We start from the raw sequence: 113531 nt of genomic DNA, 5'->3' as shown, positions 1-113531 counted from the left end.
ATACCGATCAGCACTAGAAGCTGGCGGATGTCACCGCCGCGGTGCCGTTGGATAACCACCATGGCACCAAAGAGACCAAAGATGGCGCCTGATGCTCCCACCACGCCAATAACGGGAACCATGGGGGTCAAGAGCAAGAACCCTGCGGACCCGCCGATGGCGCAGAGCAGATAAAGCGCTAAGAATCGGGCGCGGCCAATCAGGGGTTCAAGGGCTTGTCCAAAGATCCACAGCGAGTACATGTTGAGCGCAATGTGGAGAATGAACCCTTGCGAGTGGAGGAACGCCGAGCTCAGCATGCGCCAGGGTTCGAATACACCGGACTCGGGGCTCGCATAAATGTTCGCGAAGGCGAAATTTTGGAACACTGCGTCATTGGGGACGATCCATTGCAGGATGTACACCACAGCGCAGAGCGCAATAATGCCCAGTGTGACCATGGGCCGGCCAGCACGGACCGTGCCGCCATAAATAGTTTTGTTGCCCGCTACTGAACGCTGGGCTTCGTTGACACAGTCAACGCATTGGAATCCGACGGCGGCCGGCCGCTGGCACTCCGGACATGCCGGACGCCCACAGCGCTGACAGCGCACATACGAGGGGCGGTCCGGGTGTCGCGGACAGACAGGGGTATCAGCGGACGGCTGTGCCGCCGGAATTCCATAGCTCATAGAGGCTTAAAGCTGCTCTACATCAATGCTGTTAATGACTACGTCTTCTACCGGACGGTCACCCATGCCAGTGCGAACGCTTTCAATCGCGTCAACAACCTTGCGAGATTCCTCGTCAGCAACCTCGCCAAAGATGCTGTGCTTGCCCTGAAGCCAGTCAGTGTTCACGGTAGTGATGAAGAACTGTGAGCCGTTGGTGCCGCGGCCGCCCTGGATACCGGCGTTGGCCATGGCCAGCTTGTACGGGGCGTTGAAGTTCAATTCCGGGTGGATTTCATCGTCGAACTTGTAGCCCGGGCCACCAACGCCGCGGCCCAAGGGGTCGCCGGCCTGAACCATAAAGTCCTTGATGATGCGGTGGAAGATGGTGCCGTTGTACAACGGGGTACCAGTCTTGTCTTCACCGGTTTCGGGGTGGGTCCATGCCTGCTCGCCAGTGGCGAGACCGATGAAGTTCTTAACGGTTTTAGGAGCGTGGTTACCGAAGAGGTTTACGACGATGTCGCCCAGGCTCGTGTGGAGGGTTGCTTTGGCAGTTGCGATAGCAGTCATAACTTCATTCTTTCACGGGTCTTGGTGCGTTGGTTGGATGGTGAATGAGTTCAGCGTTCGGTGAAATCCCAATACATTCTGCGCGCGAGAATAGCCGGGATAGCCCAAGGCACGTAGGCTAACAGCGAACCCCTTTATAAGGATCGTTCTGACCGGGAGGTAGTTGTGAAAAAGACAGATCGTATTGCCCGCGACCTTGAACAGAGTGTGGTCTCCGGTGTTGAAACCGCCAAAGACTGGGCCACACCGCGAGTAGAGGCCGCAGTGAACTGGGCTGTTCCACGTATTCAGCAAGGGCTGGATACCGCTTCGCCCAAGATTCAAGAAGGCCTCAAGTCAGCCGCTCACAATTTGGCCGACGGCGTTGCAGTAGTTACGCCGAAGCTTCAGGATTCCTTGGCCCAGCTTGGCCCGCGGATTCACGACGCCGTGGAAGACGCCACGCCAAAGCTTCAGGGCGCTTTTGATAAAGCTGCCCCGGCGTTGGGTCAGGCCCGCGACAAAGTAGTTGGCGAGTACTTGCCTTTGCTCTCCGAACAGATTGGTCACGCCTCTGACGCCGTGCACCGCAGCCTGGAAAACGCTCCAGCTCAGGTGGACGCCGTTGCACAGCGTCTGGCAGATGCTGGCGTAGTAAACCAGTTGCAGGATCAGGGCAAGAAGGCAGCTAGGCAGGCCAAGAACGTTCAGAAGTTCGCACAGGATGCTGCGAAGAAGATCGGCTCTGAAGTTGCCCCGGCGCCCAAGCCCAAAAACCGTGGATTCTTGATCTTCAGCATCATCGCCGCAGCCGTGGCTGCAGGTGTTGCAGCTTGGAAGGCCACGCGCCCCGTCGAAGACCCGTGGAAGACTCCTGCCGCACCGGCACCGTCCACCACGGTTCGTGACGTAGCTGCAGACGCCAAGGCTGAAGCCGCTGCAGCAGCTCAGGCTGTTGGGGACGATGTCTCCGCCGCTGCCGAAGAAGCTAAGGACGCTGTTGCTGAAAAGGCAAAGCACGTTGCTGAAACTACTGAGGAGGCAGTCGAGGAGCCCGCAGCAGGAAATGCCGAGGCCACCCCTAAAGTAGCCACGGATGCTAAGACGGCTGTGAAGAACATCGCCTCAAGCATGCAGAACCAGGCTGACAAGGCTAGCGAGAACTAAGCGCAGCTAAAGCTAAGAACGGACCCCGCCACCGGCAGGGTCCGTTCTGTTTTCTGAGCTAATGCTAAGTTTGTGTTCGATGTCTCCTCATAGACCCAACCCAACCGCGCAGGCTGATGCCTCCGCGGCTTTGAGCGTCTCTATTGTGATCCCGGCATATAACGAGGAATCGGTCATCCGGCAGTGCCTGATCGCTGCCATCTACCAGTCCGTGCCGGCCGGGGAAATCATTGTGGTGGATAACAAGTCTACGGATCGCACCGTGCAGATTGTGCGTCAAATGCAGACTGAGTACCCGGACACACCTATCAAACTGCTTAGTCAGCACACCGAGCAAGGATTGATCCCCACCCGAAATTATGGCCTCAACCATGCCAACGGTCAGATCCTGGGGCGTATTGACGCGGACTCGGTGATTGAACCGGATTGGGTTGAACAGGTTCAAAAGGCTTTCGCGGATGACAATGTGCAGGCTGCTACCGGCCCAGTGGTTTATTACGACATGCCCATGCGGCGCTTTGGGCTCAAAGCTGATGACCGGATGCGCCAACTTATGCTCCGCCTCGCCAAACACCAGTACCACTTCCTGTTTGGCTCCAATATGGCGCTTCGCAAAAGTGCGTGGGAACAAATTTGCGACGAAGCCTGCCGCGATGAGAAAGACGAAATGCATGAGGACATTGACCTGTCCCTGCATTTGGCCGAGCATCAACTCAAAGTTCAATACTGGCCCCAGATGGTCTCGGGGATGTCGGCTCGCCGGCTCGAGGATTCACCCAAGGACTACCGTTATTACGTGCGCCGCTTTGACCGCACCTACAAGGCCCACAATGTGACCAAAATGGCTCTCAAAGCCCCTATGGTGGTGTTTTTCTCCGTCTACTTCCCAGCGAAGCTTTTGCGGGCCATTCATACGGCTAACACCGGCCAACCCACCCGCCGCGGGGGAATCTAACCCAGTGAATGTGAGCCGAGGTTTTTAGACAGCGGATCCTAGAACTCAGTATCTGTAGCTAGTCGGCGCCTAGCTCGGCAATCGGTGGGATCTTTTTGCCCCGACGTTGCCCAGCAACCACTACGGCCAATCCACCAAGGATGAGGATCAGAGCCAGATAAATGCCAGCCGGGAGTACTTCGCCCAGAAAAATAGCGGCAAGAATGGCTGCCCCTGGGATCTCCAACAAAATAATCATCGAGACCACCAATGGGCTCATGGTGGCGAGCAAATAATTGAAAGCCGTGTGCCCTAACAGTTGCGCCGCAAGGGTGATGGCAAAAATCCCAGCCCAGCCTGCGGCGTCGAACCCTACGAGCCGCTGACCGGTCAGCAGCGCTAGGACGGCCACCACTGCCGCGCAGAGGCCGTAACAGAGGGTGGTGTAGGTTCCGGTGGTCATCGTTTGGCGTGCGCGGCCCCCAGCTAAGGTGTACATCCCTGCCAGGGCGCCGCCAGCTACCGCTAGAAGGTCTCCAATCATTGCTTCGTGGGAAGAGCCCATATCGACTCCTGTGATGGCTAGAACGCCGCAGAAAGCGATTCCAAGGCCTACCAAGACCGGCCAGCGGTGTTTGGTGCCCCGGAGCAGCTGGAAGACAGCTATCCACGCCGATTGGAGGCAAACCAGTGCCGTGGCAGCGGCCACGGAGGTTAGCTGCAGAGCGGTGATAAAACACGCGAAGTGGAAAGCCAGTGCGACGGCGGCAATCGCGCACCAGCGCAGCTCACTTCGGGTGACACGACCAAAAGAACCAGGATTCTTGATCAGTACGGGTGCAGCCATCACGACTGAGGCGATGGCGTTGCGCCAAAACGCTATAGCAAGGGCTGTCACTGCTGTTCCACCCAAGGTGGCAGCAATGAGAGGTCCCGAGGAGGCCACACCCAATACGCCGATCGCGGCGATCAAAAAAGTCACCGTTCAAGCTTATGGGTGTGCAAGAGCGTTAGGTAACGAAACGAAAAAGTCCCGAGCAACGTTTCCGTTGTCCGGGACTTTCCTTATGGTGGAGGCACGGGGACTCGAACCCCGAACCCCCTGCTTGCAAAGCAGGTGCGCTACCAATTGCGCCATGCCCCCATAAGAAGCAACCCGTCAATCATACCCTAAGTTTTGGACGCAATGTCCAATTCCCTATGAGTTCTGAATCACTCTACCGAATCGGTGGAGTTGCTCCAGATTTCTTTCCGAGCTTCGGATTCCTGCACTTTCTTGTAAACAAGAACACCTGCGATCGCCGCTGCTATTACTAACAACTTCTTCACAAACACCTCGTTCCGAAGCTGCGATAAACAGCTTCCTTACTTGAACCTGTGCAGGTTCCGTGGGCGTACCTGGACTTGAACCAGGGACCTCTTCGTTATCAGCGAAGCGCTCTAACCGCCTGAGCTATACGCCCCGATGCCTCATCGGGCCGAGATATGACTTTACAGCACATCCCGGCCCGATCCAAAATCGAGCAGATTAGTCGTCTGTCAGAGTGACCCCAATGCCACCAACAAGGGTCGCAGAGAGGTTGTACAGAACGGCTGCAAGCATGGACAACGCGGTCAAAAGAACCACGTTGATTACGGCAATAATCGTGGCAAACGAGGCAACCTGGCCAAGGGACGCGATCTTCTTCAAATCGAATCCGCCACTTTCGGAACCGGCAACTTCTCCCAGGAGCTTGTTGACCTGATCAAAAATCCCCGTGAGATCCAAAACAGTCCACAACACAATCGCTGCCACCACCGTGACAATACCCAATGCCACAGAAAGCAAAAAGGACATCTTCAATACGGACCACGGATCAACCTTGCTGATCAGCAGACGAGCACGGCGAACTTTGGCACGAGGAGCCGGCTTTACCAGATTGGGCGTACCCGGGCGCTGCGCGGCAGTACCCGGACGAGCAGTACCGGCAGCAGCCGGACGCTGGCCTTGAACTGGACGCCCCGCACTAGGAGTACCCGGCCGCGTTGCACCAGAAGTGGCTGGAGCCGGACGGGAAGCACTGGGGCCAGTGGCGCCTGGGCGAGAGGACGGCGTTCCGGCGGAAGACGCCGTCGGACTTGCTGTCCGCGCCGCCTGAGGTGCCTCCGGGCGCTGAACCGGCTTTGCCGGCGGCGTTACACCCGAGGATGCGGGTGCGGTGCGTGGCTTTTCAGGATTGCTCTCAAACGGGCTCGGGTTGGAGTTGGGCGTGCTCACTCGTTACCTCCGGTGTTTTCGTCGCCCGGTTCCGTGGCGTCGTTCGCTTCATCAGCGCTTGTGCCCGGTGCCGTTGCCTCGAGCGAACCCTCAGCAGCGTTGTCAGTTACTTGGCTCAACGTTACGTCATCGCCTTGCTCGAGTACGGACGCGTCAGCATTTTCCTGCGCATCAGCGTCCTCATCGGCAGCTTCCAAACCGCGTTCAGTGTTCTTTGCAACACCAATAATTCGGTCGTTCTTGTCCGGCTTGGCAAAGATCACGCCCATGGTGTCGCGGCCCTTGGCAGGAACACCCTGGACTGCTGAGCGGACTACCTTCCCGCCTTCCATCACCACAAGAACTTCGTCTTCTTCGTGGACAATCAACGCACCCACCAAGTGACCACGCTCCTCTTGGTACTTGCCCACCTTGATACCCAACCCACCACGGCCCTGGAGTCGGTACTCCTCAACCTTGGTGCGCTTGGCGTAGCCGCCTTCGGTAACCACAAACACAAACGAATCATCTGTCACTACGTCAGCAGCAAGGAGTTCGTCGTCTTCACGGAACTTCATACCTGTCACACCTGAGGTTGCACGGCCCATGGGGCGTAGTGCTTCGTCGGTGGCCGTGAAGCGAATCGACTGGCCCTTACGGGAAACCAGCATCAAATCATCAGTATCGGACACCAATTGAGCCGAAACGAGCTCATCGCCTTCACGCAGGTTGATAGCAATCACACCGGCAGAGCGGTTGGTGTCGTAATCCTCGAGGCGGGTCTTTTTGACCAAACCACGCTTGGTAGCCAGTACCAAGTACGGAGCCTGCTGGTAATCGCGAAGATCCAGCACCTGGGCAATGTGCTCATCCGGTTGGAACGCCAATAGGTTTGCAACGTGCTGGCCCTTGGCATCGCGGCCAGCTTCAACCAGCTCGTAAGCCTTGGCGCGGTACACACGGCCCAAATTGGTGAAGAACAACAACCAGTGGTGGGTAGTGGTCACAAAGAAGTGTTCCACAACGTCATCCCCACGAAGCTGTGCTCCACGGATACCCTTGCCACCGCGCTGCTGCGAACGGTAGTTGTCGCTACGCGTGCGCTTGACGTAGCCACCACGAGTGATCGTGACAACCATTTCCTCTTCAGGAATGAGGTCTTCCATGGACATGTCGCCGTCGAAGCCCATCAGAATCTTGGTGCGGCGGTCATCACCGTGCTTGGCAACAATCTCACCAAGCTCGTCGCTGATGATGCCCCGCTGAAGTTCTTCAGACGCCAGGATCGAGTTGTACTCAGTGATCAAGGCTTCGAGCTCTGCGTGACGATCTTGGATCTTCTGGCGCTCCAGTGCAGCCAAACGGCGCAACTGCATTTCCAGAATGGCCCGAGCCTGAAGCTCATCAATGTCCAGCAACTGCATCAGCCCATCACGGGCCGCTTCAGTGGTGTTGGATGCACGAATGAGTGCAATAACCTCATCCAGCATGTCCAAAGCCTTGAGCAGTGCGCGCAGAATGTGCGCTTCTTCCTCGGCCTTACGCAGACGATACCGGGTACGCCGGGCAATAACATCCATCTGGTGGGTAACCCAGTGACGAATAAACGCATCCAAGCTCAAGGTACGCGGCACACCGTCAACAATCGCAAGCATGTTAGCGGAGAAGTTGCTCTGCAATTCCGTGTGCTTGTAGAGGTTGTTCAAAACAACCTTCGCCACAGCATCACGCTTAAGAACAATAACCAAGCGCTGACCGGTACGGCCAGAGGTCTCATCGCGGAGGTCAGCAATGCCGGCAATCTTGCCATCGCGAACCAGTTCTGCGATCTTGATGGCCAAATTGTCCGGGTTGGCCTGGTAGGGAAGTTCAGTGACCACCAAGCAGGTACGTCCCTGAAGCTCTTCGACGTTAACCACGGCACGCATGGTGACGGATCCACGGCCAGTCCGGTAGGCATCCTCAATACCCTTGTGGCCCAAAATCGTTGCGCCTGTGGGGAAATCAGGTCCCTTAACTCGCAAGAGAAGCTCTTCGAGAAGTTCCTCGCGGCTTGCCTGCGGATTGGACAAGTACCACTGCACACCATCAGCAACTTCCCGCAGGTTGTGCGGAGGAATGTTGGTGGCCATACCTACGGCAATACCTGAAGAACCGTTCACCAAAAGGTTGGGGAAACGTGCCGGCAGGATGGTGGGCTCTTGGTTCTTGCCGTCATAGTTGTCCTGGAAATCGACGGTTTCTTCGTCGATATCGCGGACCATTTCCATGGCCAAAGGAGCCATCTTGGTTTCCGTGTAACGCGGCGCAGCGGCGCCGTCGTTACCGGGGGAACCGAAGTTACCTTGGCCCAAAGCCAACGGGTAACGCATGGTCCAGTCTTGGATCAAACGAACCAAAGCATCGTAAATAGCTGTATCACCGTGCGGGTGATACTGACCCATCACTTCACCAACAACACGCGCGCACTTGTTGAAGGAGCGGTCCGGGCGGTAGCCGCCGTCGAACATCGCGTAGAGCACACGGCGGTGCACTGGCTTCAACCCGTCGCGTACATCCGGGAGCGCGCGGCCCACAATAACGGCCATAGCGTAGTCCAAGTAAGAGCGCTGCATTTCTGTTTGCAGGTCTACTTGCTCGATGCGGTCGGTCAAAGGATCGGTGATCACAGAGCCTTCGAGTACTACGTCCTGTGCTGCGGGAACCTCGGGGGTGCCGCTTTGAGGTGTGGCGTCGCCGTTGACCTCAGGAGTTTCGTCGCTCATAACTTAATAGTTTCCATTCCAGGTATATATCGGTTCGGGAATATTAGTGCGCGTGTGGCGCTGACTAGATATCCAGGAACCTGACGTCCTTGGCGTTCTGCTGAATAAAGTTGCGACGCGATTCCACGTCTTCACCCATCAAAACGGTGAAGATCTGATCCGCGGCGAGTGCGTCATCCATGGTGACTTGCAGAAGGGTGCGGTGGTCCGGATCCATGGTGGTATCCCACAACTCGGTGTAGTCCATCTCACCCAGGCCCTTGTAGCGCTGAATACCGTTGTCCTTGGGCAAACGCTTGTTGGAGGCAAGACCCTTGGCTACAGTGGCGTCTCGCTCGGCGTCACTAAACACGTAGTCGTGATCGGCATTGGACCACTTGATGCGGTACAGCGGTGGCTGGGCCAAGTACACATAGCCGTTTTCAATCAGCGGGCGCATGTAGCGGAACAACAAGGTCAGCAACAAGGTAGTGATGTGCTGACCATCAACATCAGCATCGGCCATCAAAACGATCTTGTGATACCGCAACTTGGTGATGTCGAAGTCTTCGCCAATACCCGTACCAAAAGCCGTGATCATGGACTGAACTTCGGCATTACCCAAAGCCTTGTCCAAGCGGGCTCGTTCAACGTTGAGGATTTTTCCGCGCAAAGGCAGGATGGCCTGGGTTTCCGGGTTCCGGCCTCGTTTGGCCGAACCACCTGCGGAGTCACCCTCCACCATGTAAACCTCACAACGCGAGGGATCCTTGGATGAGCAGTCGGAAAGCTTTCCGGGCATACCAAATGATTCCAGGGGACTCTTACGGCGGGCATTATCGCGGGCCTTGCGGGCAGCCATACGTGCTTGAGCTGCGGAAATGGCTTTGCGGATGACGTCGCGTGCCGGACCCGGATTCCGTTCCAGCCAGTCCCCGAGTTGATCGGTCACAACTCGCTGAACAAAACCCTTGACCTCGGAATTTCCAAGCTTGGTTTTGGTCTGACCTTCAAACTGGGGCTCGCCCAACTTCACGGAAATAACGGCAGTCAAACCTTCACGGATGTCATCACCCGTGAGATTTTCTTCCTTTTCTTTGATGATGGACTTTTCGCGGGCGTAGCGGTTAATGAGTGAAGTCATCGCTGCCCGGAAGCCTTCTTCGTGCGTTCCACCTTCATGAGTATTGATGGTGTTCGCGTATGTGTGAACGCTTTCTGAGTATGCGGTGGTCCACTGCATAGCCATTTCGAGGGAAATTTCGCGTTCTTTGTCTTCGGTTTCGAAGGAAATAACGTCCTCGTGAACCAGCTCAGCTTTTTTGGAGGAGTTGAGGTGCACCACATAGTCCAACAGGCCGTTGTCGTACTGGTAAACCACCGAGCGGTGACCTTCGCCAACTTCACCTTCGCGAACCACATTGTCCAGGTCCAAGTCGGTGTCGGATTCGGTCAGCGCAGCGTTTTCAGGAATGCGCTCGTCCGTCAAGGTGATGCGAAGGCCCTTGTTCAAGAAGGCCATTTGCTGGAATCGCGCGCGAAGCGTTTCGAAGTCGAATTCAGTGGATTCGAAGATTGAAGCGTCCGGGTAGAAGGTCTGAGTGGTACCGGTAGCTTCAGTCTCTTCACCCTTGACCAGTCCACCCTGAGGCTTACCGCCATCGACAAAACTCATCCTCCATGCGTGCCCCTGGCGGCGAACTTCAGTATCTACGCGACTCGAGAGGGCGTTAACTACTGAGATACCAACACCGTGCAGACCACCAGAGACCGCGTATCCGCCGCCGCCGAACTTTCCACCTGCGTGCAAAATGGTCATAACCACTTCGACGGTCGGCTTGCCTTCGGTGGGGTGGATGTCTACCGGGATACCGCGCCCATTGTCTACAACTTTGACGCCACCGTCGGCCTGGAGAGTGATCTCAATGTGATCGCAATAGCCAGCCAGGGCCTCATCAACGGAGTTATCCACTACTTCATATACCAAGTGGTGGAGGCCGCGAGGACCAGTAGAACCGATGTACATACCAGGGCGTTTGCGAACGGCTTCTAGCCCTTCAAGCACCGTAATATCGCTAGCGCCATACTCTCTCGGGGCGCTCTCTGGAGCGCTTTCTGCCGCTGGTACAACGGCCGGAACTTCAACAGCTGCGGCGCTTTCTTCCGGTTCCGAGGGCGTACTGGTGTCTGTATTGTCGTTAGCCACTGGCGCTTTCGACTCCTCTATTGCTAGGTGGCCGCCCGCCAGGCACACTCCGGGGTCCGGAAATTCCATGGTCAAGCTGGCACAAACCATCAGCGACGATGCCACGGACGCGGATTCGTCGCTTAGTTATCACGCCAATTCTACCGTGGAGTAGCCACTTTGCCCGCATTTTAGACCGCCAAATGGGACTAAACATAGCCATGAGAGGCCAATAAGTGCACCTGCAGCCGATTAAACAGACCTCGACTGGGGCCGGATACGCACTTCGGCGTTTTCAGGCGCTACACGCCCTTTGGTCAATTATCAAGAGTTGGCACCAAACGATGGAAGAATCCGGCTCTATCCGTAGGTATCTCGGGGACCTCTGCCATTAACCGTGCGGCGTCCCTTGCGCCAGGACGGTGCGGCGGGTCCCAGCACCTCGATTTTGGTCACCACACCTTCGCCCAGTTCCTTCCTGAACGATTCCAGGAGGCTTCCGCGCAGCAATCGTAATTGAGTAGCCCATGCCGTCGAGTCACAACGAACGTGAAGAGTGGTGGCTTCAAAACTTTCTGGAGTGCAATGTGCAGCAATTTCCGGGCCCACTAATGCGGGCCATTGCGCCATCACTGACCCAACGGCTACCGGGGAAGTCCAGCCGCGCTCTGCAACCAATCGCCCTACAACTTTACCCAAGCCCAAGGGGTCCCTCCCTTGACCGTGAAATTGCCCAAAACCTCGGGTGGACCCATACCTGCTGTTGCTGGTCTTTTTACTGGCTGAGGAAGTTCCAGGATAACGACGCCGGACCTCACCTCGTGCGGCGGCCGCATCTCTGACACGGTTTAGGGCAGCTTGGGCAGCGTCAACGTCCTCTGGTTCAGTGCTCATCTATGCCCCCGGGGATAACTTTTACCCGGCGGCCGGATAGCTCCGGCGGAATGTCTGCATCTACGGCCGCTGTGACAAGGACTTGTTCCGCGCCGGCCACAATAACGGCGAGTTTACGGCGCCTTTCAACATCCAACTCAGCAAAAACATCGTCCAAGATCAGGATGGGGGCAGCCCCAGCATCCATATCGTCATCCAACATCACGTAATAGGACGCTAGCCGCAGGGCCAAGGCCATGGACCAGGTTTCCCCGTGTGATGCGTACCCCTTGGCCGGTGCTGTACCCAACAAAACTTCGAGCTCGTCTCGGTGTGGTCCAACGAGAGACAACCCGCGTTCAAGTTCCCGACGACGTGACGCGGCTAGGGCGGCCAGGTACTGGGCAGCAAGCTCGTCCACGGATTTATTGGAAAGTTGCTCAGTTTCTGAGCCCGACGACGGTACTTCAGTGCCGTCGTCGTCCATGTGTTCAGGGAAGGAAAAACCCTGCGCGGCCGGCTCAATAGAGGAAATGTATCGCAGTCGAGCGATTTTGGACCCATCAGTGAGTGCCGCGTAAGCGGTATCCACGTGGGGCTGCAATAGCTCAACCAATTGCAAGCGAGCGTGCAATAGTGCTGCACCCGTCTGGGCCAAATGTTGATCCCAAACGTCCAACGTCTCATCGAAACCGCCGCGAGATCGGGATGCCCTCGCAGATTTCAGCAAGGCATTGCGTTGTTTGAGGACCCGCTCGTAGTCACTGCGAGTGGCCGCATGGCGAGGCAACAACGTCACCAGCAGTTCATCCAAAAAGCGGCGCCGATGTGAGGGATCACCCTTGACCAAGGACAAATCCTCGGGGGCAAAGAGAACGGTGCGGCACAATCCCAGTACATCCCGGGCCCGGACCGGATTAGCTCGATTAATCCGCGCCCGGTTGGCCCGTCCGGCATTGATCTCTACTTCAAGAACCAAGGATCGATTCCCGCGCACCAAAGTCCCACGAATCATGGCCCGTTCGGTGCCAAATCGTAGGAGCGGTGCGTCCGAGCTCACTCGATGTGAGCTCAGTGTGGAGAGGTATCCGATGGCCTCCATCAGGTTGGTTTTACCAATCCCGTTGGAGCCCACCAGAACCGTAACTCCTGGACCAAGCTGGACATCTACTTCCGCGTAACTGCGGAAATCGGTGAGCTGTAGGTTTTCTAGATACACGCCGTGTGCACGTTACTTAGCGCTTGTCTCGCCCGGCTTCTTAACCGCGTGGCCGCCGAACTGGTTACGCAAAGCAGAAACCATTTTCATAGCGGGTGAATCATCTTGGCGCGAGGCGAAGCGGGCAAAGAGCGAGGCAGTGATAGCCGGGGCGGGCACCGAGTTAGCGATGGCTTCCTCAACGGTCCAGCGGCCTTCTCCGGAATCCTCAACGTACCCAGCGATCTGGCTCAATTCGGGATCTTCATCGAGAGCCTTGACCATCAGGTCAAGGAGCCAGGAACGGACAACTGTGCCCTTTTGCCATGCGCGGAAAGTACCAGGAACATCCTTGATGATGTCCTTGGCTTCGAGCAGTTCGTAGCCTTCGGCATAGGCCTGCATCAGGCCGTATTCGATACCGTTGTGCACCATCTTTGCGTAGTGGCCGGCACCTACGTCACCAACGTGAACAAAACTTTCGGCACGCTCACCTTCGGGACGGAGTGCATCAAAAACGGGAAGTGCAAACTCGATGTCTTCGGCGGACCCGCCGGCCATTAGGCCGTAACCGTTCTCCAAACCCCACACACCACCGGAAACGCCACAGTCCACAAAACGGATGTTCTTCTCGGCAAGCGCTGTTGCGTGCTTTTGGTCTTCGGTGAAGCGTGAGTTTCCGCCGTCGATGATCATGTCACCAGCGGAGAGTTTGCCACCCAATTCGGTGATAACGGCGTCAGTAATTTCGCCAGCCGGAACCATAACCCACACCAAGCGAGGCGCGGGAAGAGCTGCAATCAGCTCATCGACGGTGGCCACGTCAGTCTTTTCCGGATTGCGGTCAAACCCGGTGACTTCAATACCAGCATTGCGCAGACGCCCACGCATGTTGAAGCCCATTTTTCCAAGTCCAATAAGACCGATGTGCACAGAAATCACTCTTTCCTGAATTGCTTGATGCCCTGTTGTTCGCTCGTGAGCTTGTTGTTGGTGCGGCGCCTAGGGCCTAGGGCGTCAACAAGCTAGTTGGGTAGACGTACCGGCATCACGAGATACCGGTAGTCATCCTGATCTTCGCCATCAATTTCTGCTTGGGCAGTGATCATGGCTGGCTTCGGGGCTGAGGTGAAGGAGAAACGAACAAACTTCGCTTCAATAACACCTAGTCCTTCAATCAGGTAGTGAGGGTTAAACGCTACGGTGATGTCATCACCGACGAGTTGTGCCTCGAGCTCTTCAGAGGCCTGGGCATCTTCGCCCGTTCCGGCATCCAAGTTGAGTTGGCCTTGAGTGAAGACCAGTCGGACTGGGGTGTTTCGTTCAGCAACCAGGGATACACGGCGCACCGCTTCAACGAGTTCTTGGGTGGAAACCGTTGCGTGGATGGGCGTGGAATCGGGGAACAGCGAACGAATCTTGGGGTAATCACCGTCAACTAGAAGTGAAGTGGTGGTACGTCCGCCACTTTCAAAACCGATCAAACGGCTGTCATCTTCAGCAATGGCTAGGTTGATGTCCCCAGCACCGCCAAGAGTTTTAGCTACTTCGTTGAGTGTTTTGGCTTTGACCAAAGCACTCGTAGAAATTCCCGGGGTGACCGGCTTCCAAGGCAATTCGCGCATGGCCAGACGGTAGCGGTCAGTGGCCAAAAGGGTGATGAGATCATCTTCAATTTCCATCCGAACACCGGTCAGGATGGGCAAAGTGTCATCTTTGCTCGCAGCAATGATCACTTGGGAAACAGCTTGTGCGAAAGCGTCGCCTGAGACGGTGCCACTCAATGTTGGCAGCGTGGGAAGTGTGGGGTACTCAGCTTCTGGCATGGTGGCCAAGTGAAAGCTGCTTCGACGGCAGCTCAAGGTCACTCGAGATCCGTCGGTTTCAACGTCAACAGGTGCTGAGGGAAGGCTTCGGCAAATATCTGCCAAGAGCCGTCCGGAAACCAACATGGTTCCTTCTTGGCTTACATCTGCGGCAATTTCCAAACGAGCTGAGGTCTCGTAGTCAAAGCTGGAAAGGCTAACGGTGCCTGCTTCGGCTTTGAGAAGGAGACCTGAAAGTACAGGAACTGGCGGCCGCGGAGACAACGAGCGGGCGGTCCAGCTGACTGCTTCTGCCAGGACATCCCGGTCCACTCTGAACTTCACGGAAGGGTGCCGCCTTTCATTACGAGGAGCTTGCTGCTGACAGCTTAGCCGGAGTTACAAGAATAAACCCATTGGCAAAGCTCGGTTGGTGGGGTTCCAGAACAGGTCCGGGGTGATCAAGTGAGGTTGTTATTTGAGGGATTTCATTTTCTTGGGATTAGTAGTGTTAATAACTGCTGTGGATACTGTGGATAACTCGATCTCACGGTTCGTTTTCGGGGTTAAGCCCTGTGTGTCTGGTGTGGGAAGACTGGGGTTTAAACAGGCTGTGGATGTGGGTAAAAATTTCCGTGTTTTAGGGGATCCACAGCAACCTTAAGGGTTTTAAGGGGGTCAAGGCCGGTTCTCCACTTAACTATCCACAGCCTTATCCACATGCTGCTGTTAATAAGGTAGAGAGAGCGCCTCAGGAATCTCGCTGCTGTTGTTTAATTCGGTTGGTTAGCTCGGTCACTTGGTTGTAAATCACACGACGCTCAGCCATCAGTTCACGAATCTTCCGGTCAGCGTGGATCACCGTGGTGTGATCACGTCCACCAAGTTCTTGGCCGATCTTGGGTAGGGACATGTCTGTCAGTTCGCGGCACAAGTACATGGCGATCTGGCGAGCGGTTACCAAGGTGCGCGTGCGGGATTTGCTGCACAGCTCTTCCATCGTGAGCTTGAAGTAGTCAGCCGTCTGATCCAAGATCTGCTGCGAAGTGATTTCTTGGGCTCCGTCATCAGTGATGAGGTCCTTCAAAACCATTTCCGCCAACCCAACATCTACTGGCTGACGATTCAAGCTAGCGAAGGCAGTGACGCGAATCAGCGCGCCTTCGAGCTCGCGGATGTTGCTGGAAATCTTCGAGGCGATGTATTCGAGAGCATCATCGGGTGCAGAAAGACCTTCGCTGAGAGCCTTTTTGCGCAGAATCGCAATACGCGTTTCTAATTCCGGTGGCTGAATGTCCGTTAGGAGGCCCCATTCAAAGCGGGACTTGAGGCGGTCTTCAAAACCTGCCAGCTGCTTGGGGGGCAGGTCAGAGGTGATAACCACTTGCTTGTTGTTGTTGTGCAGGGCATTGAACGTGTGGAAGAACTCTTCGAGCGTCCGGTCTTTGCCTGCCAGGAACTGAATGTCGTCAATGAGCAGGACGTCAACGTTGCGGTACGTGGTTTTGAAGCTTGCGCCTTCGTCGTCACGAATCGAGTTGATGAAATCGTTAGTGAATTCTTCGGAATTGACGTAGCGAACCCGGATTCCGCTGTACAAGCGCCCGGCGTAATGGCCAATGGCATGTAGCAAGTGAGTTTTACCCAGACCAGAATCGCCGTAGATGAACAACGGGTTGTACGCCTTTGCCGGCGCTTCGGCTACAGCCACAGCGGCTGCATGGGCAAAACGGTTCGAAGAACCGATCACAAAGGTGTCAAAAATATATTTGGGGTTCAGCCGGCCAAATTCGTGTGAGGTGCTGGGGAGCATGGGCTGCGGCTTGGGTTCGGAGCTTTCAGCAGCGTTTTTAGGTACGACGACGGGTTCCGGCTCCACATGGACGGGAACCAAGTCGGTGTCTACGTCGATGGCACAACGGATGTCTTCGGAGAAAACTTCTCGGAGGGCGTCGTCGAGAGCGTCCTTGACCTGGGTCTGCAGGACTTCTCGAGTGAGTTCGTTGGGTACAGCCACAAGAAGTGTTGAACCGATCAGACCCTGTGCTTGAGCCAAAATCACGAAGCCACGTTGTCGGGGCGAAACACGGTGGTCTTCTTCGAGAAGACGAATTACTCGCCGCCAGGAACTTCCCAGAGTGTTCGCGTGGTCGGCCTCGTCAACTGTCATCAAAAGTCCCTACACCTCGGTCATACGCATTTATTCGATCAGCCGGGTTCCTCGAGAGGATACCGGGTAGCCATTCCGGTCCTCACAGGCCCGGTATTCCACAGGGTTATGCACAGACCGTGGATAATCGGCTACTGAGCAACTGTAAAGGATGGACTCCCTAGAAGATAGCTGGGATTTAGCCTGTGGAAAATTACACGGTTGTGGTTCTCTTTGGGCGCATCTGGATGTAGTAATCCACAGGTCTTAACGTGTTGATAACCACATGTGTGGATAGGCCAGTAGGGATGGTTCAGTTTGACTTGGCGCCTTGAATTGGCCTAACGTTGTGAAGTCCTTTGTGTCTACTTTCTGCCCTGGTCCCCGTTCGCCGAACGCTTGCGATTGGCCTGGTCCGGGCGGTGGGCACCAAAAAACTTAGCGCCGGCCTCTTCTTCCCCAAGTTGATATCGGTAGGCGCGCCATTGACCTACTGGAGCAACTACTGTGAGCAAGCGGACTTTTCAGCCGAATAACCGCCGTCGTGCCAAGAAGCACGGCTTCCGTCTTCGTATGCGTACTCGTGCTGGCCGTGCCATCTTGGCAGCCCGTCGTGGCAAGGGCCGCACCGAACTCTCGGCGTAAATATTGACCAATCGGTCTAGACAACTCTTTTGTATCTAAGGTGCTAGCCACCCAGAACCGATTGAGAACATCGGCCGATTTCTCAGCAACTGTACGTTCCGGCGTCCGCAATGGACGCCGGAACTTAGTGTTATATACGGCCAATATTGATTCCGGCCTGCCCAGCAAGATTGGGTTCATCGTTTCAAAGGGTGTTGGGAACTCTGTTGTCAGGAACCTCGTTAAGAGGAGACTGAGAGAAACAGCTGCCATTACCGTCAAGGAACATGGCACTGGTCTGAATATTGTGGTTCGTGCCTTACCGGCTGCCGCAGCGGCCTCTTGGCAGGAATTGAGTGCTGACTACAATGCAGCGTTGACCCATACCCTGCGACGCTTAGCGAATCCATCGGCCTCAAATTCCGGTGGATTTTCAAAGTCTCCGCGAAACGAAGGGAAACAGCATGACTGAGGCGCGTTCCGACGTCGTCCGTTTTGCTGTTCCCGAAAGCGGCGTGGGTAGCTTCATTTGGAACCTGCCGCGGAACATTCTTATTGGTTTGCTTAAGGGCTACCGTAAGGTGATTTCGCCCCTCTACGGACAGGTATGCCGTTTTTTTCCTTCCTGCTCGGCCTATGCGCTCGAAGCAGTCACGGTGCATGGCGCCGTTAAGGGTAGTTGGCTCGCCGTCAAAAGACTGCTGAAGTGCCACCCCTGGAATGATGGCGGAGTGGACCACGTCCCTGCTGGGCACCGTCACTGGTCTGAGGGAAAGACCCCCCAAATTGTTGTACTGAACAATCCGGACGTGTACCTAGGTGTTCAGTCTGATGAAGACGGCCGCAGCGCGGCTTGAGGAAATAGGGAAAATATATGGACTTCTTTGGAACAATTTTGTTCCCGTTCAAGTGGCTTGTGTCCATCATTATGTTGGGCTTCCACGACGGGCTGACCTTCATTGGTATGCCTGCCGCATCTGGCTGGACCTGGACACTGTCCATCATTGGCCTGGTGCTGGTGATCCGTGCTGCGCTGATCCCCGTGTTTGTTAAGCAGATTAAGGCTCAGCGCGGTATGCAGCTGCTTCAGCCTGATCTGAAGAAGCTGCAGGACAAGTACAAGGGTAAAACTGATCAGCTTTCCCGCCAGGCCATGGCCCAAGAGCAGATGGCGCTGTACAAAAAGCACGGCACCAACCCGTTCTCGGCTTGTTTGCCCATGCTGATCCAGATGCCGTTCTTCTTCGCTTTGTTCCAGGTCCTATCCGGAATTTCTCAGGCCAAAGAACAGGGCAACGGCATTGGTGCGCTGAGCCATGAGCAAGTGGTTCAGTTTGACCAGTCCTCAATCTTCGGTGCCCCACTTTCCTCGGCTCTGCTGCACGGCGGCGCCGGCAATGTTGCCGTTGTGGTGTTGTCCATCATCATGATTGTGGCCATGACGGCTTCGCAGTTCATTACTCAGCGTCAGATCATGGCGAAGAACATGTCTGAAGAAGCCTTGGCTAGCCCCTTTATGCGTCAGCAGAAAATGATGCTGTACGTACTTCCTTTGGTCTTTGGTATTGGTGGTATCAACTTCCCCATTGGTGTCCTCATCTACTGGACCACCACCAACTTGTGGACCATGGGTCAGCAGTTCTTTGTTATTCGTCGTATGCCCACTCCCGGCTCCCCCGCAGCGAAGGCACTGGCCGAGCGCCGTGCCGCTAAGGGCCTCCCTGCGTTGAACGCACTGGGTAAAAAGGCAGTGGAAGAAGAGACAGCAGTCGAGCAGCCTAAGGGCCAGCGGGTACAGCCCCAGCGCAAGAACAGGAAGAAGAAGTAATGACTGTTGAGAGCACCTCTGCCGTGGAAGAAGAAGCCACCGTTGATGCACCTGTTGATGCGTCAACGCCGTTGAGCCGCTTGGAAGAAGAGGGGGACGTCGCCGCCGATTACCTTGAGGAACTCCTAGACATCGCCGATATCGATGGTGATATTGACATTGAGGTCCGTAACGGACGTACCTACATCTCCATTGAGACAGAAGATGAAAACTCCAGCCTTGAGGCCCTTGTAGGTGAGGACGGCGAGGTACTGGATGCTCTTCAGGAATTGACCCGTTTGTCTGTACTTTCTGCAACGGCCAACCGGTCTCGTTTGGTGTTGGATATCAACGGCTACCGCAAGGAACGTGCCAGCTACCTGCAGAAACTTGCAGAAGAGGCTGTGGCTGAGGTGAAGAGCAGCGGTGCACCTAAGCCGCTTGAACCTATGAGCGCTTACGAGCGCAAGATTGTTCACGATGTTGTTGCTGATCTTGGTTTTGTGAGCGAATCCGAGGGCGAAGGCGCTGGCCGCCACATTGTGGTTTCGGCAGAGTAGATTCCGCTTTCTTCCGCGCACCTTGGTGTAAGGGAGTGCGCTACCGCTACAGCGAAGGAATGGATTAGTGGTTGAACTGACTGGTGTAGAGCTGGCTGGAGTGGAACTTACTGCGGCTCAGCAGATATTTGGCGAGCGTTTGCCTTTGGCTGTTCGCTATGTACAGCACCTCGCAACGTCCGGTATTGAGCGTGGCCTGATTGGTCCGCGTGAGGTTCCGCGTTTGTGGAGCCGCCACGTCTTGAACTGTGCTGTGATCGAATCTGAAATCGCTCCCAAGGCACGAGTTGCCGATGTTGGTAGTGGGGCCGGTTTGCCAGGTCTTTGCTTGGCGATCGCCCGCCCTGATCTTGAACTGACCTTGATTGAGCCCCTTGAGCGCCGTTGTATTTGGCTTCAAGAAGTGGTGGACGATTTAGGACTTGAGAATGTAACTGTCCTGCGTGGCCGGGCTGAGGCTTTTGTTGGAAAGCTCGACGTCGACGTTGTCACCGCCCGCGCGGTGTCGGCACTGATTGGTTTGGTGGCACTGACCATTCCACTCTTGGGTGGCAAGGGCGAGGTCGTGGCTATTAAGGGCAAAAGCGCCGCGGAAGAAATTGAAAAAGCCGCCAAGGTGATCAAGCGTATGGGCGGCGTTAAAACTTCCGTAGAAGTAGTGGGCGAAGGCCTGTTGGCTGAGACCACCACAGTGGTGAAGATTGTGGTCAATAAGTAGCTTTGCTTAGTGCGGGGCCGGAGAGCAGGGGTCCAAGCAGTTAGGCTAGATAGCGGCAAGCATGGCCAATTGAGAGTGAGAGTGGCACTTTGAGCAGCAGTGAGGCATCTGCCCAGCGCATCCCTCCGTTTGTATCGTTGGGATCCGCACGGGCAATGACCAACCCTGTTCCCGTGCCCAAATCCACCCAAACCCAACCTAAAACGGTTGTGCGAGGTGGAACATCTGCGAATGTTTCACGTGAAACAACTGCAGGGAAGCGAGGCACGGTGATCGACAATATGGACGATTCGAGTCCCATTGCACGTGAGTTGGCCAGTGAAACACGGCGACGAGAGAAGCTACTAGGGCGCCCGCTCCCCAGACCTGCCCAGACCCGAACCTTTACGGTCTCCAATCAAAAGGGTGGTGTTGGTAAAACCACCACCACTGTCAATATTGCTGCAGCTTTGGCCTCGGCTGGCTTGAACGTGCTGGTCATTGACATTGACCCTCAGGGTAACGCTTCCACCGCGTTGGGAATTGAACACCACGCCGAAGTTGATTCAATCTACGATGTTCTGATCAACGATGTCCCCCTGGGTGAAGTTGTAGCCCAGTGCCCGGACATTCCTAAGCTCATTTGTGCTCCTGCCACCATCCACCTTGCCGGCGCCGAGATCGAGCTGGTCTCTCTTGTGGCCCGCGAACAACGTCTGCGCCGTGCCATTGATGTTTATGCCAAGGAACGCGAAGCTAACGGCGAAGAGCGTTTGGATTTTGTGTTTATTGACTGCCCACCGAGCCTTGGTCTGCTCACGGTTAATGCATTCTGCGCAGCCAACGAGGTATTGATCCCCATCCAGTGTGAGTATTACGCACTAGAAGGTTTGAGTCAGCTGCTCAAGAACATTGAGATGATTCAGAAACACCTCAATGCTGACCTTCGTGTTTCAACGATATTGCTGACCATGTATGACGGCAGGACCAATTTGGCGGCCCAAGTGGCTGCAGAGGTTCGTGAACATTTCCCGAAGGAAGTTCTCAAGGCCGTTGTACCGCGTTCGGTACGTATCTCTGAAGCGCCGAGCTATCAGCAGACGGTTATGACCTACGACCCGTCTTCAAGTGGCGCGTTGTCCTATCTTGAGGCCGCAGCGGAAATCGCTGAACGGTAGAATCCAACACGTACTTTCATTCCATTCAGCTGGGCACCGCTTGGCACTTTCTTTGGAGGAATAGCCCATGAGCGAAAAGCGACGCGGTCTTGGCCGCGGTCTTGGCGCACTCATCCCCAGCGCACCAGCGTCGGAGAACGAATCCGCGCCGGCCAATGCTGCTCGTCCTGTGGACTTGTTTTTCCCGGATGCTCGAAAGCCCAAGGGACGTTCTGCTGCCGAAGGTACGGAGGAGTCTGCTGCCAGCACTGCCCGGCAGGCTGGTGCTAGGAGTACTGCTGCTTTGTTAGCTGAGCGACCGGCTAAGCGTGCTTCCAATGGGCGCGCTCCTGCTCGTTCAGGTTCGGCTGCTCCTAGCAAGAGCGGAACCAAAGCTGGGGGTGCCGCTACCAAGAACGCTGGGACCGCAGGAGCCGCTAAAGCAGTCGCGTCGAAGAGCGCATCCAAAGTCGATGCCGCTGAGGCATTGGAAGCCGCGGCCGGCAAGGCAGCGACTTCCGCTAACGCGGCCACAGATGACGCTGAGATCGCTGCTTCACAGACTGCCGATCTTCAGGGCTCCAAGGATGACGGACCCGATCTGGTAGAAGTTCCCGGTGCACGTTTTGCCGAAATCCCGGTCCATGACATTCATCCGAACCGAAAACAGCCTCGCCAGGTTTTCGATGAAGACGAGATGGCGGAGCTGGTCCACTCCGTTCGTGAAATCGGCGTCCTCCAGCCAATTGTTGTACGTTCTTCAACCGAAGAAGGTGGAGAACCGTACGAGTTGGTGATGGGTGAGCGTCGGTGGAGGGCAACTCAGGCCGCCGGGCTCACTCATGTGCCAGCAATCATCCGTGACACCACAGATGATGATCTCCTGCGTGATGCTTTGCTTGAGAACCTTCACCGCAGTCAGCTGAACCCGCTTGAAGAGGCAGCAGCTTACCAGCAGTTGCTCGAGGACTTCGGAACTACTCATGTGGAGTTGGCTGACCGTATTGGCCGATCACGCCCTCAGGTCTCCAACACTCTTCGTCTACTCAAGTTGCCGCCACTAGTACAGCGTCGTGTGGCCGCGGCAGTATTGTCGGCTGGTCATGCCCGCGCACTCTTGGCTCTGCCCGACGCTGCGGCCATGGAACGGCTCGCCCAACGCATCGTTGCGGAAGGTATGTCCGTACGTGCCACTGAAGAGGCAGTGTCCATGTATCAGGATCCAGCAGCGCCTCAGAAGAGCGCTATTCCCAAGCCGGGTGCTCGCCATGAACGGCTGGACTTCCTTGCCTCATCGCTGTCCGACCGTTTGGACACCAATGTGAAGATCACTTTGGGTGCCCGAAAGGGTAAGGTCAGTATTGAATTCGCCAGCGTTGAGGACCTGAACCGTATTATGGACGTTATTAATCCTGGTTCTGGTAACTGACGCTGTCCCCCAGTTTTAGGCGGTGCATGTTTCACGTGAAACATGCACCGCCTTTTTGGTACCGTCATGTATGTTTCAGTGCTGCACTGTATGGACGCTCCCCGAAAGGTGTTGCTGGTGCGGTCTGAGCGCAATGTGGGGTTCCTTCTACGGTGAAAGTTAGTCCGATCCTTAGATCATTCGTCCCTCACCCGCTCAATCTCCTTCAAATTTGAGGCCTAGATTGCACCGATTGAGAGATCTGCGGCTGAAGGGATTATATTTCTAGGGATCCGTGGATTCGTGACTACACTTCGTCGCGGGATGTTAATTAGGAATAAGTTGCTGTTGTACAGGCTTACTCTTTACCCTGGGAAGCCATCCAGGGCCGGCGGGAGATCGCTTCCGTTCGTTTGTAAGGTGCCGTTCCTCGCGTGGACCCGCATGCAGACCATAGTAGTTGGCTATGGGCGCGAAGGTGATTTTATAGATGGTCTCTGCTTCGTGCGGCCGACCTCGCCACATTTATATGAAGGCTGCGGTGCTCCGTGGAGGCCTACAGACCGAAGTGATCGGGGCACGTGGGATTAGGCGTGTGTTTCACGTGAAACGCGATAGGGCAGCCGGGATCTACGTGGTGGATGGACGCCCGCTAATGCGCAGTTTGGTTGGCCCCAGGCTAGGCAGGACGGGTCTTAGCCAATTTCCCTGCGCTGGTCCCTACTAAGGGCCGAATTCTTGAGTCACACGTGCCGTCTATCTGGCTTAAGACTTTTCTCTGGACTGCACGTGCTGGTCCGACACAACTCAGCAAGCCACGCGCAGAGCACATGACTAAGCATTCTGGAGGTTCTTCTTAGGAGCGGCGGCCAAGAACCATTGACGTTTCACGTGAAACCTAGCCGCCTAATCGACAGAAACTACCGCTACGAGGTGGCCATTGCGCCTTTTAGACCAGCAGACGCCGGTAACGCCCATTGTGGCTGGTGCGGTTTCACGTGAAACAAAGGATGGCACCCGGAGGTCTTCTGTAGTTCATACAGCCTGTCCCCTACCCGAGGCAAGGCGTGCGGAGTCTCGTCGAATTGAAGTGGACGTTTCACGCGAAACAATAACTCTCGACGACCGTGCTTGCTAGTGCATTTTCTCCGTGCCCTTATTCGCACAGAGCACCCATCCTTCGCACAGTGCACCCATCCTTCGGCGCGTGGGGCCCTTGTACTGCGGCGACCATTCGACTGTGATGTTGAATCTCTTGAGTAAGGTGGGTGGCAGTGATTGCTGGCAGACGCCATAAATGGAGTTATGAGGGTGCGAGCCCTGGGGCAATACGAGCTCCTCAGGGCTGCTGGCTGGCTGTGTCATAGGGCAACCGTGGGATCCGGCACTGTGAACGACACAGCCGCCTACATCCTAGGGTGTCAGGCCGCCTTGAAGCCTTGACCTTGCGTTGCCAACAACGTAAGTACCGTTGTGCGCTATGCCGGTTCCAGGACTGTAACAGGAGGAAGGGCAGTTGAGAATCTGATCTGGCTACCGTGCAGGCGGGCCGTCGTCAGTGGCTACGGTTTTGTGTGGTATTGATCATCAAGGCAACAAGCGGGGGCTCGATCTGGCAGCTGCTGTGGCAGGTGTCTTGCCCAAAATGAATTTCTCTAGAACACCAGTGTCTCAGCTACTCGAATCTCTGGCCTAACCGTTTTCTTGATCGGGCAGGTAGGCGGCACATGGGTGCAGGGAGCCTGCCGGGAAGCACGTATGTGGGGAGGGTTCCCCATTCCATGCCGCGTGTGGCAGCTGTGGATAACTTTGTGCATATCGTCGCTGGATTTAGTGACAGACCTGTGCACAACTTCGGATGTCGATGACTATTGCGGCCCGTCAAGGGATGTATCGCCAGCTGATGGATTAAAGGTGGCACTACGGTTATCTGCGTGGCGACGATGAGTCCCTGAAAGCATCGTTTCACGTGAAACAGCGGAGGTGGACGGAAAATTGGCTCATAGAATAGAAAATGCTGCGCAAAATCACTCAAATGTCGCTTATCCATACGCATTTACGGCAGTTACTGGCTAGTACGTCCAAAGAGAGCGTTATGAGCATTGCCTGTTCGTTTGGCGGTACCTCAGGCTGCGGCGGATGGTGGCGTTGAGTCTTGACTCGGAGTACACATGAATTAACCTTCAACAAATGACCGAATTCGGCACGGTGAAAGTTCTCCACAGCAGCAGACTATTCTGTGGATAACTGCTCCACGAGTCTGTGCACAACTTGACGGCGCCTTTATGGAAACTTGTAGCTTGCCGCAGACGTCTCATTTCTCCCGAACTGGGACACGCGCTTCTTGCCTCGTGTGGGTCATTCTCGCTAGCCGGCGACATTTCATTGCTCAGTAACTCTCTATCTGCGTTTGTCCTTGTACCTGAATCTGTGACTGATCGTGTGGGACAGCTCCGGATAGAGCAATGACCTGGGTGAAGGATTCATGGTGAAGACGTCCATGTGAAGACATCAATTGGGCGGTAGCTCGTTAGCGCAAGCACTCGTTATAGTTCCGGGACATGAGACCTCATCGTTCAATGAGGAGTGAATCAAATAGGTCGTTTCCGATTCTTGAATTGGCGAGCGTCCGCCGCTGTGCACATCGAGCTCAGCCAGGGACAGCCGGTCACCTGAGGCCACAACGTTTCACGTGAAACAAGAAGTGAAGAATTGATAGATCTACTTGTCTGCACGGGCTATGGGGTGGGTTGTGTTGGACCTAGGTGCTCATCATTGGCGATACCTAGGGCCGGAACGATGCCCACTTATTGGATCGGTGGACGCTGGCTAATTTTAGGCTCGATACTTTGGACTTCTCGTCATGGCTTTTCGTGTTCCCAACAAAGCGTAGAGACGTGAATGAGCAATCAAAATGCGCAACCATTCTGAGCCATGGCCGTGGAAGGAATGCACCGGTGTAGGGCGTTTCACGTGAAACAGTATGGGCTGCAGCAGAAATACCTAGCCGCGGGTTCCTATGGGTCTTTGTTCCCCGATTAGCTAAAAGTGTTACGAGTCGACGACACGGCCGGACCCATTACAACCGGAAGCTTTGACGAACAGATCGTTCCGCATCAGCCTAAGCGTCAGGAATGCGCGGGTCGTCCGCCCAAATGCGGCTGAATGTTTGCTTCATTAGCGGTTGAAGTCTTCGTGGGCCACACAGACCGCGGAGGCCCACCTGGGAGCCTGCGCGGGGCTCTTAGACGGTCATGTGGAGTGGAGTTGGACTGTGTGCGCTTGAACCGTGTGAGCTTGAACCGAGAGCCGTTCAGGAGGAGAGACGCTGACATGCTCAGGGCGCGGACCGTGGGATTCCAGCGGGACCATCAATGCACTCCGGCTGCGGTTGGCCGCTACAGGGCCGCTAGAAGCGCTTCTACGGCTGTTATGCCGGTGGGCTTACGCCGTGGACCGTAACGCTGATCGGAGCCTGCAGGCAGCCATAGGGGCCACCAACAAAAACGGCCGGTTGCTCCACGGGCAGGAATGCCCGGTTGAGGTCAAAATGTCCGACTGAAATCAGCCATGCTTTTGCTGTGCGGTATAGGTCGGGTGAGGCAGGTGGTGGCAAATTGTGGATGAAACGGGCTCATCGTAGGGACCGGCATCGGTGGGTTCCGACCTAGGAAGTTATCGCCCGAATGGACTTCGGAGGGTTGGATTCGTGCTTGCCCACTGTGCATTCTGATGCATTCAGCGACATTGACATGACGAAATTTGGCAAGATCGCTGTTTTTTGTCAGAACACATAGGGCCAAAGCGAGTGTTCGCTTATAGTTGCGCCTCGTTCAAAAGCCGGATTTTGGACGATTCTAGGTCGCCGCCATCGTTTGCCAGACTTCTCGGCTGATGTTTCACGTGAAACAAGCCGCACCATTACCGGCGTGGAGTTCGCGAATAAGGATCTATACCAGTCGGTACTGATCAAGGAGAATCTCTGACCATGAGTACGCCCACGCGTGAGACCTGACCGATACCACAACCGAGACTAGAGCACGAGCGAGAGTACGTCCACGTTCGGGCGCACTCCCACAGTCGAGATTATTCACACCTTCCATAGTATGTACACCTTCGAGACGAGGAGGAGAGGGGGCTTTGGTCGGTCCGTGGTGGCTGCCTGGTGACAGTGGAACCCGCGCCCGTGGCCGTGTGCGTGGTCGTAGGGTGTCGAAGGAAGGCCGAAGAGGTCTATCGGCAGAGTTAAACGAGCCCCTCTATGGGGAAGTCCGGGTTCATTTCGCCCTTACCCCAGCCAGGGAAAAGCGTCACACTGATTTGGAGGACGATGAGCTACTCAAATGAAATGATGAGATCAACAACAGTTGCATTCAAGATTTATCACTCCAGCTTCATGGACTTTGGCAGTTCACAGGCGCTGACGAGTGTTTCACGTGAAACCAAGACTCAGGCAAAAGAAAAGTCCGGACCCACACGCAGTGGATCCGGACTTTCGAAACCGTACCTAGACCCGTGAAGGCCGATCGGTCTTAGGACAGAACGTCAGAGAATTCCTTCTCGAAGAACTGCTTGGGGCGTGCACCAATAACGGTGTGCTTCACTTCGCCACCCTGGAAGAGGTATACGGCCGGGATTGACGTGATACCAAACTGGGCTGCGATGGCGGGGTTGTCATCAACGTTGACCTTTACAACTTCAACCTTGTCCCCGTACTCCACTGAAATCTCGTCCAAAATGGGGCTAAGCTTGCGGCAGGGGCCGCACCATTCTGCCCAGAAATCAACAATTACAGGTTTCTCAGATGCCAAAACATCGGTGCTGAAACTAGCGTCGGTCACATCTTTTGCGTTGCTCATAGTGTTCTCCTTAGCGGTATTCGAAACAGGTCTTAGGCGCCGTGGTTGGCGAGGTAGTGCTCAACATCCAAGGCAGCCACACAGCCCGATCCCGCAGCCGTAATGGCTTGACGGTAGCTCGGGTCAATAACGTCGCCGGCAGCAAAAACGCCCGGCAAGCTGGTCTTGGAAGAACGTCCATCTACAGCGATGGTCCCCTGCTCGGTGAGTTCAAGTACGTCCTTGACGAGGTCTACGCGAGGATCGTTACCGATCGCCACGAACACACCAGTTACGTCCAACTGAGACTCGGTGCCATCAACAGTGCTCCGAAGTTTCAGCCCAGTAACTTTGTCCTCGCCCAAAACATCAGCAACTGCACTGTTCCACACAAACTTGATCTTTTCGTGTGCCAAAGCGCGGTCGGCCATGATCTTGGAGGCTTTGAGTTCTTCGCGGCGGTGAACCACCGTGACGGACTTTGCGAACTTTGTCAGGAACAAAGCCTCTTCCATGGCGGAGTCACCACCACCGATCACGGCGATGTCCTGGTCCTTGAAGAAGAAACCGTCACAGGTTGCGCACCAACTAACGCCGTGGCCGGAGAGACGCTTTTCGTTCTCCAAACCTAGCTCGCGGTAAGCAGAACCGGTGGACAAAATAATCGCCTTGGCGCGGTAGGTATCGCCGCTTCCGGTGGTCACCGACTTGATTTCGCCGTTGAGCTCTAGAGAAACAACGTCCTCGAACTCGATTTCGGTACCGAAGCGTGCTGCCTGCTTCTCGAAGTTCTCCATCAAGTCAGGGCCCATAACTCCTTCAGGGAAGCCAGGGTAATTCTCAACGTCGGTGGTGTTCATCAACTCACCGCCGGCTGTGACAGAACCAGCGATCAACAACGGCTTCAGGTTAGCCCGTGCGGTATAAATCGCGGCCGTGTAACCCGACGGACCCGAACCGACGATAATAACGTCGCGGACATCGGCTGTGGTGCTTGCTTCAGTGCTCACAGAACGGTGAACCTCTTCCTTTGTTGACTCGCCCGCATAAATGCGCTGGCATCATGGCACAACTATCTAGAGCGCGGGTCTATTCCACAAAGTGACGGAACACAACCTCGCCCGTATCAGCGTACCGAAAGGAACGGAACTACTGGACTTTGATTTCGGCCAAACGAAGACCATAACCAAAGCGAGTCTTCGGTGCTGCCAGCTTGGGCAATGCCGTGATGTCAACAATCACGTACTGAGCCTTAGTAGGCTGGCTCAGCGTCATGTTCAAGGACGGGCCTGTGAAGCTGTTGGTGGCTTGCTGCTTAGCCCCATCCATGGTTGGTTTGTCATTCGTGTAGATCGAAACGGCACCACCAGAGCCACCCAATTGCTCCAGGGTCACAGACTTGATGTCAGAGTTCGCTTTGAGTTTAACCACCAAGGGAACATCACTCGCGTAACCGCCCCAGGCGTCGTTGGCGAACTCCATGTCAGACCAGTAGCTGGCGGCATTTCCGTCGTACGTGGCAACCAAATCACCGTCGTAGGTGGCGGCGAACTGAAAATCGCCTTCACGGGTTACGGTTTCAATGGCCGGAGGCACAGTAGCGGGAGCTGTTGGCGTAGCGCTCTGAGTAGCCGTAGAAGGCGCAGTTGAGGTGGTCTGAGACGTGGTTGTATCCGTAGCTGAAGGCGTACCACCAAAGATGTTGCCCAAATTAGTGACAGCGAAAATCAACGCTGCAATCAATACGGCAGCCAAAACTCCGCCAACCAGCCACCGCATGGAGCGGTTCTCTTTCTCTGGCTCGTCGTCGTATTCCTCCGAGTAGTCATCCTCTGCCAAAGAGTTCTGACGGGCGGCAGCGGGGAAAAGGCCAGCAAGACGCCCAGCGGAATGTTCACGCTGAGGCTGATCTTCAGCCTCTTCCGCCTGCTCAGGCTCACCCTGCTGAAACTCCGTGTGGTGCGCCTCATTAACAAAGTCGTAGTCCTCATCTGACCACAACGAAACTTTGGGATCGCTGGCCGGCTGGGCCTGCGTTTTAGGCTGGGCGGCCGCAGCAGAAGCAGCCCCGGCAGCCGCCCTAGGCACCGCGGCGATATTCGTCGTCGCGCTTTCCGACGATGCACCCTCAGACGGTGAGGAAGCAGCGGGAAGTGTGCTCTCAGGGGCGCTCTTAGTGGCGCTCACTGTGGGGTTATCCGCTCGGGTCCCGGTGGGTGGCTGGGCAGGGGTTTCGCTGTCCTTGTGGACGGTTGGAGGCGTTGGGGGAGTTTTCGGCGCGGTGGCACCATAAGCGGCCGCGCCCGCAACGGCAGCTGCAGAACCTACGACGCCGGCACTAGAGTTCCGCGAGTTACTAGCCTGGGTGCCGCTCGGTTCAGCTGAAGGCTGTGCGGTTGCCGGTGACTGCTCCGCAGTTGAGGGTTCAGCGGCTGGCGTTTGGGGGTACTGAATGTACGCGCCCTGATCCTTCAGATCATCATATAAACCGTCATAGGTTTCCGGTTCGCTTGAACGCGGTTGGCCAAAAATTTCACTGCCCAAAGTGTCAGTAAAAAACGGCTCAACATAGGGCGGGTTGGTAGCCACCACAAGATCCAAAAGATCCGGGGCCGAACTGTGATTTGTGATCAGATACGTGGTTCCATCGCTCACACCCAGATCTAGGATCTGCATGGAGCCAGGACGCTCGCCAGTGGCAACTTCGCGCGCACTCTGGGCTACCTGATCGCCGTTACCGGGACCGGCCACAAGAATGCTGACCGGGCGGTTCAGGACCTGATCAATACCGTCCAGCACCAAGTCCTGCTCGTGTGAGACCAAGACATTGGCGGTGACTTTGTAACGTCCGCCAAGCACGGACCCAACATCGATCTGCGTGGTCACGGTTCCTCCTGGTCCACCCGATGAGCGGGGGCTTTATTGCAACTCAACCGGAAGCCCAATTGCTCCGGCGATGCAGAAATGGTCAGTACTAGCTTCTGATCCTAGCGGATTTACTATCCCAGACTGGGAAATTCACTACTTTGCGAACAGGCTTATTCTTCCCCGGAATCCTGCGGAAAATGAGGGTTACTTCCGGGCTTGCCCTGATAACCATGGCGGCCCACCCGAGGAGCAGGCTCCTGCTCTACCTGAACGGCCGGACCGGCGCGGAAGGACGAAGCATCAAACTCTCCCGAGATCCGCGGAATCAGGCCGGTTTCGTCCGAGACAGTTGCGCGTTTGACCTCAGGTGCGGATGCCGCCGAAGTGCCGGTGGAACTAGGCCCAGCAGTAACCGCTGCGCCGCGGCCAAAGCGCGAAAGTAAGGGCGCCAACAAATCGCGTAATTCGTGCACGTGCAGGGCTTTGAGCAGCAGTAGATAAACCACCAACATCACAGGCCCGACGACGACAATTGTCACGAGCGCCGCAGGCCGGGAACTCCACACAAAACCATCGGCCCGGTAGCTGCCCAAAAGCCACAAAGCCAAGCTGCCAGCAATGGCCGATCCCAGAGCCGCGTAACCCATCCGAATGTAAGAATTGGCCACCTTCGGCCCATCTAAGTGACCCAAAAGCCGGCGCAAGAAGTAGGCGCTAATAATCACGCTCAGAATGTTGCCCACCGCGTACAGCACGGCAATGGCAAAAATGATGCGCTCCGCGGGCAAGAACTGAATAATCGCTGCCCCCACCACGTTCAGAACACCCAAAGCCAATTGAATGAAGAACGGAGTTTTGGCGTCCTCATTGGCGTAAAAAACCCGGGCCATCATAAAGTTGGCGCTCATAAACGGCGTGCTCAGAGCCAAGATGGAGAGCGTCTGAGCCAGCATGGCACCATCCGGGCCCACCCCGCCGGAAAAGAACATCCCCAAAGGGCCAGCCAAAGCGAAGAGGGCCAAAGCGCTGAAAACTGTGGCCACGGCCATGGTTCGCAATCCATGCGAAAGCGCATTGCGAAGGCCAGGCTTGTCACCGTCAAGTGATGCACGAGTCATCCGGTTGAACAAGACTGTGGCCAGTGAGAGCGCAATGATTGAATGCGGCAACAAGTACAGCTGACTTGCGATCTCCAGTACCGCGTTGCCCGGAATATTCTTGTACCCCGGGTCCCCGGCCTCCATCAATTGCTGCCGCGCACCACCGGGGATCGAGGCAATTTTCATGATGTACAAAAAGGTCAGTTGGCCCACGGCCGCGGTCAGCAAGGTCCATAAACCAAGCTTTGCTGCCTGACCAAGACCCACACCGCGCCAGCCGAACTTAGGCCGAAGGCCTAGCTTGAGCCGTGCTACGGGGATCATCAAAACAGCCGTCTGGATGATCACACCCAGGGTGCTCATCCCCGCCACGAGCAAAGTCTCCGTGGTGCCCCAATTGCCAACTGTGTGAGGGTTGCTGGCGTTGTCCCCCATCAGCCAAATAAACATTCCTAAGCCAGCAATGGCCACGATGTTGTTAACAATCGGCGCCCACATTGCAGGGCCAAAAGCGCCGTGAGCGTTGAGGACTTGAGTCAACATGGCGTACAAGCCGTAAAAGAAGATCTGCGGCAAACAGAAATACGCGAAGGTTACGGCCAACGTCATCTGTGGACCGGTGTAATTCTCTGTGGTGAGTTGCATCAACAACGGCGCCGCAACTGTCAACAAAACGGTGAGCCCAAGAACCACAATCACAGCGAGAGTCAACAGTCGGCTGATGTAGTCAGCACCGCCGTCGGACGCTTTGCTCGCCTTAATGATTTGCGGGACCAAAACCGCGTTGAAAACCCCGCCAGCGACCAACAAGAAGATCAGGTTAGGCAGGTTATTAGCGTTGACGAAGGTATCCGTCACGGTGGAGCCCAAGCCCAGGGCGGCGATCAACATCCATGACTTCACAAAGCCTAGAACACGCGAAATGAGCGTCCCTGCTGCCATGATGGCGCTGGAACGACTCTCGCCGGCAACTACGGCCGGTTTGGATATGGCGGGGCTGGGTTTAGAAGCTGACATCAGTCCTATGCTCTCACTGCCGACTGGCAGGAGCGTTAAGGCGCCTGCTCAGTTCTTAAGATGCTCCGGAAGAACCTCACGGGCAAGGTCTGCGATTCGGCGCTCGTTGGGAAAGGATAACTTCTTGGCAAGATCGGCTAAGGGAACCCACGCCACATCAACGGCTTCGTGATCAGGATCATTTTCAATGGTCAATTCGCCGCCCGTGGCCCGCAACAAATAATGGTGCACGGTCTTGTGCACACGATGGCCACTGACCGTAAACCAATAATCGATGCTTCCCAAGGGCGCCAAAATTTTGCCCTCAATACCGGTTTCCTCGGCGATTTCCCTGACCGCGGCTTCCTCGTTGGATTCCACACCCTCCGGGTGGCCTTTAGGCAAACACCACTCAAGTCTGCCGCCACGATTGTGCCGAGCAATGATCGCAACCTCGAGGGCCGGAGAAGCGATATTGATCACCACGCCACCAGCGGAAACCTCTTCAACAGTAGGCAATTGATGGGCCAAAGAATGTCCAGCGGGCGCCACATGGGCACCGATTGCCGAAGGCAACGGTGCGCCACTCCCCCTATTGGGAGCGCTCGGAACTGGATGGGCCATGATGAACACTCTAACGACCTTTGGCCGATGATGATGACCGGAACATGACCTCAGGGTGGACAGGAGGGGTGCCTGTGGCGCATTGGTGCGGGAAATCTGACAAGCTTAAGAAACTATGGCGCACGAAGAGAACACGATTGACTCCCAGACGGTATCCGATGCCGCCTCCCACACTGTCGATTTCACCCTCGACCCGGTGGTTTTGGAGTTGGGCAAACGATTCGTTGCCGCCGGCTTCGAGCTATCTCTAGTTGGTGGACCGGTCCGCGATCTGTTTATGGGCCGTAGCTCCTTGGACATGGACTTCACCACAAATGCCACGCCCGAACAGATCTTGCCACTGATCAAAACTTGGGCTGATACCTACTGGGAAATTGGCCGCGAATTCGGCACCATCGGCATGCGCAAATCTGGTCTCCAGATTGAAATCACCACCTACCGCGCCGAAGCGTACGATCCCGAATCACGCAAACCCATGGTGGCCTTTGGCGATTCGTTGATCGAAGACCTCCAACGCCGCGACTTCACCATCAACTCAATGGCCCTGCGCCTGCCCTCGTTAGAACTGGTTGACCCCTTTGGTGGTGTGCGGGACCTCGCCGCCGCCCAACTGGCCACCCCGGCCTCACCAGAAGCGTCCTTCTCAGATGACCCGCTACGAATGATGCGCGCCGCACGCTTTGCCTCACAACTAGGTGTGGACGTTCACCTGAACGTCAAAAAAGCCATGACAGATATGGCGCAACGGATCCAAATCATCTCCGCTGAACGCGTCCGCGACGAACTCGTCAAACTCATCAACGGCAAACGTCCCCGAGTGGGGATTGACCTCCTGGTGGACACTGGCCTGGCCGAGTACGTGCTTCCCGAAGTGGCTGCGCTGCGGTTGGAACTCGATGAACACCACCGCCACAAGGACGTCTACCAACATTCGCTGCAGGTTCTGGAGCAGGCTGCCGACTTAGAAACCGGCGCCGATGGCGCAGTGCCGGGGCCGGACTTTATTTTGCGCTTCGCCGCTCTAATGCACGACGTCGGCAAGCCAACCACGCGCCGATTCGAGGCCGGCGGGGCGGTCAGCTTCCGCCACCACGACATGGTGGGGGCCAAACTCACTGCCAAGCGGATGAAAGCCCTACGCTTCGATAACGAGACCACCAAAGCCGTGGCCCGCCTGGTTGAACTGCACATGCGCTTCTACGGCTACGGAGAGGCAGGCTGGACCGATTCTGCAGTACGCCGCTACATCACTGATGCGGGCCCTCTCCTAGAGCGTCTGCACCGACTCACCCGCTCAGACGTCACAACCCGTAACCAGCGCAAAGCCGAGCGTCTCGCCTTCGCCTACGATGACCTAGAAGCACGGATTGTCTCGCTCAAGGAACGTGAATCCCTCGAAGCCGTCCGGCCGGATCTAGACGGCGCAAAAATCATGGAGCTCTTGGGACTCGCCCCCGGCCCCATCGTGGGACGGGCCTACAAATTTCTACTCGATCAACGTATGGAACATGGTCCACTTGAGCCCGCCATTGCCGAAGCCAAGCTGCACGAATGGTGGGCCCAACAGCCCGAGGCAAGTGCCGGCGTCGACCCTGTTTCTCCAACCAACCCAACCACTCAGGAGTACTAAGTGAACGCCCCCGCCAACACGGCACGCCCCCAGCTCTGGATCCTTCGCCATGGCGAGACCGAATGGTCCAAAAGTGGCCAGTACACCGGCCTCACGGACCTTCCGCTCACCGCCGAGGGCGAGCGACAGGCCGTAAGCGCACGCAAGGTCTTGGATGAAGTGGACTTTGACCTAGTCCTGACCTCTCCGCTGCGCCGCGCACGCCGCACCGCTGAGTTGGCAGGCTTCCCTGACGCCGAGGTGGAACCACTCGCCGTCGAATGGAACTACGGCGACTATGAAGGCGTAAGTTCTGATCTGATCCGTAAGGACAATGCGGACTACTTGATCTGGACCAGCGGTGTTCCCAACGGCGAAACGCTTGAAGAAGTTGCAGCTCGTGCGGACGCAATTGTGCAGCGAGTTCTCAATTCAGGCCTGGAAAATGTCCTGGTCGTGGCACACGGACACTTATCCCGAATTCTTACGGCCCGCTGGTTGCAACTGGCCCCGGTAGAAGGACGGCACTTTGTCCTGGGCACCGCCAAAGTCTGCACCCTTGGTTGGGACAAAAAGACTCCGGCAGTTGTTCGTTGGGGACTGTAGAAAGTCGCTCTCGAAAATATTTTTAAGAAAGTTTGGCTAATTAGTAGTCAACAACCTTATTTATGAGGTAATTTATTTATGAGCCCCAGAGCGATTCGCCGGGGCCGAGGCGTTCGTACAGTCGACTAATCACCGATTGGCGGCAGAATAGAAAAGGAGGTTGGGAAAATGATTACTTTGACTAGCGGATGGAAGTTTGACTCCACGCGAAACCCGGCCTTCTTTGCTGCCCAGCGCCCGAATCACACAATTCTCGGCGTTCGATAGTAGAAGGCCGGGCCAGCGCCCGGATTCTCGCCATTCTTGTGAACTAGCCTCCACCGGACATCCCTCTTTGCTGCCAACCTAGTGGCGCTTCTCTTGGCGTTCCTGCGTCCTGTATAGCCGCAGCTGCTCTTGGAGGACTTCGAGGGCTGACAGTTGCCTCAATGTCGCCAGCAGAGTCACATCACAAGTCTCCGCAATTCTCTACCCGCTATTTACCTGACTAAATTGCCCTGCATTTGCATATCCGAATGGGGCTCTATTTGTTGCGCCTAAATTCAATTAGAGAATGCGCTAACTGCGCCAAAAACAAATCAAAAGGAGGTGAAAGCCTTGGAAAAGAAACTCCGCAACTCGCTCGTGTACTTAAAGCGTTCCATGCCCCGTGAAAGCACCAAGTACGGCACGGTCAGCATCGAACAACAGCGTGAAGACGTCTTCGTCGCCATGTACAAGCTCAACGTCCTCCGGTGATTAACCACCATTCCAACTCTTCAACCAGGGAGGTACGGATGGCTACGCATCACGCCACTGCGCCAATTGATGTCTGCGAAGCCCACGCTGCACAGCGTGGGCTTCGTCCTTTAAACGCTGGGATCTGACTTTTGAGCGCTTAGTGCCGGAGTGAGTACTTGCTACCGCTACTTTCAGTCGCTCCACAGGATCACTGCCATGGGCAGGCAGGTTCGCCGGTAAGCTCGACCTCATGCAGGAGACGCCCAATCCTCACGCCCGGCGTGCCCGGTACGATGTGCCCAGCCGAAGCGATTCGCTCATGAGCAAACTCACCGAAGTAATCGGCGGGGACCTTGGCCGCCGCACGGCGCCGGGGATCCTAGCGCCAGGGTTCTTCACACCCGAACGAGTCCTCATTCTCCTGACCGTCTTTGCCGCACTCCTGGCACTCCTAGTGAAGGGCTATTGCCGCGTCAACGGCTGGCAGACCCCCGGGCAGTTCTACGCCACGTGCTACTCCGACTTCCCAGAACTGTTCCGCAACCGCGGTATAGGTGACGGAGCGTTCCCGTTCATCACCACTGGATCCCTCTTTGAATACCCCGTGATCATGGGCCTTATTGCCGGCGCCACGGCACTAGCTATCCCCGGGAGTGGGGCAACACCTGAGCGCACACTGGCCTACTTTGACGTCAACGCAACACTCATCTTCGCCGTATGGATTGTTACCGTCCTAGCAACGGCGCGGATGGCCCGGCGTCGGCCGTGGGATGCCGCCATGGTGGCCGTAGCCCCTGGAATCATTCTGGCCGGAACCATCAACTGGGACATGTGGGCCGTTGCGCTGCTTGCCGTTGGAATGTTCTTCTTTTCACGCAACAAGCTGATCTGGGCAGGTGTTTTCTTTGGCCTAGGAGCAGCCACCAAGGTTTACCCCGTGCTTATTTTGGGTGCTGTTTTAGTCCTCGCCCTGCGAAGTGGCAGATTCAAAGCCCTCGCCATCACCTTTGCCGCAACTGCCGGAACCTGGCTACTGGTGAACATCCCCTTTGCTGTGGCGAATCCAAGCGGGTGGCGGTACTTCTTCGAGTTCACCCAAGAGCGTCCCGCCGGGTACTCCTCCCCATGGTTTGCCTACAACCTTGTTGCAGAGCGGCTGCAATGGACTCAGATTCAGGCAACGGCGATCAACAACGGCGCCACCATATTGTTCGTGGCAGCGTGTGCCCTCGTGGCCTTTATAGCGCTCACCGCGCCGCGCAGGCCACGAATGGCTCAGCTCGCATTCCTGATTGTGGCCGCCTTTATCCTGACCAACAAGGTCTACTCCCCTCAGTTTGTCGTCTGGCTGATCCCGCTCCTGGCGCTCGCGCGGCCAAGATGGCGCTCCTTTTTAGTCTGGCAAGGAATTGAAGGCCTGCACTGGGCTGCAGTGTGGTTGTACCTAGGGCAGGCAACTAGCAGCGGGGCCACCCAGCACAACATCGACATGCCGTACTACGTGGTGGCTGTACTGCTACATATGGCCGCAACGGCATATTTGATGGTGCGAGTGGTTTGGGAAATTTACTTCCCGGAATATGACGTTGTCCGGCGTCATAACGTGGATGATCCACAAGGCGGTCCGTTTAGCGGCACGAACGACTGGCTGGCGATTAACCTTGCCCAGCTCAAAGACTCTGTTCTCCCCTGGCGGCACCCCCGGCAGGCCGATCGCGCTGCAGCAGTTCCTGGGCCCGAGGACAGCTGAGAACGCTAGGCACATGGATAGCAACATGAGGGGATGGGCGTGAAGGAAAGGTCAACCGCGGATGCCGCTGTAGTTGGATCGGGGCCTAACGGTCTAGCCGCAGCAGTGACTTTGGCTAGGGCCGGTCTGTCCGTAGAGCTATTTGAAGCCGCGGAAGAAATTGGTGGTGGCACACAAACCCGCGAAGAAATACTCCCAGGCCACTTCCACGATGTTTGTTCAGCAGTACATCCAATGGCCGTAGCATCCCCCTTCTTTCAAGCTTTTGAGCTGAGCCAGCGAGTAGATTTCTTCACTCCAGATATTTCCTTCGCTACGCCCTTGGACTCCCCAGCTGGGTCCGGGCATTCTGCTCTGGCTTATCGATCCCTGGACCGCACGGTCGCTGATTTGGGGATCGATGACGCTGCCTACGGGAAGCTGCTGCGCCCCTTAGTTGAACACCTAGATGGTCTTCTGGATCTCAGCCTCAACCAGCTGATCCGTGTGCCTAAGGACCCCAGCACCGCAGCTGCATTTGCGGCGGCAACCCTGCGGCAAGGCACAGGATTCTGGAACGTGGGTTTCCGTGAAGACTTAGCTCCGGCGTTATTAACCGGCGCCGCGGCTCACGCCAACACTCAACAACCAAGCCTTACTTCGGCCGGGGCCGGTCTGATGCTCGCCGCGCTAGGACATGCTGCAGGCTGGCCCATTCCTCAGGGCGGCTCAGCGTCTATTGCCCAAGCCATGGCCCAAGACTTTCGGGCCCACGGCGGTGTTATCCACGCTGGGCGCCGGGTGGAATCACTTTCTGAGCTGAGCCATACCCGAGCGGTGCTATTGGATGTGGCGCCGCCAGCTTTCGCGAAGATGGCGGACGGGCGCCTAGACGCAAAATATGAGCGCCAACTCGAAATATTCCGGTTCGGGAATGGAGCGTGCAAGGTCGACTTCATCCTGAATGGCCCAGTTCCATGGCAAGATTCACGCCTCGCTAACGCCGGTACCGTCCACGTGGGCGGCACTCGCGCCCAGATGGCAGCAGCCGAGAATGAGATTGCTCGCGGCAAACACCCAGCACAGCCCTACGTTCTAATCTCGCAGCCCTCGACTTTTGATTCCACCAGGGCGCCAGAAGGCTCACACGTTCTCTGGAGTTATTGCCACGTGCCAGCGGGATCAACAGTGGACATGACCGAGGTGATCACAGCGCAAATTGAACGCTTCGCGCCTGGCTTCCGCGACGTCGTCGTACATTCAAAGGTGCGGACAGCGGCAGGGCTCCAGGCCCACAATTCAAACTATGTGGGCGGCGACTTTGGTGCTGGTCTGATGGATCTGCGTGGGCTGATTCAACGCCCGGTGATCTCTTTGGTTCCGTGGCGTACGCCGTTGGCAGGCGTTTACCTTTGCTCGGCGTCAACCCCGCCCGGACCAGGCGTCACAGGCATGCCGGGATTCCACGCCGCAAAATATGCCCTCAAGGACATATTTGGGCTCGAAGTTCCCAATCTGGCTACCAATAGTGGCTCCGCACAGCCATGCGACCAACCGTAAATGCGAGTCAATCGGGCAGCAGAACGGGGCTTAGGGTAGAAACATGGAAACGGGTGGAGGTGCAGAGGGAACAGTGCAGGCAACAGGCTCGGCCGTGATCTTGCGAGTACTTCGCGTGGCTCTCCACGTAGGATTCGCCGTGCTCCTAGCCGTTGCCATGGTTCGCCAAATCCTTGGCGCCTCCGGCAGTACAGACGTTGTAGCGCTGATTCTGGCAGTGATTCTGGCCGCCGTGTACCTGACCGGAACCATCCTTGAGAAGCGATTTACAGCCGTTGAAAGCGCCTTCAATCCCCACCCCTACGCACACTGGTGGCTCACTGCAGTCTGCGGACTTTGGCTTGCCCTGATCTGGGTGAGCGCCGATTTTGTGTGGCTCGCCTTCCCAATTTTCTTCCTCCAACTTCATCTTCTGCCACGCAAATGGGCGCTGCTCGCCGTGGCCGCGAGCACCCTGCTGGCCATTGCGGCTTTGGGTAATCACAGCGGCGGATTTACCGTGCCCATGGTGCTGGGACCGGTGTTTGGTGCGGCGTTCGCAGTGGTGACCGGGCTGGCCTATCAGGCGCTCTACCTCGAGGCTGAAAACCAGCGGCTGGCCGCCGAAGAATTGCGCCGAACCCGCGCCGAGCTGGCAAGCACGCAGCACGCGGCTGGTGTCTTAGCTGAGCGTGAACGGTTAGCTCGGGAAATCCACGACACCTTGGCCCAAGGGCTGTCCAGCATCGTGTTGATGGGCCGTTCCGCCGAGAGCTCCCTAGCCGCTGGCGAGCTTGAACAAGCGCGGGCCAGGCTGCAAACAGTCCAAAGTACTGCGTCAGAGAACCTAGCCGAGGCGCGAAATTTTGTCCGCGGCCTCCAATCCCCCCAGCTTCAAGCACGCTCCCTTGTGGATAGCCTTGAACGGCTCTGCGCGCGGACTCAGCAAGAGGCCCATGCGCGCGGCAAGGACCTCGAGTGCCGATTCCGGCTTGAGGGCATCCCCATCGAGTTACCCAACCCATCCCAGACCACTTTGCTCCGGGCAGCGCAGGCCTCGCTCGCCAATGTGTGGACGCACGCTAAGGCTAGTGCCGCCGTTGTCACCTTGTCCTTTCTGGACACTGAAGTGACCTTGGACGTGTTCGACGACGGCGCTGGCTTTGATCCCTTGGCGACGGCCGCAGAGGTGGCGCGGCGAGCAGACGGCAGCGGAGTTGGGCTGGCGAGCCTGCGAGAGCGGGCCAAAGCTTTGGGCGGTACTTTGAATGTTGAATCCTCACCCGGTGAAGGCACGGTCATCGCCGTGCGGCTGCCGTTAGTGGATGGTCCGGCTGAGGAACACTGCGGCCCAGCCGCCGACGCAGAAGAAGTGAGCAGATGAACAGCATTTCCGTGATGTTGGTGGATGACCACCCCGTGGTTCGGGCAGGGCTGCGCGCCATGCTGGGCGAATTTGAGGGCGTTGAAGTGGTGGCTGAAGCAGCCGATGGTGCCGAGGCGCTGGCCACAATGCGCAAGCTGCTCACTTTGGGTGAGTCGGTGGATTTGGTGTTGATGGACCTACAAATGGGTGACGGTATGGACGGCGTCACGGCTACCCGTAAGATCCGTGCCGGTGAGGGTGGAACACCTGCTCCGCCTGTTTTGATCCTCACTACCTATGACACGGACGCTGACATTATGGCGGCCGTGGAAGCTGGCGCCAGCGGGTACATGCTCAAGGATGCCCCGCCTGAACAGATCCGGCAGGCCGTGGTGTCCGCTGCTGCCGGGCAGACGGCTTTGGCGCCTGAGGTGGCAGCCCGGCTGATGGGCAGAATCCGCAACCCGGAGCCGGCATTGAGCGCCCGTGAAGTTGAACTTCTGGAGTTGTTGGCCACAGGTCTGGCTAACCGGGCCATTGCCAAGAAGCTGTTCATTTCAGAGGCCACAGTGAAGACTCACCTAGTTCATATCTACTCGAAGCTCGGAGTGGACAACCGCACCGCGGCCATTGCGGCAGCGGTGCAACGCAGGATCATCCGCGGTAACTAGTCCCACTTTTCCTGGGGCCTGACATCGAGTTCAGGCCGTTCGATGCCGTATGCCCACAGCAGCGCTAGGCGTCGCCCACACTAGCGTTAGGAGACGTCCAACACCCTTGGGATCTGCGTCTATCCGGCGTTCTCAACGAGACCAATGAGCGGGATGTTCAACCTGTCATGAACCTATAAAAATTTGACAGACTCTTGACCACAGCCATTGCGGCTGTGACGATTGGTGAGATCAATCACATCAAAACAATCACAATCACTCACCTATCCCCGAGGTGCCCATGGATATCCGCAAGCTCGGACCGTTAGCCAGACCAGCACTCCACCCAACAGAAGGTTCCGTATCGCGGCGCCAGAAGAATCGCCGTCGTGCAGCCGCAGTCGTGGCCGGAGCGGCGCTGCTCCTGAGCGCCGTCCCCGCATTGGCGTACCCCGCCCAAGCCACGCCAGAGGGCCAGGTAGCTACGCAAACACCCACAACGGCCAGTCCCATCAAGGCCGTTACCCAGAAGTTCCCGTGGACACCACCGGGACACCACTAGGGAAGATCACAGCATTCACGCAGGACAAAAACGTTGTAAACCTGACCGGCGAGCACGGCGGAGCACGAATAACGTTCCTGGATGACAGCACTTTCCGGGTAGAAGCGGACCCCAGCGGAACCTTTACGGACCCGGCTAACACCGACGAAGGCGATCCCGCCCGCACCGCCAACATTGTGGTTGGTAAAGAGAAGTTCTCAGGCGCCACGCCCACGGTGACCGACGGCGCAACTATGGTGTTCAAAACAGCAAAAATCACGCTCGAGCTGAACAAGGCCACAGCCACTTTCCGGGCTCTGCGGGCCGATGGCTCCCTCATTTTCGCCGAGTCTTCAGCCATCACTTTCGGCAAGGACTCCACTACTGAGCACCTCCAACACCAAGACGGCGAGCAGTTCATTGGTGGCGGAATGCAGAATGGCCGTTCCGTCCACACGGGCGCCATCATCAACGTGGCACGCAATTATGACTGGGACGACGACGGCTACCCCAACGCCGTTCCCTACTACATGTCCTCGAAGGGCTACGGCGTTCTGCGGAACACCTTCGCCCCGGGTTCCTATGACTTTGGCGCAAACCCCACGGCCACTCACCGAGAAAAGCGTTTTGACGCGTACTACTTTGTGGGGGATTACAAGCAGTCGCTGAACGCGTATACCACGCTCACGGGCCGCCCGCTGATGCCACCGGTTTACGCACTGGAGTACGGCGACGCAGATTGCTACAACCGCTCAAACCCTGACTATTCCTCCTCCGGCTTCGGCGATCCGGACGGTGCCAAGCAGCGCACCCCGGATGCCATCAAAACGGCCAAGAAGTTCGTGGAAAACGACATGCCCGCAGGATGGATGCTGGTCAATGACGGCTACGGTTGCGAATACCAGCAACTGCCAGAAGCCGTCGCTGACATTAACAAGCAGACCGGCTTGCAAGTGGGCCTGTGGACGCAGCGTTCCCTGTCCAACCAGGCTTATGAGGTTGGTGAGGCAGGGGTTCGGATGCGCAAGCTGGATGTCGCGTGGGTTGGCGAGGGGTACCGTCAGGCGCTGACCGGATGCCAGTCTGCACACGACGGAATTGAACAGTATTCGGATGCTCGTGGAACGGCACTTATGGTTGAAGGCTGGGCCGGCGCCCAGCGTTGTGGCATGCAGTGGACCGGCGACCACACAGGAAACCTGGACGCCATCCGCTGGCAGGTTTCTGCTCTGACAGGTGCCGGGAACTCTGGTTCGGCGTTCACCACCGGTGACGTCGACGGGATCTTTGGTGGTTCGGCAGAGTCCTATGTGCGCGACTTGCAGTGGAAAGCCTTCGCCCCGGCACTGTATTCGATGTCTGGTTGGGCTCAGACGGACAAGCGTCCGTGGCTTTACGGCGATGAGGCCACCAAGATCAACCGGAATTATCTTCGATTGCGCCAACAGCTTATGCCGTTTATTTACACGCTTGCCCAGGAATCCTCCGCCACGGGTGTATCGATGATGCGGTCCATGCCGTTGGAATACCCGGAGCAGGAGCTCTCCTACGGTGCTGAGGCCAACAACCAATTTATGTTGGGCGATGACTTCCTGGTGGCGCCTGTGTTTACCGATTCCACGGTCCGCAACGGTATTTTCTTGCCAGCCGGTGAGCAATGGGTGGATTACTGGAGCGGCAAGGTCTATCAGGGCGGTCAGGTCCTCAATGGATACAACGCTCCGTTGGATACGCTGCCAGTGTTTGTGAAGGCTGGCGCAGTGGTTCCGCAGGGAATTGTGGCCCGCAATGCCTCACTGGTTCCGGAAAACTCTGCGATCACCCTGGACGTGTACGCCAAGGGGAACAACAGTTTCACCCTCTACGAAGACGACAAGGTCACCAGAGCCTACAAGGTCGGTAAGGCATCTCGCCAGCAGTTTGACGTTTCTGCACCCGGTGACGCTAACGGGGCAATCTCCGTGACGATCGGCCAGCGAAAAGGCGATTACGCGGGCAACTCGGCCTCCCGGCCCTACGAACTGAAAGTTCACGCCGGTCCCGCACCGAAGATGGTCAAGGTGGGCGGCACCAAGCTGAGCCAGTTCAGCAGCAAAGCAGCGTACGACGGCGCTAGCACTGGATGGTTCTTTGACCCGTCCAACGCTGGTGTCATCTACGTCAAGGCCGGCTCTGTTGCTTCCGGCACCAGCGCCACCGTTCAATTGCTTCAGGCGGGCCCGCTGGGCGGCAAGAACCAAGAAGACACTGCCGCGGAATTGCGCGTGACCACGGCAAAGCAGGTGTTCCAGAATCAGGACACCACCTTTACCGGCTCTTCCGAATCCAGAGTGTAGTCAGCGCTGCCGGGTGTGAAGTCCGGGGCGGGGAACTTGGTTCGGTGTAGGTGAGGGCCTTGGTAGAGAATCAGATTGTCTAGATCGAAATTTTCTACAGCAAGGCCCTCGTGTTCAACGCTACCTTTCAATGCCCTGACCTGACTACTTTTTGCCGTCTTGATGGCCTCGGACTCGAGGTGACCGGGCAGTATGTCCGTCCGGATCGTGCTGTTCTTGCTTGCCGTGTTCTCGCTCCTGATCAGTGGTGCCACAGGTGCGGATGCCAGGGCGTCTCCCGGGATACTGTGACGCGCGAACTGGGTCATGAACCTTTCGGTTGGCGACCCACCACGTTGCTGGTGCGTATCCGCCGTTACCAGTGCACCGGTTGTGGGCATGTGTGGCGCCAAGACACCACGAAAGCGGCCGAGCCCAGGGCTAAGCTCTCCCGTCGAGGGCTGCGTTGGGCGTTGGAAGGGATCGTGTGCCAACACCTCACCGTGGCCCGGATCGCTGAAGGCCTTGGCGTCACCTGGAACACCGCGAACAAGGCTGTTCTCGCCGAAGGAAGACGTGTGCTGATCGATGACCCACACCGCTTTGACGGGGTGAAAGTCATCGGTGTTGACGAGCATGTTTGGAGACATACTAGGCGCGGGGATAAGTACGTCACCGTCATCATTGACCTCACACCGATCAGGGACGGAACCGGTCCTTCCCGCTTGTTGGACATGGTCGAAGGACGTTCGAAACAAGTCTTCGCCACGTGGCTGCAGGGACGCCCACAGGCATGGCGAGACAGTGTTGAGGTCGTCGCCATGGATGGGTTCTCCGGCTTCAAGAGCGCCGCGGCCGACGAGCTGCCCGACGCTGTCCCGGTCATGGACCCCTTTCATGTCATACGCCTGGCAGGGGATGCGTTGGACCACTGCCGCCGACGCATCCAACAGGCAACGTGCGGGCACCGCGGACGTGCTGGCGACCCGCTCTATAAAGCACGACGCACATTGCACACCGGTGCAGATCTACTGACTGAGAAACAAAAAACACTGTGAGTCTTGCAGTGGCTGGTCTGGGACTAGCTGGCAGTGTTGATGCCGGTCGTTCTGCCTGGCGCGTGACTCGAAAAAACAATTGCCCCTTTGAGGGTGCATGTCCCCCGACTTGTCCGTACTGGGGGGAGCGGCCGGCGTTGACCTGTCCCACGTCGGTGGCTTGATTAGAAGCTTGCCCAGCCCTTTGGGGTTGTGGCTCATCACAGTATTGCCTCGACGTGACTCTTCCCCAGGTCAGTGCCGGTCGTGATGCGACCAGTCGTGCCCGTTCGAAAGGAAGGAGGGTGGCCGCGTTGACTCTCGTTGCGCAGACCCGCCCGTTCGTCATTGGCGTGGACTGCCACGCCCGCACCCACACCTACGCCATCATCGAGGCCAGCACCAAGCAGCAGGTCGCGTGCGAGCAGTTCCCGACCACCCCGGCAGGGATTTCCCGCGCACTTGCCTGGGTCGGCCGACGGACAGACGGTGATGTCGCCTGTCTATGGGCCGTTGAGGGTATCGGCTCTTATGGGGCACGTCTGGCCAGGGCGGTAACCGACGCCGGCTATGACGTCGCCGAAGCTCCACGGATGAACGCCCGAGGGCGCCGGGGCATCGGCAAGTCCGACCCGCTGGACGCGGCCGCCATCGGAACCGCAGTCCTGACCATCGAGGAGTCCCAGCTCCGTGCTCCGCGCAGGGATGAAGGAGCCCGTGCCGGGCTCAGGATCCTGAGCGCAGCCCGGGATCAGTTGACCCGGGACCGAACAATGAACGTCAATGCACTCATCGCCTTACTCCGGGCACACGATCTGGGAATTGACGCCCGTAAACCTCTGGTTCCCGCCCAGATCGTCACGATCACCAGGTGGCGGGAACGACAGGAGCAGATCGAACTGTCGATCGCGCGCGAGGAGGCAGTCCGGCTGGCGCGCCGCGTTCTCGAGGTGACCACCCAGCTGACGGCGAATCAGAAGCGTATGACAGAGCTGATCCAAGACAGCCCGGCGGCGCCGCTGTTGGAGATGGTGGGGGCTGGGGCTGTCACCGTCGCCACTGTCCTGACAGCTTGGTCGCATCCTGGAAGGGTCCGCAGTGAAGCTGCCTTCGCCTCGCTGGCAGGGGTGAATCCCTTGCCGGCCTCAAGCGGTAACACTGTCCGGCACAGGCTCAACCGGGGCGGTGACAGGCGCCTGAACAGGGCTTTGCACACCATCACCATGACCCGGATGGTCCACGACCCCGGAACACGGGACTACGTCGCCAAACGCACCCAAGAAGGACGCAGCTACCGCGAAATCCGCAGATCCCTCAAGCGCTACATTGCCCGTATCCTCTACCGCCAGCTCAACGCACTTTACGCCACCGCGGAACCGGCCCCATCCCGCGTTGCAGGGGCAGATGGTTGAGGTGGTGTCCGGTAAAGGATCCCTCGGCGTGCAAATTTCCCCTTCCTGGGACCTGCCGCTGGGCGTCGTCAGGGCATTCGATTGGTCCGAGTTAGAAGGCGCGCGACGGTGGGGTATTTGGCAGCCGTGTAGTCACTCCAGCCCGAGGCTGCGTCGGCTGCAATCTTCTTGGCCTCAAAGTATTCGGCGCGGGCCGCCGGATCTTCTCTGAGCAGATCGCGGAATGCGATGCGTGCAGACCATTCAGTGCCTTCGAATGCGACGACGTGCACCACGGATTCTCGATGGCGGCGGCTTGGCCACGCGAGCCAGCAATGGCCGGGCTTCATCCCCTCGAGGGCGAACCCCGCCATTTTCAGCGCCCGGGCTGCATTTTGAACGCTCGAAACCTTGACCCCCACGATCACGTCTATGACATCTTTCGCCGGCAGGTCGGGCACGGAAGTCGAACCAATGTGTTCGCAGTGGGCTTCGGGGAGCACTTCGAGGATCGCCGCGGCGAACCGGGCATAGTGGTCCGCCCATTCCTCGTATCTGCTCGCCACAAGTGTCACCGGCTGTTCGTCGTCCATCCGTCCGATTCTGGTCCCGATGGTGTCTGCACTCTTTGAGGCCACGCCGCTGCCGCCTTGGGTGGCGCCCGATAGGCCCTCTAAGGTGTTGCCACAGTTGGGACCCGATTGGCACTGGATCGAGGACCTGACCTCGCAAGTCACGGACAGGGCAGCACCAAAGGTCTCGCATGCCGGATCGTGTCAGCAGACTCGCCCGTAAGCCGGTCGATCACCGTGCCCAGGAAACGCGCCGCTACGTTCGTCAGTTGCAGAAGTCGTCTGCACCGTCATGCATTTTTTCAACAGTCGTTTGCACCAAAGACCGAGCTGCGGGACTGCAACTGCTTCAGGGTTCGAGGCCCGGACCCAGCGGTACAGCGTGGGCCCCGAGACCCCGAGGCTGGCAGCAACTTCCTTGGGCGGCGTTCCCTAGCTGAGGAGCTTCCGAGCTGAGCGGATCTTGGCCTCAGTCATTACACGCTTGCGTCCGCCGACCCGGCCCTGTTCGCGCGCTGCCTGGAGGCCCGCCTGGGTGCGTTCGACCATGAGCTCGCGTTCCATCTGAGCCAGGGAGGCCATCACGTTGAAGAAGCAGCGTCCGGAGGCGGTGGTGGTGTCGATCGAGTCGGTGAGGCTGACAAAACCAATTCCGCGCTCAATGTCCAGGGCGAGCCCGAAACAACGGTCAGTGGACTTTGCGCCGAGCTAGAAGTCACCCGCCAGACGTGTTGATGGTCGCCAGCCGGAGAGCTGCGCCCGGACGGCGAGAAGCTACTTCCCAGACAGTCCTGGTGTCCAAAATTGTGTGGGTGCGCAACGGCTGGCCGACGTCTCCGAAGGTCAGGTACGATCCCGCCAGCTGATCCACCGCGGCGGGCGCTATCGACCTGATCATCACGACCATTTTCCGCTGCTGCGGGTATCGCCATATTCGCACCGGCGCGCAAAAGATTACGGTCGAGCCGGGTCCGGCCTAAACCGAGGCCGGGTCGAAGGGCGCCGGCCCGGTCCTGGACCGGGGACGGCGGAACAGCGCAAGGAATAATGTCGAGCCGGCGGCAAAGAGCAAGGCCGCGACCCAGGTGTTCACTCGCAGACCCAGGATCAGGTTTGCGTAGTCGGAGCGCATCAACTCGAAGACGAAGCGCCCGGCAGAGTAACCGCCCACGTAGAGGGCGAACACACTTCCCGCGCCCAGCCTGAAGCGGGCATCGAGGAATAGGATTGCACCCCCGGCGATCACGCACCACAACGACTCGTACAGGAACGTCGGCTCGAAGAATCCTAAGACCACAGGCGCCCCGGACGCGTCCGTCGCGGCGATCCCGGAGGCAGGGTCCATCTGGTGGATCTGGAGCTTCCATGGCAGGGTGCTGGGGTCGCCGTAGAGTTCGTTGTTGAACCAGTTTCCCCAGCGGCCCAGCGCCTGGGCGAAGAGGACGCCGGGGGCGACGGCGTCCAGGAAAGCGACGAAGGAGACCTTCAGCCTGCGGCAGCCGATCCAGGCGCCGGCGCAGCCAAAGGCGACGGCACCCCAGATGCCGAGGCCGCCGTCCCAGATGGCGAGGGCGTTCCACGGGTTCCGACCGGGGAGGAAATACAGTTCGGGGTCGGTGATGACGTGGTAGATCCGGCCGCCGATGATTCCGGCCGGAATCGCCCAGAGGCAGATGTCCAGCACCTGACCCGGTTGGCCGCCGCGCTGCTGCCAGCGCCGGGACCCGAGCCAGAGGGCGAGTGCGATGCCGGCAAGAATGCACAGCGCGTAGAAGTGGATGGTCAGCGGTCCCAGATGGAACGCACTGACGGTCGGTGATGGGATGAATGACTCTGTTGGGGCCTGCGCAGCCATGGGATCCTGCCGGATGGTGAACGGGGAACGTGAAGTCTAAGCCTATGGTTCGGCGCGGCCGGGCGGTAATTGCTCCGCTGTCGTGCTGATCAGTCGGCGGAACCTGTCATCGCTCGGTGGCCTCCGCCCAACGTGCCGGCGGCGCGGACGATGTCGGGGTAGGGGACATCAGGCGAGCGGTGCGCGGTCGTGGTGCCGATACGTGGTCGTTATAGAGCGTTGCTGGAAAACGGCGGGTAGCTGGAGATTATGTAGTCGGCGGCGGCGGGACCTGCGATTCTTCGTCGAGTCTTGCCTGGTTCTACTCCGTGGTGTTGGAGCGCGTCGCGGAAGTGGCGGGCCTCGAGGGGGCTGATGCGATGCAGAATGCACCAGCTGGTGTAGAGCCCGTAGAGGCAGTCGGACCCGAGGGGTTCCTGAGTCTGGTCCGGAATTGTTGCTTCCAGGAGAAATTGCGTGATGTGTGAGGTGGGCATATCGCCTCATTCTGCGCGTGTGCGTTCTTTCCACCGGACTGCTTCAGTGGCTTCCACCGCACCCTGCACCTGGGGGCGGGCATCCGGCCCCGAAGGGCATATCGGATACACGCGAATCTACGTGGTGTACTTTGCACCGTCCACTTTCCAGTGGACGGTGACTACGGCATTTTTGTGGCTGCCCGGAGGCCGGTGGCTGTGCTTCGCATTCGGAGCAGAAATTGTGCCCACTTATCGTTCGTGCGGCAAAGGCGAGCGGCTCCTGCACTCCACTCTGAGTCAGCCGCCAGACTGTACCGGCGCGTCTCCCCTGCAGGGCCACGGATTGGAGCTCGATTTCCTGGCGCGAGGTGCCCTGGCGGCCATGTCGTCGAGGCGGGTGTCTTTTCCACCCTACGATTGCCGGCGGGCCGCCGCCGGCGATTTTGTTCGCAGTGCCAGTGACGGGTACGGAATGCCGCCCTCTTGCGGCCCTTAGTGGGTTCCCGTTACCCATGTTGGGTTTCCGTCGGGCCGGTAGATGACTGCGTTTCCGTCGTCCTGGATGACGAGCCGGCTTCCGGGGTTGTTATCGGTTTCGGTGTCCCACACGTATTCGTCGTTGGGGCCGTAGAGGACGAGGTTCCCGTCGGGCTGCATGATGCATGCCCCGGCGCCGCGGCCGTTGGTCCCGGAGTCCCACAGGGGTCCGTCGGGGCCGTAAAAGACGAGGTTCCCGTCAGTCTGGTAAAGAAGTCCGTAGAGCCCGTTGGCGGATCTGATTCCGTGGGTGGGGGTGAGTGTTGATCCTGACTGCAGGACGTGGGAGTCGGCGCTGCCTGGCGGCTGGCATGTTTCTGTAGCCCACAGCGGGGAACCGTCGGGCCGGTAGATGACTGCGTTTCCGTCGTCCTGGATGACGAGCCGGCTTCCGGGGTTGTTATCGGTTTCGGTGTCCCACACGTATTCGTCATTGGGGCCGTAGAGGACTAGGTTCCCGTCGGCCTGCATGATGCATGCCCCGGCACCGCGGCCGTTGGACCCGGAGTCCCACAGGGGCCCGTCGGGGCCATAAAGGACGAGGTTCCCGTCCGTTTGATAGAGCAGCCGGTAGCGGCTGTTCGGAGAGGTTGCTGCGGAGCCGGGGCGGAGTGCTGTTTCCGGGTGCAATGTCATGGCCGTTCCCCGTCGGTTGTGGTGATGAATCGTGGACGCATCTCCGGGCGTTGGTTTACGGCGGCCCGGTCCGGAGGCGGAGACAGCGGTGCGCGGGTTTGGATCAGGTGGTGTCTGAGTACAGCGATGTGGTCGCCGGGGTGGACGGCGAGCAGACTGCGCAGCCGGTGCCTGGCGGGTGCGGCTGTTGGGTCCGTTCCTGACAGGACGGTCCGGATAATGTCCTCCGCCTGTGAGTCCAGTGTCATGGAGGTGTCGTCATCACGTTCTGCGTGGCTGGCATTTGCCTCAGTCAGTGCAGTCAGGGGTTGCTGAGAACTCATGGGGTTATCCTTCTTCTTTTTCTTCTTCTTCGATGCGGACGCTTCGGCTAATCGGTTTTGATCTTTTGTCCGCGCATGGACGGGCGGGGCCGTGCGGCCGGCCGGTCGCCTGTCCCTGCCGCGCTTGGGTGGTCAGTTGCGGCGGCCGTCTGTACGCGTCATCGATGACGATCCCTGAATTGTGCAGGTTTTGACTGGTGCCGGCCTCCGGCCCGTGGCGGGAGTTTAGGTGGTCCCGCCGTGCCGGGCGATACGTGGCGGCCGGAGGTGTTGCTTTGGGCCGCCCGGAGGTTTGGCTTTGGTCCTTTTTCGAACGTACCACGCGGCCGCGGCGGATGATCCAGGTCATGAGCTGGCCCCCTGCTGTCGGTCCGCCGGGCGCGGAGGTCCGGGGCAGGCAGCCGGGTTCGGGCTATTAGGGATCTGCATGATGGTGCCTCCTGCGGTTTCGTTCCGGTACTACCAGCATGGCTGGCGGTTCCTGAGGGCGTCCTGAGTCTTATTCCTGCACCAGTACTTGACCGGTAGGGGGTTAGTCGATTTTTTCTCCGGTGCCTTTGGCTTTCGTGGCGGTGGCGGTGACCGGGGCGAGTCCGGGTGCGGCGGCTTCGACGCTGATTTTTACTTCGTTCGTGGAGGTTCGGTAGAGGCTGTATTTGTTCTCCGGGTAGTGCCCGGTGCCGGTGGCGTTGTCGAAATACACTGTCGCTGACGTATCAGGTGCCAGGGTCAGCCCGTCGAGTTTCTGGTAGTAGGACTCTGTCTGTCCGGTGGCGGTGTCTTTCATGGTGTAGTACACCTCCAGGCCGGTAAGCGGCGCGGGGGTGGAGTTGCTCAGGGTGAACTGAAGGCGGTCCGGAACTGCGGCGTTGGTTTGCGGGTCGGTGTTGTCTTCGGCTTTGGCCTTGCTGATGGTCAGTCCGGGGGCGGTCCCGGTGGCGGTGATGGGGTTTTTTGTCACGGGAAGTACGGTCGCTGCGGGGCCGGCCGCGGCGGTGCCGGTGGTGCCGGCCGTGGGGCTGCCGGGGCCGGAGGCCCCTTGCCAGATCAGGATGGCGGCCAGGATGGCGATGGCGATGAGGGCCAGAGGGAGGATTCTTCTAAGGGCGGGCGTTTTCATTGTTCTTAGGCCTTTCGGAGGAGTTTGTGCCGGGTGGCGGCCAGGACCGCGGAGCCCGTTGCTGCGGTGAAGCCGGCGAGGAGCCAGAGGGTGTGGTTGAAGGTCTGGGCCCATACATAGGCGGGGCTCTGTTGGTTGTATTGGTTTTTGATACCGAGCCAGGCGAAGAGGGGGCGTTCGTATTGTTTGGTGAGGGAGGTTTGTTCGATGAGGTCGCGGGCTGTTTCGTAGCCGGTGAAGTTGGCCATAATGGCGTGTTCGTGTGCTTTGTCGATTTGGAGGCCTGCGAACAGCCCTCCGGGGATCTGGTTGTCCGGATCCATGGTGTCGCCGATCTGGGGGATCACCAGAACGACGATGAGCCAGAGGACCAGGGCAAGTACCAGGCCGGTGGCCGGGGTCCGGGTGAGGGCGGCCAGGGCCAGCGCGGCGAGCGACCACATGGTCAGGTAGATGGTGGTGTGGGCTGCGGCGAGTACTAGTCGGGTGAGGTCTGTGCCGGTCAGGGGGGCGTTGCCGGCGATGAGCAGGGCCCCGGTGATGACGGAGAACAGGGCTGCGGTGACGGCGGCCCAGATGGTGAAGGCGGCCAGGATTTTGCCGGCGGCGAAGCTGTGGCGTCCCAGGGGACGAGTGAAGATCAGTTGCAGGGTGCCGTTGTTTTTTTCCTTGGCGATCAGTCCGTAGCCGAGGATCACGGCGAAGAGTGCCCCGACGATTTCCAGGTACTCCATCGCTGCCCGCAGCATCTGCAGCGGGAAGAGGTCCGGGGGTGGGGCGGTGACGGTGCCGCCGCTGGCTTTGAGGGCGGCCAGGTAGCTGGTGTAGTCAGCGGTTTTGGCACGGAAGTCTGCGGCCGCTACGAGGACGGAGAGCACGACGATGAGGGCCAGGAAGGTGATCAGCAGCCGCATGGAACGGTTTCGGGACAAGTCCCGGATTTCCTTCCCGCAGAGCGTGAGGAGGCTAGTCATGGAGTTCCTTTCGCATGCTCGCGCGGCCGGTCAGGACGATCAGGGTGACCCCGACGGCGAGGAAGGCCAGGATGACCATGATCCCGCCGGTCATCGTGCCGCTGGCCTGGGGGTCCTGCAGCAGGATCGAAGCGACGTGTTTGAACTGCTCCCCGAGGGACAGGGGGCCGGTGAGGGAGCCGGTGACGGCGAAGATCCCGGTCTGCGGGGCCGCAGGAGGTGTCACCGGGTTCAACAGCGAGACCGGGTGAACGGCGGTGCCGAGCAGGGGCAGGACGAAAATAATGACGCTCCAGACCACGATGGGAACCAGGAGCGCGGCGGTGTAGCTGGAGGCGTGGAGCCCGGCCAGCATGCCCAGGGCCACGAAGAAGAGCAGGAAGATCCATGCCAGGGCAAAGAGGGCGGTGAGCCGGAGCAGCTGGCCGGGCGCCGGGATGCTGCCGGTGACCGCGCTGATGGAGGCCATGCTGATCAGCGCCGAGGCCGCCAGCACGCCCAGGAGTCCCAGGCTGATGCCGGTAAATTTCGCGGCCAGGTACCCGGCCGGGGACAGGCGCCGGGTCAGGACCAGGTCGATCGTCCGGGCACGCCGGTCCCGCATCCCGGACTGCACACCGGTCACAACGGCCAGGAGAGCCCCGATCAGGAGGATGTAAATGACGGTATTGCGGGCGTAGTAGAGGGCCGGGACGTTGCCGAAGGGGTTAGGGGCACTTGTCAGTCCCTGGCCGGCGGCTGAGTTGTACACGTTCGTGACGGTTGCCTTCGCGGCCGAGCCGATGAACGCCGAGACTGCGGTCATGCCGATAAACACGGCCAGGAGCAACTGGGGCAGACGTTCACGTCCGGCGCTGCGCAGTTCATGACTGACGGTGGCGGCCCAGGGATTCATGACGGGGTGCCGGCTTCGATGTGGAGGTAGATGTCTTCCAGGGATGCCTGGTCGGGGAAGGCCCCGAGGGTGGCCGCGACGGAGTTCTGGTAGATCAGCCGCCCTGAGCTGAGGATTCCGATGCTGGTGCACGTTTTGGTCACTTCGGCCAGGAGGTGGGTGTTCATGAACACCGTCATTCCCAGTGACTGGTTGAGGCCGATGATGATTTCCCGCAGGTTGGCCACCCCTTGCGGGTCCAGCCCGGAGGTCGGTTCGTCCAGGAACAGCACCGCCGGTTCGTGCAGGATGGCCTGGGCGATGCCGGCGCGTTGACGCATCCCTTTGCTGAACGTGGACATTTTCTCGTGGCCGTGGCCGGTGAAGTCCACGGCTTCAAGGGCCGCTTCGATCCGGGCTGCGGGGGCCGCTATCCCGGAGAGCCTGGCGAAGAACGTCAGGTTCTCGGTGAGGGTGAGGTTGTCGTAGAACTGGACATTCTCCGGCAGGTAACCGATCGAGCGGCGCACCAGGTCAGCGCCGGTGGCCACGTCATGGCCGGCGATGCGGGCTGTGCCGGACGTAGCCGGCAGCAGGGTGGTTAGGATGTTCACGGTGGTGGTTTTACCCGCCCCGTTGTGTCCGAGCAGCCCGAAGATTTCCCCTCGAGGGACCTCGAGGCTCAGGGCCTGGAGGGCCTGCTTGGATCCGTAAGCCTTAGCCAGTGAGCTGGTTTCGATTGCCATGTCCGTCATACACCGCAACTTATGACGACGCCGGTAAGAGAAACCTGAGGACGGGCCTGAACCCCTGAACCCCGGACGCTCGTTCTTGAGCCCCCGGGCGTCAGCGGCTCAGGCCGAGGGCCGGAGCCAGCCAGTCCAGGGCCGGTCCCATCGTTTGTCGGGGGATCTCCCAGGAGTGCCCCTGGCCCGGGACCAGGGCGGTCCTGACGCTCATGCCGGCTTTGGCGGCCGCGTCAGCGGTCCGGGCCTGGTATCCGGAGAACGTTCCATCCTGCGCCCCGGCGGCAAGGTAGATCCTGCTGTGGCTGTAGTGCCCGGCGGCCAGGACCTTCAGGGGCGAGACCGCATCGAAGGCTGCCGTGTTGCCGCCGAACGCCTGGGCGATAGTTGCGGACCGGTCCGGGCCCAGCGCGGGTTCGGCTTCGCCGCTGAGGTCGATCGCTGAAGGGTAGATGTCCGGGTGCAGGGCGGCCATCTGCAGGGCGCAGGTCCCGCCGAAGGAGAACCCGCCGACCGCCCAGCGGGCCGGGACCGGATCCACTCTCAGGGTGGTCTTGATCCACGCCGGAACATCGGTGGCGAGATAGGTGCCGGCGTTGGCGATCTTCGAATCCATGCACATGGTGTTCCCCGGCGCCGAGCCGTTGACATCCGGGATGACGACAACCGGGGCGAGCCCTTCGTGCGCTGCTGCGAAGGCATCCATGGTTGTTGCTACTCCTCCGGCGGTGATCCAGTCCGCCGGTGAGCCGGGCTGGCCCGCCACCAGGACCAGGACAGGCATCGCCGGCCGGGACGGGGCCTGGTAGGCCGGGGGGAGGTAGACGTACCCGGGGCGTGCAGCGAAACCTGAAACGTTACCCGGGATCTGCACCGAGCTTATCGTCCCGGCCGCGGGGAGCCCCGGCGGTTTCACCCAGGTCGAGGCCACCGGGCCGGTCTTCGGGCCGGGAGCCGGCCCGGGCATGGTGCGGGGTACCGCGCGCGCGGCCTGCGGCAGCGCCCCGATGGCGGCGGTACTGGCCCCGGTCATGTCACCCAGGGTCCGGTACGCGGCGTAGTAGATGTTCACTTGTAACGCCGCCACCAGAATCAGCGCCGTCATGGCCACCGGTGCCAGGATTCTGCGGCGCCGGGAGCTTCCGGCCAGGTTCAGCCCGGCCAGCAGCACAGCCCAGTACGCGAGCCCCATCCACACGGTCACGGGCAGCGGCAGCTCCTGGGCCGAAACCCCCGCGGCGTGGACCAGAACCCAGCCCGTCCCCGCAGCCAGCAGTGCCGCGGCCAGAAAGGCCCCGCCCGTGGCCATCCACCAGCGCCGCCGGCGGCGGATCAGCAGGAAGAGCGCGGCCGCCGCGGCAGCAACAGCGGTGCAGGCCGGGACTGCCCCGCTCAACAGCTCCACTCCGGTCAGGGTGATCATGCGGTCCTCTAACAGGTCAGGACATTGTGGACGCCGGGGGTTTGTTACCGGGGACAGGAGGACCCGCGAAGCCGGGGTGCTTCGCGGGTCCTGGTATGCCGGCGGTGAGGGCTGGGGGGTCCGTGGCGCCGGCTGGTTTCTTCCCTGGGTGCCCGGTGTTACGGGGTTCCGGGGGCGTCGCCCGGATCGGTGTGCTCACCGGTCTGTTCGACGTTCGGTCCGGTATCACCGGGGGCTTCAGGGGCGTCTGCCTTTTCGGTTCCCTCGGCCGCGCCCGGGGCGTCGGCGGCGTCGCCGGGCGTGGCCTTCTCCACCGTGCCCGGCGCGTCGGCCGTGTCACCCGGGGTGGGGGTATCCGCGGTGACGGACTGGGTGGTGGTCGGTGACGGGGAGGGGGTGGCAGCGTTTGCTGCCCCGATGCCGAGTCCGGCCAGGCCGAGGACTCCTGCGCTGACGATGACGATTTTTGTCCTGGCTTTCAGGTCTTTGACGTTCATGTCCGGCTCCTTTCGTGGCGGGTTGCGGGTCCGCCGGCGCCTCCCGGTGCGGGGGGCTATGGATCCAGTGTGTCCCGCGGGACCTGAGAGGACCCTTAACCCGGTTGAGATCCCGCTGAACCGGATCCGGTACCCTGCCACGGGAGGGGTTTGGTATCTGCACCGTGCCGGGCCCATCCTTGGATTATGGATACTGACCGGGTTCTGCCCTCTGCCGGCGGCGCGCGGTGGGGTGTGCGCAAGCGCGCCACGGCAACTGCGGTTCTGGTGGTCGCGGCGGCTCTGGCCGTGGGCGGGCTGGTCCTGCTCGTGTTGCTGCAGACCTCTCTGGTCGCTTCAACGGAAACGGCCGCCCGGCGGCAGGCGGCGGATGTGATCGCGCAGATCTCCGGGCAGGATGTCGCCGAAGCGGGCCAATACATTGTCTCGACCGCCCACACCGGCCAGTATGTGCAGATCCTTACTCCCGGCGGGGCGGTTTTTGCCGCCTCGGTGCCGGCGGCGAAGACGGTTGCCCTCACTTCCCTGCGGCCCGGTCACGGGCAGACTCTCACGCAGGATGTGTCCGGGCTGCCCAGTCTGCGCGATGATGATGATTTCCTGATCGTCGCGACCGGCGCCGACGTCGGCGGTCGCCTTTACACCGTCGTCGTGGCCGCGACGGTGCAGGTCCAGGCGGATACGGTGTCCACCGTGGCCTGGTTCATCCTCGGAGCCACCCCGCTGTTACTGGTAGTTGTGGGCGTGTCGGTCTGGGTGCTGGTGGGCCGGTCCCTGCGGCAGGTTGAACGGATCCGCGGCCAGGTCGCAGGGATCAGCGCCCGGAACCTGGACGGCCGCGTTGACGTCCCGCCGACCAGTGATGAGATCCAGGCGCTGGCGGAGACGATGAACATGATGCTGGGCAGGCTGCAGGCCTCGGACCAGGAACAGCGCCGCTTCGTCTCGGATGCCAGCCATGAACTCCGCAGCCCGCTCGCGACCCTCAGTGCCGGTGTGGAGATCGCCGCCGCCGACACCTCGGGGGCGACGTGGGAACACATGAAAACCGTTCTCGCCGGCGAAACGGCCCGCATGCGGTATCTGGTCGAGGATCTGTTGACCCTGGCCAAAACGAACGACGGCGGCCTGCGCCTGGAAACTACAGATGTGGACCTCGACGATGTCCTGAACGAAGAAGTCCGCCGGTTGCGCTCCACCAGCACCCGCCGGATCGAAGTCAGCCTCGAACCCGCCCGAATCACCGGGGATCCGCGGCGCCTGACCCAGGTCATACGCAACGTCCTGGACAACGCCGACCGGCACGCCGCGTCCCGGATCAGCATCACGTTGCGCAACACCGGCAGCGGGGCACAGATCACGATCGATAACGACGGCCCGCCGGTGCCGGCGGCCGACCGGGACCGGATCTTTGAACGGTTCGTCCGGCTGGATCAGAGCCGGTCCCGCGAAAGCGGCGGCAGCGGCCTTGGCCTGGCCATCGCCGCCGGCATCATGACAGCCCACCACGGCTGGATCCGCACCGGCGAAACCCTCGGCGGCGGATGCCGCTTCGAACTGGGCTTCGCCCCGGCACCTGAACCCCGCCAACCAAAGGACCCGGTCACGGCGGGAGACCCGCGGGCGCCGGATACCCCGTAAGTGTCCGGCCGGCTTCGCAGCCATCCGGGAGCCCCGGCCTGGCACCGGCGGTATCCGGACCGCGGAAGCCGGGGTTGCGGGACGGATCGTCACAGCGGTTCCTCAGCAGTGGTGAGGAAGTGTGGTCCCCATGAACCTTCGCAGCATACCCGGCACCGCTTTGGCGGTCGTCGTCGCTCTGAGCCTCGGCATGGGCTCGGCGTCCGCGGCGGAGCACGGAAAAACCCCGCCGCCGGCGACACCTGCCCACACTGCCGCCCCGGCAGTACACAGCCCCGGCGGCTCTGACCTGGACGTCCTCACCGGCTACCCCAAGGAAGTCCACACCGATGAGCGGCTGATCGAGGAGGAACTCGAATTCGGCGAAGCCGCCCCGCACACACACCGGCGGTTCCACGCCGGCACCGCCTAAGCCAGCCCCGGCCCGACCGGCGCCGGAACCTCCGCAGGCGGCCTCAGGCACCGCGCCGGACCAGGACAATCAGGGCAAGGGCGGAGGTTTTTCACCCGGCCGGCCGGTCGGCGCCCAGCATGTACCCCATGCCCCGGACCGTGGCCAAGGTCTGCAGCCCGAACGGGGTATCGATCTTGCGCCGCAGGTAGCCGATATAGACCTCCACCACGTTGTCGCCGCCTTCAAACGCCGGATCCCAGACGTTGTCGAGGATCTGGGCTTTGGACACGACCTGGCCATGGCTGCGCATCAGGTAATGCAGCAGACCGTACTCCCGGGCCGTCAGTTCTATGACGGTATCGCCCCGGCGCACGCTGCGGCTGCCCGGGTCCAACGTCAGCGAACCCACCGTGAGGGTGACAGGCCGCTCCGGCGCGCCCCGCCGGATCAGGGCACGGATCCGGGCAACGAGGACGATAAAGCTGAAAGGCTTCGTCAGGTAATCATCAGCTCCCAGATCGAAGGCGTCCGTCTGGTCGTATTCCCCGTCCTTGGCCGTCAGCATCAGCACCGGGGTCCAGACCAGCCGCTCCCGCAACTCCTTCAGAACGTCGTAACCGTTCTTGAGCGGAAGCATCAGATCCAACAAAATCACGTCATACGGGTTCTCCGTCGCAGCCCACAAACCACTGACACCATCATGGGTGACATCCACGACGAACCCCTCGTTGACCAGCCCGCGCCGGACCGTCTCGGCCAGCATCTTTTCGTCCTCGACCAGCAGAACCCGCATGTCCGCACCCCTTTCCTTTGATAGCTGCATTATCCCGGAGTCCTGTTGTGCGGAACCTGAGAAACGTCGAAGCCCCTCTCAGGTTCTTCTCAGAGCCGGTGCCGCAAGCTGGTGGCACGCCCCGCGCATCAGCACTCGAACTGTCAGGACTGCACCATGGATACCTCCCCGGCCCGCCGGAGCACAATATTTCCCGGACTTCAGTCCTGGTGGTGGGTCACCGTGGCTGCCTCCATCTTCGCCACCACCGCCGCGGCCGGAATGGTGGCGAAGTCTTTCGGGCCGGTGTCACCGGAACTGGGACTGGACATTGCCCTGAGCCACGGCCGAAACAGTGCCCTAACCGGGTTGAGCGAGGCCATCCACTACGGACTGGGACCGGTAGGAGCGGTGACGCTCGTCCTGGTCATCTGCCTGTATCTGCTCGGGGTCCGCCGCAACCCGGTGCAGGCGGTGGCGTTCGGGTCCGTCGTCGCCGCCGGCTGGCTGGCCTCATCAGCGGTCAAAGCACTGGTGGGCCGCTCCCGGCCGCCGGGGGACGTGACAGCGTCCCTGGTCGTTGAAACAGGCCACAACAGTTTCCCCTCCGGCCACACGGCCTTCGCCGTCTCCCTGGTCCTCGCCGCCGTGCTGGTCCTGGCCCGCAGCAAGGGTCAACGGCTGGCAGCGCTGGTCGCGGGTTCGCTTTTCGCTGCAGTCGTCGCGTTCTCCCGCCTTTACCTCGGGGTCCATTACCTCAGTGACGTGGTCGGTTCGGTGTTCATCAGCACCGCGGCGGTCCTGGCCTGGTTGCCGGTATGGAATACCCTCATTGCACCCCGGATCGGCCGCGTGCAGCTGATCCGGAAGTTAGACCGCACGGCCACGGACCGTACCCGGGGGTAACCCGGGCGGAAAGAGGCCCTGGAGGGCCACTCCCGTGTCAGCGTGCTACCCCTCCGTTGAAAGGAACCCTGTGGCTGCGACCCCTCAGGAGCCCGGGAAACCGGTCATTCCAAGGGCACTGGCCTTTGCGCTCCGGCAGCTGCGCCGCGCGCCGGCCACACTTGGCTGGATTTTCATCTTTTGGGCCGCCGGAACGGTGTCGTCCAGTCTCATCGACGGCCCGTCCGGGACCCTGCGCCCGAACGTGGCCGCGGCGGCACACTCTGTGCCCGGCCACTGGTGGGCGCTGCCCGCCTCAGGTTTCTGGGCGCATAACCTGACCGGGTACCTGCTCGGAAGTGCCCTGACCCTGGTGGTGGGGCTGGCCCTGGAACCACGGATGGGCAGTGCGCGGTTCGCTGCAGCCGCCCTTGGCTCCCAGATCCTGGGAATCGCCGCCGCTCTTGGCTTCCTGGCCGCCGCGCACCAGGTGATGGGTGCCTGGACACGCGAAATGAGCGGGCACCTCTTCCTCGGCCCCAGTGCACTCATCACCGGGGCACTCATGGCCGGCACGGCGACCATGCCCACCCTCTGGCGGCGCCGGATCCGCCTGGCCGTCTTCGCCCTGCTGATTCTGCTGGCCCTCTATACAGGCGGGTTCGCGGATTTGGTCCGGCTCGGAGCCGCCGTTGCCGGCGCCCTCCTCGGCCCGGTCCTGCATGGCAGGGCACCCCGGTTCGGCCGTCCCGTGACCTCCCGGCACGAAGGCCGGGTCCTGGTCGCCCTGCTGGTGGCCGTGTCCGCCGTCGGACCTGTCGTCGCCGGCCTGGCCCCGCACGCCGCCGGGCCCCTCTCGGTGTTGCGGTTCCTGTTTACGAACATCCAGCCCGTAGACCCGCAGACACTCCAAAGCCTCTGCACAGACCCTGGACAGGCCAAGGAATGCGCGAGGGCGCAACTGCAGCTGCGCGCCGGTGCCGGCGGGATCTTCATGGCCGTCCTCCCGTCGTTCTTGTTGCTGCTGCTCTCCGACGGGCTGCGGCGGGGACGCCGCTTCGCCTGGGCCGGCGCCGTGCTGATCGAGCTGGCATTGTCCGTTCTGGCAGGAATCACCATTGCTGCAGCGTTGTCCCCGGTGTCCCCAAACACCGCTGCCGGCGAAGCGGCGGGCCCTATCGAGGTCCCCGGCTACACACACCCGTTGGCCCTGATACTGCCGCTGCTGCTGCCGGTGGCACTGACGCTGGTGCTGCTGCTGACCCGCAAATTGTTCCCCCTCACCGCCCCGGCAGGAACCTACCGGAGCCTCGCGGTCAGCGCCGGGAAAACAGCCGCCGCCCTGGCCTCGGTCTACCTGCTCGCCGGCATCCTCCTGGCCCCCGGCTTCACGCCCGTTCCGGCGCCGCTTGACCTGCTGGCCGATATTCCCGACAGGTTCCTGCCGCTGGGATACCTGTTCGATCTCTCCCCGGCGTTCTTCCCCCAAAGCACCCCCGCGGTCATCCTCTATGAAGGCACCGGCACCGTCTTCTGGGCCGTCACCGCCGTCCTGATCCTCAAAACATTCCTGCACCCGGTCCCGGCCCAGCACGCCGCCGGGACCGCCCGGGCCCGGGAAATTCTGAAAACAGGGCAGGGCAGCACCCTGTCGTGGATGACAACCTGGCCGGGGAACACCTACTGGTTCTCCGCCACCGGAGAAAGCTTCATTGCCTACCGGACCATCGCCGGGATCGCCCTGACCCTTGGAGGCCCGGTCGGCCCCGGGCACCAGGGAAAGTCCTCTTTGGCGGAGTTCACAGCATTCTGCACCGGTCACGGCTGGACACCGTGCTTCTACTCCGTACCCCAACACCTGCGCGACCACGCAGCTTCTCTTGGCTGGGGATCCGTGCAGGTAGCCCAGGAAACCATTCTGGAACTGGACACGCTGTCCTTCAAAGGAAAAAAATTCCAGGACATCCGCACGGCCCTGAACAACGCGGCCAAAAACGGGATCCGCGCCGAATGGACCACCTACCATGACGCACCCCTCACCCTGGCCGCCCAGATCCAGGAAATCTCCGAAGAATGGGTAGCCGATAAAAAAGTCCCGGAAATGGGCTTCACCCTCGGCGGCCTGGACGAACTCAACGACCCCAACGTCCGCCTGCTGCTCGCCATCGACGACACCCACCAAATCCACGCCGTTACTTCCTGGCTGCCCGTCTACCGCAACGGCGCTATCGAAGGCTGGACCCTGGACTTCATGCGGCGCCGCAGCACAGGGTTCCGTGCCGGCATTGAATTCCTCATCGCCTCCGCAGCCCTGGACCTCCAAGCCGAGCGCTGCCGCTATATCAGTCTCTCCGGAGCACCACTGGCCCGGCACGCCGGCACCACACCATCCACCGCGGAAACCCCCGAAACGGGAGGAACCGGCGGCCTCGACCGCTTCCTAGGCCGGCTCGGCGAGGCCCTGGAACCTGTCTACGGGTTCAGGTCCCTGCTGGCATTCAAAGCGAAATTCCAGCCCCGCTACGAACCCCTGTACATGCTCTACCCTGACGCGGCCGCCCTTCCGGCCATCGGCAACGCCATCACCCGCGCATACCTCCCGGCCATCAAACTCCGCGAAACCCTCACACTGGCCCGCCACATCCTCGGACGCGCCACATACAAAAAACCGCCCATCAACCAGACCGGCCACCAGTCACCCTCCCGAAACCCCGGTGAGGAGCACACGGTGAAACCTCACGCCCCGAACCCGCCGCGGCCGTAACAACCGGCGCACGCTCCGCCTGAGCAAAACCCGACCGCAAAACGAAGGGCCCCTTTCACCCCCTTTTTGCGGAGCGGCGTTTCCTAGGGACCGGAACGGTAAACGTCGGTCCCGAAGGTGTTGACCCCCGGTTCGCCGGCGCCCGCGAGACGGGGCAGGGCGAAGCTGTCTTCCATGGTGGCCAGCAGGCTGTAATGGTTGTAGGGGCGGTCCGAGCTGCTGCCCGGGGCGGTGAACGGGGAGAGTACCAAGGCGCCGACCTTTCCTCCTGCTGTGCCGCCGGTGACGCCCGTCGAGGGGCCGACGGCCCCGCCGTCGGCCTCGTCAAAGGTGATCACGAGCATGCCGTCCTGCTGGTAGGCGGGGGAGGCCAGGATCGCCGGCACCTGGCTCTTCAACCATTCATCCGCCGTACCGAGGCCGCCGGCGGTCCCGTCCACGCAGGGACTGTCGTGCCCGTCGTGGCAGAGGTTGGGGGTGATGTAGGAGAGGTTGGCCGTGGTGTTGACCGACTGCAGGTCCTTTCCGAGCCTGGAGTAGTTGACCACGTTCTTCGCGCACTCCGGGCTGGAGGTCAGGGAACGGAAGTAGACGAACGGGTTATGGCGGGTGCCGTACTGGTCACCGGGGGAGGCCGCCACATGTTCGTCGACGGCACCGAGCTCCGGGTGCTGGCAGGGTGCGGACATGTCTTCCATGTAGCCGCGCCAGGTCTTGGTTCTTTCGTTCAGCTGGCCGGCGATGGTGGGCACCTCGGCAGGGAACACACACCCGTCGCCCATCAGCCGTCCCTGCGAATCCACACCCGTGCCGGTAAACGGCGTGTAGACGGGGCAGTCTTTCTTGGTGCTCATGTTAGGCGGCTGCCCGGAGATCTGGGCGAGATAATTAGGCAGCGAGTTGTGCGAGATGCCGTAATAGTTGGTCAGCAGCACGCCCTGGGCGCGCAGGGTCCCGGAGAGGTACGGGGCCGGGGAGCCGCTGCCCCACACCCGGTCATAACCCTTGTTCTCCAGATTGATCACGAACACGTGGCCCGGCGTGCCGGACCGTTGTCCCTGCACCGGCCCACCCTGCGACTGGCAGGCCGCCGCCGTGACGACGAGGGCGACCATCGCCATTAGCGTGGCGGTCTGGGACCGCCGCGGGAGCGTGCTCTTCCATAGCGAACGAGTTCGGGCTGTCACGCTGCCTCTCCTGTCCTCAGAATTTTCCTCGACGGATACCCCTGCGGTGACGCCGCCGCAAAGTTCCCGGCCCCTGCGACTGAGCCTGCCAGAAATGAGACTTTGGGATGCTCTGATCTTCCTGCGGTCAACCGGTGAAGCAGCAGCCGCCGGAAAGAGCCTCGGCAAGGTCCCCGGCGCCTGCGTCCCTTACCTTGCTCAGGATCTTTCGTGCTGCCGTTCCTGCCCGGCGGCGGTGCGTCGTCGGCTCTTGAGCAGTTCCACTGCGATGGGGACGAAAGAGATTACAACGATGACAACGAAAATCAGGTCAATGTTCGAACCGATCCACTCGTAGCGGCCCAGCCAGAACCCGAGCAACGTCACCCCTACGCCCCACAAGGCAGCCCCGATGGCATTAAAGGCGAAGAAGGAACGGTAACTCATCCCGGCGACGCCGGCCGTGACCGGAAGGAACGTCCGCACCACCGGAACAAAGCGGGCCAGAACAACGGCCCGGCGTCCGTACTTCTCGAAAAAGCGGTGCGTCTGGTCCACGTATCTGCGTTTGAAAAACCGGGAATCCTCTTTCCGAAATACCGCAGGCCCCGCTTTGCGGCCGATCAGATACCCGGCCTGGTCGCCTACGAAAGCGGCCACGAACGCGGCGGCCGCCAGAAACAGAATATTCACCTGAATAGTGCCGGTGGCCACCAGCAATCCCGCCGTGAACAGAAGCGAATCCCCCGGCAGGAAGAACCCGACCAGAAGACCGGTCTCGACGAACAGGAACACACACGACCCCGACGACCCATGGAGCCAAGGCAGGATCACGCAGGAACTCGTTCGGATCAAGCCACGGCGGGAGCAGCCCGGCAACGGGTCGGGACAACACACCGGCAGGCAACGCCAAAGAAACCATGGCCCTCACCATAGGGCAACAATGCTGAGCAGACGCTGAGAACAGCTGCCCGGTGCAATCCGCAACGACCGGGCCCCTTCCTCAAACCCGGCACTCACACGCCGCCGGTAAATTCCCTGCCCGGGCCACAGCCGCTTCAGCTGACGCGACGACCTCAAGCCCGATCACGTCCAGGCGCGCCAAGCGACGGACGTCCCGTTGAAGGGCATGTAGATCCGTCGACAGCCCACCCCGCCCGCACCCGGCCGCGGCCGCGGCAGCAAGACCTGTGCACCTGCCGGTGATAGCCTCTGCCTCGGCCGTGAGCCGTTCGGAAAGTTTCACCTCGAACACCTCATGACTGGCGCCATTGTCCGTCGTGGTGGCCATGACAACGATGTCACCGCCGCCGGCCAGGGCATGCCTTACGGCGGCATCCACGGCCGGACGATGCATCACGGTATCCGGGATAGCCCAGACACCCCCGGAAACGGCGACACCTCCGCCGTCAGCGAGAGCGGCGTAAACGCGGCGCCGATACCGGGGTGCAGCGCCACGGAGCCTGACTATCAGCACCAACCACGTCATGGACCCCAGCTTATCGGGCGCCGTTGGCCACACCCGGCCGCTCCGAATCCAGTGTGCGCACGGACTGCCCGGAACAATAGGTGTCCGCCACCCCTATCCGCGCCGTACAACCTGCCCCGGCGGCCAAAGAGACTCCGAAGCAGGGGCATTCCGACGGGAGAGCCCTACATGCATCGCAGCCCGCGCGGACATCACAGGCCCTCGGTACTTCAGCGGCAGCACAGCAGGAAGAAAAAGCCTCCGCCGCGGTCGCCGGAAGACTGCGGCCCCGGTAAGTGTGCGCCCGGTCCGTAGCTCCTAATGGCCGACCAGCCGCCCGCACAGCGTCGAAGGACTGGTGCGTCCGACCCCGGTGAAGCCGCCGAAACAGCGCCCCGAATTGACGCCGCCTGTGGGTGGACCCTACAGGAAGCTCGGTTATGCTGGCGCAGATCGTGCAACTGCCGTCCGGCTGACCAGCACGTGCCTTCCATCCCGGCCGGTACCGATGGTTAGTCAGAATGTGATCAGATCTAGGAGATTGGGTACACATGACCACCGCCAACCCTGCACCCGGGGGACCTTTGTCCACGGCGCCGGATAGCCCCGCTGTCCGGGTCGTGGTCGTAGAAAATCCGCATTGTCTCCAGGAGGACCTGGCCGTCGCCGTGAAGCAGGTCCGGGACACCGCAGAGTCGGGGGACAGACGAGGAATCCTAATGACCCGCCTCGGCCAGTCGCTGTTCACGGTGGAGGCCAGCCCCGACGTACCGTACGGAACCACCCTCGAGAGGGACCTCTGGAGGCGCCGCGCCGTCCCGGGCTCTGATCAAGCAGCACCGGTCCTGTGATACCCGACCCCGACCAGGTCCAGGGAAGTCTGTGGAGAACGGACCCGATAACGCTGCGGGAAATCGTCCTGGACAGGGAGGCGCTGTGGGCCCGCCTCGACTCCTGCCCTGCCCTTGAACGGGTGTGGATCTTATCGCTTCTCGGCCAGCCAGAGGAAGCCATACACGCCGGCCACGCACTGGCGGCAACAGCCCGGGACCGGCTCCTACCCCTGTTGGTGCTCGCCCGCGCCTACCAGCGCCAATACGCCTGGCATGAGGCGGCCCGGGTCCACGAAGAAGCACTACAACTGGCCGGGACCCGCGTCCGCGAGGCCATGGTCCGATACCAGATCGGCAGGCGACTGTTCGACGAAGCCCGCTACCGCGAGGCAGCTGCCGAATTCGAATGGGCACGCGACCTCTACCGAACCTCGAACACACCCGGGCAAATGGTTCGCACGTGCCAAGACGCCCTCGACAGAGCCCGCGAGCTGCTAACCGGGCTCTAAGCCCGGCCGAACGCAAACCGGGACGACGCCGGACCATGCCAGGGCTGTCTGATCAATGACCACTACCCGGCGCAGGTCTGCTGGAGCCCACCGATCACCAACCGGCCACAGCCGGCCCACTTCGGCCCCTGTAGGGACCCTTACAGCTATCCGAGTACCCACAGCGTTCCAATTCTGGCCGCAGGAACGAGAGACCACCGAACCCGGGAACCATGAAGCCCGAAGCGTGGTGGTGAGGGCGGCGTGCATCAGGCAAAGCACGAAGAAAGCGCTTCCCACGGCCCGACCGAAATTCCCTCTACAAGCACATACCGGCGCCCGGAGGACGCCATCCTCATAACCGGCCCGGCGTTCGATAGGCGATTCCCTCGCGGCAGCGAGGCGACGAATATCGCCGCAAAAAGACCGCCATCTACCGCCGAAAATTGTCGTTTTCAGAAGTCTTCTGCACTCGCTCCCGCGGAATTCCGGCGTAGTGCAGACGAGTACGGACACGGAGATGTCACAAGTCCCCTGCACGGAATTGCATTCCGCTCAATAGTCCTCTGCACCAACCGTCACTTTTCAGAAGTCGCCTGCACCAAACAGCAGCGACTATTGCGTCGAAGCCCCAGTCGCGCCTGCTGCCGGGACCCACCGGTAGAGCGTCGGGACGGAGACGCCGAGGCTCGTGGCCACTTCCCGGGGCGGTGTTCCCTGCTTGAGTAGTTTGCGGGCTGAGCGGATCTTGGCTTCCGTCATGATGCGTTTGCGGCCACCTACTCGTCCCTGTTCGCGCGCGGCTCGGAGTCCGGCTTGGGTGCGCTCGACCATGAGCTCCCGTTCCATCTGGGCCAGGGATGCCATCACGTTGAAGAAAAAGCGCCCGGAGACCGTGGTGGTATCGATCGCGTCGGTGAGGCTGACGAAGCCTACGCCGCGGTTGTTTAGGCCGCCGGCGAAGTCCAGGAGGTCTTTCACGCTCCGGCCCAGGCGGTCTAGCTTCCACACCACCAGGGTGTCACCGTCGCGCAGGGTGTCTAGCGCCCGGTCGAGTCCGGGGCGGTGAGACTTGGTGCCGCTGATCGTGTCTTCGTAGATTTTGTCGCATCCGGCCTTCTTCAGGGCGCCGATCTGCAAGCCCAGGTTCTGGTCCCGGGTGGAGACTCGGGCGTAGCCGATTCGGTGTGCGGTCATGGGTGTTCTCTTCTCAAAACTCAGTCCGGCACATTGGTGAACCGTACCGTTTTGAGACCTATTTGTGAGAACGACCGGCCCTGAGCTCGGTTTTTCGTCCTAACGGCGGTTTTCCGCAAGAAGATGCCCGTTTGCAACAGCTCGCTGCGAACACCACGATTCTCAAATCAACCTGTTCTTGAAATCCTTCGTTATCGATAACGACAAGACGGGGCCGTACGAGAGGAGTCCGCACACCCCTGGAGCGCCCCTGCATCCAATTGCGGCCGAGGGTGAAACATCGTAAGGACGAAAGTCCACTACAGTGGGTGCATGGACGCGCACATATGCACTTAAGAGAGTTGGCCCGATGTTAGCGGTTCTGCGGAATGTGACCTACCGGCGGCTGTTCGCGGCCCAGATCGTGGCCCTGATCGGCACCGGGCTGCTCACGGTGGCCCTCGGGCTGCTGGCCTACGACCTGGCCGGCCGGAACGCCGGGGCGGTGCTGGGCACAGCTTTGACGATCAAGATGCTGGCCTATGTGGGTCTGGCCCCGGTGATCAACGCACTGGTGGCGCGGCTGCCGAAGAAGCCGGTGCTGATCGGGGCGGACCTGATCCGCGCGGCGATGGCACTGTGCCTGCCCTTCATCACCGACACCTGGCAGATCTACGTGGTGATCTTCCTGTTGCAGTCCGCCTCCGCGACCTTCACCCCGGCCTTCCAGTCGCTGATCCCCACCATCCTGAAGGACGAGCGCGACTACACCCGCGCGTTGTCCCTCTCCCGGCTGGCCTACGACATGGAAGCCCTGGTCAGCCCGGCCCTTGCGGCGTTGCTGCTGACGCTGATCAGCTTCAACAACCTGTTCATCGGTACCGTGGCCGGGTTCCTGTTCTCGGCCTTCATGGTCACCATCACGGCCCTGCCCCGGATTTCCGCCCCGGCCGGGCCGCAGACGTCCCTGTGGCACCGGACCACCCTGGGCACACGGATTTTCTGGCGCAACCGGCGCCTGCGGTCCCTGCTGGCACTGAACCTGGTGGTCGCAGCCCCGACGGCGCTGGTGCTGGTCAACACCGTGGTCTACGTCCGGGATGTCCTGCACCGCCCCGACACCGACCTGGCCCTGGCCCTGGCCTGCTTCGGTGTCGGTTCCATGATCGTCGCCCTGTCCGCGCCCCGGGTTCTGGACCGCTTCGGGGACCGTGCCGTGATGCTCACCGGCGCAGCGCTGATCCCCGCCGTGCTGGCCGGCGCCACACTCCTGACCCTCCTGGGCGTCGGTGGTGCGGGATGGTGGCTGCTGCTGGGGCTGTGGTTCCTGCTAGGGGCGGCGAACTCCACGATCCTCACGCCCTCGTCCCGGCTGCTGCGCGATGCCTCCACCGAGGAAACCCGACCCTATGTTTTCACGGCGCAGTTCTCCCTCTCCCACGCCTGCTACATCCTGACCTACCCGCTGGCCGGCTGGATCGGGGCCGCCGCCGGTTTGGGCTGGGCCGCGCTGGCCCTGACAATTATTGCGATGATAGGCAGTGCAGGTGCATTCCTTTCCTGGCCACGGCACACCGCCGCGGCATCCCAGGAACCAGCCACTGAGGAGCAGACCGTTGAGCAGCAGGCCTAGCAGCGCGTTGAACACCGTCCCAGGGGAACCCTCCCTGGCCCACCCGGTCACCCCGGGCACGGAGCTGCTCGAAACAGCCGCAGGCACGCTGCGGATGCTCGCCGAACCCACCCGCCTGCACCTGCTCTGGCAGCTCTCCACCGGACCGAAAACCGTCACCGAACTCGCCGACGCGTCCGGTGCGCCCCGGACCGTGGTCAGCCAGCACCTAGCCAAACTCCGGCTCACCGGCCTCGTGGACACCCGCAAAGACGGCCGGCACGTCATCTATTCCCTCCACGACGGGCACCTGGTCCGGCTCATCCGCGAAACCATCAACCACGCCGACCACCTGATCACCGGAGAACCGGCCCACGACTGACGCCTCTCCCCATGCCGGTAACCCGCCGCCGCCATCGAAAGCACTGACCACTGAGCTGGACCCGCCAAATAGCGCTGACAAAACAACGCCAAATACCGCTGCGCTTCACGCGTTAGGTGCATCCGCATGCGGACGGGCAGGGGATATGTAACAGCAGTTACAATTGCACCTGTGACTAACACATTGGAATCTTCCTGGCTTGTGATGCTCGTGCAGGTGCCCTCTGAACCGTCCCGGCACCGGGTCGCCGTCTGGCGCGAGCTGCGGCGGTTCGGTGCGGTTCCGGTCGGACAAGGTGCATGGACGGCCCCCGATGTGCCGGTGTGCAGGGAAGGTGCCGACAAGGCGCGGGCTCTGGCCCGTTCCGGCGGCGGTGAGCTGATCCTGCTGACCACGGGCTCCACTGATGCTGATGCTGCGAAGCTCCGTGCATTGTTCGACGCTGCCAGGGAGGATGAATGGGCGGAGTTCGTCGCTGATTGTGGGAAGTTCAAGGACGAAATCGCCCGGGAAATCTCCAAGCATAAGTTCACGCTGGCCGAGTTGGAAGAGGAAGAACAGAACCTGGAACGGCTGAGGCGGTGGTTCCGCACGATCCGCGCGAGGGACGTCTTCGGCAGCCCATCGGCAGCCAGAGCAGATGAGGATTTGGCTGCCTGCGCCGTTGTCTTGGAGGAATTTTCCGGGCTCGTTTATCAGGAGCTGCACTCATGAATGGTCCTGCTCCCGCCCTGGCGGCCCGGACGTCCTCGGCGCCGTTGTACGCTGCCGGGTTCGTGACGGCCTTCGGCGCCCACAGCATCGCAGCCGGCATGGGTGCCCAGAGCGAGAACATCGGCCTGACGCTGCTGAATCTCGGCATCCTGCTCGCCGTGTACGACCTCGCGGAGGTGTTCCTGAAGCCGGTCTTCGGTGCGCTCAGTGACCGGATCGGCGCGAAACCGGTCATTGTTGGTGGCCTTCTGGCCTTTGCTTTGCTCTCGCTCATCGGCCTGTGGGCTGCCAATCCGCTCATGCTCGGCCTGGCCCGTCTCGGCCAGGGTGCGGCAGCCTCGGCGTTCTCTCCGGCATCCTCGGCGATGGTCGCCCGCCTGGCCGGGGGCAGGAACGCCGGCACGTATTTTGGCCGGTACGGGTCCTGGAAGAGCCTCGGATACGTCATCGGACCATTGCTGGGGGCGGGCCTGATTTTCGCCGGCGGGTTCGCGCTGCTGTTTGCCGCCCTCTCGGTGCTGGCTGCCGTCACGGCGGTGTGGGTGATCGTGCGCGTGCCTCATCTGGAGCCTCTCCCGCGCCGGCGCTACACGGTGCTGGATCTGGCGCGCCAGGTCACGGAGCGGCGGTTCCTGATCCCCACGTTGGTGCTGGCGGCCTCGACCGCTGCGTTGGGATCCGCGATCGGGTTCCTTCCCGCGCTGGCCACCCGGTACGGGCTCGGACCCTTCGCAGGAACGGTCGCCGTCAGTGTTCTGGCCATCGCCTCGGTCCTGATCCAGCCCTGGATCGGCAGGTCGCGCGACCGGGGCCGGATCGGCGATGCCCGCGGCATGAGAACCGGGCTGCTGCTCACCTCCGCCGGTATCGCGATCCTCGCGCTGGCACCGGGGCCCGTCACTATTTTCCTGGCCGCCGCCGCAATCGGTGCAGGCGTGGGTGTTGCCACGCCGCTGGGCTTCGCCCACCTGGCCGATACCACTCCTCCGGAACGGATGGGGCGAACCATGGGCTCGGCTGAGCTCGGACGCGAACTCGGAGACGCCGGCGGCCCCCTCCTGGTCGGAGGGATCGCCACGCTCGCCGGGCTGCCTCTCGGCCTTGGCGCCCTGGCCCTCGTGGTTGCCGCTGCCGGCGCTCTCCGCCTGAACCGCAGCCCGGAACCCCGCGCCCACACGGTTACCGGAGACCCCGCCACCGGCGAGCAGCCAGACACTGCCAAGATGAACCCGTGAGTATCGCAAAAACCGTCCTCCTGTTCATCCTCGCCGCAGCGGCTGAAATTGGTGGGGCATGGCTGGTGTGGCAGTCGGTCCGCGAGGGCAAGGAATGGTGGTGGGCGGGGCTCGGGGTCCTGGCCCTGGGGATCTACGGCTTCGCCGCGACCCTGCAGCCCGACGCCCACTTCGGCCGGATCCTCGCCGCCTACGGAGGCGTGTTCGTCGCCGGGTCCCTGGCCTGGGGCATGATCTTTGACGGCTTCCGGCCCGACCGGTGGGACATTACCGGTTCGGTGATCTGCCTGCTCGGGGTGGCCGTGATCATGTTCGCGCCGCGCAACGCCGGCTGATCCCTGCTTCCAGTACACAATTGCATGAATACACGTGTCGATGTACTTTGGGTTTATGGAAACCCTCACGCACGCCCCGGTGCTGGCACGGTTCGGCTACGCGGTCTCTGACCCCACCCGGGCACGGATTCTCCTGGCACTGGCCGATGCGCCCGCGTACCCGTCGGACCTGGCCAATTCCCTCGGAGTCTCACGGCAGAGCATGTCCAATCACCTGACCTGTCTTCGCGGCTGCGGCCTCGTGGTGGCCGTCCCGGACGGCCGGCGGACCCGGTATGAGCTCGCGGACGCCCGGCTGGGCCACGCCATCACGGACTTGATTGGTGTGGTGCTGGCCGTGGATCCAGCCTGCTGCGCGCCGGACGGGACGTGCCTAAAATGATCACGGCACTCCAGCCCGCACCCACCGCGTCCCGGCGCGCCGTTCTGAGCCGTCGTATCCGCCTGTTCGCGGCCGCGACCATCACCTACAACGTCGTAGAGGCCGTCGTTGCCCTCTGGGCAGGCAACGTGGCTGATTCTTCCGCTCTGATCGGGTTCGGACTTGATTCGGTGATCGAGGTCACGTCCGCCGTCGCCCTGTCCTGGCAGTTTTCCGCCAAGAACCCTGAACAGCGAGAACACCTGACCCTGCGGATCATCGCGTTCTCCTTCTTCGCCCTGGCCCTGTTCGTCACGGTGGATTCGGTCCGGTCCCTGGCCGGAGGCGGCGAAGCGCAGCACTCCACCCCTGGCATCGTGATCGCGGCTCTGAGCCTGGCCATCATGCCGGTACTGTCTTGGCTCCAGCGCCGGGTCGGACGGGAACTCGGATCCAGGACCGCAGTGGCGGATTCCAAGCAAACGCTGCTTTGCACGTACCTCTCCGCTGTCCTGCTGGCAGGGCTCGTGCTGAACAGCACGCTGGGCTGGTGGTGGGCGGACGCCGGTGCAGCTCTGGTCATCGCCGCGATCGCCGTCCGAGAAGGCGTCAACGCCTGGCGCGGCGATCTCTGCTGCGCCGTTCCGCACAGCCACGATGCGCCCGAGACCGAAACGGACGAGTGCTGCCGGGCCCCGGAAACGTGCGCAGGCGCGAGCCACGAGGGTGGCCGCTCTAATTCGGACGCACGCGTAACACCGACGCGTGACGCTGAGGTGGCCGAGGCTCCCGGCTGCTGCGAAGGCTGTGGTTCCAGCACTGAACCGACGACTGTCAGCCTGTCCCTGGGCCCCGGGAACGGCTGAGCCATGGACTATGAACTGCGCACCATCCACGGCTGCCCGAACAGCGGTCCGGCCCTGGAACTGTTCCGTCAAGCCCTGGCAGCCGAAGGAAAAGACACCGGACGCATAACGGTCCGTGAAGTAACGTCCGAGGAAGAGGCCGGGGCGCTGCGTTTCCACGGCTCCCCGTCGTTCATAGCGGACGGACGGGACTTGTTGCCTGCCGAGTCCGCACCTGCCCTGAGCTGTCGCGTGTATCGCTTGGAAGACAGGATGGCGGGGCTTCCTTCCGCCGAGATATTGCGCACCGCCGTGCGTGGCGTCGGCTCAGACGCCTGAAGGATAGGCGGTTGCGCACCCCGCTGACCGGTGCCCGCCGGCCCGGACGATTCAAGATAATTCAGAGCTCGATGGCGGCCGACACGAGGGATCCCCCGAAGAGGACCATGAACGGGTCACGCATCGAGCCCTCAGGAGGCACCGACGGACCGGAACGTAGCTCCGCCGTCGGTGGAGACCACGATCCCGCTGGCCGTCGCGGCCCAGATCACCAACTTTGCATCCGGGCCCTTCACTGCAGCCACAGCCTGGACCGTGTCCTGGATTTCGCCCTTGCGGATCCAGGTCGCGCCGGCGTCCGCGGAGGAGTGGACCGTCCCGTCCGGTTCGACTCCCACCGCCTCGGCGGGGCCGGCGAAGGCGGCGAACTGGACCACGGGTCCGAATTCCACCCTGGTCCAGGTTTTACCGCCGTCGGTTGAGCGGCGGATCCCTTGTGGAATGGTGGCCAGGACAGTGTCGCTGGTGGGGTTACCGGCGAGGACGGCCGGGACGAAATCCGCGGCCCCCGTGGTCCAGGTTTTACCGTCCGGGCTGGTGCGCAGCGCTCCGTCGAAGCCGACGATCCCGGATTTGGTCGCGGTGAGCGCATGGAAGTCGGATTCACCCTGACGGGAGAGCTGTTCCCACGATTTACCGGCGTCGGTGGATCTGATCAGCCCGATCGGATTGGGAAGGCTGGAGCCTTCCCCCGGGTGTCCGGATGCGTAGAGGACGCCGTGGTCCGTGCCGCCGGTGAAACCCATCAGGTCGTTGGTGGCGCCGATTTTGGTGGCTGGTTGTTTCGTGACGTCGAACAAGCCATCGTGCGTGGCCAGAAGCACCTGGCCGGTTTCGCTGCTGACGCTCAGCCCGTGAACATGGGCGTCAGGCAGGCCGCTGCCGGTGCCGGCGGGTGAGGGTGCCGTCGTGCCGGAGGAGGGACTGCATGCCGAGAGGGCGAGGATGAGGCTGGCGCCGGCTGCCAGGACGGTTGCGGCGCGGCGCCAGGGACGGGAGGGGCGGGGCATGGGGACTCCAGGGATTCAGCCGGGGCAGGGCAACGGCGAATGGCGCCGGCCCGTGACGGGCCGGCGCCGGAGGACAGCGGTCAGAGGGTGGCCAGCAGGTCCTTCATTTCCTTAATTTCGGCTGTCTGTGAGGTCACGATTGCCTTACTCAGCTGGATGGCGTCGGGGTTTTTGCCTTGGCTGATTTCAGTCTGGGCCATCGCCACGGCGCCCTGGTGGTGGGCGATCATCCCGGTCAGGAACAGCTTGGCCGCTTCGGCGCCCTTGGCGGTGTTGAGCTTGTTCAGATCGTCCTCTCCCATCATCCCGTCGCCCATGCCATGGCCGGACGCCATCTGGGCCGGTTCGTTCCAGGTCCTGAGCCAGCCCGTCATCTGCTCGATTTCGGGGGCCTGGGCGGCTTTGATCTTGGTGGCGAGAGCGGTGATCCGGGCATCCATGCCCTGCTTTTTGAGCATCATGTCGCTCATCTCGACGGCCTGGGCGTGGTGCGGGATCATCCCTTGGGTGAACATGGTGTCCGCCGCGTTGTGGTCCGAGGCGGCCGGGGCAGAGCTCGAGGACATCCCCATCCCGGTTTGGCCCATGCCCGGCATGGAGCTGGAAGGTGTAGTTCCGGAGGTCCCGGCGCAGCCCGCAAGGGCTATGACGGAGGCAAGGCCAAGGGCAGAAATGGTCAGAGTTTTCTTCATGGAGTTCAAGTCCTTCAATCATCAAATCGGCGTTGTTGAACGCCTGCGGATAACACGCCCACAACCGGCCTGGACAGCCGGCAGGTGCGTATCGGGTAAACGGGGGCGCGCCGGGCAGGACACGGCGCAGCTTGGCCGTTTACGTCCGGCTGATCGAAAGTTGGCCCGGAGAAGGACTTCGCGGAATGAACCCGTACCCGATGGCGGGGGCGCCGGTGATGGGCCCGCCGCTGGAAGCTAGGGCTGTGGTGCCCGGTGGCGGAGCTGCCAGTGTCGTGGTCCCGGGAGAAGGGACGCAGTCCCCGCCCATGGCGGACATCATCGTGCACCCGCCGGTATCGGCGCATGACGGTCTTGGTGCGTGCGTGATACCCGGAGCTGCAGAGACGCCCTGGACGTTCGTGATGTCCGCGACGTGGCCGGGGTGCCCAGACGCCTGCATTGCATGCGGCGCCTCGGTCTCATGACCGGTGGCCGCCGCCGGCATGTCACGCGTGCCGGTCATGATGTGCATGCCCAAAATGCCGACGATGATCGCCAGCAATCCCGCGAGAAGGGTGGCCCGGAGGAGGAACGCCCTGGCGCGGCGGGCGGAGATGGCGGTCATGGTGTTCCTCCTTCCGCGCGGTCTGGTTGGCTTCAAGATTACCGGCCCGGGCGGCGCCGGGTTCAGCGGAACGGGGCGGGATTGAGTTTCAGTCCGCAGCAGCTGCGCGTTCAGGGCCACGACGATGGTGGAAACGGGCAGCAGCACGGCCCCGGCGGCAGGCGAGAGGACGACCCCGGCGAGAACCACTTCACTGACGATACCCAAAACATACCCATAGGGGGTATATTTGGCAAGCAAGTCGGTTGTGACGTTCCCACCCCGCGATGCAAAGTCAGGTCCCTCCGCGGGGCCCAAACCAGAAGCGGTGCAGACGACTTCTGAAACTGACAGTTCCGGGCCATTGCTGGCCCGGGCCATGTACGTAAGACCCGCACGATGAACCACACGGTAGATCTTCGTCGATCACGGTTTTACGGGAGCGAACCGGGTGCGCCTCGGGCCCCGTGAAGCGATGGCGGTGTGTCGGGCCGGCGATACGCTCGTGGCGACCAAGCTCGATCGGCTGGCGCTCCCTTTCTGATGCCAGGGACATTGCCGACGAGCTGACGGGCAAAGGGGTTGTGCTTAGTCGCGGCGGCAACAGTCACGACCCGGCTGACCCGGTAGGCCGGCTGCTGTCAACGTTCTGGGAATGGTGGCCGAGTCTGAAGCGGATCTGATCCGGACGCACCCGCGAAGGGATGGCGGTCGCAAAAGCGAAGGGGCGCCTGAAAGGCAAGCAGCCAAAACTGTCCAAGCACACCACGCCGAAACCACTGCCCGGCACGTCGCAGCCGTCGCCGGGAGCGTGCGCAGCGCCAGCTCCGCAGGATGCCACAGGCTCCTGAAAGAAGGCGGGGCGGGGGCTGGGGGCTGATGCGGCCGAACTGGCCGGACTCCTCGCAGACTAATCCTTTCAGGTGGCCGTCCCGTTGCCGGGGCGGTCACAGGTGGCGGACCGCCATTCGCACGCTCAGTGCCGGCGACCGGGGCGCGCGGCCGCCGAAGTCAGCGACGCCGAATGGAGACCCCGGGTGCTGAAGGAGGGTTCGCAGGGCTCACCCAGGAAAGGGCGTCCGCTGGCGCGGCCGGCTGTGGGTCCAGTACCGGCTCCGCAGGGCTCCGCCGCCTCTGGCCCAGTTCTGTCTACGACGTTTGGCTGCTGTCCTGTCGGATTGTACGTGTCCGCTCCGGCCGGTCTAGCCCCTCCTTCGTCGGGGCCTGCGGTGAGGAATTCTTCGACGGCGCTCCTTCGTCGCTGATTTCCTTACGAAGATTTCCGCCCCTTGCCCTGCGGGTAGACAGGCCTCCGTCGGCCACAGCTCCGCAAGCTTCGCCAGCAGCCAAAACAACGGGGGAGAAGGGGAGCTGGCCGGTCATCTGAACCGCCCCCTCACCGGCCAAACAACATGTCCCGCGCCCACACCCGTTTCCGCCGCTTGACAGACATAGAAGCGTCGCCTGGAAGACTTGTTTGCCGCTGATGCGCATGTTGAGGTGGAGGCCACGTGGGGCATCTATCAATGCATGATTGCTGCCTACCGGGAGAAAGACAGTGCCCAAGGCAAGATGCTCATGCAGGCCGTGGTTGACTCCGTCAGCACTGGCGTGCCGACTGCGCTCACTGAACTCAAAACACTCGGCCGGACCCTGAAACGACGAGCCGATGATGTGCTGGCCTACTTCGACCGGCCAGGGACCTCAAACGGTCCCACTGAAGCGATTAATGGAAGATTGGAACACCTCCGAGGCTCTGCCCTCGGCTTCCGCAACCTCACCAACTACGTCGCCAGATCACTGCTGGAATCAGGCGGATTCAGACCGAAACTACACTCTCAATTCTGAAGAGCCCCTTTACCGCTGAGTTCGTCAACTCGGGCAAGCAGTCCAAGTCTTCCGTGGTCTTGACTCCGGAATTGCCGGCGGGCTGGACACTCAAGGCATCAACAGGTGCAACTGCTACAACGGTTGCCGGCGGAGCCAGCGTCAAGGCCACCTTTGTTGCCACGCCAAGCGCTACGTCTAAGGGCGGACCCGCAGTTATCAAGGTCACCGCCACGTACGAGTCCAATGGAAAACAGAGCGTCAGCAGCGCCAACACTATTGATGTGGCCTACGGTAGCCTAGCCAGCGCCTTCAATTCCGTCTCGGTCACCACTGTGGCTAACAAGTCCTTGGGTGATTTCGACGGCGGCGGGGCCACATTCTCTGCTGAGCAGTTGGCGTCAGCGGCCATCCCCGCCGGTGGAGTCACCCCCGGCAAGACTGTCACCGTGAACGCCGGCAAAGCTACTCAAGTGGATTACACCTGGCCCGAAGCTGGCCCGGATGTCCCCAATGCTGCGGCGTTGAATGGCCAGACTATTGCGGTCAAGGGCCAAGGAACCCACTTGTCGGTGCTTGGTTCAGCTGCGGTTGGTGCCGGAATTAGCCCCACCCTGACGCTGAACTACGCGGACGGAACTTCAGAACAGCAAAGTATTTTCTTCCCCAACTGGCTCCAACCCTCTCAGCTGAACGGCGCCGTCGTCGCTATTTCAGAGGCGGGACGCAACAACGCGAGCGGGCCCTCGCCGGAGTACACACAATACAAGTACCAGGTGTTCTCCAATGTGTTGCGCCTGAATTCGAACAAGGAATTGGTTTCCGTGGTTCTGCCCACCGAGGGGCGGGTGAAGTTCTTTGACTGGAAGGTCACTACACAGCCGATGCCCGAGGTGCCACATGGTGAGGTGTATGCCTCGGAAACGCCGTGGCTTGAGGCGAGCACCGGCTGGGGTGTCATCGGCAAAAACGTTGCCAATAAGGACGACGAGAGCTCACCGGACGTGCCGCTGACCATCAACTACACGGATCCGGCCACGGGCAAGCAGCCCACATATGCCAAGGGTTTGGGGGTGCATGCAGTCTCCAAGATCACGTATTACCTCGGCGGGAAATGCAGCAAATTTACCTCGGAGGTGGGCCTAGAGAGTGGTTTTGCCGGGACCATCATCTTCAAGGTGAAGGCCGATGGGGCGGATAAATACCAGTCCAGAACCTACACGCCGGGCTTCGCGCCAGAATCTGTGTCGGTGGATCTGACCGGGGTTAATTACGTGGACCTCGTGGTTGAACCGTCCGGCAGTATCGACGGCGCCCACGGGATTTGGGGGGATGCCAAATTCATGTGTGCTCCCTAGTTTGAGGCTGTGATCTAGCCTGGGCGGCGGTTGGTGACCTGATGGTTGCTGGCCGCCGTACTTGTATTGCTGGAGCCGTCAGGTAGCAATGTCGGTGAGTCAGGGCATAATGACGAGCGTGGGGAAAACACTCAAACTTCGGTCCATCACCATCGCCCTTACCGCCGCCTTTTTGGCTGCCGGGCTCAGCGCGTGCGACGACGGCCGCGCCGGTGCGCAAGATGCCGCCAAGGCTTTGGTTGGCGCCCTGTCAGGGCTCGACGTCGGCAAGATCGCGTGGGAAGGCAAGGAACCGGCGGCAGTAAATGAGCAGGTCAAAGCCGTTTTTGCGGCACTTGAGCCGCAGAAGCCAACCGTTTCGGCTGGCGACCTCAAGCTCGACGGCAGTACCGCCACAGTTCCGCTGAACTACGTATGGCAGGTCCAAGGCAACGAGTGGAAGTACTCCACGTCCGCGCGGCTAAAAAAAGATGGTGATGCGTGGCGGGCCGAGTGGAGCCCAAATGTGTTGTTGCCGGACCTTCAGGACTCCGAAGTCCTTGCCTTAAAAACCACTGCCGCACCGCGCGGCAATATTTTGGGTGCACGCGATGAGCCCCTAGTTATGGACCGGCCCGTCCTCAAGGTTGGGATCGACAAACAAAAGGTGGACGCCGCGTCCCATGAGGCCTCTGCAAAGGCGCTAGCTAATTTGGTGGGCGTGGACCCGGCCGAGTACGCCGCGCAGCTCAAAGCCGCCGGGGCTCAGGCTTTCGTCCCGGCAATCACCCTGCGCGATGACAACAACAGGACTATTACCGACCAACAGATCGCGGCCATTCCGGGCGCTATTGCGCTCAAAGATTCCCTGGCCCTGGCGCCCACCCGTGAATTTGCTCGTGCCGTTTTGGGAACCGTGTCAGAAGTTTCAGCAGAACAGATCGAAAAATCTCAGGGCGCCCTGAAAGCCGGTGACATGGCCGGCACCAGCGGCCTCGAAGCACAATACGATTCCCAATTACGCGGCATAAATGGTGTCAGCGTAGTGCGCCAGCCGGCGGGTAAGACCGCCGCTGAGCTGGCAGCCCTCCCCCAAGACCCACGCGTGGAGGTTTTCGCGAATGCTCCAGCACCCGGCGTCGCGCTTAAAACCACCTTGGACGCGAAGCTGCAGACGCTAGCCGAAAACACGCTCACTTCGGTGGGACCAGCATCGGCGATCGTCGCCCTGCGTCCGTCTACGGGTGATGTACTCGCAGCGGCGAGTGGCCCAGGGAGTAACGGCTACAACACCGCAATGCTGGGGCAATACGCGCCGGGGTCGATTTTTAAGACGGTAGATTCCCTCGCCCTATTGAGGAAGGGGAAAACCCCCGATTCTAAGGTGGACTGCCCCGCTACCCTCACGGTGGACGGCAGAAAGTTCAAAAACGCCGAGGGATATCCCAGCACTTCGCTAGGATCAGTGACCCTACGGGATGCATTTGCCCACTCCTGCAATACCGCGTTTATTAACGCCCGCACTGACGTGGATCAGGCCCAACTTGAAGCCGCTGCGGTGTCTTTGGGGATTGCTGTTGAGGCACCAACACTTGGAGCTGACGCCTTTTTGGGTTCAGTTCCCGGGGAAGCTGAGGGCACCGAGCACGCAGCTTCCATGATTGGTCAAGGCAAGATCCTGATGTCCCCACTCTCTGCAGCCATGCTGGCCGGTGCAGTGGCCAAGGGCGCTCCCGTCCAGCCGCGGCTCGTGCTCAACCCGGACGCCGCGTCCACCTCCGGAAACGCAACAGCGTCCGCTTCAGCTTCTGCCGAAAACCCCTCAGCCACGGCCAGCGTTTCAGCACAAAGCCCCGCCGCCACGGCGACCAACCCGGTCACGAAAGACGAAGCGGCCAAGCTCGCTGACATGATGCGTGCAGTGGTGACCAGCGGTCACGCCGGATTCCTCGCTCAAGTACCGGGTGCCCCAGTGGGTGCCAAGACTGGGACAGCTGAATTCGGTACTGACAACCCGCCCAAAACACATGCGTGGATCATCGCCACACACGGCGACCTTGCCGTCGCCGTATTTGTGGAAGACGGTGGTTTAGGCGCCACAACCTCTGGCCCACTGTTGCAGAAGTTCCTTACGGCTGCGGGCTAATAGTGCACAACTGAACCGAGACCTTCGGGCTGAGCGCAGGGTAGCTATTGCGCAGTTCTGTGTGGAGAGCATCGGCAACAGCTCGGACCACAGCTGGTGCCGGTAGTTCCTCGCTCACGCCGATCCGAACGGTGATAGCTGCTGCGGCATCACCTATTTCTAAAGAAAGCAACTGTTCTACCGCTACGGCCTCCCGGCCCAGAACCTGCCGGGCCCCGGCGCGAAGAAGCGTCCACACAGCGGCTGGCGGAAACACATCCACAACTGCCGGAACACCCTTGACTACACGAAGGACTTGCTCGTGTGGGTTGGCCGGGGCTGGAACTGTTTCCATTGGTTCAATGGCCTGCGGAGACATAGTCGTCCTCCTTTTGTTCTACGCCACCGGTGATGTCATTAACTGTGATGTTGATGCCTTCGATGTTTAGTTCCGTATGTGTTGCGAGTGCCTGGGCTACGGCGCTGCGAAGGGACCGCGTGGTCTCAGTAATTGTGTGTCCCCAGATGGCTGTCACAGTGATGTTGATGGTGATGAGCTCGCCAAGAACCGTCACATCACCGACTAGCCTGCAGCGGCCAATCGCGATTCCGGCAACAGCGTCCCCGGCCGAGCGGATCAAAGCGATCACGGAACCTTCGGTTTGGCTCAGCGCATCGCTTTCGCGGCTGGAAGCGAGCGGAATGCTCCGGCCCGCCTTGGTTTCCAGGTTCAAATTGCTCAACATTTCCTCCAACCAAGACGTGTCAGGGCCGCCGGCTTCCTCGGTTTCATGGGTAATGAGTTCCTTGGTGAACCCATTAAGTTGTTGCAGTGCTGCCACTCGGTGGCGGCACTGCGGGCACTGGCGAATGTGAGACTCAAGCCCGGCCGCAGGGCTTCCGGTGGTGCTCGGTGCGTCCGTTTGCAGGTGCTCGCTGAGTTGTTCCAGCGTGACACCGCACTCGGGTGTGTTGTCCATGGGTGTTGTCACCGCCAGGCCTCCATTTCCGTCAAGAGCGATGTCCGGGCCCGTGCAATTCGGCCGCGGACACTATCCACACCGATGCCTAGGGTCTCGGCAATTTCTTCGTAGCTGTGACCGCCCATTTCACGTAGTACCCAGCATTCACGCTGGGCGGCAGGTAGGCGATCCAAGGCTTTTGTCAGTGCCTCAACCCCGGCCCCGGCAACGGCGTGGCGTTCGGGACCGGCACCCAAATCGGCGAGGTGTCCGCCGTCGGGCTCTAACGGTTCGTGAGGTTTCCGGCTCCGCAGCAAAGTGATGGCGCGGCGGGCGGTAATGCGCATCATCCAGCTTTTGACGGCTTTGGGGTCCTCGAGTGAATCGAGCCCGTTCCAGCTTTGCAGCAGCGATTCTTGCACCACGTCATCGGCGTCAGCGGCGGATCCGGTGAGTCTGCGGGCGTACGCGCGCATCAAAGGTCCGTACCGGCGAGCCAATTCGCCAAAAGCGAGGGCGTCGTCGTCGGCCGCCCGTTCGGCCAACAAGTGGTCCGGGGCATGGGACATCCAGTCCTCATGAACCTGGCTGGGCGGCACAGTCCTCCTCGATGGCCAGTTGGTTCCCGGCGCTTGTTCGTAGTCTGCCACGTGATGGCCCTAGTTCACGCGAGAGGAGCTGGCCACGCTGCTGCGCAGCCCGCGCCGGAGCCGGATAAGCACGGGAAAGGACTCGCCCAAAAGCTGGTCCAGTCCGCTAATTTGCTGTTCGACGGCGGTACTTACGTCCCGCGGTGAGGTGCCTTTGCGTGGTGTCACGTCGATGCGTAGACTGCTGCCCTTCCCAAATTTCCAGCCGCTCACGTTCACGTTGAGGATGGCCGGGTGCTCGGAAAGGCTGCTCTTAATGGCCTGGGCGGCAAAACTGGTGTCGATTGTTGTAGTACCGCTGAGGCCCTCTGAGTGCTTGGGTGAGGTGTGCTGCTGACCAAGGTTACGAACCCGGCCACTGCCCTGGCGTCCAATCCAACGGATCAGCAGCAGGGCAACCACCAGTGCAACAACAATCAGTGCTGCTGTCCACCAACTGCCGGGCAATACTGAGGGGGACGGTCCGGTAATGGGTGCGGCGTTGAGCTGCTCGCGAAGCTGCGCCCAAAGACCTTCCCCAGTGGAGCTCCAAATGTTGGCTACATCAGGGTTGGTGGCAGCGAGGCTCGCCACCACGGAAAAGCTCAACAGGACCATCCCGGTGAGGCCAAGGGCCATACGGTTGATGATGCGGGGGGAGGTTCTCATTGCCCAAGGGCTCCTGATTCGTTAATCGTCACGCGAGCATCCAAAGGCGTGTTTAGCCCGTATCGGTTGATCTCGCTGCTCACTGCGTCCTGTATCTGCCCAGCGTCCACCCGCACCCCGGAGGTTGGACGTACTTGGACCCGGGCGGAGCGGCGATCCACAGTGGTGTGAATTTGATCCTGCCCAAGATTGCCGGCGAGGCTCGCGGTCCGGGCCACGGCGGAGGCAATCACTTGATCATCAACCACCACGGCTGAGCGTTCACTGTTCAGTGCTCGCTTGCCGCCATTGCCGGGACTGAGGGCCAGCCACAAGAGCAACAGCCCAAGAATTCCAGCTCCTACCGCGGCCGCCACTATCCCTGTGGGGGATAGAACGGCAGGTAACTTGAGTAGATTTTCTAATGCGACAGAGGGCTTCATCACCAGGGCGCCGGACCCTGTCCAGAGAAGAATTTGACTCACCACGAACCATAGGATCAGCACTAACAAAACCAATGCCAAAACAATGCTGGCTCCAGACCGCGGTGAACGCAGGGCTAGGCGGCGCAGCGCTTGAATCCGGTAGCTGGGGTTCATCGTAGCGGTGCTTTCTCTTCGGTTCCGGAGCCGAGGATCCGGAAATCAATCCGGCTCACTGTAGAACCGGACAATTCAGTAAAACGATCGCCAACGTTGGTGCGCGCACTTTGGGCGCGTTCGTAAACAGTGGCCCGCCGGCTAGTGCTGAGCGCAGAATTCTCGGCCGTGAGTTGCGGGATCGGTAACTGGACGTTGACGCTGATGGCGACCCTGCCGCCGTCGTCAGCTAATTTGGCTCCCGCCTTGCTGCGGTCGATGCCAAAAGCCTCGGCGGTCAGGGCCTCCGCAAGCCGGACTAACGCTGTAGTACTTATACGGGTGTGCCCGGCTGTAAGCTCCCTGGTCATGATGAGGAACGGCGGCCGAGCAAGGCGCTAATTCCAGCGCCGAGATCAAACCGTCCGCGACTCAGCCGAGGCACCAGAGCACCGATCAGCATAAAAACTGCCACCAAAACGAACCCCCAAAACCCGAAGGACAGTGCGCTGAGCGCCAGAACGGCACCCAGCAGCGCACCAGTTACTTGCGGACTCATGCGAGCTTCTTCTCAGTGCCGTTCGCTGAAGTGCTCTCGAGTGAGCGTTCGCCAGCAGCGGGGTGAGACTTCTTGGCCGAGGTTTCGCTGTTCTCATCATCGTCATTGGGGACGTGAACATCGGTAACGGTGATGTTGACCTCTACTACCTCCAGGCCAACAATCTTGCCGACCTGGCTGGTGATGGCCTCGCGGACCTTGTTGGCCACGTCTTGGAGCGGGTGCGGGTACTCAACGATCATGGACAAGTCCACGGCGGCCTGAGTCTGACCCACCTGAACGGAGATTCCCTGGGTCAGGTCAGTCTGGCCCACTGCATCGCGGAGAGCGCCCAAAGCGCGTGCCGCGCCGCCACCTAAGGCGTAAACGCCCGGGATGTCACGGGTAGCAATTCCAGCGACCTTGGCAACAACCGAATCTTCCACAGTGGTGGTTCCACCGTTTGAAACAGCCTTGGATGCAGCCGTTTTGTTCTGCGAGGAAACTTGCTGAGGTGAAACGCTTGAAGTGCTCATCGTTTTGCTCCTTATGATCTGACTGTTCTGCGCGGCCGGAAGTGGGCCGCTATAAGTAAGACGCCACGAGCACGGAATTCCTCACGGGCTAATTCATGTGATCTGCGCCACCTGGTTGATCCTCGTATGAATGATGCTTTGAACCGGCAATGACCGGCAGGCCCGCGGCCACCCGTACGATTGACGAGTGGCCCACATTGATATTTCCGGCATTGACTACTTCCTTTCCGATGGCACCCAACTCCTGAACGGCGTGACCTTTAAGGTCCCGGACGGCACCAAAACCGCCCTGATCGGCCCCAACGGAACCGGAAAGACCACACTCTTCCGCATCATCGCGGGCGACCTCGTAGCCGATGAAGGCGTGGTGGGCCGTTCCGGAAACATGGGCATTATGCGCCAGTTTGTGGGCCAAGTCCGTGACGAATCAACCGTCCGCGACCTACTGGTTTCGGCAGCGCCACCGGCACTCGCAGCCGCTGCGAAAGCCGTTGATGACGCTGAACTAGCCATGTTGGAACACGACGACGAACCCACACAGATGCGCTACGCCCAAGCGATCGTGGATTGGGGAGACGCCGGTGGGTACGACGTCGAAACCGTGTGGGATGAGGTCTGTATGGCTGCGCTGGGGGTTCCGTTTGACCGGGCACAGCACCGCCGCGCGTCGACCCTTTCCGGAGGTGAGCAAAAGCGATTGGTGCTCGAGGCACTCTTCTCAGGTCCCGACGATCTGCTGCTTTTGGATGAGCCGGACAACTATTTGGACGTCCCTGGCAAACGCTGGCTTGAGGAAAAGCTCAACGAGTCCCGCAAAACAGTGTTTTTTATCAGCCACGACCGCGAACTTCTTAATAACGCGGCGGGGCGAATTGTCACCCTTGAGCCCGGCATCAATGGTGCCAGCGCATGGGTGCATGGTGGAGGCTTTGGCTCCTACGTTGACGCCCGCGCAGACCGGAACGCGCGCTTTGAAGAGCTACGCAAACGTTGGGATGAAGAGCACATCAAACTCAAAGAGCTCGTCAACATGTACAAAAACAAGGCGGCGTTCCGCTCTGACATGGCCAACCGGTATCACGCAGCTCAAACTCGGCTGGCGAAGTTCCTTGAAATTGGCCCACCCGAGGCTTTGCCCATGGAACAGAACGTGAACATGCGGCTCAAGGGTGGCCGGACGGCCAAGCGCGCCGTAGTGGCAGAAAAGCTTGAGCTGACGGGGTTGATGAAGCCGTTTTCCACCGAGATTTGGTTTGGCGACAGAGTGGGAGTGCTTGGCTCCAATGGGTCCGGCAAGAGCCACTTTTTGCGGTTGCTCGCCACGGGCGGTACGGATCCTGAGCGCGAACATTTGCCGGTGTCCGAGGTTGATATAGCGGAGGTGCCGCACAACGGTGTGGTCAAACTGGGGGCCCGCATCCGGCCTGGCTTCTTTGCCCAAACCCATGTCCGCCCGGACCTTTTAGGCCGCACACTGCTGGATATTTTGCATCGTGGAGACGAGCACCGTTCCGGCCTGGCCCGTGAAGCCGCGGCTGGCGCCTTGGATGGTTACGGTCTGGCCGGGCAGTCTGAGCAGAAATATGAATCCCTATCCGGTGGGCAACAAGCCCGCTTCCAGATTCTGTTACTGCAGCTTTCCGGGGCCACCTTGCTGTTACTGGATGAGCCCACTGACAACCTTGACCTGCATTCGGCTGAGGCCTTGGAGCGGGCCATCGAGCACTTTGAAGGTACAGTCCTAGCCGTCACTCACGACCGCTGGTTTGCGCGTACTTTTGACCGGTTCTTGGTGTTCGGATCGGACGGGAAAGTCTATGAATCCGCCGAGCCTGTGTGGGATGAAAAGCGAGTGGATCGCAGGCGGTAATTTTCGGATTCTCGTCCCGATCCTTGAAGCAGTTGCATAGAGTGGACGGGTGACTTCTTCCCCTCAATTGCGGTCGGCCGCGATCGCCACCTTTGTTGTGTTTGCCACCAACGGTTTGGTCTTTGCCAGCTGGGCTTCGCGAATCCCCGCGGTGACTCAAACCTTGCACCTCACCGCGGGCCAAATGGGGTCGCTTTTGCTGTGTACCGCCATCGGTTCGCTGCTTGCATTGCCCACCGCCGGTCTGGTGATTGGGCGGATTGGAACAGCGAACACCATGCGCGCCGCGGGCGCCTTGGCGGCGTTGGCGGCTGTGGGGATTTCAGCGGCTCTGTGGCTGGAATCGGTGCCGCTGACCGCCGTCGCACTGTTTTTTATGGGTATTGGTATTGGCCTGTGGGATGTTACCCAAAATATTGAGGGCGCGGACGTTGAGCACCGCTTGGGGCGCACCATCATGCCGCAATTTCATGCCGCGTTCAGCGGCGGGGCCTTTATTGGCGCGCTGGCCGGGGCCGGGTTGTCCCATCTAGGTGTGGGTTTGCCGCTCCATTTGCTGGTAATTGCTGCCGTGGTAGTGGCAGTAGGTGCCGTAGCGCCACGCTACTTCCTGCCACACCAGCCAACACCAAAAACGGACGACGCCGGTGCCTCCAACCGCGGGCCCAGTGCCTGGAGTGAGGGCCGGACCATTTTGATTGGTGTGGTGGTTCTGGGGGCAACGTTGACCGAAGGTGCCGGAAACGATTGGATCGCCAAGGCGGCAGTGGACGGGTTGCACACGAGTGAATCCACTGGCGCGCTCCTGTTTGCCGTATTTGTTGCAGGAATGACTGCGGTGCGCTTTGTGGGTGGACGGTTTATTGACCGCTTTGGCCGGGTTCCGGTGTTACGGGCAAGCATGATTGCTGCCGCCGCAGGCCTGGCGCTTTTTGTCTTCACTTCCACGCTGTGGGTCACCGTGATTGGTGCCATCTTGTGGGGCGCCGGTGCTGCCCTGGCCTTTCCTATGGGTATGTCTGCAGCGGCGGATGATCCCCGCCGCGCAGCTGCACGAGTCTCTGTGGTGTCCACGCTGGGATACATTGCTTTCCTGGCCGGGCCACCGCTTTTGGGCTACCTCGGGGACCTGACCGGAATTCGGATGGCTCTGTTGGCCATTGGTGGGCCGATCCTCTTGGCCCTCCTTCTTGCTGGCGCGGCCCGGCCCCTGACTTCAGAGTCCAGCAACGCTCCCACCGTTTAGCCGTCATCCTGGCGGACTAGTGGATTAGCCGCAGAATCATCCGCGCGGTAGACGATTCCTTCCTTTCACCTCGGTAGCGTGGAGGTAGACCCCGGAATGCTGCGATTGATGCACCGCAGTGCAGCCGGCGTTTCCCAGCAGGTCATTGAATGGAAAGGAACCCGGCGATGATCGAAGTCAGCAATCTTTACAAAAAGTACGGCGAGAAAACTGCGGTGGACGGTGTCAGTTTTACCGTCCAACCGGGCAAGGTCACAGGCTTTTTGGGCCCGAACGGTGCAGGAAAATCAACCACCATGCGCATGATTATGGGGCTGGACAAACCAAGCTCGGGCGAGGCCATCATCAACGGCCATCGCTACGCTGACTTACGTTCACCCTTGCATGAAGTGGGCGCACTCTTGGACGCCAAAGCCGTGCACACCAGCCGTAGCGCGTACAACCACTTGCGCGCCATGGCCGCCACTCACAACATCCCCACCTCACGGGTCAACGAAGTTATTGAAATGACTGGCCTGAGTGACGTTGCCAAAAAGAAGGCTGGTGGATTCTCGCTAGGCATGGGCCAACGGCTGGGTATTGCCAACGCACTCTTGGGTGACCCACAAACACTGATCTTGGATGAACCGGTTAACGGTTTGGACCCAGAAGGTGTGCTGTGGGTTCGTAACTTGGCCCGCTACTTGGCCGGCCAGGGTAAAACAGTGTTTTTGTCCTCGCACTTAATGTCAGAAATGGCACAAACCGCAGATCACCTGATTGTGATTGGCCGTGGCCGCATCATTGCTGACGCTCCCATGGCCGAGGTCATCAAGGGCACCAGTCAGCGCCAGATTCTGGTCCGCACACAACAAGTGACGGAGTTGAGCGCACTTTTGGCCCGTGCAGGCGTGACAGTTACCCAGAAGCAGAGCGAAACCATTGAAGTTGCTGGGCTAGAGCCTCAAGAGATCGCCCAGCTGGCCCTGGACAATCGAGTTCTGGTCTACGAGCTCACACCACAAGCGACGTCCCTCGAGGACGCCTACTTCCAACTGACCAAGGATGAGGTTGAGTACCACTCTCACCTCGAGTCCACCCCGGAAGGAAAGTAACACCATGTCTTCAACGGTTACAGCGAATAGCACTGTTCCCTCCTCAGCCGGCAAGCGCGCCCAATCCGGTGTGAGCTTTGCTGGTGTATTGCGTTCCGAGTGGATCAAACTCTGGTCGCTGCTCTCTACCCGCCTACTGATCCTCATTTCCTTCGTGGCTATGGTGGGAGTCGGTGTGCTTTCGGCGCTGGTGCGGTACACCTTCCTTAACAATCAGGCAGAACAAGCCCGAGCTCAGGGTATGGAATTGACCCAAGAGCAGCTATCTCAAACCATGCCTGCCGGCTCGGGCCTAGAGCTATACAACCTTCCGAATGCGGGAATGCAGATCGGTGTTCTTGTATTGGGAACCCTTGCGGTGATGTTTATCGCGAGTGAATACTCCACAGGCATGATCCGCTCCAGTGTCACTGCGGTGCCCAAACGTCTCCCAGTCTTCGCGGCTAAGGCGATCATTTTGGTAGTGATTTCCTACATTCTGGCCGCCATTGCCGGCGTCGTAACTTTTGCCCTCTCCAAGCCCATGTTTGCTGCTCTGCCGGTGGACATGGACTGGAGTACGGATGGGGTGATGTACTCGGTCTTTACGGGCGGACTTTATGTTGCTGGCGTGGCCCTGATCGGTTTGTCACTGGGTACGCTGCTGCGTAATTCGGCTGGTGGCGTGACGGTTCTGATCGCTATTTTCTTTGTGGTCAGCATTGCCGCGGGCTTCCTGTCTCTGGTGCCGGGGGAGTTTTGGAAGTACGTTCCCCAGTACTTGCCCGCTGAGAGCGGCGGAAGATTCCTAGCCCTCGGGCACGCGGACGGTGTGGTTGATCCAGGACTAGCTGGCTTGATTTTCCTGGGTTGGGTGCTGGTATTTGTGATCCCGGCAGTCGTTCTGCTCAAGAAGCGCGACGTTTAGAGAAGTCAGTTACCGTGAAGCACCAAAAAGCAGCGGCTGGACCCGGTACCTTCTTGGCGCCGGGTTCAGCTGCTGGGGCGGCAGTTGCCAGCACTTTCGCTGAAATTAGCGCGCGGCGACGGGGCAAAATTCGCCGCTATTTCTTTGAACATCCACGTGTTGTGGATGCGGCCGTAGTGGCGACTTATGTGCTTCTGGCGCTATTGAGCTTGGCGAGCGCTGCCACGGAGTCGCATCTGATTTCACCGTTCGCCATGGCAGGGATTGCTGTGGCGTTGTTCTTCCGGAGACGTTGGCCCGTCCCGGTTCTGGCAGTGGTGGCGGCGCTGGAAGTTGTCTCGGCTATCGGCAACTTCTGGGGCTCGAATGTCAGTTCTGGCCTGTGGTTTGCCCTGTATGCAGTAGCCGTGGTGTATCGCCGAGTGACCGCTTTGATAGCCACCCTCGTGGCCTCCCTGCCGCTGGTGCTGAGTTATTTTTTCTTCGCTTCATTGCCGGACGTTGTTGTGGAGGCTGGCTCGTGGGGCCGATCCGATGAGGGCATTCGGCCGGAGAATTTGGGCTATGTGGTGGTGGTTGTTGCTGTCACGATTATGCTCTCCAACGTGATTGCCGCTGGAGTGGGAATGGCCGTAAAGCAGCGCCGCGAGCATGAGGCTGAGGTGGCTGCGTGGGCTACCCGAACGGCTGAGCTGGGGGTCTTGGGGGAACGCAACCGGATTGCCCGGGAGATGCATGATGTTGTTGCCCACTCCCTCACGGTGATGATTTCACTCTCCGATGGTGCCTCCGTGGTGATGAAGAAGTCTCCGGAGCGGGCTGCAGAGGTTCTGGCGGAGTTGTCCCGGACGGGACGCACAGCGCTGGCGGACATGCGCCGGGTGTTGGGGGTACTGCGGGAAGCGGCCGACGGCGACACCGCACCGCGTGGGCCCCTCACCGTTGCGGGGGATCTAGAGCGGATGCTGGAGGGTTTCCGGACGGCCGGATTGCCACTGCACTACTCCTACACAGGCCCAGCTTTGCCGGAGGACACTGCCTTTAGGCTGACCGTGTACCGGATTGTTCAAGAGTCTCTTACTAATTCCTTGCGGTATGCCCGGGGGCTGCGCAGGGTTGACTTGGTGATTGCGCGTGTTGATAACAGCGTGACTATCCGGGTGGATGACGACGGTGCGCGAAGCGATAATTCTTCCCAAGGGACGGGCCGTGGGATCGCCGGAATGCATGAACGGGCCGGCATATATTCGGGGTCGGTTAAGGCTGGCCCCAAAACTGGCGGTGGCTGGAACGTCACGGCAGTACTCAACTACCAAGGAGATTCTGCATGATGGATAGCGAAGACTCGTTTGAGGGCCGTGGTCCCATCCGGATTCTGTTGGTAGACGATCAGCCCTTGCTGCGGATGGGGTTCGGCCTCATCCTGGAGGGTGAACCGGATTTGCAGGTGGTGGGTGAGGCCTCCGATGGTGCTGAAGCGGTTCGTCAGGTGGCTGCGTTAAATCCGGACGTAGTGCTCATGGATGTGCGGATGCCGGTCAAGGACGGAATTGAAGCTACCCGGGAGATTGTGGCTTCGGGCGCTTGCGCACGGGTGATTATTCTGACCACCTTTGACCTTGATGAGTATGCCTTCTCGGGATTGCAGGCTGGGGCTTCGGCGTTTTTGCTCAAAGATGTGGCGCCGGAGGAATTGGTCAACGCAGTCCGCTTGGTTGCGAGTGGCGATGCCGTAGTGGCGCCTCGTGTGACGCAAAGATTGTTGGAGACGTACGTGCGGCGTGAGGGTGGAGTGCCCGGCATTGGCGCGGCGCGCCGGGATCCGCTGCTGGACGACCTAACCCCGCGTGAGACTGAGGTCCTGCGGACGCTCGCTGAGGGGCTATCCAATGCGGAAATCGCTGCGAAGTTCTTCCTTTCCGAAGCCACGGTGAAAACCCACGTGCGCCGGATCCTGACCAAACTCCATTTGCGTGACCGGGTTCAGGCAGTTGTGTACGCGTACGAGACCGGCCTAGTGGTCCCGAGCAACCCGGACTACTAGCGCCGAGTGGGTAGATAACGGCCCTTAGAACTCCGTGTAAACGACGTTATCTACCCACTCGGCGAGCTCCTAGGCCAGAACCTACGGACTCAAAGCAACTCACGCGAAGCAACGGAAAAGGAGATTCGCTGGATGACTGAACTGAGTGTCGGCGCGCTGCACCACGTTGAGCTGTGGGTACCCAACTTTGCGAGGGCCGAGGAAGAGTGGGGTTGGCTGCTGACAAAACTTGGCTACCAGGAATTCCAAAACTGGCCCAAGGGGCGGAGTTGGCGGCTTGGTCCCACTTATCTGGTGCTTGAAGAGTCACCGGATTTAAGCGGCATCGCTCATGAACGCACGCTTCCAGGCCTGAACCACCTTGCCTTTCACGCAGGCACAGCGGCGCAAGTAGATGCACTGGCCGCCGAGGCCCTTGAGCACGGTTGGGCCGCTATGTTTGCCGATAAGTATCCATACGCCGGTGGTGCTGGAAATTACGCGGCTTTTATGGAGAACTCCGATGGTTTTGAAGTGGAGCTCGTTGCCGCGCCGCTTCCTTTGCCGAATGGGTAGATAACGTCGCTTTGAGGAAGTTCTAAGGGACGTTATCAACCCATTCGGCGGAAGGGGGCAGGAAGGGGAGCGGGATTGTTGGCACCAGAGCGCTGGATCATGCTGGTGAGTGAGGCACTCGTCACGTGACCAAAGTGCTTGATAGACAACTTTCGTTGAGTGAAAGTGCGTTCCCTTGTGAAAACACCCTGTAAAAGCTGCGTAACTTTGGGGCAGGTGCACCAGTGGATCCGCTGCCCTCGCACATAGTGTGAGAATTCGATGTGGCCCACAGCACACGCGAATACCGCGAATGATGCTGATGGGGTGTGAATAGCGATCTATGGAGTACCCGTGCAAGCTCAGCAAGAACTCTCGAAGACTTTGAAACCGAGGCACCTGTCCATGATCGCCATCGCTGGCGTGATCGGAGCGGGCCTGTTTGTTGGTTCCGGCGCTGCAATTCAGCAGGCTGGGCCGGGCATTCTTGTAGCCTATGCCGCTGCAGGCATTGTGGTGATTCTTGTGATGCGAATGCTCGGCGAAATGGCCGCAGCCAACCCGGAAACCGGCTCATTCTCCACCTACGCGGACAAAGCTTTGGGCCGATGGGCCGGCTTCAGCATCGGCTGGCTCTACGCCTGGTTCTGGATCATTGTGCTCGGTATCGAGGCCACGGCCGGCGCTGCGATTATGCACCGGTGGGTTCCAGGAATCGATCAGTGGGTGTGGGCGCTGCTCCTGATGGTCGTCTTGACGTTGACCAACTTGGGTTCCGTAAAGTCCTATGGCGAATTTGAGTTCTGGTTTGCCTCGATCAAGGTGGCGGCAATCGTTCTGTTTCTCCTCTTTGGTATCGCCGCCATCTTGGGCCTAATCCCCGGCGTCCCGGCTCCAGGCCTCAGCAACCTTGTGGACCACGGCGGTTTCTTCCCCAACGGCCCGGGCGCTGTTCTAGCTGGCGTTCTTGTTGTTGTCTTCTCCTTCTTCGGAGCAGAAATTGCCACCATTGCTGCCGGCGAATCCGAGAATCCCGTGGATGCCGTCAAAAAGGCCGTGAAGTCTACTGTCTGGCGCATTTTGGTGTTCTACATCGGCTCCATCGCCATCGTTGTTACCCTCTTGCCGTGGAACGATGCTTCCGTCGCCAAGAGCCCCTACGTTGCAGTGATCGAACTCTTCGGCATCCCCGGCGCCGGCACCATCATGGACATCGTGGTGCTGACCTCAGTTCTCTCCTGCCTGAACTCCGGCCTCTACACCGCCAGCCGGATGCTCTTCTCCCTCGCACGCCGCGGTGACGCCCCACAGTCCTGGACCCGAATATCCAAAACTGGCGTCCCGGCGTCGGCCGTTCTAGCCTCTACCGTGGTGGGCTTTATTACCGTTGGCCTGAACTACATCGCCCCGGACACAGTGTTTCTGTTCCTGGTCAACACTTCCGGTGCCATCGCCCTGTTTGTGTGGCTGGTTATTGCAGCCTCGCAACTGATTCTCCGCAAGCGCATGGGTGCTGCAGCTAAAGCATTGCCGCTGAAAATGTGGGCCTTCCCGTACCTCACGTGGCTCGCCATCATCGCCATTGTTGCCTTGCTTATTGGCATGGTGATCCTGGAGGACACACGCGACGAACTCCTCCTTTCCGTAGCCTTGGCCGCGGTTGTAGTAGGGATCGGCGTCTGGCGTTACCGCAAGGGCAGCAGCCAAAACGCACGTGCCGACGAGGCCGCACGCGTAGACGCTGGCGTCTAAACTCGAAGCTATGGCTTCAGAATCCTCCGCTCTTACCCACATCCAGGACCTCGGCGCGTATGTCAGCGCCTCGCCGTCGAGCTTTCACGCAGTGCGCGAAGCTGCGCGTCGGTTAGACGCCGCGGGGTTCACGGCACTGGATGAGAGTAAGGATTGGGGAACGACGGCGGCCGGCGGGCACTACATCATCCGGGACGGTGCACTCATCGCCTGGGTGACGCCCGCCAGCGCCGGCCCCACAACACCGTTCAACATCCTTGGCGCGCACACGGATTCGCCGTCCTTCAAGCTCAAGCCGAAGCCCACCACCGGTGTTCACGGTTGGTTGCAGGCCGGCGTTGAGGTGTACGGCGGTCCGCTACTTAACTCGTGGCTGGACCGCGAACTGCGCCTCGCCGGGCGTTTAGTGCTCGACGACGGCACTGACGTTTTGGCGGCAACTGGCCCTGCGCTACGCTTCCCGCAGCTCGCCATCCACCTGGATCGTGGCGTGAATGACGGTATGACCTTGGACAAGCAGCGTCACATGAATCCCGTGTGGGGGCTGGGCGACCCAAGGCAGGAGGACGTGCTGGCATTGCTGGCAGCCAATGCCGAGGGTGCTCCGGTGGACCCGGCACGCATTGCTGGTTATGACGTGGTGGTTGCTGACACTCAGGAGCCGCGGGTGTTTGGCGGCAAGGATGAGTTCTTCGCATCCGGCCGCTTGGATAACCTCTCGGCAACTCATGCGGGTCTGGCCGCGTTGATCGCCCACGCTCAGTCACCTGCGGAGGCGGGTGCACCGATTGCGGTACTGGCCGCTTTTGATCACGAAGAAATCGGATCCGGTTCGCGCTCAGGTGCCTGCGGGCCGATCCTTGAGGACGTTCTGACGCGCCTTTCTGATGGTCTGGGCGCGACGATGAGCCAGCTGCGGCAAGCGATTGCGGCGTCGTTCTGTGTTTCTGCAGACGCCGGACATGCAGTCCACCCCAACTACTCCGAGCGGCACGATCCCGCCAACCATCCCGTACTCAACGGTGGCCCGCTGCTGAAGATCAACGCGAACCAGCGCTATGCCACGGACGCGGTGGGGGCTGCGTTCTGGGCGCGGTTGTGCGGCGAGGCGAGTGTGCCGTACCAAGAGTTCGTCTCCAACAATGATGTTCCGTGTGGTTCTACGATTGGCCCGCTCACTGCCACCCGCTTGGGAATCCGGACCGTGGATGTTGGAGTTGCCTTGCTCTCGATGCATTCGGCCCGCGAGATGTGCGGCGTTGAAGATCCGCATCACCTCGCCAAGGTGGCCGAGCTATTCTTCAGGACCGCTGCGTAGCGTCACCTGGTCCCGAAGCGCCTGGATTCTACAAAGCCCAGGTTCTAGAGCGCCCAGGGACCAAAGCGGCCCCACGCAACCACTGCGCAAAGTACTGCCAGGATCACGTTGAAGATGATGGCCGGGTATTCGCCGCGACGGTAATGGGTCACGGCGGCAAGGATCATCACCACGGCCAGCGCGGCGGCGGCAAGGGGCGTCAGCCACGTGGCGATACCCGTTGCTGCCGGCAGGATCAGGCCCAAGCCGCCCAAGACTTCTGCTGCACCAATCGAGCGCACTGTGGACGCGGAGACGTTATCCACCCAGCCCATTTTGCTGGCCAGTTTTTCCTTTGCCTGGATGGTTTTTAGGGTTCCCGCCATCACAAAAAGCACAGCTAGCAGGCCTTGGAGAATCCAGAGAAATACGTTCATAACGGTGTCCTTCTAAGTGGGCGCAGCACTAGTTAGCTAGGCCGATCACCAGTCGCAATTCTCCCACGTAATACTTGTTGCCTAATATGCACTGCCTGATGTTTACTGGTTACCACGCGGCATGTGACCGACAGCACATAAGTGATTCAAAGGGGGAATTTCCGTGAATGTAACTGAACAAGACGTCATTGCGGCGGCTGAGAATTTGATCGGAGCCTTCGGTGCGGGCAATGCCGAAAGGTATTTCGCCTGCTTTGCCCTGGACGCCACGTTCGTGTTCTATACCGAACCGCAGCGCATCGCTTCGCGTGATGACTATCAGCAGCTCTGGCAGAAGTGGATCGAGAGTGGCTGGCAAGTGCTCGGCTGCGTGAGCTCCAACAGCCGTATTCACCTTGCTGGGGACGCTGGCATCTTTGTCCACGACGTCCAAACCACTATTGAAGTTAACGGTGTTCGGGAGGTTCTCCAGGAGCGCGAAACTATCGTCTTCGCGCGCAATGAGCACGGCGAGCTACTCGCGGTCCATGAGCACCTCTCGCCCGCTCCACACGAGGACCAGAACGTCCCCGTATTTCCTCTAGCTGAAGTGAGACCCTAACATGAGTGCACCTTCCAAACCGTCCAGTGTGGCGGAAGTTGAAAAGCATGGCATTGAGCCCATTCCAGCCGAAGATCGAGATGCAAAACCACTTGACTTGTTTCGTCTGGTTTTCGGCGGTGCCAATACATTCGCTACGGCGGTTCTGGGTTCCTTCCCAATCATGTTTGGTCTCTCATTCAGGGACGCCGCGATTGCTACGATCCTTGGTGTGGTGGTGGGCGGTCTCATCTTGGCGCCTATGGCGGTGTTTGGGCCTACGAATGGAATGAATAACGCAGTATCGTCCTCAGGTCATCTAGGGGTTCACGGGCGTGTGGTGGGGTCGTTTCTCTCATTGTTGACGGCATTCGCATTCTTCTCCATCTCGGTGTGGAGCTCGGGAGATGCGCTAGTGGGTGGCGCAAATCGTCTGCTGGGCCTTCCGCAGAACCCGCTTTCTCTAAGCCTGGCTTATGGAGCGTTCGCCATCTTGATTCTGACCGTCTGCATCTACGGTTTCCGGTTTATGCTTTGGGTCAATAAGATCGCCGTCGTCGCCGCCTCAGCACTGTTTATCCTCGGCGTCTTTGCCTTCGCTGGCATTTTTGATGCGTCATACGCCGGGATTTTTGGTGCCTCTTCGGATGCGGCTACCAACGCGTTGTTCTGGCCATCATTCATTGGTTCGGCACTGATCGTCATGTCCAACCCGATTTCTTTCGGCGCTTTCCTAGGCGACTGGGCGCGTTACATTCCCGCTGAAACGCCAAAGATTCGGGTCATGTTCGCAACCTTTATGGCCCAGGTCGCCACTCTGGTGCCTTTCGGTTTCGGACTGGTGACGGCCACCGTGATTGCCACGCAAGCTCCTCAGTTTTTCGAAAATTCGGACTATGTAGGAGGCTTGCTGGCTGTTTCGCCGTCTTGGTACTTCCTCCCGGTATGCTTGATCGCCCTGATCGGTGGGATGTCCACGGGAACCACTGCCCTGTACGGGACAGGCCTGGATTTCTCGAGCGTATTCCCTAGGTTCAACCGCGTGCAGGCAACTTTGCTGATCGGCACTGTTGCGATTGCTTTCATCTTCGTGGGTCGATTCGCGTTCAACATAGTCCAGAGCATCTCAACTTTCGCGGTCCTCATTGTCACGTGCACTGCGCCGTGGATGATCATCATGACAGTGGGGTACGTGACCCGGCGCGGTTGGTACGATCCGGATTCTCTTCAGGTCTTCAACCGTCGGCAACACGGGGGCAGGTACTGGTTCAACAAGGGGTGGAACTGGCGAGCTATGGGCGTGTGGATCTTTGCCGCCACAATGGGCCTACTGTTCGTCAACATACCCGGACAATTTGTTGGAGCACTGGGCAACCTCGCGGCAGGTGTAGACCTGAGTATTCCCATTTCAATCGGTATAGCGGCAGTTCTGTATCCACTAGCGTTGTGCTTGTTCCCTGAGCCAGCGGATGCCTACGGTCCGGAGGGCCCGCGGTTCATCCGTGCGTCCCAACCCAAGAATGCTCCGATTGTTTCTGACCGGTCTGATTCCGTGGATGCATCCCTAGTTAGCTAGGCCAATGACCAAGTTGAGCGTTGCGGCCAGAATGACGGTGCCAAAGAGGAATGACAGGAGGCTGTGCTTGAGTGCTTCGAGCCGAATTCGGGAGTTTTCAAGGTTGGTGTCCGAGACCTGATATGTCATGCCTAGGCTCGTGGCTAGGTAGGCGAAGTCGGTGTAACGGGGCGGCTCGTCTTGATTGAAACTCACCCCGCCGTCCTTGGCGCCGCCGTAGTAATGCGAGGCGTAGCGGAGCGTAAACAGCGTATGAATGAGCGCCCACGACATTGACACCGACGTAAGTGCCAGTGCCGCGGCACCCAGCTTGCCGCCGTCGTTCTGGGTATGTGAATTAATCACGACGACGGCTACCGCGCCCAGCGAGGCGACGTTCGCGCCTAGGACCAAAAGGTCCGTCACGCCGCGCGAAGGGTCCTCCGCTGTGGCGTGCGCCTTGGTTTGTTGTGGGTCCATCCGTGCGATCACAAGCCATACCCAGGCGGTGTATATGGCAGCGGCAGTGGCCCATCCTGCCGCCGGCGCGTCAAGCCAGTGACCAGTGAAACCAAGTGTCAGCGCAACGGCCAATCCGCCCAAAATCATCACAAGAAAGCGCAGCCTTGAGTGACGGAGCGGGGCTGCCTGATTATCTCGGGCGCCATCGGGTGTGGTGGCCATGCTGCCAGCTTAGCCACGAACGAATTTCGAAGAGTTATCCACATACGGGCTTCTGGCCCTTTTCCCAGCTGCCGGCTGCAAATAGGCTAAAGCCAAGCACATGCACTAAGATATTGAAGTCTGTGCTGCGCCCCGCCTTCGTTTCTGAAGAGGTGCCAGCACGGAGCATCGCAAATGAACCTCCTGTTACGGAAAGACCGTAACCGCTTAGCCCAAAGGAGGTGGGTTCACATATGCGTCCTTACGAACTGATGGTAATCATCGACCCCGAGGTCGACGAGCGTACCGTTGAGCCGTCGCTTCAGAAGTTCCTTAATGTCATCACCACCGATGGTGGAACCATCGAAAAGGTTGATATCTGGGGCCGTCGTCGCTTGGCTTACGAAATCAAGAAGAAGTCCGAAGGTATCTACGCTGTGGTGAACTTCACCGCTGCGCCGGCTACCGCTCAGGAACTTGACCGCCAGCTTGGTCTCAACGAGACCATCTTGCGCACCAAGATCATCCGTCCCGAAGACCAGAAGGTTGTTGCTGAGTAATTCAGTCACCTTTTGATCTTTACACCGTAAGAACTCTCAAGGAGGCAGTAGATGGCAGGCGAAACAACTATCACGGTTGTTGGTAATCTCACCAACGATCCCGAGCTGCGGTTCACACCGTCCGGCTCTGCAGTAGCCAACTTCACCATCGCTTCTACGCCGCGTACCTTCGATCGTCAATCCAATGAATGGAAGGACGGGGAAACCCTGTTCCTCCGCGCGTCGGTTTGGCGTGAAGCCGCAGAGAACGTTGCCGAATCCCTCACAAAGGGAATGCGGGTCATCGTTCAAGGCCGTTTGAAGAGCCGTTCTTACGAAACTAAAGAAGGCGAAAAGCGCACCGTTATCGAGCTTGAGGTCGACGAGATCGGCCCCAGCTTGCGTTACGCCAATGCCAAGGTCAACCGCACTCAGCGCTCCGGCGGTCAGGGTGGACAGGGTGGCTTCGGCGGCGGTAACTCACCAGCAGCAGCTGGCGGAAACGGTGGCACCTGGGGAGGTAACCAGGGTGGAAACTCTGGCGGCAACTCCGGTGGCAGTTGGGGTGGACAGCAGTCCGCTCCGCAGGATGACCCTTGGGCAACGCCCGGTGTCTCCAACGCCGGTGGCTGGGGCAATGGCCCCGACTCCGAACCTCCGTTCTAAAGCCTTCTTAGAGCAAAAATCATCAGCATTGCGTTGAAAAGCGCGGTGCTACCACCATCCCGTGGATCAATATCCACGGGCTCCACAGAAAAGGAGCTCCACGATGGCTAAGGCTGAACTCCGTAAGCCCAAACCAAAGTCCAACCCCTTGAAGGCCGCTGACATCACTGTCATCGACTACAAGGACGTCGCATTGCTGCGCAAGTTCATCTCTGATCGCGGAAAGATCCGCGCCCGTCGCGTCACCGGTGTGACCGTGCAGGAACAGCGCAAAATCGCCCAGGCAATCAAGAACGCCCGCGAAGTTGCTCTGCTGCCTTACTCCGGCGCTGGCCGCGGTTAAGGAAGGGATTAACTAAAATGGCAAAGATCATTCTGACCCACGAAGTCACCGGTCTCGGTGCTGCTGGCGACGTTGTTGAGGTAAAGGACGGTTACGCACGTAACTTCCTGTTGCCCCGCGGCTTCGCACTGACTTGGACCAAGGGTGGCGAGAAGCAGGTTGAGTCAATCAAGGCTGCTCGCGCTGCTCGTGCGCACGCTTCTGTTGAAGCTGCACAGGCCCAGGCTTCCGCACTGTCTTCCAAGACCGTGAAGCTCGAAGTTAAGGCTGGCGAGTCCGGCCGTCTCTTCGGTACCGTCAAGCCCGCCGATGTTGCTGCCGCCGTTGAGGCTGCAGGTCTCGGTGCAATCGACAAGCGCAACGTAGAACTGCCCAACCACATCAAGTCGGTTGGCTCCTACACTGCAAACGTGCGTCTGCACGAAGGTGTTTCCGCTGTTATCGACCTTGAGGTTGTTGCCAGCAAGTAGCACTTTGCTCAAAAGCCCCCGTCCCCGGCTTTCCGGAGACGGGGGCTTTTTTGTGCCCTCTGACGCCCTCTTCCTTCCGCCGACGTGGCACTTCGCGTGGGTGTTTTGGAGAAACATGCACGCGAAGTGCCAACTCGATCCGCGAATTAGGGCTGGTGGAGCGCCGTGGTGACATATTCGTAGCCGATCCCGATCATCTTTTTGAGGACTTCTTCGTCGATGTCGGCCAGCTTGTTGATGTACAGGCACCCCGCACCTACTTTGTGTTTGCCCAGAGCGGGCAGGAGGGCTTGGCCTTCGGGGGAGTTGATCAACCCGTAGAGCGATAAGCTCGCTTTACGTGGTGAAAACCCGACGGCGGCAGCGTCGCCTTGGTGCCCCGAATCGTATCTGTAGTGATACCTACCGAAGCCCACAATGCTTGGCCCCCACATCACGGGCTTCTGGCCGGTGATGGTGCTCATCAACTCCAGGAGCCGTTCGCCGTCGGCCCTGCGGGTTGGGTGTACTACCCGAGCTAGGAATTCGTCCACGCTCACGGCGGTCGGAGTCGTCTTGTTCTCAGCCATAACCGAATTCTGGCACGAAATGCCCAGCTTCCTGCACCCCGAGTGGGCACTTCGTGTGGGTGTTTTGGAGAAACATGCGCGCGAAGTGCCAACTCGGCGGGAGAGAGGAACAAGCGTGGAATAAACCGAGGAGACCCCCAGTTAGAACATATAGATGCAAATGCATATACTTGCATCGAGAGTTCTAGCAAGGAGTACACATGGAAACCCGCCGCATCGTAGTTCTATCAGCGGGACTTGGCGTGCCGTCGTCGAGCCGTCTACTGGCCGACCAACTCACCGCGGCAACTGAGCGGAAGCTACGTTCTGCGGGATTCCAAGTAACCACCACCGTCCTTGAACTGCGCGACTATGCCGTGGAGATCGCCAACAACTTTGTGACTGGCTATGCGGCACCACGCCTGGCCGAGGCCATCGCAGCTGTTGAGCAAGCCCATGCGATCATTGCCGTGAGTCCAGTCTTCAGCGCAAGCTACAGCGGACTCTTCAAATCCTTCATCGACGTTTTGGACCCCAAGTCCCTTGCGGGCAAGGCCGTTTTGCTCGGTGCAACCGCTGGCACCGACCGTCATCAGATGGTCCTCGACTTCGCTATGCGCCCCCTCTTTACCTACTTGCGTACACGCATCGCGGCCACTGCTGTCTTCGCTGGACCGCAGGATTGGGGTGGCGAGAGTGCAGACGCCACAGCCTCGCCGTTGAACAGCCGCATTGACCGCGCAGGTGCAGAGCTTGCTGAGCTTCTCAGCGGACCTCAGCCGGGGGCGTCCAAACCGACTTTGGAGCCCTTGCCATTCGAGCAGCTTTTGGCAGGAATTACCGGACGCTAACGGCTAGTCGCCGTCCACAAGGAACGAAATAAACTCCCGCGCCTCGTCCAGCGAAATCTCTGAATGCCGCTGGAGCATGGTGGCGGCGCCTTCACAATCGCCGGCAAGGGCGAGCTCCTTGATGTTGGTATAGATCTCATCATTGAGCATGTTGCTGCTCACCTCGCGAGTCTCATCACCTTTACTGGCGATGGCGCGGTACCGGTAAGCGAAGCGTTCTGGCCCACCTCCGGAAGGTACGACGTCGGCACTTGCTGGCGGCGTGCGGTACGGCTGCGGATGGGTTGAAAGTGCCGTAATGGCGTCCCGGGACTCCCGCAGGCTAACTTTCGTGCTGGTGTAGTAAAACTTGATGGCGTCCATCATCTGGCCCTGGGCAATCAGCGAATATACGGTGCGGTGCTGTTCCTCGCTGAGGCGTGCCCCCGCATCGTGAGCGATCTCAGCAAGGCTGCGAGCGGTAGCACCGTTCTGAGTCTCGCTCTTTTTGCCGCCAGTGGTACGCATTGAGCGCATCAAAAACACGCCACCCAAAACAACCACCACAGCAATGAGTGCGGGGATCCAAATGTTTTCCATACTTACTGGCGATTCCTCTGTGCCGAGTTGAGGTCTGATTGCTGATTTTGGCTAGGAGCCGTAGTAGCTGCGATTCGTGCGCGTAGCTCCATAGCTTGCCGAATCTGGGCTGCATAGTGTGCTTGCGATCTTGCCGCAAGATCACGTTGATAGCGCTCCGCTTCGGAGATCCCGTTATCGCGGGGTTTGAGCGCTGTGGACACTCCCCAGATGACAACTAAAAGTATCACCACAGGAAGGCCGCTGAGCAAGAGTTGCTGCATTCGTTCAGCCTATGTCAGAACGGGGTTGTCCACAGCAAATTCCCCAAACGGAATATAAATTCTTGATCTCACATGGTTAAACGTTGCGTGACGTGACATGCATCACTTTGGGAGTATATTTTCGGCCGTGTTAACGCACTGTGATGAGATCGTTTCGCACAACTCCACCCTCAAGCTGTGGATGAAGCTTTTCAGAAAAAACTTTTACTCCACATGCTGGAGTCAGTGTTTCCCCTGCTCAGGGGGCAGTTTGAACTGAGAAGAATTTTCTATCCACAGTTCTATCAACAAGCTGTGCACAAGTTGCGGGCGTTTGCCCACAGGTTATCCACAGCTTTGCTGTTTGGCGCACTTTGTGCTTCCGGATGAGGGCGCTAACGTTGCGGGAGACCCCACGAAGATGCTGTGCAGCAGCGAGTTAGGTGCTGGATGGATCCACTTTCCCGGCTTTCGCCTGCCCTGTGGAAAAACTGTGCATAAATTGGATTTCGAAGAGTCCCAACGGCGACCCTGAACGGTTTCCACCGCGAAAGCCGCTACACATGCTGCAGCACTTCTGTCATCCGGGTGTGTTTGTCTCAGGCGTGCTGTAGTACTGAAGTTTCATGAAGTATCCAATTAAGGACGGCCCACGTGTCTATCTCTCAACATGATTCCGTAGACGCGGGACGCAGCAGCGGAAACCGGACCCCTCCCCAGGATGTTGCGGCCGAGCAGTCTGTTCTTGGTGGCATGATGCTCTCTAAAGACGCTATTGCAGACGTTGTAGAGCTGGTTCGTGGTGTGGACTTCTACCGGCCAGCGCACGAGACCATTTACGAAGCCATTATTGATCTGTACGGCCGTGGCGAACCCGCAGATGCCGTGACCGTATCTGACGAGTTGACCAAGCGTGGCGAGATCAACCGCATTGGCGGGCCAGCCTACCTTCACGAACTTATCCAAACGGTTCCTACGGCGGCCAACGCTGGCTACTACGCAGAGATTGTGGCTGAACGTGCCGTGCTGCGCCGTTTGGTGAATGCGGGGACCAAAATTGTTCAACTTGGCTATGGGCAAGACGGCGAAGTTGAAGACTTGGTCAATCAGGCCCAAGCTGAGGTCTACGCCGTTGCAGAACGCCGCACCGCAGAGGATTACGTAGCGCTCAAGGACGTTATGGAAGCCACTGTGGATGAAATTGAAGCCTCTGGGCACCGTGGTGAAGGAATCACCGGTGTACCCACTGGATTCTACGAACTTGATGACCTCACTCACGGCCTTCACCCCGGCCAGATGATCGTTATTGCGGCCCGCCCAGCCGTTGGTAAGTCCACGTTTGCCTTGGACTTTGCGCGCTCGGCTGCCGTGAAAAACAACCTCGCCACAGTGTTCTTCTCCCTTGAAATGGGCCGGAATGAGATTGCCATGCGACTCCTCTCGGCAGAAGCCACGATTCCGCTGCAAGAACTCCGCAAGGGAACTGTCAAGGACGAGCAGTGGTCCAAGATCGCCACCACTATGGGCCGGATGAATGACGCTCCTCTCTTTATTGACGACAGCCCCAATATGTCCCTCATGGAGATCCGTGCCAAGTGCCGCAGGCTCAAGCAGCAGCATGATCTCAAGCTAGTGATCCTTGACTACCTCCAGCTCATGAGCTCCGGTAAAAAGGTGGAATCGCGTCAGCAAGAGGTCTCAGAGTTCTCCCGTGCGCTCAAGCTTCTGGCCAAAGAACTTCAAGTTCCCGTTATTGCCCTGTCTCAGCTGAACCGTGGTTCCGAGCAGCGCCAAGACAAACGCCCCATGGTTTCTGACCTTCGTGAATCGGGTTCCATTGAGCAGGACGCAGACATGGTGATTCTGCTCCACCGTGAGGACGTTTACGACAAAGAGTCTGCGCGGGCTGGCGAGGCGGACATCCTGATTGCTAAGCACCGTAACGGCCCTACCAAGGACATTGTGGTCGCTTTCCAGGGCCATTACTCGCGGTTCGCCAACATGGCTGCGGATACCGGTGGCGGCTTCTAGCGCTATCTGACCCCTAAGTTTTTAAGGCTAGGCAAGCGGGGGGCGCTGTTCCGTGCGGCAATGCTGGCTTGCTCTACTTGGGCGGCCATTTGGGAGTGGCCGCACGTTTGAAGCCCTGCTATGACACCGTGGACGTCAGCCTCGGGCCGGTTTTGGCTGAGCTTTGTTTTGGCGTCAATTCTGGTGATGATGAGCTCAACTCCCACGATGGCCTTGAGTTGGCCGAGGATGTATTTATCCGGTGCGTCGTCCACTGTCCAGGGATGCTCCCGCTCGGATTCATTGAGGTTGGTCAGAGCACGGACGTGCGCACCGAGCCAGGCCGGGTCATCGTGGATGGTGAGTGTGCCGTACACGTGGGCTGTTGTGTAGTTCCAGGTGGGCACAACGCGTCCATGCTCGGCCTTGGCGGCGTACCAGGAGGGCGAGATGTATGCGTCGGGTCCCTGGATGATGGCCATCGATTCACCGATTGCAGGTTCTGACCATTGGATGTTGTTTCGGGCCAAATGAGTATGCAGTGCTCCCAGTTCACCTACGGTGGGGTCGTAAACAAACGGCAGCAGCGTGGCGAGCATGCCTTGCCCCGTCATGGTAACCAGGTTGGCAGCGGATGGTCCGGTGAGGAGCTCCTGTATTGCGGAAGGGCTGGCGGCGAAGTGTTCCGGGGTGTACACGATGGGTGTTCCTTTCGTGGTGATTCGTGCGGTCAGCTGCTTGGCAGCGGGCGGGCTGGGTTGAGTCTGACGCGTACGGCGAACCCTGCACAAAGGACGACGGCGAGTCCACCCAGGGTGGTGGCCCAGCCTAGGGTTTCGCCGAGCAGGAGCCGGGCCCAGAGAATGCTGCTACTCCGAGGAGCCCCCGCCACAGGCCGGTCGGTGCGCTCATTGGTATCGGTGGGCGACTGATGACAGTAGCGCTATCATTGGTACTCATGAACAACGATAGCAGTTCTCGCATTGTGGCAAGGCTGAAGGAGCGGATCAACACGTCTCCGCCGGGTGCGCGGCTGCCGTCGACCAGGGCGCTGGTTGCCGAGTTTGCGGCGAGCCCTGTCACGGTTCAGAAGGCCCTGCAAGCCCTCAAGATGCAAGGATTGGTGGAGGGCCGGCCAGGTGTGGGGACTTTTGTGCGGGCGGCGCGCACCGCCCGGCCCTCGGACTATGGGTGGCAGAGTGCAGCCCTAGGCTCGCCCCAGACGCTGGTGCCGTCGGCTTCCGCCACGATGCGCACCGTCCCCAACGACGCCATTTCCTTTCACTCCGGCTATCCGGACCGGGAACTGTTGGCCGAACGCCTGGTCCAAGCCGCTCTGGCCCGTGCCGCTCGGGGCGAAACAGCGCTGTCCCGCCCGCCCGTCGCAGGCCTGCCGGACCTTCAATCGTGGTTCGCCCGCGAACTCGGTGAAACCACGCCTGCCGGAATCAACCCGCCCACACCTAGTGACGTGATCGTGCTACCCGGTAGCCAGAGCGGGCTGAGTTCCATCTTCGGCGCCCTGGTAGGGAACGGACAGCCTTTGCTGATTGAATCACCCACCTATTGGGGCGCCATCCTAGCCGCACGGAACGCCGGCGTCCGGCTTGTCCCCGTGCCCAGCGGACCCGAGGGCCCCGACCCTTCGGAGTTGGCGAGGGCCTTTGAAGAAACCGGTGCGCGCATGTTTTACGCACAACCCCATTACGCCAATCCGACCGGGGCCCAATGGTCAGGGGAACGCGGCGAGGAAGTGTTGGAAGTGGTTCGCGATCATGGTGCGTTCCTGGTGGAGGACGACTGGGCCCACGACTTCGGCATCGACACCACACCCGTCCCCATTGCGGCGCGCGACGACTCCGGCCACGTCATTTACATCCGCTCCCTTACCAAAAGCGTCTCACCGGCCATTCGCGTCGCCGCAGTCATTGCCCGCGGCCCGGCGCGTGAACGCATCCTTGCTGACAGGGGCGCGGAAACCATGTACGTCAGCGGCCTCCTCCAGGCCGCAGCACTCGACGTGGTCACACAGCCAGGCTGGCAGACCCACCTGCGCAGCCTCCGTCACCAACTTCAATCACGCCGAGACCTGCTGGTCGCCAGCATTCGGGAACACGCGCCACAGGTCCACATCGAGAACATCCCGAAGGGTGGACTTCACCTCTGGCTGCGCCTGCCCGATGGCACAAATCTCGACAAGCTGATGCGCGACTGTGAGAACGATGGCGTCATCCTCGCCGGCGGCAACGAATGGTTCCCCGCCGAACCAGCCGGACCCTTTATCCGGCTCAACTACTCGGGACCAAACCCGGGCGCGTACCATCAAGGCGCCCGGATCCTCGGCCGGGCTCTAAAACATAGCTATCAATAACCGGCTAGTTCATAGAAATGACTCAAGTCCCAAAGGTTAATGCCACGAAAACGAGCCCCATGAAAACTAAGTCATGACCTCTAAGTCATCGAACGCCGGTGAGATTCTGCGCTTAGCGGTCCCTGCGTTTGTAGCCTTGATTGCCGAGCCACTGTTTTTGCTTGCGGACTCGGCCATTGTGGGCCACCTTGGAGTAGATCAACTGGCTGGGTTGGGTTTGGCCACTACCGTGCTCCACACGATTGTGGGTCTTATGGTGTTTTTGGCCTACTCCACCACCCCTGCCGTGGCCCGCGCACTCGGCGCCGGTGACGCTGCTAAGGCTCTGTCCTCTGGACGCGACGGCGTGTGGTTGGCGTTTGGGCTGGGTGTGGTCCTGGCCGTAGCAGGGTTTTTTGTGGCGCCCCAGATGGTGGGTCTTTTGGGTGCCGCTGAGGGCTCCGCCGTACACGGTTTTGCCGTGGACTACCTACGCTGGTCCATGCCCGGGCTGGTGGCCATGTTGCTCGTTTTTGCCGGAACCGGGGTGTTGCGTGGTCTCCAGGACACCCGTACTCCGTTGGTGGTGGCCACGGCCGGGTTTACTTTGAACATTGTGCTCAACTGGTTTTTTGTATACGGCTTAGGCCTCTCTGTGGCGGGCTCGGCGGCGGGTACAAGTATTGCGCAGTGGGCTATGGCGGCCGTGTATTTGGGAATCGTATTTAGCCGAACCCGCTCCCATAACGTAAGTGTTTTCCCTAGCTTTCGCGGTGTCCTGAGTATGGGCAAGGTGGGTTCTTGGTTGATGTTGCGTACCGCGAGTATGCGCTTGGCCATGCTGGTGACGGTGATGGTGGCAGCCGCTCAGGGCTCAGTGAATCTAGCTGCTCATCAACTTGCCGCCACGGTTTTTAGCTTCTTTGCCTTTGCGCTCGATGCCCTGGCAATTGCGGCGCAGGCCCTCATTGGCAAAGAACTTGGCGCTGGGAACGCCGGCAGGGCCAAGGCGCTTACTGGGACTATGGTTCGCTGGGGGCTGGGCTTTGGCGTGATTACCGGCGCCCTTTTGGCAATTGCCTCACCGTGGGCTGGCTGGGTGTTTAGCAATGATGCCTCAGTTCATACTGCACTGACCCCCGCCCTTTTGGTGATGGCTATTGGCCAGCCGATTGCCGGGTTGGTTTTTGTTTTGGATGGGGTGCTCATCGGTGCCGGCGACGCAAAGTATCTGGCGATTGCTGGGGTAGTGAACGTGCTTATTTATGCGCCGTTGCTGATTGCTGTTGCCTTCCTGATGCCCGCTGCACCGTCTGGCCCGGCGTGGTTGGGGTGGTTGTGGGCTGCTTTCGCATTGGGTTACATGTGTGCGCGGGCTCTGACTTTGGGTCTGCGAGCCAGTGGCGGCAAGTGGATGGTGACTGGCGGCTAGATGAACCGCCAGTTAAACAAGAGCCAGCCCAACATTGGCCGACTGCCTACCTGGACGGAGTCCTCAGCCGGGCACACTAAACTGTTCGGGTGACTTCCGCTTCAGCATCCTCCACCGTTCCCGCGCACCGTCCGGTGTGGCAACCCCTGTTGGTGCGCGCAGTGATTGCGCTTGCCTTCGGTGCCGTGACTGTTTTCTGGGCCTCGCCCTCGGTGCAAGTGTTGGCTGTTTCCTCGGGCTTGTATCTGCTGGCGAACGCGGCAGTTTTTGTGTGGCAGCGCAAGGTTGATCCAACCCCCAAAACGCGGCTGCCGTTGCTGATTGCCGCCGTGGTCAGTGCACTGGCTGGTGTTGTGGCGTTTGTGTCAATGTCTGACGCCGGAACCACAGCGGCGCTGTCCGTGGCCTTAGGGGTGACTGGCGTCGTCGAACTTTTGTTCTGGTTCTGGCTCCGGGGTGCTTCGCCTCTGGCGCGTGACTGGATTGTCTCCGGCTTTGTGGGTGTGGGAACCGCGGCGGCTCTGCCGTTCTTCACCTATTTGGGCGCGCATGCGCTGCTGGGGGTGACCGGTGGAGCTGCCATTATCTCCGGCGTGTTGTGGATTTTGTCTGGGCTTAGCGCGCGGCATGATGTTCGGATCGGCGCGACTGGGCCAAAGGCCGTAAACTAGGGATACCGCTTCTACTTTCTGTAGAAGGAGTGTGCGCTCGGGACTGCCGCGCGTCAAAAGATCACCGGCCGCCCTTGGTGGCGTGCCGAGGGGAGGAAAACCGTGGCACAGCAGCAACCGGGAGAGCCGCGCAAGACCCGAGGCTCCATCAAAGGACCGCTGATGTTCTCCGCATTTTTTGGTCTGCTGGCCTTCTTCGCCGTATTGATCTTCGCTTCCGGCGGTAGCAGCAAAACCCCTCGCTTTGACCTCGCGTTCACGGGCGGCGGCATCGCTTTTATTGTGACCTTGGTGGTGGCGGCGATGCTGGCGCTGAGCTACAAGGAAAACGCCGAGCACCTAGGTAAGGGCTCAGGCGTGAATCTGAGCAGCAAGAACTCCGGCCCGCACAGCTAAATTCGTCTCTAAAAGGTACGCTCTGTGACGGGTGACATCATTCCTCCCACTGACCCGGATAAACTGGGCCACAAGAACGGCCACAACTGGGCCGCCTAACACTTGCGCGAGGTATGTAGCCGAATGTCCACAGTGAAGAAGTCCTCCGGCACCACCGGGAACCAAAGCAAGCGGATTAAGGTTGCCGCGATTGTTGTTGCGGCGGTGGTGGTTGTGGTCCTCCTAGCAATGTGGATTCGCTCCACCACCTTTGGCCAAGACTTCATCCAACAATTCCCCGGACATTCGGAACTACCTGCTGGAACTCCGGACGGCTTGCCCGCATGGTTGGGCTGGCAACACTTCCTCAACGCCTTTTTGCTAGTTCTGATCATCCGTTCCGGCATTCAAGTTCGGACCACCACTCGTCCGGCCGCGTATTGGACCCGCAACAATAAAGGCCTGATTAGGACCAAAAACGCACCAACCAAAATTAGCTTGGAACTATGGTTCCACTTGAGCTTGGATGTGCTGTGGGTACTCAACGGCCTGGTGTTTGCTGTGCTGATTTTTGCCACCGGGCACTGGGTGCGGATTGTCCCCACCAGCTGGGACGTTATCCCCAACGCCGTTTCGGCAGGTTTGCAATACGCCTCGCTGAATTGGCCCACTGAAAACGGTTGGTCCAACTACAACGCACTGCAGCTTTTGGCCTACTTTGCAACGGTGTTTATCGCAGCGCCCCTGTCATTCTTGACCGGTCTCCGAACCTCAGCTGCATGGCCTAAAAAAGCTGCGATCAACAAGTACTTCCCCATTGAAGCTGCCCGTGCTGTTCACTTCCCGGTCATGATCTACTTTGTTGCTTTTATTGCGGTGCATGTGTTCTTGGTCCTGGCTACGGGTGTGCTGCGCAACCTCAACCACATGTACGGCAACCGTGATGAAGTGAGCTGGTTTGGCTTCTGGATCTTTGTGATCTCACTTGTGGTCATGGCCGGTGGCTGGTTGTTGGCCCGCCCACTGTTCCTGCGCCCCGTTGCATCATTGATGGGCAAGGTCGGGCGCTAACGCCAAGGCTGGTAAAACTAGGGCCGCTAAAACTAAGGCCCGACGTCGTGCTGGCGCTAGTTCCGCTGTCGGGCCCGGTATGCCGCGACGTGAGCACGGTTCGCGCAGTTTCCGGTATCGCAATACCTTTTTGAACGGTTGCGGCTCAGGTCCAAAACAAACGCATCACAATCCTCTGCCGCGCACAGGAGCATCCTGTCCATTTCTTTGCTGCGGATAACGTCAATAAGCGCCATTGCTGCTTCGGTTGCCATTCGTTCGGCGAGCGGTGCATGTGCCGGGGTGGCATGGACGTGCCAGTCCCAGCTGTCATGTTTCACCAGCTGGGGAAGGGCCTTTGCGTTGCGCAGCAGCTCATTGACGGTGATCACCGCTTGGTCCTCGGTGGCGGTCCACACCGTTGTGAGGGTGGCGCGCAATTCCCGGACGCTTGCCACTTCTGCGGAATTGCGGACTCGCGAGCCGGTGAAACTCTCGGCGGTCAGGAAGTCGTCGAGCTGGGCCATGGTTGCCAGGTGTTCATCGCCGTTTGCTGCGGTGTTGATGAGATTTACTACAGAACGCAAGGCCGTCTCTGTGTCAGGTGCAAAGACCATCTTGACTCCTTACTGAAGCGACGCGTAACGTCAGGGGCATAACAACACTTTACTCCTGACAGGACGAGCCGATGGACCGCACGAATATTGCCGCAAGAGGTCTGGGTATCGCGCTGTTTTCCTCCGCCGTCTTCGGAATCTCTGGTTCCTTCGCCAAAGCGTTGTTGGAAACCGGCTGGACTCCCGGGGCTGCTGTTACTGCCAGGCTCACCGGAGCGGCTTTGGTTTTGTTGATTCCAGCGCTGATTGCCTTGCGTGGACGTTGGCACCAACTGGTCAAAAATTGGCTCACCATTGGCCTCTTCGGGCTGATTGCCGTGGCCGCCTGTCAGCTGTTCTATTTCAATGCGGTATCCCGGTTGTCCGTTGGTGTTGCCTTGCTCCTTGAGTACCTCGCTCCGGTGTTTATTGTGGTGTGGCTGTGGTTGGTGAGCCGACGCAGGCCTCGCTTGCTCACTATCGGCGGCGCCGTCCTGTCCTTGGCAGGGCTTGCCTTGGTTTTGGACTTGAATGGCGCAATCAAGGTGGACTTTGTGGGAGTTCTCTGGGGCTTAGCCGCTGCGGTGTGTTTGGCCGTTTACTTCTTTATTACCGCCAAGCAGAATGATTCGCTTCCGCCGCTAGTGCTCGCATCGGGCGGGCTTTTAGTGGGCGCCATGGTTATGTGGATGGCTGGACTCACCGGATTGTTGCCGATGAAATTCAGTACAGCGGATACCCAGCTTGGTTCTTGGACTGCGCCTTGGTGGGTTTCCTTGGGTGGCCTGGTGATTCTGGCAACCGTACTCGCATACGTTTCAGGGATTTACGCCGCGCGGGCGCTTGGCTCCAAAGTGGCGTCCTTCATTTCACTCACCGAGGTTCTCTTCGCCGTATTGTGGGCGTGGCTTCTTTTGGGTGAATTGCCCGGGATAGTGCAGCTTATGGGTGGTGCGCTGATCGTTGGAGGTGTGTTGCTGGTCAGACTGGATGAAATCCGAGCCGGGAACTCGACGGCCGGTGGCGAACTGGATACTCCGGAACCTGCCCTTGAACATCCGAACGATGTGGAACCAGTCCCTCACTAGATCTCGGCTCAACTCACGGAACTTAAGAACGGTCCTTAAATGCGGTAGGGCCCGGATCGTCGTGTTGACGGTCCGGGCCCTACGCCCACTGTGGAACTTAGTGGGAAGCTTGCTCCTGCTCGGAAGCGTTCTTGGTTGCCTTCTGGCCAGCTTCACGCAGAGCCTCGGCTACCT

Annotated in this window: 110 protein-coding genes, 2 tRNA genes and 6 pseudogenes (1 of these 118 running past the window's edge); 64 read left to right on the top strand and 54 right to left on the bottom strand. The window is 59.9% G+C overall.

Annotated elements, in window-relative coordinates; all coding sequences use genetic code 11:
* Both ACQQCD_RS06810 and ACQQCD_RS06805 read right to left on the bottom strand, forming a co-directional pair.
* Positions 1-671, bottom strand: partial view of a rhomboid family intramembrane serine protease gene (locus ACQQCD_RS06810; RefSeq protein WP_430267638.1) — the 5' portion only. The gene continues 205 nt to the left of window position 1, outside the view; 671 of the gene's 876 nt are visible here — the first part of the coding sequence; its start codon is at positions 669-671; the stop codon falls past the left edge of the window.
* A 6-nt stretch (positions 672-677) separates the two neighbouring features.
* A complete protein-coding gene (locus ACQQCD_RS06805; RefSeq protein WP_430267637.1) occupies positions 678-1223 on the bottom strand; it encodes a peptidylprolyl isomerase in 546 nt (181 codons plus the stop codon).
* 165 nt (positions 1224-1388) lie between these two features.
* Here ACQQCD_RS06805 and ACQQCD_RS06800 point away from each other — a divergent pair, with 165 nt between their 5' ends.
* Together ACQQCD_RS06800 and ACQQCD_RS06795 are read left to right on the top strand one after the other, a co-directional pair.
* A complete protein-coding gene (locus ACQQCD_RS06800; RefSeq protein WP_430267636.1) occupies positions 1389-2369 on the top strand; it encodes a hypothetical protein in 981 nt (326 codons plus the stop codon).
* A gap of 79 nt (positions 2370-2448) precedes the next feature.
* Positions 2449-3324: a glycosyltransferase gene (locus ACQQCD_RS06795; protein ID WP_430267635.1), complete on the top strand. Its 876-nt coding sequence runs from the start codon at positions 2449-2451 to the stop codon at positions 3322-3324.
* Between the two features lie 58 nt (positions 3325-3382).
* Here ACQQCD_RS06795 and ACQQCD_RS06790 read toward each other — a convergent pair whose 3' ends face one another.
* From ACQQCD_RS06790 to dnaA, 12 genes and pseudogenes are all read right to left on the bottom strand, one after another.
* Entirely contained in the window at positions 3383-4285 is a 903-nt protein-coding gene (locus ACQQCD_RS06790) for a DMT family transporter (protein WP_430267634.1), read from the bottom strand.
* Between the two features lie 86 nt (positions 4286-4371).
* A tRNA-Ala gene (locus tag ACQQCD_RS06785) sits at positions 4372-4447 on the bottom strand.
* A gap of 68 nt (positions 4448-4515) precedes the next feature.
* On the bottom strand, positions 4516-4632 hold the full coding sequence (locus ACQQCD_RS06780) for a DLW-39 family protein (protein ID WP_430267633.1): 117 nt from the start codon (positions 4630-4632) through the stop codon (positions 4516-4518).
* 60 nt (positions 4633-4692) lie between these two features.
* A tRNA-Ile gene (locus ACQQCD_RS06775) sits at positions 4693-4766 on the bottom strand.
* Between the two features lie 65 nt (positions 4767-4831).
* Positions 4832-5560, bottom strand: a complete 729-nt coding sequence (locus ACQQCD_RS06770; RefSeq protein WP_430267632.1) for a DUF3566 domain-containing protein — start codon at positions 5558-5560, stop codon at positions 4832-4834.
* On the bottom strand, positions 5557-8304 hold the full coding sequence (gene gyrA / locus ACQQCD_RS06765) for a DNA gyrase subunit A (protein WP_430267631.1): 2748 nt from the start codon (positions 8302-8304) through the stop codon (positions 5557-5559). The genes ACQQCD_RS06770 and gyrA overlap by 4 nt, the downstream gene beginning before the upstream one ends.
* A gap of 64 nt (positions 8305-8368) precedes the next feature.
* Positions 8369-10348, bottom strand: coding sequence for a DNA topoisomerase (ATP-hydrolyzing) subunit B (gene gyrB, locus ACQQCD_RS06760; RefSeq protein WP_430267765.1), 1980 nt, complete (start codon positions 10346-10348; stop codon positions 8369-8371).
* Positions 10349-10828: 480 nt separating this feature from the next.
* Entirely contained in the window at positions 10829-11362 is a 534-nt protein-coding gene (locus ACQQCD_RS06755) for a DUF721 domain-containing protein (protein ID WP_430267630.1), read from the bottom strand.
* On the bottom strand, positions 11352-12560 hold the full coding sequence (gene recF / locus ACQQCD_RS06750; RefSeq protein ID WP_430267629.1) for a DNA replication/repair protein RecF: 1209 nt from the start codon (positions 12558-12560) through the stop codon (positions 11352-11354). The genes ACQQCD_RS06755 and recF overlap by 11 nt, the downstream gene beginning before the upstream one ends.
* A 12-nt stretch (positions 12561-12572) precedes the next feature.
* Positions 12573-13520, bottom strand: a pseudogene (gene gnd / locus ACQQCD_RS06745) (phosphogluconate dehydrogenase (NAD(+)-dependent, decarboxylating)); the annotation flags it as partial.
* 44 nt (positions 13521-13564) lie between these two features.
* On the bottom strand, positions 13565-14689 hold the full coding sequence (dnaN, locus tag ACQQCD_RS06740; protein WP_430267628.1) for a DNA polymerase III subunit beta: 1125 nt from the start codon (positions 14687-14689) through the stop codon (positions 13565-13567).
* A gap of 406 nt (positions 14690-15095) precedes the next feature.
* Positions 15096-16514 carry a chromosomal replication initiator protein DnaA gene (dnaA, locus tag ACQQCD_RS06735; RefSeq protein ID WP_430267627.1) on the bottom strand — a complete coding sequence of 473 codons (1419 nt, stop codon included), beginning with the start codon at positions 16512-16514 and terminating at the stop codon, positions 15096-15098.
* Between the two features lie 486 nt (positions 16515-17000).
* Here dnaA and rpmH point away from each other — a divergent pair, with 486 nt between their 5' ends.
* The 8 genes from rpmH (at position 17001) to ACQQCD_RS06695 (ending at position 22767) form a co-directional block, all read left to right on the top strand.
* Positions 17001-17138 (top strand): 50S ribosomal protein L34, encoded by a 138-nt coding sequence (rpmH, locus tag ACQQCD_RS06730; protein ID WP_003800212.1) that lies wholly within the window; start codon positions 17001-17003, stop codon positions 17136-17138.
* Between the two features lie 40 nt (positions 17139-17178).
* Positions 17179-17589 carry a ribonuclease P protein component gene (gene rnpA / locus ACQQCD_RS06725; RefSeq protein WP_430267626.1) on the top strand — a complete coding sequence of 137 codons (411 nt, stop codon included), beginning with the start codon at positions 17179-17181 and terminating at the stop codon, positions 17587-17589.
* The gene (yidD, locus tag ACQQCD_RS06720; RefSeq protein WP_430267625.1) at positions 17582-17974 is read left to right on the top strand and encodes a membrane protein insertion efficiency factor YidD; all 393 of its coding nucleotides are present in this window, start codon (positions 17582-17584) and stop codon (positions 17972-17974) included. Before rnpA ends, yidD begins: the two co-directional genes overlap by 8 nt.
* Before the next feature lie 17 nt (positions 17975-17991).
* Entirely contained in the window at positions 17992-18945 is a 954-nt protein-coding gene (gene yidC, locus ACQQCD_RS06715) for a membrane protein insertase YidC (protein WP_430267624.1), read from the top strand.
* The gene (locus tag ACQQCD_RS06710; protein WP_430267623.1) at positions 18945-19484 is read left to right on the top strand and encodes a protein jag; all 540 of its coding nucleotides are present in this window, start codon (positions 18945-18947) and stop codon (positions 19482-19484) included. The genes yidC and ACQQCD_RS06710 overlap by 1 nt, the downstream gene beginning before the upstream one ends.
* A 67-nt stretch (positions 19485-19551) precedes the next feature.
* Positions 19552-20202, top strand: a complete 651-nt coding sequence (rsmG, locus tag ACQQCD_RS06705; RefSeq protein WP_430267622.1) for a 16S rRNA (guanine(527)-N(7))-methyltransferase RsmG — start codon at positions 19552-19554, stop codon at positions 20200-20202.
* 89 nt (positions 20203-20291) lie between these two features.
* Positions 20292-21359, top strand: a complete 1068-nt coding sequence (locus ACQQCD_RS06700) for a ParA family protein (RefSeq protein ID WP_430267621.1) — start codon at positions 20292-20294, stop codon at positions 21357-21359.
* 67 nt (positions 21360-21426) lie between these two features.
* Positions 21427-22767: a ParB/RepB/Spo0J family partition protein gene (locus ACQQCD_RS06695; RefSeq protein WP_430267620.1), complete on the top strand. Its 1341-nt coding sequence runs from the start codon at positions 21427-21429 to the stop codon at positions 22765-22767.
* A 4511-nt stretch (positions 22768-27278) separates the two neighbouring features.
* Here the strand turns inward: ACQQCD_RS06695 and trxA are convergent.
* From trxA to ACQQCD_RS06670, 5 genes and pseudogenes are all read right to left on the bottom strand, one after another.
* Positions 27279-27626, bottom strand: a pseudogene (gene trxA, locus ACQQCD_RS06690) (thioredoxin); the annotation flags it as partial.
* A gap of 11 nt (positions 27627-27637) precedes the next feature.
* Positions 27638-28594, bottom strand: a complete 957-nt coding sequence (gene trxB, locus ACQQCD_RS06685; RefSeq protein ID WP_430267619.1) for a thioredoxin-disulfide reductase — start codon at positions 28592-28594, stop codon at positions 27638-27640.
* 139 nt (positions 28595-28733) lie between these two features.
* The gene (locus ACQQCD_RS06680) at positions 28734-30470 is read right to left on the bottom strand and encodes an ABC transporter substrate-binding protein (protein WP_430267618.1); all 1737 of its coding nucleotides are present in this window, start codon (positions 30468-30470) and stop codon (positions 28734-28736) included.
* A gap of 152 nt (positions 30471-30622) precedes the next feature.
* A complete protein-coding gene (gene murJ, locus ACQQCD_RS06675) occupies positions 30623-32569 on the bottom strand; it encodes a murein biosynthesis integral membrane protein MurJ (protein WP_430267617.1) in 1947 nt (648 codons plus the stop codon).
* 48 nt (positions 32570-32617) lie between these two features.
* A complete protein-coding gene (locus ACQQCD_RS06670; RefSeq protein ID WP_430267616.1) occupies positions 32618-33172 on the bottom strand; it encodes an NUDIX hydrolase in 555 nt (184 codons plus the stop codon).
* Between the two features lie 115 nt (positions 33173-33287).
* Between ACQQCD_RS06670 and ACQQCD_RS06665 the strand changes: the two genes are divergently transcribed.
* From ACQQCD_RS06665 to ACQQCD_RS06615, 11 genes and pseudogenes are all read left to right on the top strand, one after another.
* The gene (locus ACQQCD_RS06665) at positions 33288-34802 is read left to right on the top strand and encodes a CCA tRNA nucleotidyltransferase (protein WP_430267615.1); all 1515 of its coding nucleotides are present in this window, start codon (positions 33288-33290) and stop codon (positions 34800-34802) included.
* A complete protein-coding gene (locus tag ACQQCD_RS06660) occupies positions 34803-35387 on the top strand; it encodes a histidine phosphatase family protein (protein WP_430267614.1) in 585 nt (194 codons plus the stop codon).
* Positions 35388-35984: 597 nt separating this feature from the next.
* Positions 35985-36125 carry a hypothetical protein gene (locus tag ACQQCD_RS06655; RefSeq protein WP_430267613.1) on the top strand — a complete coding sequence of 47 codons (141 nt, stop codon included), beginning with the start codon at positions 35985-35987 and terminating at the stop codon, positions 36123-36125.
* A gap of 232 nt (positions 36126-36357) precedes the next feature.
* Positions 36358-37857 carry a glycosyltransferase family 87 protein gene (locus tag ACQQCD_RS06650; protein WP_430267612.1) on the top strand — a complete coding sequence of 500 codons (1500 nt, stop codon included), beginning with the start codon at positions 36358-36360 and terminating at the stop codon, positions 37855-37857.
* Between the two features lie 33 nt (positions 37858-37890).
* On the top strand, positions 37891-39396 hold the full coding sequence (locus ACQQCD_RS06645) for a phytoene desaturase family protein (protein WP_430267611.1): 1506 nt from the start codon (positions 37891-37893) through the stop codon (positions 39394-39396).
* Between the two features lie 43 nt (positions 39397-39439).
* Positions 39440-40759 (top strand): sensor histidine kinase, encoded by a 1320-nt coding sequence (locus ACQQCD_RS06640; protein WP_430267610.1) that lies wholly within the window; start codon positions 39440-39442, stop codon positions 40757-40759.
* Positions 40756-41412, top strand: coding sequence for a response regulator (locus ACQQCD_RS06635; protein ID WP_430267609.1), 657 nt, complete (start codon positions 40756-40758; stop codon positions 41410-41412). The genes ACQQCD_RS06640 and ACQQCD_RS06635 overlap by 4 nt, the downstream gene beginning before the upstream one ends.
* Before the next feature lie 280 nt (positions 41413-41692).
* Positions 41693-41953, top strand: coding sequence for a hypothetical protein (locus tag ACQQCD_RS06630; RefSeq protein ID WP_430267608.1), 261 nt, complete (start codon positions 41693-41695; stop codon positions 41951-41953).
* On the top strand, positions 41929-44268 hold the full coding sequence (locus ACQQCD_RS06625) for a TIM-barrel domain-containing protein (RefSeq protein ID WP_430267607.1): 2340 nt from the start codon (positions 41929-41931) through the stop codon (positions 44266-44268). Before ACQQCD_RS06630 ends, ACQQCD_RS06625 begins: the two co-directional genes overlap by 25 nt.
* A 110-nt stretch (positions 44269-44378) precedes the next feature.
* A pseudogene (locus ACQQCD_RS06620) lies at positions 44379-45296 on the top strand (ISL3 family transposase); the annotation flags it as partial.
* 302 nt (positions 45297-45598) lie between these two features.
* On the top strand, positions 45599-46696 hold the full coding sequence (locus tag ACQQCD_RS06615) for an IS110 family transposase (protein WP_412884955.1): 1098 nt from the start codon (positions 45599-45601) through the stop codon (positions 46694-46696).
* Between the two features lie 68 nt (positions 46697-46764).
* On the opposite strand, the gene ACQQCD_RS06610 is transcribed toward ACQQCD_RS06615, so the two are convergent.
* The 12 genes from ACQQCD_RS06610 to ACQQCD_RS06555 form a co-directional block, all read right to left on the bottom strand.
* Positions 46765-47313, bottom strand: a complete 549-nt coding sequence (locus ACQQCD_RS06610) for a GrpB family protein (protein WP_430267606.1) — start codon at positions 47311-47313, stop codon at positions 46765-46767.
* 366 nt (positions 47314-47679) lie between these two features.
* Positions 47680-47898, bottom strand: coding sequence for a recombinase family protein (locus tag ACQQCD_RS06605; RefSeq protein WP_430267764.1), 219 nt, complete (start codon positions 47896-47898; stop codon positions 47680-47682).
* Positions 47899-48223: 325 nt separating this feature from the next.
* On the bottom strand, positions 48224-49102 hold the full coding sequence (gene lgt, locus ACQQCD_RS06600; RefSeq protein WP_412884210.1) for a prolipoprotein diacylglyceryl transferase: 879 nt from the start codon (positions 49100-49102) through the stop codon (positions 48224-48226).
* Positions 49103-49311: 209 nt separating this feature from the next.
* Positions 49312-49578: a hypothetical protein gene (locus ACQQCD_RS06595; protein ID WP_430267605.1), complete on the bottom strand. Its 267-nt coding sequence runs from the start codon at positions 49576-49578 to the stop codon at positions 49312-49314.
* Between the two features lie 474 nt (positions 49579-50052).
* Positions 50053-50733 (bottom strand): curculin domain-containing protein, encoded by a 681-nt coding sequence (locus ACQQCD_RS06590; protein WP_412884209.1) that lies wholly within the window; start codon positions 50731-50733, stop codon positions 50053-50055.
* The gene (locus ACQQCD_RS06585) at positions 50730-51056 is read right to left on the bottom strand and encodes a hypothetical protein (protein WP_286404819.1); all 327 of its coding nucleotides are present in this window, start codon (positions 51054-51056) and stop codon (positions 50730-50732) included. The genes ACQQCD_RS06590 and ACQQCD_RS06585 overlap by 4 nt, the downstream gene beginning before the upstream one ends.
* Positions 51057-51588: 532 nt before the next feature.
* Positions 51589-52176, bottom strand: a complete 588-nt coding sequence (locus ACQQCD_RS06580) for a hypothetical protein (RefSeq protein ID WP_412884207.1) — start codon at positions 52174-52176, stop codon at positions 51589-51591.
* Positions 52177-52181: 5 nt separating this feature from the next.
* Entirely contained in the window at positions 52182-53150 is a 969-nt protein-coding gene (locus ACQQCD_RS06575; RefSeq protein WP_412884206.1) for an ABC transporter permease, read from the bottom strand.
* Complete coding sequence (locus tag ACQQCD_RS06570) at positions 53143-54045, bottom strand: ABC transporter permease (RefSeq protein WP_011689704.1); 903 nt, start codon at positions 54043-54045, stop codon at positions 53143-53145. Before ACQQCD_RS06570 ends, ACQQCD_RS06575 begins: the two co-directional genes overlap by 8 nt.
* Positions 54042-54779, bottom strand: a complete 738-nt coding sequence (locus ACQQCD_RS06565; protein WP_237429493.1) for an ABC transporter ATP-binding protein — start codon at positions 54777-54779, stop codon at positions 54042-54044. Before ACQQCD_RS06565 ends, ACQQCD_RS06570 begins: the two co-directional genes overlap by 4 nt.
* 91 nt (positions 54780-54870) lie before the next feature.
* The gene (locus ACQQCD_RS06560; protein ID WP_412884205.1) at positions 54871-56193 is read right to left on the bottom strand and encodes an alpha/beta hydrolase; all 1323 of its coding nucleotides are present in this window, start codon (positions 56191-56193) and stop codon (positions 54871-54873) included.
* Between the two features lie 158 nt (positions 56194-56351).
* Positions 56352-56690 (bottom strand): hypothetical protein, encoded by a 339-nt coding sequence (locus ACQQCD_RS06555; RefSeq protein WP_011689707.1) that lies wholly within the window; start codon positions 56688-56690, stop codon positions 56352-56354.
* A gap of 186 nt (positions 56691-56876) precedes the next feature.
* On the opposite strand from ACQQCD_RS06555, the gene ACQQCD_RS06550 reads away from it, so the two are divergent.
* Both ACQQCD_RS06550 and ACQQCD_RS06545 read left to right on the top strand, forming a co-directional pair.
* Complete coding sequence (locus ACQQCD_RS06550) at positions 56877-58331, top strand: ATP-binding protein (protein WP_430267604.1); 1455 nt, start codon at positions 56877-56879, stop codon at positions 58329-58331.
* 130 nt (positions 58332-58461) lie between these two features.
* Positions 58462-58743 carry a hypothetical protein gene (locus tag ACQQCD_RS06545; RefSeq protein WP_011689709.1) on the top strand — a complete coding sequence of 94 codons (282 nt, stop codon included), beginning with the start codon at positions 58462-58464 and terminating at the stop codon, positions 58741-58743.
* Between the two features lie 91 nt (positions 58744-58834).
* Here the strand turns inward: ACQQCD_RS06545 and ACQQCD_RS06540 are convergent, their stop codons facing one another.
* On the bottom strand, positions 58835-59518 hold the full coding sequence (locus tag ACQQCD_RS06540; RefSeq protein ID WP_400160431.1) for a response regulator transcription factor: 684 nt from the start codon (positions 59516-59518) through the stop codon (positions 58835-58837).
* A gap of 156 nt (positions 59519-59674) precedes the next feature.
* Between ACQQCD_RS06540 and ACQQCD_RS06535 the strand changes: the two genes are divergently transcribed.
* Positions 59675-60403, top strand: a complete 729-nt coding sequence (locus tag ACQQCD_RS06535; RefSeq protein WP_430267603.1) for a phosphatase PAP2 family protein — start codon at positions 59675-59677, stop codon at positions 60401-60403.
* A gap of 34 nt (positions 60404-60437) precedes the next feature.
* A complete protein-coding gene (locus ACQQCD_RS06530) occupies positions 60438-63146 on the top strand; it encodes a bifunctional lysylphosphatidylglycerol flippase/synthetase MprF (protein ID WP_430267602.1) in 2709 nt (902 codons plus the stop codon).
* 83 nt (positions 63147-63229) lie between these two features.
* On the opposite strand, the gene ACQQCD_RS06525 is transcribed toward ACQQCD_RS06530, so the two are convergent.
* The 3 genes from ACQQCD_RS06525 to ACQQCD_RS06515 all read right to left on the bottom strand — a co-directional run bounded on the left by ACQQCD_RS06525 (position 63230) and on the right by ACQQCD_RS06515 (position 65801).
* Positions 63230-64267: an alkaline phosphatase family protein gene (locus ACQQCD_RS06525; protein ID WP_430267601.1), complete on the bottom strand. Its 1038-nt coding sequence runs from the start codon at positions 64265-64267 to the stop codon at positions 63230-63232.
* A gap of 264 nt (positions 64268-64531) precedes the next feature.
* Positions 64532-65107, bottom strand: coding sequence for a VTT domain-containing protein (locus tag ACQQCD_RS06520; RefSeq protein WP_430267600.1), 576 nt, complete (start codon positions 65105-65107; stop codon positions 64532-64534).
* Positions 65108-65315: 208 nt separating this feature from the next.
* Positions 65316-65801 carry a Chromate resistance protein ChrB gene (locus ACQQCD_RS06515; protein WP_237429502.1) on the bottom strand — a complete coding sequence of 162 codons (486 nt, stop codon included), beginning with the start codon at positions 65799-65801 and terminating at the stop codon, positions 65316-65318.
* Positions 65802-66331: 530 nt separating this feature from the next.
* On the opposite strand from ACQQCD_RS06515, the gene ACQQCD_RS06510 reads away from it, so the two are divergent.
* Positions 66332-66631, top strand: coding sequence for a hypothetical protein (locus tag ACQQCD_RS06510; RefSeq protein ID WP_011689558.1), 300 nt, complete (start codon positions 66332-66334; stop codon positions 66629-66631).
* Between the two features lie 122 nt (positions 66632-66753).
* Complete coding sequence (locus tag ACQQCD_RS06505) at positions 66754-67122, top strand: hypothetical protein (RefSeq protein ID WP_430267599.1); 369 nt, start codon at positions 66754-66756, stop codon at positions 67120-67122.
* 594 nt (positions 67123-67716) lie between these two features.
* Here the strand turns inward: ACQQCD_RS06505 and ACQQCD_RS06500 are convergent.
* Positions 67717-68298 carry a recombinase family protein gene (locus ACQQCD_RS06500; protein WP_430267598.1) on the bottom strand — a complete coding sequence of 194 codons (582 nt, stop codon included), beginning with the start codon at positions 68296-68298 and terminating at the stop codon, positions 67717-67719.
* A gap of 349 nt (positions 68299-68647) precedes the next feature.
* Between ACQQCD_RS06500 and ACQQCD_RS06495 the strand changes: the two genes are divergently transcribed.
* From ACQQCD_RS06495 to ACQQCD_RS06460, 8 genes are all read left to right on the top strand, one after another.
* Positions 68648-69910: an MFS transporter gene (locus tag ACQQCD_RS06495; RefSeq protein WP_430267597.1), complete on the top strand. Its 1263-nt coding sequence runs from the start codon at positions 68648-68650 to the stop codon at positions 69908-69910.
* Entirely contained in the window at positions 69894-70271 is a 378-nt protein-coding gene (locus ACQQCD_RS06490; RefSeq protein WP_430267596.1) for an ArsR/SmtB family transcription factor, read from the top strand. Before ACQQCD_RS06495 ends, ACQQCD_RS06490 begins: the two co-directional genes overlap by 17 nt.
* Positions 70272-70442: 171 nt before the next feature.
* Positions 70443-70985: a Chromate resistance protein ChrB gene (locus ACQQCD_RS06485; RefSeq protein ID WP_430267595.1), complete on the top strand. Its 543-nt coding sequence runs from the start codon at positions 70443-70445 to the stop codon at positions 70983-70985.
* Positions 70982-72220, top strand: coding sequence for an MFS transporter (locus ACQQCD_RS06480; RefSeq protein WP_430267594.1), 1239 nt, complete (start codon positions 70982-70984; stop codon positions 72218-72220). The genes ACQQCD_RS06485 and ACQQCD_RS06480 overlap by 4 nt, the downstream gene beginning before the upstream one ends.
* Positions 72217-72555, top strand: coding sequence for a YnfA family protein (locus ACQQCD_RS06475; protein ID WP_430267593.1), 339 nt, complete (start codon positions 72217-72219; stop codon positions 72553-72555). The genes ACQQCD_RS06480 and ACQQCD_RS06475 overlap by 4 nt, the downstream gene beginning before the upstream one ends.
* Positions 72556-72610: 55 nt before the next feature.
* Positions 72611-72937, top strand: a complete 327-nt coding sequence (locus ACQQCD_RS06470) for an ArsR/SmtB family transcription factor (RefSeq protein ID WP_400599940.1) — start codon at positions 72611-72613, stop codon at positions 72935-72937.
* On the top strand, positions 72934-73782 hold the full coding sequence (locus ACQQCD_RS06465; protein WP_430267763.1) for a cation diffusion facilitator family transporter: 849 nt from the start codon (positions 72934-72936) through the stop codon (positions 73780-73782). Before ACQQCD_RS06470 ends, ACQQCD_RS06465 begins: the two co-directional genes overlap by 4 nt.
* 3 nt (positions 73783-73785) lie before the next feature.
* Positions 73786-74100 carry a hypothetical protein gene (locus tag ACQQCD_RS06460; protein WP_430267592.1) on the top strand — a complete coding sequence of 105 codons (315 nt, stop codon included), beginning with the start codon at positions 73786-73788 and terminating at the stop codon, positions 74098-74100.
* A 131-nt stretch (positions 74101-74231) separates the two neighbouring features.
* Here ACQQCD_RS06460 and ACQQCD_RS06455 read toward each other — a convergent pair whose 3' ends face one another.
* From ACQQCD_RS06455 to ACQQCD_RS06445, 3 genes are all read right to left on the bottom strand, one after another.
* On the bottom strand, positions 74232-75110 hold the full coding sequence (locus ACQQCD_RS06455; protein ID WP_430267591.1) for a F510_1955 family glycosylhydrolase: 879 nt from the start codon (positions 75108-75110) through the stop codon (positions 74232-74234).
* Between the two features lie 80 nt (positions 75111-75190).
* Positions 75191-75802 (bottom strand): DUF305 domain-containing protein, encoded by a 612-nt coding sequence (locus ACQQCD_RS06450; RefSeq protein ID WP_430267590.1) that lies wholly within the window; start codon positions 75800-75802, stop codon positions 75191-75193.
* Positions 75803-75941: 139 nt separating this feature from the next.
* Positions 75942-76796: a hypothetical protein gene (locus ACQQCD_RS06445; protein ID WP_430267770.1), complete on the bottom strand. Its 855-nt coding sequence runs from the start codon at positions 76794-76796 to the stop codon at positions 75942-75944.
* Positions 76797-76803: 7 nt separating this feature from the next.
* Here ACQQCD_RS06445 and ACQQCD_RS06440 point away from each other — a divergent pair.
* The 5 genes and pseudogenes from ACQQCD_RS06440 to ACQQCD_RS06420 all read left to right on the top strand — a co-directional run.
* A pseudogene (locus ACQQCD_RS06440) lies at positions 76804-77149 on the top strand (recombinase family protein); the annotation flags it as partial.
* Positions 77149-77253 (top strand): annotated as a pseudogene (locus tag ACQQCD_RS06435) (DNA-processing protein DprA); the annotation flags it as partial. The pseudogenes ACQQCD_RS06440 and ACQQCD_RS06435, both read left to right, overlap by 1 nt.
* A 590-nt stretch (positions 77254-77843) precedes the next feature.
* A pseudogene (locus ACQQCD_RS06430) lies at positions 77844-78236 on the top strand (transposase); the annotation flags it as partial.
* Positions 78125-79573 (top strand): NPCBM/NEW2 domain-containing protein, encoded by a 1449-nt coding sequence (locus ACQQCD_RS06425; RefSeq protein WP_430267762.1) that lies wholly within the window; start codon positions 78125-78127, stop codon positions 79571-79573. The pseudogene ACQQCD_RS06430 and the gene ACQQCD_RS06425, both read left to right, overlap by 112 nt.
* Before the next feature lie 109 nt (positions 79574-79682).
* Positions 79683-81698: a penicillin-binding transpeptidase domain-containing protein gene (locus ACQQCD_RS06420; protein ID WP_430267589.1), complete on the top strand. Its 2016-nt coding sequence runs from the start codon at positions 79683-79685 to the stop codon at positions 81696-81698.
* On the opposite strand, the gene ACQQCD_RS06415 is transcribed toward ACQQCD_RS06420, so the two are convergent.
* From ACQQCD_RS06415 to ACQQCD_RS06380, 8 genes are read right to left on the bottom strand one after another with little or no spacing between them, the layout of a single operon-like run.
* Positions 81682-82056 (bottom strand): hypothetical protein, encoded by a 375-nt coding sequence (locus ACQQCD_RS06415; RefSeq protein WP_430267588.1) that lies wholly within the window; start codon positions 82054-82056, stop codon positions 81682-81684. The two genes, ACQQCD_RS06420 and ACQQCD_RS06415, sit on opposite strands and share 17 nt — an antisense overlap.
* Complete coding sequence (locus ACQQCD_RS06410; protein WP_430267587.1) at positions 82037-82669, bottom strand: Asp23/Gls24 family envelope stress response protein; 633 nt, start codon at positions 82667-82669, stop codon at positions 82037-82039. Before ACQQCD_RS06410 ends, ACQQCD_RS06415 begins: the two co-directional genes overlap by 20 nt.
* Complete coding sequence (locus ACQQCD_RS06405) at positions 82666-83238, bottom strand: RNA polymerase sigma factor (RefSeq protein WP_430267586.1); 573 nt, start codon at positions 83236-83238, stop codon at positions 82666-82668. The genes ACQQCD_RS06410 and ACQQCD_RS06405 overlap by 4 nt, the downstream gene beginning before the upstream one ends.
* 60 nt (positions 83239-83298) lie before the next feature.
* Positions 83299-83937 carry a hypothetical protein gene (locus ACQQCD_RS06400; protein WP_430267585.1) on the bottom strand — a complete coding sequence of 213 codons (639 nt, stop codon included), beginning with the start codon at positions 83935-83937 and terminating at the stop codon, positions 83299-83301.
* Positions 83934-84515, bottom strand: a complete 582-nt coding sequence (locus ACQQCD_RS06395) for a hypothetical protein (RefSeq protein WP_430267584.1) — start codon at positions 84513-84515, stop codon at positions 83934-83936. Before ACQQCD_RS06395 ends, ACQQCD_RS06400 begins: the two co-directional genes overlap by 4 nt.
* Complete coding sequence (locus ACQQCD_RS06390) at positions 84512-84865, bottom strand: hypothetical protein (RefSeq protein ID WP_430267583.1); 354 nt, start codon at positions 84863-84865, stop codon at positions 84512-84514. The genes ACQQCD_RS06395 and ACQQCD_RS06390 overlap by 4 nt, the downstream gene beginning before the upstream one ends.
* Positions 84862-85053, bottom strand: coding sequence for a DUF2273 domain-containing protein (locus ACQQCD_RS06385; protein WP_430267582.1), 192 nt, complete (start codon positions 85051-85053; stop codon positions 84862-84864). Before ACQQCD_RS06385 ends, ACQQCD_RS06390 begins: the two co-directional genes overlap by 4 nt.
* Entirely contained in the window at positions 85050-85568 is a 519-nt protein-coding gene (locus ACQQCD_RS06380; protein WP_430267581.1) for an Asp23/Gls24 family envelope stress response protein, read from the bottom strand. Before ACQQCD_RS06380 ends, ACQQCD_RS06385 begins: the two co-directional genes overlap by 4 nt.
* Before the next feature lie 187 nt (positions 85569-85755).
* Between ACQQCD_RS06380 and ACQQCD_RS06375 the strand changes: the two genes are divergently transcribed.
* From ACQQCD_RS06375 to ACQQCD_RS06335, 9 genes are all read left to right on the top strand, one after another.
* Positions 85756-87438, top strand: a complete 1683-nt coding sequence (locus tag ACQQCD_RS06375; protein ID WP_430267580.1) for an ATP-binding cassette domain-containing protein — start codon at positions 85756-85758, stop codon at positions 87436-87438.
* Positions 87439-87487: 49 nt separating this feature from the next.
* Entirely contained in the window at positions 87488-88684 is a 1197-nt protein-coding gene (locus tag ACQQCD_RS06370) for an MFS transporter (protein WP_430267579.1), read from the top strand.
* A gap of 167 nt (positions 88685-88851) precedes the next feature.
* A complete protein-coding gene (locus tag ACQQCD_RS06365) occupies positions 88852-89778 on the top strand; it encodes an ABC transporter ATP-binding protein (protein ID WP_430267578.1) in 927 nt (308 codons plus the stop codon).
* A 4-nt stretch (positions 89779-89782) separates the two neighbouring features.
* A complete protein-coding gene (locus tag ACQQCD_RS06360; protein WP_430267577.1) occupies positions 89783-90685 on the top strand; it encodes an ABC transporter permease in 903 nt (300 codons plus the stop codon).
* A 14-nt stretch (positions 90686-90699) separates the two neighbouring features.
* Positions 90700-92016, top strand: a complete 1317-nt coding sequence (locus tag ACQQCD_RS06355; RefSeq protein WP_430267576.1) for a sensor histidine kinase — start codon at positions 90700-90702, stop codon at positions 92014-92016.
* Positions 92013-92729: a response regulator gene (locus ACQQCD_RS06350; protein ID WP_430267575.1), complete on the top strand. Its 717-nt coding sequence runs from the start codon at positions 92013-92015 to the stop codon at positions 92727-92729. Before ACQQCD_RS06355 ends, ACQQCD_RS06350 begins: the two co-directional genes overlap by 4 nt.
* A 132-nt stretch (positions 92730-92861) precedes the next feature.
* Complete coding sequence (locus ACQQCD_RS06345; protein ID WP_430267574.1) at positions 92862-93284, top strand: VOC family protein; 423 nt, start codon at positions 92862-92864, stop codon at positions 93282-93284.
* A 333-nt stretch (positions 93285-93617) separates the two neighbouring features.
* Positions 93618-95015, top strand: a complete 1398-nt coding sequence (locus ACQQCD_RS06340) for an amino acid permease (protein WP_430267573.1) — start codon at positions 93618-93620, stop codon at positions 95013-95015.
* 10 nt (positions 95016-95025) lie between these two features.
* Complete coding sequence (locus ACQQCD_RS06335; RefSeq protein ID WP_430267572.1) at positions 95026-96333, top strand: M18 family aminopeptidase; 1308 nt, start codon at positions 95026-95028, stop codon at positions 96331-96333.
* Between the two features lie 44 nt (positions 96334-96377).
* On the opposite strand, the gene ACQQCD_RS06330 is transcribed toward ACQQCD_RS06335, so the two are convergent.
* Positions 96378-96749, bottom strand: coding sequence for a DoxX family protein (locus tag ACQQCD_RS06330; protein WP_430267571.1), 372 nt, complete (start codon positions 96747-96749; stop codon positions 96378-96380).
* A 163-nt stretch (positions 96750-96912) separates the two neighbouring features.
* Here ACQQCD_RS06330 and ACQQCD_RS06325 point away from each other — a divergent pair, with 163 nt between their 5' ends.
* Together ACQQCD_RS06325 and ACQQCD_RS06320 are read left to right on the top strand one after the other, a co-directional pair.
* A complete protein-coding gene (locus ACQQCD_RS06325) occupies positions 96913-97350 on the top strand; it encodes a YybH family protein (RefSeq protein WP_430267570.1) in 438 nt (145 codons plus the stop codon).
* A 1-nt stretch (position 97351) separates the two neighbouring features.
* Entirely contained in the window at positions 97352-98905 is a 1554-nt protein-coding gene (locus ACQQCD_RS06320) for a purine-cytosine permease family protein (RefSeq protein ID WP_430267569.1), read from the top strand.
* Here ACQQCD_RS06320 and ACQQCD_RS06315 read toward each other — a convergent pair.
* Positions 98894-99568 (bottom strand): DUF1345 domain-containing protein, encoded by a 675-nt coding sequence (locus ACQQCD_RS06315; protein WP_430267568.1) that lies wholly within the window; start codon positions 99566-99568, stop codon positions 98894-98896. The two genes, ACQQCD_RS06320 and ACQQCD_RS06315, sit on opposite strands and share 12 nt — an antisense overlap.
* A 233-nt stretch (positions 99569-99801) precedes the next feature.
* Between ACQQCD_RS06315 and rpsF the strand changes: the two genes are divergently transcribed.
* The 4 genes from rpsF (at position 99802) to rplI (ending at position 101565) form a co-directional block, all read left to right on the top strand.
* Positions 99802-100107: a 30S ribosomal protein S6 gene (gene rpsF, locus ACQQCD_RS06310; RefSeq protein WP_430267567.1), complete on the top strand. Its 306-nt coding sequence runs from the start codon at positions 99802-99804 to the stop codon at positions 100105-100107.
* Between the two features lie 51 nt (positions 100108-100158).
* A complete protein-coding gene (locus ACQQCD_RS06305) occupies positions 100159-100752 on the top strand; it encodes a single-stranded DNA-binding protein (RefSeq protein ID WP_430267566.1) in 594 nt (197 codons plus the stop codon).
* A gap of 103 nt (positions 100753-100855) precedes the next feature.
* A complete protein-coding gene (gene rpsR, locus ACQQCD_RS06300) occupies positions 100856-101095 on the top strand; it encodes a 30S ribosomal protein S18 (protein ID WP_003800144.1) in 240 nt (79 codons plus the stop codon).
* Between the two features lie 17 nt (positions 101096-101112).
* On the top strand, positions 101113-101565 hold the full coding sequence (gene rplI / locus ACQQCD_RS06295) for a 50S ribosomal protein L9 (protein ID WP_430267565.1): 453 nt from the start codon (positions 101113-101115) through the stop codon (positions 101563-101565).
* Between the two features lie 146 nt (positions 101566-101711).
* Here rplI and ACQQCD_RS06290 read toward each other — a convergent pair whose 3' ends face one another.
* Positions 101712-102134 (bottom strand): DUF1801 domain-containing protein, encoded by a 423-nt coding sequence (locus tag ACQQCD_RS06290; protein ID WP_430267564.1) that lies wholly within the window; start codon positions 102132-102134, stop codon positions 101712-101714.
* Between the two features lie 200 nt (positions 102135-102334).
* Here ACQQCD_RS06290 and ACQQCD_RS06285 point away from each other — a divergent pair, with 200 nt between their 5' ends.
* A complete protein-coding gene (locus ACQQCD_RS06285; protein ID WP_430267563.1) occupies positions 102335-102964 on the top strand; it encodes an FMN reductase in 630 nt (209 codons plus the stop codon).
* 3 nt (positions 102965-102967) lie between these two features.
* Here the strand turns inward: ACQQCD_RS06285 and ACQQCD_RS06280 are convergent, their stop codons facing one another.
* Positions 102968-103543, bottom strand: coding sequence for a hypothetical protein (locus ACQQCD_RS06280; protein ID WP_430267562.1), 576 nt, complete (start codon positions 103541-103543; stop codon positions 102968-102970).
* A 2-nt stretch (positions 103544-103545) separates the two neighbouring features.
* Positions 103546-103806 carry a hypothetical protein gene (locus ACQQCD_RS06275; RefSeq protein ID WP_430267561.1) on the bottom strand — a complete coding sequence of 87 codons (261 nt, stop codon included), beginning with the start codon at positions 103804-103806 and terminating at the stop codon, positions 103546-103548.
* Between the two features lie 177 nt (positions 103807-103983).
* On the opposite strand from ACQQCD_RS06275, the gene ACQQCD_RS06270 reads away from it, so the two are divergent.
* Positions 103984-104175, top strand: coding sequence for a hypothetical protein (locus ACQQCD_RS06270; RefSeq protein ID WP_430267560.1), 192 nt, complete (start codon positions 103984-103986; stop codon positions 104173-104175).
* Between the two features lie 264 nt (positions 104176-104439).
* A complete protein-coding gene (gene dnaB / locus ACQQCD_RS06265; RefSeq protein ID WP_430267559.1) occupies positions 104440-105816 on the top strand; it encodes a replicative DNA helicase in 1377 nt (458 codons plus the stop codon).
* A gap of 2 nt (positions 105817-105818) precedes the next feature.
* Here dnaB and ACQQCD_RS06260 read toward each other — a convergent pair whose 3' ends face one another.
* Positions 105819-106493, bottom strand: a complete 675-nt coding sequence (locus ACQQCD_RS06260; protein WP_430267558.1) for an FMN-binding negative transcriptional regulator — start codon at positions 106491-106493, stop codon at positions 105819-105821.
* 260 nt (positions 106494-106753) lie between these two features.
* On the opposite strand from ACQQCD_RS06260, the gene ACQQCD_RS06255 reads away from it, so the two are divergent.
* From ACQQCD_RS06255 to ACQQCD_RS06235, 5 genes are all read left to right on the top strand, one after another.
* On the top strand, positions 106754-108166 hold the full coding sequence (locus ACQQCD_RS06255; RefSeq protein WP_430267557.1) for a PLP-dependent aminotransferase family protein: 1413 nt from the start codon (positions 106754-106756) through the stop codon (positions 108164-108166).
* A 73-nt stretch (positions 108167-108239) separates the two neighbouring features.
* Complete coding sequence (locus tag ACQQCD_RS06250) at positions 108240-109577, top strand: MATE family efflux transporter (RefSeq protein ID WP_430267556.1); 1338 nt, start codon at positions 108240-108242, stop codon at positions 109575-109577.
* A gap of 89 nt (positions 109578-109666) precedes the next feature.
* Complete coding sequence (locus ACQQCD_RS06245) at positions 109667-110248, top strand: hypothetical protein (protein WP_430267555.1); 582 nt, start codon at positions 109667-109669, stop codon at positions 110246-110248.
* Positions 110249-110350: 102 nt separating this feature from the next.
* Positions 110351-110644: a hypothetical protein gene (locus tag ACQQCD_RS06240; RefSeq protein ID WP_430267554.1), complete on the top strand. Its 294-nt coding sequence runs from the start codon at positions 110351-110353 to the stop codon at positions 110642-110644.
* A 123-nt stretch (positions 110645-110767) separates the two neighbouring features.
* On the top strand, positions 110768-111694 hold the full coding sequence (locus ACQQCD_RS06235; RefSeq protein WP_430267553.1) for a cytochrome b/b6 domain-containing protein: 927 nt from the start codon (positions 110768-110770) through the stop codon (positions 111692-111694).
* 56 nt (positions 111695-111750) lie between these two features.
* On the opposite strand, the gene ACQQCD_RS06230 is transcribed toward ACQQCD_RS06235, so the two are convergent.
* Entirely contained in the window at positions 111751-112290 is a 540-nt protein-coding gene (locus ACQQCD_RS06230; RefSeq protein ID WP_430267552.1) for a CGNR zinc finger domain-containing protein, read from the bottom strand.
* Positions 112291-112361: 71 nt separating this feature from the next.
* Between ACQQCD_RS06230 and ACQQCD_RS06225 the strand changes: the two genes are divergently transcribed.
* Entirely contained in the window at positions 112362-113357 is a 996-nt protein-coding gene (locus ACQQCD_RS06225) for an EamA family transporter (RefSeq protein WP_430267551.1), read from the top strand.
* Positions 113358-113531: the final 174 nt, after the last annotated feature.

Origin of the sequence: Pseudarthrobacter sp. J1763, from assembly GCF_050490295.1 — a bacterium.
Lineage (GTDB): Bacteria > Actinomycetota > Actinomycetes > Actinomycetales > Micrococcaceae > JBNPEO01.
The sequence above is the reverse complement of the archived record's forward strand: the minus strand, read 5'-3'. Positions and strand labels throughout refer to the sequence as shown.

Excerpts from the sequence above, each read along its gene's own strand:
- rpsF (WP_430267567.1), top strand. The coding sequence starts at position 99,802 with ATGCGTCCTTACGAACTGATGGTAATCATCGACCCCGAGGTCGACGAG.
- ACQQCD_RS06500 (WP_430267598.1), bottom strand. The coding sequence starts at position 68,298 with ATGACCGCACACCGAATCGGCTACGCCCGAGTCTCCACCCGGGACCAG.
- ACQQCD_RS06450 (WP_430267590.1), bottom strand. The coding sequence starts at position 75,802 with ATGAAGAAAACTCTGACCATTTCTGCCCTTGGCCTTGCCTCCGTCATA.
- ACQQCD_RS06280 (WP_430267562.1), bottom strand. The coding sequence starts at position 103,543 with ATGGAAAACATTTGGATCCCCGCACTCATTGCTGTGGTGGTTGTTTTG.
- ACQQCD_RS06290 (WP_430267564.1), bottom strand. The coding sequence starts at position 102,134 with ATGGCTGAGAACAAGACGACTCCGACCGCCGTGAGCGTGGACGAATTC.
- ACQQCD_RS06670 (WP_430267616.1), bottom strand. The coding sequence starts at position 33,172 with ATGGCCCATCCAGTTCCGAGCGCTCCCAATAGGGGGAGTGGCGCACCG.
- ACQQCD_RS06320 (WP_430267569.1), top strand. The coding sequence starts at position 97,352 with ATGAGTGCACCTTCCAAACCGTCCAGTGTGGCGGAAGTTGAAAAGCAT.
- yidC (WP_430267624.1), top strand. The coding sequence starts at position 17,992 with ATGGACTTCTTTGGAACAATTTTGTTCCCGTTCAAGTGGCTTGTGTCC.
- ACQQCD_RS06640 (WP_430267610.1), top strand. The coding sequence starts at position 39,440 with ATGGAAACGGGTGGAGGTGCAGAGGGAACAGTGCAGGCAACAGGCTCG.
- ACQQCD_RS06635 (WP_430267609.1), top strand. The coding sequence starts at position 40,756 with ATGAACAGCATTTCCGTGATGTTGGTGGATGACCACCCCGTGGTTCGG.
- ACQQCD_RS06455 (WP_430267591.1), bottom strand. The coding sequence starts at position 75,110 with ATGCCCCGCCCCTCCCGTCCCTGGCGCCGCGCCGCAACCGTCCTGGCA.
- ACQQCD_RS06540 (WP_400160431.1), bottom strand. The coding sequence starts at position 59,518 with ATGCGGGTTCTGCTGGTCGAGGACGAAAAGATGCTGGCCGAGACGGTC.
- ACQQCD_RS06575 (WP_412884206.1), bottom strand. The coding sequence starts at position 53,150 with ATGACTAGCCTCCTCACGCTCTGCGGGAAGGAAATCCGGGACTTGTCC.
- gyrA (WP_430267631.1), bottom strand. The coding sequence starts at position 8,304 with ATGAGCGACGAAACTCCTGAGGTCAACGGCGACGCCACACCTCAAAGC.
- ACQQCD_RS06225 (WP_430267551.1), top strand. The coding sequence starts at position 112,362 with ATGGACCGCACGAATATTGCCGCAAGAGGTCTGGGTATCGCGCTGTTT.
- ACQQCD_RS06305 (WP_430267566.1), top strand. The coding sequence starts at position 100,159 with ATGGCAGGCGAAACAACTATCACGGTTGTTGGTAATCTCACCAACGAT.
- ACQQCD_RS06365 (WP_430267578.1), top strand. The coding sequence starts at position 88,852 with ATGATCGAAGTCAGCAATCTTTACAAAAAGTACGGCGAGAAAACTGCG.
- ACQQCD_RS06515 (WP_237429502.1), bottom strand. The coding sequence starts at position 65,801 with ATGACGTGGTTGGTGCTGATAGTCAGGCTCCGTGGCGCTGCACCCCGG.
- ACQQCD_RS06755 (WP_430267630.1), bottom strand. The coding sequence starts at position 11,362 with ATGAGCACTGAACCAGAGGACGTTGACGCTGCCCAAGCTGCCCTAAAC.
- ACQQCD_RS06315 (WP_430267568.1), bottom strand. The coding sequence starts at position 99,568 with ATGGCCACCACACCCGATGGCGCCCGAGATAATCAGGCAGCCCCGCTC.
- ACQQCD_RS06550 (WP_430267604.1), top strand. The coding sequence starts at position 56,877 with ATGGATACTGACCGGGTTCTGCCCTCTGCCGGCGGCGCGCGGTGGGGT.
- ACQQCD_RS06350 (WP_430267575.1), top strand. The coding sequence starts at position 92,013 with ATGATGGATAGCGAAGACTCGTTTGAGGGCCGTGGTCCCATCCGGATT.
- rplI (WP_430267565.1), top strand. The coding sequence starts at position 101,113 with ATGGCAAAGATCATTCTGACCCACGAAGTCACCGGTCTCGGTGCTGCT.
- ACQQCD_RS06465 (WP_430267763.1), top strand. The coding sequence starts at position 72,934 with ATGATCACGGCACTCCAGCCCGCACCCACCGCGTCCCGGCGCGCCGTT.
- murJ (WP_430267617.1), bottom strand. The coding sequence starts at position 32,569 with ATGTCAGCTTCTAAACCCAGCCCCGCCATATCCAAACCGGCCGTAGTT.
- ACQQCD_RS06385 (WP_430267582.1), bottom strand. The coding sequence starts at position 85,053 with ATGAGTCCGCAAGTAACTGGTGCGCTGCTGGGTGCCGTTCTGGCGCTC.
- ACQQCD_RS06480 (WP_430267594.1), top strand. The coding sequence starts at position 70,982 with ATGAATGGTCCTGCTCCCGCCCTGGCGGCCCGGACGTCCTCGGCGCCG.
- ACQQCD_RS06570 (WP_011689704.1), bottom strand. The coding sequence starts at position 54,045 with ATGAATCCCTGGGCCGCCACCGTCAGTCATGAACTGCGCAGCGCCGGA.
- ACQQCD_RS06645 (WP_430267611.1), top strand. The coding sequence starts at position 37,891 with ATGGGCGTGAAGGAAAGGTCAACCGCGGATGCCGCTGTAGTTGGATCG.
- ACQQCD_RS06415 (WP_430267588.1), bottom strand. The coding sequence starts at position 82,056 with ATGTCTCCGCAGGCCATTGAACCAATGGAAACAGTTCCAGCCCCGGCC.
- ACQQCD_RS06420 (WP_430267589.1), top strand. The coding sequence starts at position 79,683 with ATGACGAGCGTGGGGAAAACACTCAAACTTCGGTCCATCACCATCGCC.
- ACQQCD_RS06695 (WP_430267620.1), top strand. The coding sequence starts at position 21,427 with ATGAGCGAAAAGCGACGCGGTCTTGGCCGCGGTCTTGGCGCACTCATC.
- ACQQCD_RS06650 (WP_430267612.1), top strand. The coding sequence starts at position 36,358 with ATGCAGGAGACGCCCAATCCTCACGCCCGGCGTGCCCGGTACGATGTG.
- ACQQCD_RS06590 (WP_412884209.1), bottom strand. The coding sequence starts at position 50,733 with ATGACATTGCACCCGGAAACAGCACTCCGCCCCGGCTCCGCAGCAACC.
- dnaA (WP_430267627.1), bottom strand. The coding sequence starts at position 16,514 with ATGACAGTTGACGAGGCCGACCACGCGAACACTCTGGGAAGTTCCTGG.
- ACQQCD_RS06380 (WP_430267581.1), bottom strand. The coding sequence starts at position 85,568 with ATGAGCACTTCAAGCGTTTCACCTCAGCAAGTTTCCTCGCAGAACAAA.
- ACQQCD_RS06470 (WP_400599940.1), top strand. The coding sequence starts at position 72,611 with ATGGAAACCCTCACGCACGCCCCGGTGCTGGCACGGTTCGGCTACGCG.
- ACQQCD_RS06805 (WP_430267637.1), bottom strand. The coding sequence starts at position 1,223 with ATGACTGCTATCGCAACTGCCAAAGCAACCCTCCACACGAGCCTGGGC.
- lgt (WP_412884210.1), bottom strand. The coding sequence starts at position 49,102 with ATGGCTGCGCAGGCCCCAACAGAGTCATTCATCCCATCACCGACCGTC.
- ACQQCD_RS06390 (WP_430267583.1), bottom strand. The coding sequence starts at position 84,865 with ATGACCAGGGAGCTTACAGCCGGGCACACCCGTATAAGTACTACAGCG.
- ACQQCD_RS06630 (WP_430267608.1), top strand. The coding sequence starts at position 41,693 with ATGGATATCCGCAAGCTCGGACCGTTAGCCAGACCAGCACTCCACCCA.
- ACQQCD_RS06275 (WP_430267561.1), bottom strand. The coding sequence starts at position 103,806 with ATGCAGCAACTCTTGCTCAGCGGCCTTCCTGTGGTGATACTTTTAGTT.
- ACQQCD_RS06255 (WP_430267557.1), top strand. The coding sequence starts at position 106,754 with ATGAACAACGATAGCAGTTCTCGCATTGTGGCAAGGCTGAAGGAGCGG.
- ACQQCD_RS06230 (WP_430267552.1), bottom strand. The coding sequence starts at position 112,290 with ATGGTCTTTGCACCTGACACAGAGACGGCCTTGCGTTCTGTAGTAAAT.
- ACQQCD_RS06585 (WP_286404819.1), bottom strand. The coding sequence starts at position 51,056 with ATGAGTTCTCAGCAACCCCTGACTGCACTGACTGAGGCAAATGCCAGC.
- ACQQCD_RS06525 (WP_430267601.1), bottom strand. The coding sequence starts at position 64,267 with ATGGCGATGGTCGCCCTCGTCGTCACGGCGGCGGCCTGCCAGTCGCAG.
- rpsR (WP_003800144.1), top strand. The coding sequence starts at position 100,856 with ATGGCTAAGGCTGAACTCCGTAAGCCCAAACCAAAGTCCAACCCCTTG.
- yidD (WP_430267625.1), top strand. The coding sequence starts at position 17,582 with ATGACTGAGGCGCGTTCCGACGTCGTCCGTTTTGCTGTTCCCGAAAGC.
- ACQQCD_RS06795 (WP_430267635.1), top strand. The coding sequence starts at position 2,449 with ATGTCTCCTCATAGACCCAACCCAACCGCGCAGGCTGATGCCTCCGCG.
- ACQQCD_RS06330 (WP_430267571.1), bottom strand. The coding sequence starts at position 96,749 with ATGAACGTATTTCTCTGGATTCTCCAAGGCCTGCTAGCTGTGCTTTTT.
- ACQQCD_RS06510 (WP_011689558.1), top strand. The coding sequence starts at position 66,332 with ATGACCACCGCCAACCCTGCACCCGGGGGACCTTTGTCCACGGCGCCG.
- ACQQCD_RS06495 (WP_430267597.1), top strand. The coding sequence starts at position 68,648 with ATGTTAGCGGTTCTGCGGAATGTGACCTACCGGCGGCTGTTCGCGGCC.
- ACQQCD_RS06360 (WP_430267577.1), top strand. The coding sequence starts at position 89,783 with ATGTCTTCAACGGTTACAGCGAATAGCACTGTTCCCTCCTCAGCCGGC.
- ACQQCD_RS06345 (WP_430267574.1), top strand. The coding sequence starts at position 92,862 with ATGACTGAACTGAGTGTCGGCGCGCTGCACCACGTTGAGCTGTGGGTA.
- ACQQCD_RS06460 (WP_430267592.1), top strand. The coding sequence starts at position 73,786 with ATGGACTATGAACTGCGCACCATCCACGGCTGCCCGAACAGCGGTCCG.
- ACQQCD_RS06710 (WP_430267623.1), top strand. The coding sequence starts at position 18,945 with ATGACTGTTGAGAGCACCTCTGCCGTGGAAGAAGAAGCCACCGTTGAT.
- ACQQCD_RS06395 (WP_430267584.1), bottom strand. The coding sequence starts at position 84,515 with ATGAACCCCAGCTACCGGATTCAAGCGCTGCGCCGCCTAGCCCTGCGT.
- ACQQCD_RS06250 (WP_430267556.1), top strand. The coding sequence starts at position 108,240 with ATGACCTCTAAGTCATCGAACGCCGGTGAGATTCTGCGCTTAGCGGTC.
- ACQQCD_RS06285 (WP_430267563.1), top strand. The coding sequence starts at position 102,335 with ATGGAAACCCGCCGCATCGTAGTTCTATCAGCGGGACTTGGCGTGCCG.
- ACQQCD_RS06235 (WP_430267553.1), top strand. The coding sequence starts at position 110,768 with ATGTCCACAGTGAAGAAGTCCTCCGGCACCACCGGGAACCAAAGCAAG.
- ACQQCD_RS06580 (WP_412884207.1), bottom strand. The coding sequence starts at position 52,176 with ATGAAAACGCCCGCCCTTAGAAGAATCCTCCCTCTGGCCCTCATCGCC.
- ACQQCD_RS06565 (WP_237429493.1), bottom strand. The coding sequence starts at position 54,779 with ATGACGGACATGGCAATCGAAACCAGCTCACTGGCTAAGGCTTACGGA.
- ACQQCD_RS06555 (WP_011689707.1), bottom strand. The coding sequence starts at position 56,690 with ATGAACGTCAAAGACCTGAAAGCCAGGACAAAAATCGTCATCGTCAGC.
- ACQQCD_RS06595 (WP_430267605.1), bottom strand. The coding sequence starts at position 49,578 with ATGCCCACCTCACACATCACGCAATTTCTCCTGGAAGCAACAATTCCG.
- ACQQCD_RS06665 (WP_430267615.1), top strand. The coding sequence starts at position 33,288 with ATGGCGCACGAAGAGAACACGATTGACTCCCAGACGGTATCCGATGCC.
- ACQQCD_RS06535 (WP_430267603.1), top strand. The coding sequence starts at position 59,675 with ATGGATACCTCCCCGGCCCGCCGGAGCACAATATTTCCCGGACTTCAG.
- ACQQCD_RS06545 (WP_011689709.1), top strand. The coding sequence starts at position 58,462 with ATGAACCTTCGCAGCATACCCGGCACCGCTTTGGCGGTCGTCGTCGCT.
- ACQQCD_RS06400 (WP_430267585.1), bottom strand. The coding sequence starts at position 83,937 with ATGAGAACCTCCCCCCGCATCATCAACCGTATGGCCCTTGGCCTCACC.
- ACQQCD_RS06335 (WP_430267572.1), top strand. The coding sequence starts at position 95,026 with ATGGCTTCAGAATCCTCCGCTCTTACCCACATCCAGGACCTCGGCGCG.
- ACQQCD_RS06560 (WP_412884205.1), bottom strand. The coding sequence starts at position 56,193 with ATGATCACCCTGACCGGAGTGGAGCTGTTGAGCGGGGCAGTCCCGGCC.